Origin of the sequence: Micromonospora sp. DT201, from assembly GCF_049841575.1 — a bacterium.
Classification (GTDB): domain Bacteria; phylum Actinomycetota; class Actinomycetes; order Mycobacteriales; family Micromonosporaceae; genus Micromonospora.
Genome location: NZ_JBNCKP010000006.1, coordinates 171,305 through 286,647, shown reverse-complemented (window position 1 = coordinate 286,647; position 115,343 = coordinate 171,305). Strand labels below are relative to the sequence as shown.

Annotated in this window: 95 protein-coding genes and 4 pseudogenes (2 of these 99 running past the window's edge); 55 read left to right on the top strand and 44 right to left on the bottom strand. The window is 69.2% G+C overall.

Annotated elements, in window-relative coordinates; all coding sequences use genetic code 11:
* Positions 1-1,230 carry the 5' portion of a hypothetical protein gene (locus ACLQ28_RS14650; protein WP_425686795.1) on the bottom strand. It extends 15 nt beyond the left edge of the window, so only the first 1,230 of its 1,245 coding nucleotides appear in the window; its start codon is at positions 1,228-1,230; its stop codon lies off the left edge, out of view.
* 391 nt (positions 1,231-1,621) lie between these two features.
* The gene (locus ACLQ28_RS14645; RefSeq protein WP_425686794.1) at positions 1,622-2,380 is read right to left on the bottom strand and encodes a TetR/AcrR family transcriptional regulator C-terminal domain-containing protein; all 759 of its coding nucleotides are present in this window, start codon (positions 2,378-2,380) and stop codon (positions 1,622-1,624) included.
* Positions 2,381-2,506: 126 nt separating this feature from the next.
* On the opposite strand from ACLQ28_RS14645, the gene ACLQ28_RS14640 reads away from it, so the two are divergent.
* Entirely contained in the window at positions 2,507-3,595 is a 1,089-nt protein-coding gene (locus tag ACLQ28_RS14640) for a quinone oxidoreductase family protein (protein ID WP_425686793.1), read from the top strand.
* 518 nt (positions 3,596-4,113) lie between these two features.
* A complete protein-coding gene (locus ACLQ28_RS14635) occupies positions 4,114-5,646 on the top strand; it encodes a glycoside hydrolase family 6 protein (protein ID WP_425686792.1) in 1,533 nt (510 codons plus the stop codon).
* A 113-nt stretch (positions 5,647-5,759) separates the two neighbouring features.
* Here ACLQ28_RS14635 and ACLQ28_RS14630 read toward each other — a convergent pair whose 3' ends face one another.
* The 6 genes from ACLQ28_RS14630 to ACLQ28_RS14605 form a co-directional block, all read right to left on the bottom strand.
* Positions 5,760-6,353 carry a hypothetical protein gene (locus tag ACLQ28_RS14630; RefSeq protein ID WP_425686791.1) on the bottom strand — a complete coding sequence of 198 codons (594 nt, stop codon included), beginning with the start codon at positions 6,351-6,353 and terminating at the stop codon, positions 5,760-5,762.
* A gap of 312 nt (positions 6,354-6,665) precedes the next feature.
* Positions 6,666-6,998 carry a hypothetical protein gene (locus tag ACLQ28_RS14625; RefSeq protein ID WP_425686790.1) on the bottom strand — a complete coding sequence of 111 codons (333 nt, stop codon included), beginning with the start codon at positions 6,996-6,998 and terminating at the stop codon, positions 6,666-6,668.
* 388 nt (positions 6,999-7,386) lie between these two features.
* Positions 7,387-11,646 (bottom strand): trypsin-like peptidase domain-containing protein, encoded by a 4,260-nt coding sequence (locus ACLQ28_RS14620; RefSeq protein WP_425686789.1) that lies wholly within the window; start codon positions 11,644-11,646, stop codon positions 7,387-7,389.
* Positions 11,643-11,948: a CU044_2847 family protein gene (locus ACLQ28_RS14615; RefSeq protein WP_425686788.1), complete on the bottom strand. Its 306-nt coding sequence runs from the start codon at positions 11,946-11,948 to the stop codon at positions 11,643-11,645. The genes ACLQ28_RS14620 and ACLQ28_RS14615 overlap by 4 nt, the downstream gene beginning before the upstream one ends.
* A gap of 281 nt (positions 11,949-12,229) precedes the next feature.
* Positions 12,230-12,865, bottom strand: a complete 636-nt coding sequence (locus ACLQ28_RS14610; protein ID WP_425686787.1) for a carbohydrate ABC transporter permease — start codon at positions 12,863-12,865, stop codon at positions 12,230-12,232.
* A 14-nt stretch (positions 12,866-12,879) separates the two neighbouring features.
* Positions 12,880-13,542: a GDSL-type esterase/lipase family protein gene (locus tag ACLQ28_RS14605; protein WP_425686786.1), complete on the bottom strand. Its 663-nt coding sequence runs from the start codon at positions 13,540-13,542 to the stop codon at positions 12,880-12,882.
* A 211-nt stretch (positions 13,543-13,753) separates the two neighbouring features.
* On the opposite strand from ACLQ28_RS14605, the gene ACLQ28_RS14600 reads away from it, so the two are divergent.
* From ACLQ28_RS14600 to ACLQ28_RS14585, 4 genes are all read left to right on the top strand, one after another.
* Positions 13,754-14,122: a DNA polymerase ligase N-terminal domain-containing protein gene (locus ACLQ28_RS14600; RefSeq protein ID WP_425686785.1), complete on the top strand. Its 369-nt coding sequence runs from the start codon at positions 13,754-13,756 to the stop codon at positions 14,120-14,122.
* Positions 14,123-14,203: 81 nt separating this feature from the next.
* Complete coding sequence (locus ACLQ28_RS14595; RefSeq protein ID WP_425686784.1) at positions 14,204-15,289, top strand: HEAT repeat domain-containing protein; 1,086 nt, start codon at positions 14,204-14,206, stop codon at positions 15,287-15,289.
* A 559-nt stretch (positions 15,290-15,848) separates the two neighbouring features.
* Positions 15,849-16,331 (top strand): cyclase family protein, encoded by a 483-nt coding sequence (locus ACLQ28_RS14590; RefSeq protein WP_425686783.1) that lies wholly within the window; start codon positions 15,849-15,851, stop codon positions 16,329-16,331.
* A gap of 13 nt (positions 16,332-16,344) precedes the next feature.
* Positions 16,345-16,860 (top strand): thiamine pyrophosphate-binding protein, encoded by a 516-nt coding sequence (locus ACLQ28_RS14585; RefSeq protein WP_425686782.1) that lies wholly within the window; start codon positions 16,345-16,347, stop codon positions 16,858-16,860.
* Between the two features lie 151 nt (positions 16,861-17,011).
* Here ACLQ28_RS14585 and ACLQ28_RS14580 read toward each other — a convergent pair whose 3' ends face one another.
* The gene (locus tag ACLQ28_RS14580; protein WP_425686781.1) at positions 17,012-18,016 is read right to left on the bottom strand and encodes a LacI family DNA-binding transcriptional regulator; all 1,005 of its coding nucleotides are present in this window, start codon (positions 18,014-18,016) and stop codon (positions 17,012-17,014) included.
* 139 nt (positions 18,017-18,155) lie between these two features.
* Here ACLQ28_RS14580 and ACLQ28_RS14575 point away from each other — a divergent pair, with 139 nt between their 5' ends.
* From ACLQ28_RS14575 to ACLQ28_RS14560, 4 genes are read left to right on the top strand one after another with little or no spacing between them, the layout of a single operon-like run.
* On the top strand, positions 18,156-19,463 hold the full coding sequence (locus ACLQ28_RS14575; RefSeq protein WP_425686780.1) for an ABC transporter substrate-binding protein: 1,308 nt from the start codon (positions 18,156-18,158) through the stop codon (positions 19,461-19,463).
* Positions 19,460-20,458, top strand: coding sequence for a carbohydrate ABC transporter permease (locus ACLQ28_RS14570; RefSeq protein ID WP_425686779.1), 999 nt, complete (start codon positions 19,460-19,462; stop codon positions 20,456-20,458). The genes ACLQ28_RS14575 and ACLQ28_RS14570 overlap by 4 nt, the downstream gene beginning before the upstream one ends.
* A complete protein-coding gene (locus ACLQ28_RS14565) occupies positions 20,455-21,321 on the top strand; it encodes a carbohydrate ABC transporter permease (protein ID WP_425686778.1) in 867 nt (288 codons plus the stop codon). The genes ACLQ28_RS14570 and ACLQ28_RS14565 overlap by 4 nt, the downstream gene beginning before the upstream one ends.
* Before the next feature lie 38 nt (positions 21,322-21,359).
* Positions 21,360-23,684 (top strand): glycoside hydrolase family 3 N-terminal domain-containing protein, encoded by a 2,325-nt coding sequence (locus tag ACLQ28_RS14560; RefSeq protein WP_425686777.1) that lies wholly within the window; start codon positions 21,360-21,362, stop codon positions 23,682-23,684.
* 657 nt (positions 23,685-24,341) lie between these two features.
* Here ACLQ28_RS14560 and ACLQ28_RS14555 read toward each other — a convergent pair.
* Positions 24,342-24,716, bottom strand: a complete 375-nt coding sequence (locus ACLQ28_RS14555) for a hypothetical protein (protein WP_425686776.1) — start codon at positions 24,714-24,716, stop codon at positions 24,342-24,344.
* A 126-nt stretch (positions 24,717-24,842) separates the two neighbouring features.
* On the opposite strand from ACLQ28_RS14555, the gene ACLQ28_RS14550 reads away from it, so the two are divergent.
* The 4 genes from ACLQ28_RS14550 to ACLQ28_RS14535 all read left to right on the top strand — a co-directional run bounded on the left by ACLQ28_RS14550 (position 24,843) and on the right by ACLQ28_RS14535 (position 30,077).
* A complete protein-coding gene (locus ACLQ28_RS14550) occupies positions 24,843-26,456 on the top strand; it encodes an ABC-F family ATP-binding cassette domain-containing protein (protein WP_425686775.1) in 1,614 nt (537 codons plus the stop codon).
* A 21-nt stretch (positions 26,457-26,477) separates the two neighbouring features.
* Complete coding sequence (gene abc-f, locus ACLQ28_RS14545) at positions 26,478-28,097, top strand: ribosomal protection-like ABC-F family protein (protein ID WP_425686774.1); 1,620 nt, start codon at positions 26,478-26,480, stop codon at positions 28,095-28,097.
* Between the two features lie 181 nt (positions 28,098-28,278).
* Entirely contained in the window at positions 28,279-28,989 is a 711-nt protein-coding gene (locus tag ACLQ28_RS14540; RefSeq protein WP_425686773.1) for a ThuA domain-containing protein, read from the top strand.
* Positions 28,959-30,077, top strand: a complete 1,119-nt coding sequence (locus ACLQ28_RS14535; RefSeq protein WP_425686772.1) for a Gfo/Idh/MocA family protein — start codon at positions 28,959-28,961, stop codon at positions 30,075-30,077. Before ACLQ28_RS14540 ends, ACLQ28_RS14535 begins: the two co-directional genes overlap by 31 nt.
* 39 nt (positions 30,078-30,116) lie before the next feature.
* Here the strand turns inward: ACLQ28_RS14535 and ACLQ28_RS14530 are convergent, their stop codons facing one another.
* Entirely contained in the window at positions 30,117-31,241 is a 1,125-nt protein-coding gene (locus ACLQ28_RS14530) for an FAD-dependent oxidoreductase (protein ID WP_425686839.1), read from the bottom strand.
* Positions 31,242-31,269: 28 nt separating this feature from the next.
* On the opposite strand from ACLQ28_RS14530, the gene ACLQ28_RS14525 reads away from it, so the two are divergent.
* The 3 genes from ACLQ28_RS14525 to ACLQ28_RS14515 all read left to right on the top strand — a co-directional run bounded on the left by ACLQ28_RS14525 (position 31,270) and on the right by ACLQ28_RS14515 (position 34,325).
* Positions 31,270-32,004 (top strand): TetR/AcrR family transcriptional regulator, encoded by a 735-nt coding sequence (locus ACLQ28_RS14525; protein ID WP_425686771.1) that lies wholly within the window; start codon positions 31,270-31,272, stop codon positions 32,002-32,004.
* 43 nt (positions 32,005-32,047) lie between these two features.
* On the top strand, positions 32,048-33,403 hold the full coding sequence (locus ACLQ28_RS14520) for a glycoside hydrolase family 6 protein (RefSeq protein WP_425686770.1): 1,356 nt from the start codon (positions 32,048-32,050) through the stop codon (positions 33,401-33,403).
* 67 nt (positions 33,404-33,470) lie between these two features.
* A complete protein-coding gene (locus ACLQ28_RS14515; protein WP_425686769.1) occupies positions 33,471-34,325 on the top strand; it encodes a DUF4253 domain-containing protein in 855 nt (284 codons plus the stop codon).
* Positions 34,326-34,351: 26 nt separating this feature from the next.
* Here ACLQ28_RS14515 and ACLQ28_RS14510 read toward each other — a convergent pair whose 3' ends face one another.
* From ACLQ28_RS14510 to ACLQ28_RS14500, 3 genes are all read right to left on the bottom strand, one after another.
* Complete coding sequence (locus tag ACLQ28_RS14510) at positions 34,352-35,542, bottom strand: amidohydrolase family protein (protein WP_425686768.1); 1,191 nt, start codon at positions 35,540-35,542, stop codon at positions 34,352-34,354.
* Between the two features lie 72 nt (positions 35,543-35,614).
* Positions 35,615-36,259 carry a response regulator gene (locus tag ACLQ28_RS14505; protein WP_425686767.1) on the bottom strand — a complete coding sequence of 215 codons (645 nt, stop codon included), beginning with the start codon at positions 36,257-36,259 and terminating at the stop codon, positions 35,615-35,617.
* A complete protein-coding gene (locus ACLQ28_RS14500; RefSeq protein WP_425686766.1) occupies positions 36,256-37,362 on the bottom strand; it encodes a sensor histidine kinase in 1,107 nt (368 codons plus the stop codon). Before ACLQ28_RS14500 ends, ACLQ28_RS14505 begins: the two co-directional genes overlap by 4 nt.
* A 139-nt stretch (positions 37,363-37,501) precedes the next feature.
* Between ACLQ28_RS14500 and ACLQ28_RS14495 the strand changes: the two genes are divergently transcribed.
* The 5 genes from ACLQ28_RS14495 to ACLQ28_RS14475 all read left to right on the top strand — a co-directional run bounded on the left by ACLQ28_RS14495 (position 37,502) and on the right by ACLQ28_RS14475 (position 41,115).
* Entirely contained in the window at positions 37,502-38,107 is a 606-nt protein-coding gene (locus tag ACLQ28_RS14495; RefSeq protein WP_425686765.1) for a CDP-alcohol phosphatidyltransferase family protein, read from the top strand.
* Positions 38,104-38,574, top strand: coding sequence for a VTT domain-containing protein (locus ACLQ28_RS14490; protein WP_425686764.1), 471 nt, complete (start codon positions 38,104-38,106; stop codon positions 38,572-38,574). The genes ACLQ28_RS14495 and ACLQ28_RS14490 overlap by 4 nt, the downstream gene beginning before the upstream one ends.
* Positions 38,571-38,771 carry a hypothetical protein gene (locus ACLQ28_RS14485; protein WP_425686763.1) on the top strand — a complete coding sequence of 67 codons (201 nt, stop codon included), beginning with the start codon at positions 38,571-38,573 and terminating at the stop codon, positions 38,769-38,771. The genes ACLQ28_RS14490 and ACLQ28_RS14485 overlap by 4 nt, the downstream gene beginning before the upstream one ends.
* A 74-nt stretch (positions 38,772-38,845) precedes the next feature.
* Positions 38,846-39,544, top strand: coding sequence for an ABC transporter ATP-binding protein (locus tag ACLQ28_RS14480; RefSeq protein WP_425686762.1), 699 nt, complete (start codon positions 38,846-38,848; stop codon positions 39,542-39,544).
* On the top strand, positions 39,541-41,115 hold the full coding sequence (locus ACLQ28_RS14475; protein WP_425686761.1) for a DUF6297 family protein: 1,575 nt from the start codon (positions 39,541-39,543) through the stop codon (positions 41,113-41,115). Before ACLQ28_RS14480 ends, ACLQ28_RS14475 begins: the two co-directional genes overlap by 4 nt.
* A gap of 55 nt (positions 41,116-41,170) precedes the next feature.
* Here the strand turns inward: ACLQ28_RS14475 and ACLQ28_RS14470 are convergent, their stop codons facing one another.
* The 3 genes and pseudogenes from ACLQ28_RS14470 to ACLQ28_RS14460 form a co-directional block, all read right to left on the bottom strand.
* On the bottom strand, positions 41,171-41,710 hold the full coding sequence (locus ACLQ28_RS14470) for a hypothetical protein (RefSeq protein ID WP_425686841.1): 540 nt from the start codon (positions 41,708-41,710) through the stop codon (positions 41,171-41,173).
* 22 nt (positions 41,711-41,732) lie between these two features.
* Positions 41,733-41,864, bottom strand: a complete 132-nt coding sequence (locus ACLQ28_RS14465) for a hypothetical protein (protein WP_425686840.1) — start codon at positions 41,862-41,864, stop codon at positions 41,733-41,735.
* Positions 41,865-42,337: 473 nt separating this feature from the next.
* A pseudogene (locus ACLQ28_RS14460) lies at positions 42,338-42,523 on the bottom strand (glycosyltransferase); the annotation flags it as partial.
* Positions 42,524-42,654: 131 nt separating this feature from the next.
* On the opposite strand from ACLQ28_RS14460, the gene ACLQ28_RS14455 reads away from it, so the two are divergent.
* The 3 genes and pseudogenes from ACLQ28_RS14455 (at position 42,655) to ACLQ28_RS14445 (ending at position 47,204) form a co-directional block, all read left to right on the top strand.
* Positions 42,655-43,371, top strand: coding sequence for a TetR/AcrR family transcriptional regulator (locus ACLQ28_RS14455; RefSeq protein WP_425686760.1), 717 nt, complete (start codon positions 42,655-42,657; stop codon positions 43,369-43,371).
* A 186-nt stretch (positions 43,372-43,557) separates the two neighbouring features.
* Positions 43,558-43,701 (top strand): annotated as a pseudogene (locus tag ACLQ28_RS14450) (acyl-CoA carboxylase subunit beta); the annotation flags it as partial.
* Between the two features lie 461 nt (positions 43,702-44,162).
* Positions 44,163-47,204, top strand: a complete 3,042-nt coding sequence (locus ACLQ28_RS14445; RefSeq protein WP_425686759.1) for an AfsR/SARP family transcriptional regulator — start codon at positions 44,163-44,165, stop codon at positions 47,202-47,204.
* A 227-nt stretch (positions 47,205-47,431) separates the two neighbouring features.
* Here the strand turns inward: ACLQ28_RS14445 and ACLQ28_RS14440 are convergent, their stop codons facing one another.
* Positions 47,432-47,611, bottom strand: coding sequence for a hypothetical protein (locus ACLQ28_RS14440; protein ID WP_425686758.1), 180 nt, complete (start codon positions 47,609-47,611; stop codon positions 47,432-47,434).
* Between the two features lie 153 nt (positions 47,612-47,764).
* On the opposite strand from ACLQ28_RS14440, the gene ACLQ28_RS14435 reads away from it, so the two are divergent.
* Together ACLQ28_RS14435 and ACLQ28_RS14430 are read left to right on the top strand one after the other, a co-directional pair.
* Entirely contained in the window at positions 47,765-48,184 is a 420-nt protein-coding gene (locus ACLQ28_RS14435; protein ID WP_425686757.1) for a hydroxyisourate hydrolase, read from the top strand.
* 91 nt (positions 48,185-48,275) lie between these two features.
* Positions 48,276-48,560 (top strand): helix-turn-helix domain-containing protein, encoded by a 285-nt coding sequence (locus ACLQ28_RS14430; protein WP_425686756.1) that lies wholly within the window; start codon positions 48,276-48,278, stop codon positions 48,558-48,560.
* A 60-nt stretch (positions 48,561-48,620) separates the two neighbouring features.
* Here the strand turns inward: ACLQ28_RS14430 and ACLQ28_RS14425 are convergent, their stop codons facing one another.
* Positions 48,621-49,019: a 4'-phosphopantetheinyl transferase family protein gene (locus ACLQ28_RS14425; RefSeq protein WP_425686755.1), complete on the bottom strand. Its 399-nt coding sequence runs from the start codon at positions 49,017-49,019 to the stop codon at positions 48,621-48,623.
* Positions 49,020-49,322: 303 nt separating this feature from the next.
* Between ACLQ28_RS14425 and ACLQ28_RS14420 the strand changes: the two genes are divergently transcribed.
* From ACLQ28_RS14420 to ACLQ28_RS14395, 6 genes are read left to right on the top strand one after another with little or no spacing between them, the layout of a single operon-like run.
* The gene (locus tag ACLQ28_RS14420; RefSeq protein ID WP_425686754.1) at positions 49,323-49,748 is read left to right on the top strand and encodes a YbaB/EbfC family nucleoid-associated protein; all 426 of its coding nucleotides are present in this window, start codon (positions 49,323-49,325) and stop codon (positions 49,746-49,748) included.
* A complete protein-coding gene (locus ACLQ28_RS14415) occupies positions 49,745-50,068 on the top strand; it encodes a WXG100 family type VII secretion target (protein WP_425686753.1) in 324 nt (107 codons plus the stop codon). Before ACLQ28_RS14420 ends, ACLQ28_RS14415 begins: the two co-directional genes overlap by 4 nt.
* A gap of 4 nt (positions 50,069-50,072) precedes the next feature.
* A complete protein-coding gene (locus ACLQ28_RS14410; RefSeq protein ID WP_425686752.1) occupies positions 50,073-50,567 on the top strand; it encodes a hypothetical protein in 495 nt (164 codons plus the stop codon).
* Entirely contained in the window at positions 50,560-51,135 is a 576-nt protein-coding gene (locus ACLQ28_RS14405; protein ID WP_425686751.1) for an endonuclease, read from the top strand. Before ACLQ28_RS14410 ends, ACLQ28_RS14405 begins: the two co-directional genes overlap by 8 nt.
* Positions 51,132-51,671 carry an SUKH-4 family immunity protein gene (locus ACLQ28_RS14400; protein WP_425686750.1) on the top strand — a complete coding sequence of 180 codons (540 nt, stop codon included), beginning with the start codon at positions 51,132-51,134 and terminating at the stop codon, positions 51,669-51,671. Before ACLQ28_RS14405 ends, ACLQ28_RS14400 begins: the two co-directional genes overlap by 4 nt.
* Positions 51,668-52,207, top strand: a complete 540-nt coding sequence (locus ACLQ28_RS14395) for an SUKH-4 family immunity protein (protein WP_425686749.1) — start codon at positions 51,668-51,670, stop codon at positions 52,205-52,207. The genes ACLQ28_RS14400 and ACLQ28_RS14395 overlap by 4 nt, the downstream gene beginning before the upstream one ends.
* Positions 52,208-52,266: 59 nt before the next feature.
* On the opposite strand, the gene ACLQ28_RS14390 is transcribed toward ACLQ28_RS14395, so the two are convergent.
* The gene (locus tag ACLQ28_RS14390) at positions 52,267-54,252 is read right to left on the bottom strand and encodes an ABC transporter ATP-binding protein (protein WP_425686748.1); all 1,986 of its coding nucleotides are present in this window, start codon (positions 54,250-54,252) and stop codon (positions 52,267-52,269) included.
* A gap of 275 nt (positions 54,253-54,527) precedes the next feature.
* On the opposite strand from ACLQ28_RS14390, the gene ACLQ28_RS14385 reads away from it, so the two are divergent.
* The gene (locus ACLQ28_RS14385; RefSeq protein WP_425686747.1) at positions 54,528-54,875 is read left to right on the top strand and encodes a hypothetical protein; all 348 of its coding nucleotides are present in this window, start codon (positions 54,528-54,530) and stop codon (positions 54,873-54,875) included.
* Positions 54,872-55,723 (top strand): NAD(P)-dependent oxidoreductase, encoded by an 852-nt coding sequence (locus ACLQ28_RS14380; RefSeq protein ID WP_425686746.1) that lies wholly within the window; start codon positions 54,872-54,874, stop codon positions 55,721-55,723. The genes ACLQ28_RS14385 and ACLQ28_RS14380 overlap by 4 nt, the downstream gene beginning before the upstream one ends.
* 42 nt (positions 55,724-55,765) lie before the next feature.
* Here the strand turns inward: ACLQ28_RS14380 and ACLQ28_RS14375 are convergent, their stop codons facing one another.
* Positions 55,766-56,677 (bottom strand): DUF1707 SHOCT-like domain-containing protein, encoded by a 912-nt coding sequence (locus tag ACLQ28_RS14375; RefSeq protein WP_425686745.1) that lies wholly within the window; start codon positions 56,675-56,677, stop codon positions 55,766-55,768.
* 398 nt (positions 56,678-57,075) lie between these two features.
* Between ACLQ28_RS14375 and ACLQ28_RS14370 the strand changes: the two genes are divergently transcribed.
* Positions 57,076-57,729, top strand: coding sequence for an MOSC domain-containing protein (locus ACLQ28_RS14370; RefSeq protein WP_425686744.1), 654 nt, complete (start codon positions 57,076-57,078; stop codon positions 57,727-57,729).
* Positions 57,730-57,846: 117 nt separating this feature from the next.
* Here the strand turns inward: ACLQ28_RS14370 and ACLQ28_RS14365 are convergent, their stop codons facing one another.
* On the bottom strand, positions 57,847-59,670 hold the full coding sequence (locus ACLQ28_RS14365; protein ID WP_425686743.1) for a bifunctional metallophosphatase/5'-nucleotidase: 1,824 nt from the start codon (positions 59,668-59,670) through the stop codon (positions 57,847-57,849).
* 196 nt (positions 59,671-59,866) lie between these two features.
* Between ACLQ28_RS14365 and ACLQ28_RS14360 the strand changes: the two genes are divergently transcribed.
* The 3 genes from ACLQ28_RS14360 to ACLQ28_RS14350 all read left to right on the top strand — a co-directional run bounded on the left by ACLQ28_RS14360 (position 59,867) and on the right by ACLQ28_RS14350 (position 73,347).
* Positions 59,867-60,841, top strand: a complete 975-nt coding sequence (locus ACLQ28_RS14360) for a hypothetical protein (RefSeq protein ID WP_425686742.1) — start codon at positions 59,867-59,869, stop codon at positions 60,839-60,841.
* 133 nt (positions 60,842-60,974) lie between these two features.
* Positions 60,975-72,644: a putative Ig domain-containing protein gene (locus ACLQ28_RS14355; RefSeq protein WP_425686741.1), complete on the top strand. Its 11,670-nt coding sequence runs from the start codon at positions 60,975-60,977 to the stop codon at positions 72,642-72,644.
* Positions 72,645-72,660: 16 nt separating this feature from the next.
* Complete coding sequence (locus tag ACLQ28_RS14350) at positions 72,661-73,347, top strand: hypothetical protein (protein ID WP_425686740.1); 687 nt, start codon at positions 72,661-72,663, stop codon at positions 73,345-73,347.
* 67 nt (positions 73,348-73,414) lie between these two features.
* Here ACLQ28_RS14350 and ACLQ28_RS14345 read toward each other — a convergent pair whose 3' ends face one another.
* Complete coding sequence (locus ACLQ28_RS14345) at positions 73,415-73,912, bottom strand: hypothetical protein (protein WP_425686739.1); 498 nt, start codon at positions 73,910-73,912, stop codon at positions 73,415-73,417.
* A 489-nt stretch (positions 73,913-74,401) separates the two neighbouring features.
* Between ACLQ28_RS14345 and ACLQ28_RS14340 the strand changes: the two genes are divergently transcribed.
* Positions 74,402-75,016 carry a hypothetical protein gene (locus ACLQ28_RS14340; protein ID WP_425686738.1) on the top strand — a complete coding sequence of 205 codons (615 nt, stop codon included), beginning with the start codon at positions 74,402-74,404 and terminating at the stop codon, positions 75,014-75,016.
* A 166-nt stretch (positions 75,017-75,182) separates the two neighbouring features.
* Here ACLQ28_RS14340 and ACLQ28_RS14335 read toward each other — a convergent pair whose 3' ends face one another.
* Complete coding sequence (locus tag ACLQ28_RS14335) at positions 75,183-77,669, bottom strand: M14 family metallopeptidase (protein ID WP_425686737.1); 2,487 nt, start codon at positions 77,667-77,669, stop codon at positions 75,183-75,185.
* A gap of 240 nt (positions 77,670-77,909) precedes the next feature.
* Between ACLQ28_RS14335 and ACLQ28_RS14330 the strand changes: the two genes are divergently transcribed.
* Positions 77,910-78,494 (top strand): RNA polymerase sigma factor, encoded by a 585-nt coding sequence (locus ACLQ28_RS14330; RefSeq protein WP_425686736.1) that lies wholly within the window; start codon positions 77,910-77,912, stop codon positions 78,492-78,494.
* A complete protein-coding gene (locus ACLQ28_RS14325) occupies positions 78,491-79,618 on the top strand; it encodes a CU044_5270 family protein (protein WP_425686735.1) in 1,128 nt (375 codons plus the stop codon). The genes ACLQ28_RS14330 and ACLQ28_RS14325 overlap by 4 nt, the downstream gene beginning before the upstream one ends.
* A gap of 180 nt (positions 79,619-79,798) precedes the next feature.
* Here ACLQ28_RS14325 and ACLQ28_RS14320 read toward each other — a convergent pair whose 3' ends face one another.
* Positions 79,799-81,322, bottom strand: coding sequence for an MFS transporter (locus tag ACLQ28_RS14320; RefSeq protein ID WP_425686734.1), 1,524 nt, complete (start codon positions 81,320-81,322; stop codon positions 79,799-79,801).
* A 132-nt stretch (positions 81,323-81,454) separates the two neighbouring features.
* Here ACLQ28_RS14320 and ACLQ28_RS14315 point away from each other — a divergent pair, with 132 nt between their 5' ends.
* Positions 81,455-82,162 (top strand): TetR/AcrR family transcriptional regulator, encoded by a 708-nt coding sequence (locus ACLQ28_RS14315; protein WP_425686733.1) that lies wholly within the window; start codon positions 81,455-81,457, stop codon positions 82,160-82,162.
* Between the two features lie 57 nt (positions 82,163-82,219).
* Here ACLQ28_RS14315 and ACLQ28_RS14310 read toward each other — a convergent pair whose 3' ends face one another.
* Positions 82,220-82,459, bottom strand: a complete 240-nt coding sequence (locus ACLQ28_RS14310; RefSeq protein ID WP_425686732.1) for a DoxX family protein — start codon at positions 82,457-82,459, stop codon at positions 82,220-82,222.
* 23 nt (positions 82,460-82,482) lie between these two features.
* Complete coding sequence (locus ACLQ28_RS14305; protein ID WP_425686731.1) at positions 82,483-82,680, bottom strand: hypothetical protein; 198 nt, start codon at positions 82,678-82,680, stop codon at positions 82,483-82,485.
* A gap of 249 nt (positions 82,681-82,929) precedes the next feature.
* Here ACLQ28_RS14305 and ACLQ28_RS14300 point away from each other — a divergent pair, with 249 nt between their 5' ends.
* A complete protein-coding gene (locus ACLQ28_RS14300; protein ID WP_425686730.1) occupies positions 82,930-83,754 on the top strand; it encodes an SAM-dependent methyltransferase in 825 nt (274 codons plus the stop codon).
* Positions 83,755-83,771: 17 nt separating this feature from the next.
* Here ACLQ28_RS14300 and ACLQ28_RS14295 read toward each other — a convergent pair whose 3' ends face one another.
* Genes ACLQ28_RS14295 through ACLQ28_RS14285 form a run of 3 tightly spaced genes read right to left on the bottom strand, consistent with a single transcriptional unit; the run spans position 83,772 to position 89,429 of the window.
* Positions 83,772-86,645: an FAD-binding and (Fe-S)-binding domain-containing protein gene (locus ACLQ28_RS14295; protein WP_425686729.1), complete on the bottom strand. Its 2,874-nt coding sequence runs from the start codon at positions 86,643-86,645 to the stop codon at positions 83,772-83,774.
* 25 nt (positions 86,646-86,670) lie between these two features.
* Entirely contained in the window at positions 86,671-87,855 is a 1,185-nt protein-coding gene (locus ACLQ28_RS14290; RefSeq protein ID WP_425686728.1) for an anhydro-N-acetylmuramic acid kinase, read from the bottom strand.
* Between the two features lie 11 nt (positions 87,856-87,866).
* Complete coding sequence (locus ACLQ28_RS14285) at positions 87,867-89,429, bottom strand: sodium:solute symporter (protein ID WP_425686727.1); 1,563 nt, start codon at positions 89,427-89,429, stop codon at positions 87,867-87,869.
* Between the two features lie 317 nt (positions 89,430-89,746).
* On the opposite strand from ACLQ28_RS14285, the gene murQ reads away from it, so the two are divergent.
* Complete coding sequence (gene murQ / locus ACLQ28_RS14280) at positions 89,747-90,640, top strand: N-acetylmuramic acid 6-phosphate etherase (protein WP_425686726.1); 894 nt, start codon at positions 89,747-89,749, stop codon at positions 90,638-90,640.
* 66 nt (positions 90,641-90,706) lie between these two features.
* Here the strand turns inward: murQ and ACLQ28_RS14275 are convergent, their stop codons facing one another.
* The 4 genes from ACLQ28_RS14275 to ACLQ28_RS14260 all read right to left on the bottom strand — a co-directional run bounded on the left by ACLQ28_RS14275 (position 90,707) and on the right by ACLQ28_RS14260 (position 94,393).
* Entirely contained in the window at positions 90,707-91,639 is a 933-nt protein-coding gene (locus ACLQ28_RS14275; protein ID WP_425686725.1) for an LLM class flavin-dependent oxidoreductase, read from the bottom strand.
* Positions 91,640-91,699: 60 nt separating this feature from the next.
* Complete coding sequence (locus ACLQ28_RS14270; RefSeq protein WP_425686724.1) at positions 91,700-92,692, bottom strand: aldo/keto reductase; 993 nt, start codon at positions 92,690-92,692, stop codon at positions 91,700-91,702.
* A gap of 13 nt (positions 92,693-92,705) precedes the next feature.
* Positions 92,706-93,806, bottom strand: a complete 1,101-nt coding sequence (locus ACLQ28_RS14265) for an NAD(P)/FAD-dependent oxidoreductase (RefSeq protein WP_425686723.1) — start codon at positions 93,804-93,806, stop codon at positions 92,706-92,708.
* Positions 93,807-93,910: 104 nt separating this feature from the next.
* Entirely contained in the window at positions 93,911-94,393 is a 483-nt protein-coding gene (locus ACLQ28_RS14260; protein ID WP_425686722.1) for a MarR family winged helix-turn-helix transcriptional regulator, read from the bottom strand.
* 182 nt (positions 94,394-94,575) lie between these two features.
* On the opposite strand from ACLQ28_RS14260, the gene ACLQ28_RS14255 reads away from it, so the two are divergent.
* On the top strand, positions 94,576-95,841 hold the full coding sequence (locus ACLQ28_RS14255; protein ID WP_425686721.1) for a prolyl oligopeptidase family serine peptidase: 1,266 nt from the start codon (positions 94,576-94,578) through the stop codon (positions 95,839-95,841).
* A 364-nt stretch (positions 95,842-96,205) separates the two neighbouring features.
* On the opposite strand, the gene ACLQ28_RS14250 is transcribed toward ACLQ28_RS14255, so the two are convergent.
* Positions 96,206-97,093 carry an NmrA/HSCARG family protein gene (locus tag ACLQ28_RS14250; RefSeq protein WP_425686720.1) on the bottom strand — a complete coding sequence of 296 codons (888 nt, stop codon included), beginning with the start codon at positions 97,091-97,093 and terminating at the stop codon, positions 96,206-96,208.
* Between the two features lie 102 nt (positions 97,094-97,195).
* On the opposite strand from ACLQ28_RS14250, the gene ACLQ28_RS14245 reads away from it, so the two are divergent.
* The gene (locus ACLQ28_RS14245) at positions 97,196-97,675 is read left to right on the top strand and encodes a MarR family winged helix-turn-helix transcriptional regulator (protein WP_425686719.1); all 480 of its coding nucleotides are present in this window, start codon (positions 97,196-97,198) and stop codon (positions 97,673-97,675) included.
* Between the two features lie 101 nt (positions 97,676-97,776).
* Here the strand turns inward: ACLQ28_RS14245 and ACLQ28_RS14240 are convergent, their stop codons facing one another.
* Both ACLQ28_RS14240 and ACLQ28_RS14235 read right to left on the bottom strand, forming a co-directional pair.
* Positions 97,777-98,436 carry a response regulator gene (locus ACLQ28_RS14240; protein WP_425686718.1) on the bottom strand — a complete coding sequence of 220 codons (660 nt, stop codon included), beginning with the start codon at positions 98,434-98,436 and terminating at the stop codon, positions 97,777-97,779.
* A 52-nt stretch (positions 98,437-98,488) separates the two neighbouring features.
* A complete protein-coding gene (locus ACLQ28_RS14235) occupies positions 98,489-99,811 on the bottom strand; it encodes a sensor histidine kinase (protein WP_425686717.1) in 1,323 nt (440 codons plus the stop codon).
* Positions 99,812-100,016: 205 nt separating this feature from the next.
* On the opposite strand from ACLQ28_RS14235, the gene ACLQ28_RS14230 reads away from it, so the two are divergent.
* From ACLQ28_RS14230 to ACLQ28_RS14210, 5 genes and pseudogenes are all read left to right on the top strand, one after another.
* Complete coding sequence (locus ACLQ28_RS14230; protein WP_425686716.1) at positions 100,017-100,709, top strand: ABC transporter ATP-binding protein; 693 nt, start codon at positions 100,017-100,019, stop codon at positions 100,707-100,709.
* Positions 100,706-103,066 carry an FtsX-like permease family protein gene (locus ACLQ28_RS14225; protein WP_425686715.1) on the top strand — a complete coding sequence of 787 codons (2,361 nt, stop codon included), beginning with the start codon at positions 100,706-100,708 and terminating at the stop codon, positions 103,064-103,066. Before ACLQ28_RS14230 ends, ACLQ28_RS14225 begins: the two co-directional genes overlap by 4 nt.
* A gap of 139 nt (positions 103,067-103,205) precedes the next feature.
* Positions 103,206-103,913: an alpha/beta fold hydrolase gene (locus ACLQ28_RS14220; protein ID WP_425686714.1), complete on the top strand. Its 708-nt coding sequence runs from the start codon at positions 103,206-103,208 to the stop codon at positions 103,911-103,913.
* A gap of 87 nt (positions 103,914-104,000) precedes the next feature.
* Positions 104,001-105,458, top strand: coding sequence for a sensor histidine kinase (locus tag ACLQ28_RS14215; protein ID WP_425686713.1), 1,458 nt, complete (start codon positions 104,001-104,003; stop codon positions 105,456-105,458).
* A gap of 7 nt (positions 105,459-105,465) precedes the next feature.
* Positions 105,466-106,122, top strand: a pseudogene (locus tag ACLQ28_RS14210) (response regulator); the annotation flags it as partial.
* On the opposite strand, the gene ACLQ28_RS14205 reads toward ACLQ28_RS14210, so the two are convergent.
* The gene (locus tag ACLQ28_RS14205) at positions 106,104-106,574 is read right to left on the bottom strand and encodes a phosphatase PAP2 family protein (protein WP_425686838.1); all 471 of its coding nucleotides are present in this window, start codon (positions 106,572-106,574) and stop codon (positions 106,104-106,106) included. The pseudogene ACLQ28_RS14210 and the gene ACLQ28_RS14205 sit on opposite strands and share 19 nt — an antisense overlap.
* Positions 106,575-107,318: 744 nt before the next feature.
* Between ACLQ28_RS14205 and rph the strand changes: the two genes are divergently transcribed.
* Positions 107,319-109,916, top strand: coding sequence for a rifamycin-inactivating phosphotransferase (rph, locus tag ACLQ28_RS14200; RefSeq protein WP_425686712.1), 2,598 nt, complete (start codon positions 107,319-107,321; stop codon positions 109,914-109,916).
* 107 nt (positions 109,917-110,023) lie between these two features.
* Here rph and ACLQ28_RS14195 read toward each other — a convergent pair whose 3' ends face one another.
* From ACLQ28_RS14195 to ACLQ28_RS14185, 3 genes and pseudogenes are all read right to left on the bottom strand, one after another.
* On the bottom strand, positions 110,024-110,599 hold the full coding sequence (locus tag ACLQ28_RS14195) for an NADP-dependent oxidoreductase (protein WP_425686837.1): 576 nt from the start codon (positions 110,597-110,599) through the stop codon (positions 110,024-110,026).
* A 33-nt stretch (positions 110,600-110,632) separates the two neighbouring features.
* Positions 110,633-110,902 (bottom strand): annotated as a pseudogene (locus ACLQ28_RS14190) (alcohol dehydrogenase catalytic domain-containing protein); the annotation flags it as partial.
* Between the two features lie 119 nt (positions 110,903-111,021).
* Positions 111,022-111,660 carry an HD domain-containing protein gene (locus ACLQ28_RS14185; RefSeq protein ID WP_425686711.1) on the bottom strand — a complete coding sequence of 213 codons (639 nt, stop codon included), beginning with the start codon at positions 111,658-111,660 and terminating at the stop codon, positions 111,022-111,024.
* Positions 111,661-111,919: 259 nt separating this feature from the next.
* Here ACLQ28_RS14185 and ACLQ28_RS14180 point away from each other — a divergent pair, with 259 nt between their 5' ends.
* Positions 111,920-112,900: a GlxA family transcriptional regulator gene (locus ACLQ28_RS14180; RefSeq protein WP_425686710.1), complete on the top strand. Its 981-nt coding sequence runs from the start codon at positions 111,920-111,922 to the stop codon at positions 112,898-112,900.
* A gap of 81 nt (positions 112,901-112,981) precedes the next feature.
* On the top strand, positions 112,982-113,479 hold the full coding sequence (locus tag ACLQ28_RS14175) for a YcxB family protein (RefSeq protein ID WP_425686709.1): 498 nt from the start codon (positions 112,982-112,984) through the stop codon (positions 113,477-113,479).
* A 53-nt stretch (positions 113,480-113,532) separates the two neighbouring features.
* Here the strand turns inward: ACLQ28_RS14175 and ACLQ28_RS14170 are convergent, their stop codons facing one another.
* The 3 genes from ACLQ28_RS14170 to ACLQ28_RS14160 form a co-directional block, all read right to left on the bottom strand.
* Positions 113,533-114,381, bottom strand: a complete 849-nt coding sequence (locus tag ACLQ28_RS14170; protein WP_425686708.1) for a hypothetical protein — start codon at positions 114,379-114,381, stop codon at positions 113,533-113,535.
* Between the two features lie 14 nt (positions 114,382-114,395).
* Positions 114,396-114,887, bottom strand: coding sequence for a SigE family RNA polymerase sigma factor (locus ACLQ28_RS14165; RefSeq protein ID WP_425686707.1), 492 nt, complete (start codon positions 114,885-114,887; stop codon positions 114,396-114,398).
* Positions 114,888-115,048: 161 nt separating this feature from the next.
* Positions 115,049-115,343: the 3' portion of a vanadium-dependent haloperoxidase gene (locus tag ACLQ28_RS14160; protein ID WP_425686706.1), read on the bottom strand. The gene runs 1,004 nt beyond the window's last position; the window shows 295 of its 1,299 coding nt (coding positions 1,005-1,299); the start codon falls outside the window, past its right edge; the stop codon is at positions 115,049-115,051.

The following is a 115,343-nucleotide window of genomic DNA, read 5'->3' as shown; positions in this document are numbered from 1 at the left end:
GCGTGGCAACGCCTTCGCGGGCAGAACCAGTACCTTCCCATCCTCCTGTTGGACGAGGCCGATCTCGACATCGGGGAGTTCCGAGGCAGACACCGACTCCTCGGCCGCCAGTTGGCGCAGGCGGCCCGGCCAGGCAAGCAGGCTGTTCACTTCGCCTTGCGTCAGCAGACGGTCCGTGAAGCTCTTGGTGGGAGCGCGGAGTCGGAGCTCCGCTAGGTCGACCAGGAGCGCGCGCAGCTCGCCCTGGAGTTCGTCCACGCTTCGCTGCTCATCCTGCAACATCGCCATGAAGCGACGGAAGTCGAGCTCCGGAGATTTCTGGGCGTGCTCCACGGCTTGGAGAACCGCGACACGTCGCTTCGTGGCGATCGCCAGCGAGGCGAGCCGGAGCTCGACGCGGAAGGCGCCGTTGGGCTGGTCAATCCCGGGGAAGGCCTTGATGAGGTCAGCGATCTCCACACCTTCGGAAGAGAACGCCGCGACTTTCGCCCGCCATGTGCCGGCCCTGCGGGTGGCTGCGGCGATGGCGGTGTCGACGGTGTGCACTGCGGCGTCCAGGCCCAAGGAATGTCCGGCCTCACCCTTGTCCAGCAGGAGCGCGGTCGCTCTCTCGACGGCTGTCGTCGCGCCGTTGAGGCGGTCGCGCTCTGCGTCGAGATTGTCGGCGGTCAGCTCCTCGAGAAGCTCGGTGACTCTCTCCATTGCCTTGCGGCGCTGCTCTTCGGCGTACACGCTCGCTGCGGTGGCGACGGCGAGGAGAACGAAGGATGCTGCGGCGGTGACCACCCCGGCGGCGGTCGCCGCCTTTGCGGTGCCGCTCACCGCTCCGGTAACGCCTGTCCGTGACGCGTCGGCCACCACCGGGACGAAGGTTGCCTGCTTCACGATCCCCGACTTGCCGAGAATGGCGCCGTAGATCCCGCCGTCGACGCCTTTGGCAGGCATGGACCGGACGAGACCTTCGCCGAGCTGTGCTGCCACCGTTCTCGGCACGACCATGCGGTAAAACGTCTCGGTCGACTTCGCGGCGCCGGCCGCGCCCGAGGCGGCGTTTGTCGGCACCTTCAACAGGTTTCGGAGTTCCACGGCGAGAGGCGAAGCGGCGTCGAGGAGCCGTCCGCCTCGAAGGCGCGCCGTTGCGGGAAGCGGGTATGCCTCCACCGTGACGAGCGGCGTGTCGAGAAACGCGGCGAGCGCCTGCCGCAGTCCGGCAAGCCGCTCCGCGGTCATCCCCTCGTGATTCACAGGCAGCTCAGCTGCCCGCGAGACTCTCTCGGGTTCCGTCGCTAGGGTCCAAACCGGCACGTGCAAGTGGTCCGTCACGCCGTTTCCGCCGTTCCTAGTCATAACGAGCGTCTCCGAGACTAGCCATTCACGTTGGCCGTAGGTTCGTTGGCTGTCTCTTCATCTGAGCGACCGAGGTCGATGGTGGGGCCTCTGGGCATTGCAGAGGTTCGTGGGGCGCCGGTATCGACGGCAGGTCCTTGGGCCTCGATCGATCTGTCTGGCAAGGCGTCGATGTCCGCTCTCACGCATGCCCGGTTGGCTCGCCGCGATGCGGCACAAGGCGGATCATGCGTCAACCGGAACTCGGGTTGTACCTGGTCGCGGCAGAGTGCGTTCAGCGAGGGCGTCGCGCCGGCCCCGAAGGCGGCTCTTGTCGGCGGGGAGGAACACGGTGATCGACGTGGGTGCCGCCGCGGATGCCGGTGATGACGAGGTGTAGACCATAGTCGAAGTGCTGTTCATGGTGCGGGGCGGGAACATGGGCGAGCGCGGCGAACAGGTGAGGGTGGCGTTGCGGATCGACCGCGTCGGTGAGCCGCGCGGTGGCACTGTTGCCGCCGTCTGGCAGGGCGGCGGCAAGTTGTTCTTCGATGGTGTGACCGATGACGTAGTAGGTGAGCGTGTCGGCCGCCCACGAGGCGTCACGGCTGGACAGACCCGCCTCGCCTAGGGTCGCGATCATGGTCTCGCCGTAGGCCAGTGCGTTGGGCAGGGGGAAGAAAGCACCGGCGAAGATCCGCGCGCCGTCGCGGCGGGACATCAGCGCCCGGCGCAGGCGACGAGCCAGTTCGGTGACCCGCTCGTACCATGGCGTTTTCTTGTCGAGACCGGTCGTCAATCCGGCGAGCAGAGCGTCGGCCATGGCCTCCATCAGTGCCTGCTTGCTGCGGAAGTGCCAGTAGGTGGCACCGTTCTGCACGCCGAGCGCAGCGGTGAGACGGCGCATGGTCAATTGGTCTACCCCGACCTCGTCGAGCAAGTCGAGTGCTGCGGTGAGTACCTGCTCTTGGGTGAGCCGCATGACAGCTTTCCTCGCAACTCCGTTGACGATGGCACCAAGTATGTCGCAGACTTCAACAACGTTGAACTTCAACAGCGTTGAAGTTCTTGGGTGAAGGGAGGTGCTCATGTTGCCGAGGAACACCACCTGAGACCCGCCCGGCCGCCCGTCATACGGCGGGTCGGGCCAGGTCCGACCGGCTGGGGGGCGTGCTTGCGGGTGGAACCGGTCGGCGGGGATCTGCTGATCGAGTTGGCAGCGACAGGCGTCACCGGACGAGGTGCGGGTCGGCCGGTGCGGTGCCACGACGTCCAATGGACCTTCACGTTCCCGCGCCTGACCCCTCACCGGTTGAGGGAAGTTTCTGAGAAGGGGAGGCGCGTGATGCGCAGAATCTGTTTTCCGGCCGCCCGGTCGATCGAGGTCGTCCAGGTGCAGGAACCGGCGCCAGTGCCGGGGCAGCTTCTGGTGCGCACCGAGGCCGTTGGGGCCGGTATTGCACTGGTCCGGATGTTGACGACAGCCGGCGACCGCGGCGAATCGGTCAGGCCCGGTGGTGAGATTGTCGGCACCGTCGTCGCGCTCGGTCCCGACGTGTCCGGATTCAAGATTGGCGACCGGGTGGGCGGCGTGGTGTTCGAAGACGCCTACGCCGACCTGGTTCTCGCCGCCCCGCAGTTGGTCAGCCACGTCCCTGCGGATGTGGACGCCGCGGCGGCGCTCGCATTGGTGCGCGGAGGTCTGATCGGGCTCAGTGCTTTGCGTGCCGGCCACTTTACCCAAGGCGAGTCCGTGTTGGTCACCGCTGCGGCCAGCGGCACCGGGCACCTGGCCGTGCAACTGGCCAAGGCGCTCGGCGCCGCCCGGGTGGTCGCCGCTGTCGGGTCACCGGACAAAGCTCCATTCGCCCGCCAGTGCGGCGCCGATGAGGTGGTGACCTACTCCCAGCCATCGTGGGGCGAACCCGTCGACCTGGTTCTCGACGGAGTCGGCGGCGACATTGTGCAGCGTGGCGTTGACGCCCTCACGCCGTTCGGCAGGCTCGTCGCGTTCAGCGCAGGCGGAGGCGCCGTCGACGCCGGCAGTTTGCTCGGCGGCCTCAAGTCGGTCATCGGGTTCTCCATCGGCCTGGTCAGCCGGGAGCAGCCCGAGCTGATCGACAAGCGCCGGGCCGAACTGTGGGAGCTTCTCGCCACCGGTCAGCTACGCCCGCAGCACATTGATTTTCCGCTCGAACAGATCGTCAACGCGATCGAACTGGTCAAAACCCGCAGCAACCTCGGCCGGGTCGTGCTGCGCACCAGCTGATCCGCCGTACCAGCCGCCGCCGCTGCCAGGTCCGTTTGGCGGCACTGGTACGTCGCGCTGCGCGCCGAGGCGGCCGCGCTCACCGCGAACCGGACGCACGTTGCCCCATCACCGCCGCTCGCACGATCGGGGCAGGAAATCCGGTAGGCGACGCCCTGCTCGACCGGGCCGAGACTCCTGCTCGACGGTGACACCCCGACTGCGAATCGCGCGGCATGACCTCGCCCTCTGCTTGCCCAAGGTGGCCTCTACGCGGAGCTGTACTCCCTGCAGGCCGCCGCCTACCAGAAGTCGGCCGCGTCCCCAACGATGCGTCCCTGGCGTCGCGGACCCCACGGTCGTCGCAGCGACAGACCTGTCCTTCATCGACGCCGGTCGCGTCGTCGCGGCATGCGCGGGTCGGTAGATGGTCTCGTCAGGTGAGACCCCGATCCGACCTGCGGCTCCATCTCCAGTGCATCCGCTGCTGGTGACCTCTTCGGCTCATCCCGTCGCACAGGCCCTGCTTGGGCCTTGGCATGCAACGCGGCCGCTGTCTCATTGACGAGCCTTCACATCTTGGCAGCGGCGTACGCCTCCGCTACCGTCCATGGGAACGCTCCCATAAACTTAGAAACATCTATGTGATCAGGAGGCAACACGTCGTGCCTACCCTCTCCTCGCTCCGGCGCAGATCGGCGGCCATCATCGTGGCGGCCGTCGCGGGCGCCACTGCCGTCGGCGTTTGCCTCACCGTCGGCAGCGCCTCCGCCGGCACGCTGTCCGGATCGCTCTACCGCGACCCGAGTTCGGCAGTCGTCCGCTGGGTCGCCGCCAACCCCAGCGACTCGCGCACCGCAGTCATCCGCGACAAGATCGCGAGTCAGCCGCAGGCCCGCTGGTTCGCCAACTTCAACCCGTCGACTGTGCAGTCCGAGGTCTCCGGGTTCATCGGCGCCGCCAACGCGGCGCAGCAGATTCCGGTGCTTGCGGTGTACGAAATAACCAACCGGGACTGCGGCGGGGCCAGCGCGGGTGGGGCGCCGGACCTCAACCAGTACCAGACGTGGGTGTCCAACTTCGCCAGAGGGCTGGGCAACCAGACCGTCATCATCATCCTGGAAACCGACTCGCTCGCCCTGCTGACGTGCCTGAGCGGCAGCGAGATCAACGCCCGCAACCAGGCGATCACGACGGCCACCCAGACCATCAAATCGGCCAACGCCAACGCCAAGGTGTACCTCGACGGCGGCCACTCCACCTGGAACAGCGCAGGCGAGCAGGCCAACCGGCTCCGGGCGGCCGGCGTGCAGTACGCCGACGGCTTCTTCACCAATGTGTCGAACTACAACTCCACCTCCGGCGAGGCGAACTTTGGCCGGGCGATCATCTCCGCCCTCACTGGCATGGGCATCTCGGGCAAGCGCCAGGTCATCGACACCAGCCGTAACGGGGGTGCCAGCGGGGACTGGTGCGGCGACGACAACACCGACCGGCGCATCGGGATGTACCCGACGACCAACACCGGCGACAGCAACATCGACGCGTACCTGTGGGTAAAGCCGCCGGGGGAGGCGGACGGCTGCCGCTACACTGCCGGTTCGTTCCAGCCCGCCCTGGCCTACAGCCTGGCCAACGGCGCGCCCAATCCGCCTACCACGGCGCCGCCGACCACGGCGCCGCCGACCACGGCGCCGCCGACCACGGCGCCGCCGACCACGGCGCCGCCGACCACCGCTCCGCCGACCACGGTTCCCCCCACCACCACGCCGCCGACCGGTAACGGCTGCATCGCGTCGGTGGCGGTCAACCAGTGGAACGGCGGCTTCACCGCGAGCGTGACGGTCACCGCCGGCTCTGCGGACATCAACGGATGGACCGTGACCATCCCGCTGCCCGGCGGCGCCGCGGTCACTAGCGTCTGGAACGCCCAGGCCAGCGGCACCAGCGGAACCGTCCGGTTCACCAATGTGAGCTACAACGGACGCATCAGCGCCCGGCAGTCGACCAACTTCGGTTTCCAGGGCACCGGCACCGGCCCGGGCGCGACGGCCACCTGCGCGGCCGGCTGACCCCACCCGATGCCGCAGCCCGGCGCGGAGGACCACTGTCCGCGCCGGGCCGGCGGTGACCGGGGCGACCGGTCACCGCCGGCGACACACGGACGGCGGTAGACCTCTCGAGTTCACCGCCGTCCGGGTTGGGTTACAGCGTCAGCTGCGGTGGCCGGCACCGCGATAACGCCCTGCACCATGCGCAGCGTCATGTGCGGGTAGTGGGCCTGGATCTTCCCGGCGTCGCGCTGCGGGTCGTCGGTGCCCACCTCCACGTACTGGCCGGGCTCCGCGCCGACGTTGCGCAGCTGAACGCCTCGCCGCTGCCAGTAGTCGAAGTCGGCGCTGATGTCCGCTACCCACTCGTCGAGAACCACCTTGGAGTACCGGGCGTCGGTGAACCGCACGGTCACGGCCGGCACCATCGCTCGGACGGCGGCGTCCAGCCCGGGGGTGGGGATGCGTTGTACCAGCAGGACTCGGGCGGGCGGGTCGACAGCCACCCCGGCGTAGGCCTCGGGCCAGCGCAGGGGGGCCGCCTCGTCGACCACCCTGGCGGCATTAACCACCTCCTCCTGGCCCGACCAGTGGGACTGGCCCGGATCGGGTGTCGCGGTCGCAGGTGGCGGCTGCGGGGGTGTCGTCGGCGCGGTGGTGGCGGCGGCGCAGGCGGCGAGCGCCAGCAGCGGCAGTGCCAGCAGCAGCGGGGCCAAGCGACGGGGCATGGGTCAGACCTCCTCGGGCGGCCACCGGAAGAGCCGCTAATCGGGCACTACGGGAAAATCATCCGGCCGAGATGAGACTCACGCCCACCCCGACCGGTTCCCTCGTCCGAGCGAGGTCGCGGGCTAACCCGGGGCCGCGCAACAGAGGTTGCACATCAAGCTGGGCCCGGACGCGGGGGACGGTTTGCCCCGGGCCATGCTCCGGGCGACTCCGCCGGCAGGTCGGCTTCTTCGGTGGCAGTGCGTGCGGGCGTGGTGGTGCTCGACTCCCGCCGGGACAAGCGGGTTATCGGCCCAGTGTGGTGGCGGCTGCTAACGGTTACCTCGGCGCGCGGAGCCGCCGTAGAGGTGGACACGCTTGTCGACATCGCGGTCCGGTTCACCGCGCAAAAACCGGTCTTGCGCAACATTGCCGTTGCTGACATAGACCGCCCAGTCCTCGTAGTACCAGCTCGGGTCGCACGCGCAGTCGGTGAACCGGAACCGGAAGTTGGCCCTGTACCGGCCGACCTGCCCGTGGCTGAGAGTGAAGAGCCGGGTCGCCGCTCCTGCTCGGGGAAACGCCGCCCTGCCGGGCCGACGCTCGACGGTTACCGCCGAGCCATCGAAGGTGAGCCACAGGCCGAGGCTGCGGGCGATGCTCACGCCGCCGGTCAGTGTGTCGCTGCGGCGTTCGTAGCTGGCGGCCTCATCAGCCAGAACGTCATGGACTACAACGTCGCCTGTTGGCAGCGGCGCGGGAAGCATCACCGGGCGGTTGAGGCCTCGACGGGTGTCGGCCTGTCGCGCGCCGCGTCCAGCCGCGCTCCATCGCACGCGTACCCGCTGGATGACAATCACGCCCAACTGTGGCGCACAGGCCGCACGCCTTGCCAGCCGATATTCGCCAGATCAGCCCTTCACCGCGCCTGCGGTGAGCCCTTCGGTCAGGAAAGCGCTGCCCGAGGGCGTACATGATCACCACGGGGATGCTGACGAGCAGCGACGCCGCGGCGGGCGATGTTCCCTGGCATGAATCGCCGAGGACCACAACTCAGCATCGTGGGGCCTGGTCCGGATCATTGCCGGTGGCTTTCCATGCCTCGGCAACCGTCTGCCTGCCACGGAAGGCTGAGCATGCACCGGCCACCACCCGATTGGGATCGGGATCCACGATGCTTACCTGTGAATACAGACCTGCCACGGCGATTAGTCCGGTACCGGACTGCACGGCAAGACCGTTCGGGGAGCCGGGTATGCGCACCGCAGCCAGGAGTCGGTGTGCCGAAACGTCCCACAGTCGCAGCGATATATCGTAATCACTGATCGACGCGAGTGTGCCGCCGTTCGGCAGGAAGGCCAGTCCCCTGATTGAGCCGTTGTGCCCACTCAACGTAGCGCCGATCTGCTTTCTCGTAGCAACATCCCACAACCGTAGGTTTCGGTCGCTGCCACCGCTTGCCAAGATCGTACCGTCTTTGTTGAACGCCACGGTGGTGGCAAATCCATGGTGGCCGTCCAGGGCGTGGATCAAATCACCGGTACGCGCCTCGCGGAGCTCGATTCTCCCGTTACTCAACGGGATGGCCATCAAACTCCCATCCGGGGAAAAGGCCACCTGGCCACTCGGATAAGGGTCCTCTGGCGCGTCGTTGATCTTATAGGTAATTCGAACCGGTGACGCGTCGGAGTTAGTGAGATCCCATCGCACCAACAGAAAACGGTACGGGGGTTTGGCCTTACCTGAAGACACCGCGTCCAAGGGCGGGCCGCCGATCACGGTCAGGGCCTTACCGTCCGGACTGTACCGGAGGAAATTTGGTATTACATCCTCGCCGAGGGTTCCCGGGGCGCCGTGCTGCCAGCTGGTGGTATTCCACAGACGCACCCTCCCGTCGGCACCTGCCGTCGCCAGCTGACCGCTGTCCGGGCTGAAGGAAAAAGAGTTGATCACGCCAGTGTTCAATTCACGGACTACGGACTGTTTGGTCATGTCCCATAGCGTGACGGCCTTGTCTCGGGTAAACGCCAGCAGGGGGCGATCCGGACTGAAAGCGACGCCGGTGGGCGAGTGTGACTGGTCAATCACATTGGTCTGCGCTCGCCACATAATTGCCGACCGGTCGAGGCTGCCGCTGAGCACCGTGTGCCCGTCTTTGCTGAACCCGACTGACACAACACCTTCGGTGTGTCCGACAAAGGAGCGGATGGCGGCACCGTCGGTGACCCGCCACCATTGCACGCTTTTACTTCGGTTCAAACCGGCGACCACATGTCGCCCGTCCGGACTGAACTCCGCCTCGCTGATGGACTCGTTTCCGCCGGGCGGGCGCAGTACCGGCACACTCGCTGCCCGCCCATTGCGTACGTCCCACAGCCGCACCGTCCCATCGGCACTGCCGCTGGCCAGCAGCCAGCCATTCATGCTGAAATCAATGCTTGTCACGAACTTCTCGTGTCCGGCCAGGACCGCTACCTGGCGTCCGGTGGCGGTCTGCCATATCCGGACGCTGTTATCCCCGCCACCCGCCGCGAGCAGCGAACCGTCCGGGCTGAACGCGACTCCGAAGGCGGCACCTCCCTTGTCATAGGTACGCACCTGTCGCCCGGTTTCCACATCCCACAGCACGATGGTGGGCGCGCTCCGGGAAGCGGTCGCGATCCAGGCCCCGTCCTGGCTGAAAGCGATGCTCAGGGCATCGCCGGGCAAGCTGCGGAGAAGCTTGCGGGCGCGTACGTCCCACAGCCTCAGCCGTCGCTCGGCGCCTTCAGGACTGCCATGGGCAGTGGCGAGGATATTTCCGTCCGGGCTGAACTCGACGACCGGAAACTCGCCATCTTTGCCGGTCAACGCGGCGACCTGTTGATGAGTCACCGTGTCCCACAGCGTCACCGAACCGTCGGTGGTCGCTGTCGCGGCGAGCGTGCCATCGGGACTGAGGTCTGTATCCCACAGCCGGGCCTCGAGAGGGCCGAGCGTACCCCGGTAGGGAATGCCCTGTGCGCTGAGGACAGCGCCGTGTGCCTCCTCAGTCGGCGCGGCCTGCCATGCTGCGATCGCCAGCAGCAGCGACCGGCGCGGATCGGTGTCGCGTGCGGTCAATGACTCCGACGAGTACAGCCGGGACAACGCGACGGCACGCTGCTGTTCTGCAAGGGACCGTTGATCGTCCGCGACACGCTGCTGCCACACCGCCAGCCCACCCGCAACCACGGCAACCACGAGCAGGACGGCCAGCGCCACCACCCCACGACGCAATCGCCGGTTGTTGCGCCGGACGAATTCCCGGGTAAACGCTTCCGCTGTCTCGCTTGCCGCGACGAACTCGCGTTCCACGTCCGAGAGGCCCGCCGTGCGGTCGTCGCGCTCGGCCAGCCAGGCCCGGATGTCGGCTAGCCGGGCGCCCCGAATCAGGCTGCCGCCATCCCGATCCAGGCTCAGCCAGTCGTTCGTCGCATCGGTAAGCCTGCGGTGTACGACGAGACCAGACCGGTCCTCGTTTAGCCAGGTCGCCAACCGTGGCCAGGCACTCAACAGGGCTTCGTGGGCGATCTCGACAGTGTCCTCGTCAACGGCGACCAGCCGGTTGGCGACCAATCGGTTGAGTACCGTTATCGAGTCGTCGTCACCACCGGTCAGCTCCGGCTTCGGCACCCGGCGACGGGTGTCATCGACACCGTCACCGACTGCCACCAGTGCCAGCAACAACCGCCGCACGATCCGTTGATCCAGCTCGGACATCGAGGTGAACAGCTTCTCGGCAGCCTCGCTGATCGCGCCCCGTACGCCACCGGAATCCTGGTAACTGGCCAAGGCCATGGTATTGCCTCGCCGCTTGGTCCAGGTGGCCTCCAACGCATAGGCAAGCAACGGCAGGGTGCCCGGTTGAGGGCCGGCGGCGCCGACGACGTCCTCGAGCACCCGATCGACCAAACCCCGTTCAACGTCGAGTCCGACGACCGCTGCGGGCCCTTCCACCACGCTGCGCAGTTCGGAGGTCTTCATCGGCCCGACGAGAAACTGGTTGTCCTGCAGGATTCCGGCCAGGCCCGGTTCCTCCGCGCAGGAGGAAAAGAAGTCCGCTCGCAGGCTGGCGAGCACGAGCGCGCTCGGGGTGGTGTCATCGTCGGCGACGCCGTGGGCCGCCGCACGCAGTGCCGCGATGAAGGCCGCACGTTCGGCGGCGTCCTTGCACCGCGTGAAGATCTCCTCGAATTGGTCGACGACCAGCACCACCGGCCCGGCAACGTCGAGTCCCATCCTGCTCGCGTGCGCGAGCGCCGCCTGGCGGGCCAGCGCCGCGAATCTGAACGGGTCGGCCCGTACCTCGTCCACCGAGGTCCCGACGGAACTGCCCGCCAATACCGCGATATGGCTGGCCAACTCGGTCAGCGGCCGCGAGCCGGGTGTCAGCCGAACCCGCGGCCAGTCCGCGGAACCGGAAACCGGGAGCTCTCCACGCGACAACGCGGGCACGAGACCGGCCCGCAATAAGGACGACTTGCCCGAGCCGGACACGCCTACCACGAGCAACGGCAAACCGCGATCCTTGGCCACCACCAGCCGGTCGAGCAGTTTCGCGGTCAGATCCCTGCGGCCGAAGAACCAGTCGGCCTGACCGGCAGTGAACGCGGACAAGCCGGGGTAGGGGCAGATACCCGGCGAGGGCGGTTCGACGTACTCGGCCTTCTCCCGCGCCCGCACCTCGACACCGACGTCGCGCAGCAGAGGCGCCAGGTCTTCGGTTCGCGCGACCCACACCGTGTCTCTGCCCCAGGTGTCGTCGCTGTTGTACCGGGCTGAGACGACACCCACCACAATGTTGTCGACACCGAGTACCGGGGCACCCGACATCCCCCGCATCACGTCGCTCGCTGTCAGCCGACCCAGCCGCACCCCACCACGGGTCGTGCCGCCCGCCCAACGCCCAGGTGCATCCAGGAAGCGATACTCCTGATCATCCGGTAGGTACACCGAACCGGTGATCGCCACTTCGGCGCGAAGCTCGACGTCATCCGTAACCGCCACACCCGGCACGACTGCGGGAAGGCTGCGCTCTGCGCGCAACACACCGAGATCGTGCACCCGGTCGACGTTGATCACTTTCGCAGCGAAACTGCCCCCGCCGCCCAACGGATCTACCCGCACCAGCCCGCCGATATCGCCCGTGTCGGTGCTCGCGCTAACGTTCCGCAGCACATGCCACGCCGTCACGAAGACGCCAGGCGCCACTTGAAAACATGTGCCTTCGGGACCGCCTGCCGCATTGAGGATCCGGCCGAGAAACCCCGGAACCCTCTGATCAGGCGTCATAGGGGTTGGTGCGCCGCCGAGGCACGGTAGGTCAGCGCTACTTCTATGGTCGCCTCGCTCGACACGCCCGCGACGACTACGCTGCCCGTCGCCGAAAACTTCAGACCGAACTTGACCTGAACTTCGTCGGGCCGCAGCGACTGTTCTCCCAGTTGTGTGATGGTGTCCACGGTCGACGTCGCCACCGCGACAATCGCGTCCTGGGCGCGATCGAAGGCGTCCCTCACGGCGTCGCGCACCTTTTCGCTGCGTCCGGTCTCCTCGAAACCGACCGGGCGGGTCACCTCGACCTGAAGCTCCACACCTGCAACCGTGACGGGAAGTAAAACCGGACGACCAGTCAACGACGCCTCCCCAGGCCAAATGAGGCGATTTCCGAACCAAGCGCCCCTGTGACGTACCGACTACCGACCGCACCATACCGGCAGGCACCGTACGATCATCCAACCGCGCTGCAACGCCGACCACAAAGGACTGGGCGGAACTGAACCGCGTTTTTGTGTGACCGATTTCGGACTCAGTCCGGTGCGTCGGGGGGCAATCGGGCACTGGATGAGTTCCGTCTCGTTGCCGGTGCGCCAGATCAGCCCTTCACCGCGCCTGCGGTGAGCCCTTCGGTCAGGAAGCGCTGCCCGAGGGCGTACATGATCACCACGGGGATGCTGACGAGCAGCGACGCCGCCGCGAGTTGTCCTTGCGGCACAACGTCTCCCGCGATCATCGACTGCATCCCCACGGGAAGCGTTTTGTACTCGTCCTTGGTAATGAACACGAAGGCGAAGAGGAACTCGTTCCAGGCATTGGTCAGGGTGAAGAGCGCGACCGCCAGCAGCCCTGGCTTGGCAAGGGGCAGCACCACTCGGCCGAACGCCTGGACGGGGCTGCAGCCGTCGACCAGCGCGGCCTCCTCCAACTCGACGGGGATCGACGAGAAGTAGCCCACCAGCAGCCAGGTGGCGAACGGAAGCGTGAAGGTCGGGTACGTCACCACCAGAGACCACAACGAGTCGGTCAGCCGCCCGTTCGGATTGGGCGGTGCCAATGGTGCCGGCGGCCTGGGCGGCAGCGCCTTCCGCGACGCCGTTGGCTCTGGCGGCTCGGACAGTGGTGCCGCCGACTGCGCAGGCGGCGTGCGTCGAGCGTGATCGACTCCAGATCGGCGACATTGGGGTATCCGCGACCGGGGATAGCGCCATGTCGGCGATGTTGAGTGGGTCATGAGAACCCGCAGGACTACTTCAGGTCGGCTGTCATGCCGGCCAGCCATCGCAGGACAGCCGGCTCTACCAGGGCGGCGAGGCGGGCGTAACCAGCCGTGGACGGATGATAGGCGTCTCCCGCGGCGATCTCCTGGCTCCAGACCGGGTCCGTTGTGAGCGCCGTGACATCGACGAACGGCACACTTCGGGCGGCGCACACCTGCACCATCGCGGCGGCGAGATCGGCTGCCCGTTTGCTCGCCTGCCGGTCCTGCACCGGCGGCGGCCCCACAACAAGCGTGTGCCACCGTGCGGCGTGGGCGTCATCGAGCATCGCGGCAAGCAGTGCGAGTGATCGGCCCGGCGGGACTCGAACCTGGCCGAGCTGCATGTCCACGTCGTTGGTCCCCAACGAGAACACGACCCCGAAAGCCTGCCCATCCTTGAGGCGGACACGGGCTTCAGGAAGCCAACGTTGGGCCACGTCCAGGGATGTGTCCCTGCGAACGCCCATGTTGTAGGCGGTCAGCTCATGGCCTTGCGCCCGGGCGGCAGTGACCACGGGCCCCACCCAGCCCACACCGGACGGATCGCCAACCCCCACCGTGAACGAGTCGCCGAAGAAGCACACCCGCAGGTCGCACTGCGATCCCGTCGCGCCGGGCTTCTCCCGTGGCGGCAACCGCGACCCGCTCATCCGGCTGTCAGGGGGTACGTGGCCATTGGGAGAGTCCGCCTTTCCCGAGTGGGGGAACAGTCGAGACGGGCACAAGGGTAGGGGGACAACATGCCCCGAGCATATCTATGCAGAGATCCGTATGGCAATTCAGGAGGTTGGCCGCGAAGACCTGCCCCCGCAGCAGCCGGCCGTACGCATAGGCAGGCGATAGGGCCGGCGGGCGCCGACAATGGCAAGAGTGGCACCCGCCTTCGTCCTGCACGACCACCGCAAACCGCGACCGCACTATGACCTGCGGCTCGAGGAGGGCGGTGTGCTGCGCTCCTGGGCAGTGCCTCGCGGCCTGCCGACGAGTCCCAGCGAGAACCGGCTCGCGATCGCCGTGCCCGACCACCACCTCGATCACCTCACCTATGAGGACGCGGATAAATCGATCGCCGACATCGGCACGTGGGAGGAGCACGACCGCACCGACCGCCGAATGCTGTTCACGTTGCACGGCCGCGCCGGCCCCCGGCGATACGCACTCATCCGTACCGGTGAGGGGTGGCTGCTCCACTTGACGAAAGAGCAGCCGGAGATGCCGAAGAGCGGGTAACTAATCGCGTTGCACATGGGAACGCTCCTGAGCAAGGATCAGGCTCATGACGCACTGGAAGGGCGCCCCGCGCCTCGTCAAGTGAGCGACCCGGCACCGCCGACCGGCTGGGAGTGGTTGGAGGTCGCGGTCCTGTCAGGTGACGTCCTGACCCCTGGCAGCGATGCGCGGCGACACATCTTCGACTTTGTCCGGGCGGAGCGGGACGGGCTGATGACCCGTCGCCTGCTGAGCTTCATCACGGACCGCCGCGCACCGGTGCGCCGGACGATCCTCGAGTTGCTGGACCAGCTGAGCGGCCACAACTCCAACTGGCCCCTGGTCGCGGACGCCACCGGGCAAACGCTGAGCGACGTGGACCCGAGAGTGCGGCGCACCGCTGCGACGCTACTGGTGCGCACCGCCGAACCTGACCGGGTAATAGCAGCGTTGAACGCCTCGACCGATCCGGTCGTCCGGATCACCCTCGCGGACGCCATGCCCTGGCACAAGGTCCCGCAGCGGCACGCCATCCTGCAACGCCTGCAGTCGGACCCCGTTCCGGCCATCCGGCTACTGGCCAACATCGCCGTGCTCAGCAACGACGCCTCGGCGGCCTGGCCGGCGCTGGACGCGGTGATCCGTGCCGATCTCGTGGCCTGCGCCGGAGTCCTGGACGCGCCGGGATTCCGTCTCCGTGAGACAGCGGGTCAGCGCTGGGCGCGGGCGCTGACCGACCTCGACCGGGAGGAAGACTGCTGCGCCTGGGCGGAACAGCTGATGAGTTCGGGCGAGCGTCCGGAGGTCAGGCTCGAAGGCGTACGGATGGCAGTCGTGGCGATGCGTAAGTGGCGCCATGCGCCCGCCCGGGTGACGCCGATGCTGACCAGCCTGCTGAGGGAAGAGGCTTCCGGCGTACGAACGGCGGCGCTGCGAGCGCTGGCGGCGTCGTTGGCCGCGTCCCGGCTGGCCTCTGATCGCAACTCGGTGCAGCGTCCTGCTTCACTGCGGAGTGCTCCGAGGTTCTGTGCAGCATTCGACGACGTTCCATGTTGCCTGGCCGGGGAGTGTGCGCAGGTCACGTTGGTAAGGAGCCGTTGGTTGGCCTCGCCTTGCTTGCCTCGCAAGGTGTGGCTCCGGGTGTCCCTCTGGCCGCCAGTTCAGGCGTCGTCGTCTGGCTCGGTGTAGCCGTTTGTTCGTGCAGCGGCCGCCAGTAGGCAGCCGCAGCGAAGGCTACGAGTCGGACCGAGGCGGCCGAGTGGCGGGCGGAGGCGAGTCGTCCGCAAGCCGGATACGCTTTCGCCACCGGTAGTGGCGCCATGCAGCGACTGCGACGGCCACGGCAACGAGCAGTGCGGTGCCGCCCTTCCAAGCACGCTCGAACCACGATCGGGAGTCGCCGAACGCCGCATCACCGACCGCCATCGGCCATAGCCCCACCCACGCCCAGTGCCAGCCGCGTGGCCGGGAGAATTTGTCGGGCGGGTGGGACAATGCGACGGACACAGCGGCCGCGGCGCTGACGACGACGATCAGCGGTAATCCGACGCGCCAGGCGGCCTCCCACAGCGACACGAATCGATCATGGCAGCCCTTAGCCTGAATCGCCAGAGCGGTTCCTCGCCCAACTCTCTGCGGCGGTGAGGTAGCACCGCCCTCTTGGTCAGGGTGGTGTAAGGCATCCCGTGTGAGTGGGGCCGACCTGAGAACGGGGGTCGGAGATCCTTGTGTACGTGTCCACCCCACGGTGAGCCAGTTGATCGCCCCGGCGGTGGTGATCGACCATGCCGCCGACGCCGCCGGCGACCCTGACTTCCTGCTCGAGGTCGCACACGTCAAGGCGTGGGAGGCGGAACACGGTGCCCTGCCCGCCGGTGGCTGGCTGCTCTACCGCACCGGCTGGGACGCGTACGGCGACGACCCGGAGCGGTACGCCAACGCGGGGCGTACCCCGGGCATTTCCGTCGAATGCGCCCGCTGGCTGGCGGAGGAGTCGCCGATCCAGGGCGTCGGGGTGGAGACGGTCGGCACCGACGCGGGCGCCGCGCATTCGTTCGACCCGCCGTTCCCGTGCCACTCGTTCCTGCTCGGCCAGGACAAGTACGGCCTGACGCAGCTCCGTAACCTGGCGCAGTTGCCGGCGACCGGCGCGGTGGTGATCGCCGGACCACTGCCGATCGTCTCCGGGTCCGGCAGCCCGTGCCGGGTCCTCGCGCTCATCGAACGGTAGGACCGGGCCACCGATGCGGGTAGCCGAGGTGGTCGGGCGGGTTCTGTACGGACACGGCGCACGGTATGTCTTCGGGGTGGTCGGCAGCGGCAACTTCCATGTCACGAACGCGCTCGTGGCGGTCGGTGTCCGGTTCGTGGCGGCGGCCCACGAGGGCGGCGCGGCGAGCATGGCCGACGGGTACGCCCGCACCTCCGGGACGGTGGGCCTGCTCTCGGTGCACCAGGGTCCGGGCGTCACCAACGCGCTGACCGGCGTCACCGAGGCCGCGAAGAGCCGTACGCCGATGGTGGTCCTGGCCCCGGAGGCGACCGCGCCTCGGTCGAACTTCTTCATCGACCTGCCGGCGCTCGCCGCCTCGGTCGGGGCCGACTTCCACCGGGTACGCCCGACTGTCCGCACCGTTGACGATCTCGAGCCGGTACGCCGCTGGCTCGCTGGTCCGCGTACACGGCCGCTGGTGGTGGGCGCCAAGGTCTGCTCGGCGCGCGGCTCATGGTGGCTGGAGGAGGCGCTCCGCGGCCACTGAGCCACCGGCGTACGCCGCCTCAGGAGCGTGGGCTGCAGCGCGAGCGCGACGAAGACGCGGCCACCCGCGCCGGCAGATCGGGCCGGAGCTTGCGACGGCGACGCGACCTGCGGGGAGGCATCGCGGACCGTGCGTTCGCCCGCTGCGGGCGTCAGTGCTGCGGGCGGCAGGAAGAACGGATGACCAACTCGGTGGGGAGCCGGATGTGGGTGTCGCGTTCGACGCCGGCGATGAGGTCGATGAGCAGGCGCAACGCCTCGGCGCCCATCCGCTGCAGCGGTTGCATGATTGTCGTCAGCGGCGGGTTCACCAGCGCCGACTCCGGAACGTTGTCGAAGCCGATCACCGACAGGTCGTCGGGCACCGAGAGGCCCATGCCGCGGGCCACGTTCATCGTGGATATCGCCGAGAGGTCGTTACCGGCGAAGATCGCGCTCGGCCGGTCGGGGAGGCTGAGAAGCTCTGCGGCCGTGCCGGCGGCGCTCTCGATCCGGAACCCGCCGACGCGGACGAGCCGCTCGTCCACCGGCACGTCGGCGTCGGCCATCGCCCTGCGGAAGCCGGCCTCGCGCAGCCGCGCCGACTTCAGGTCGGCGCGGCCACTGATGTGCCCGATCCGCCGGTGGCCGAGGGACAGCAGGTAGTTGGTCGCCAGCATGGCGCCGGCGAAGTTGTCCGAATCGATGGTGGGCAGGTCGGACGTCCCGGTGTGCGGGTCGACGGCCACGACGTGGAAGCCGTGCTTGGTCTCGACCACGGTCGGTGTGACGATCACGGCCCCGTCGATGAGAGTGCCGGAGAGACGGGCGAGCGAGCGCCGCTCCCAGCCAACGGCGGCACCCTCGCCGTCGCCGCTGGAGTAGGCCAGCAACTGGTATCCGCTGCCCGCGACCTCCTGGGACGCCCCCTTGAGTAGCTCGGTCGAGAATGGCTCGAACTCGGCGACCAGGATGCCGAGCACGTTGGTGCGGTGGCTGCGCAGGCTCTGCGCCCCCAGGCTCGCCTCGTAGCCGAGCTCGTGGATGACCTGCTGGACGCGCAGCACGGTGGCTTGGGCCACGCCGTATCGGCCGTTGACGACCTTCGATACGGTCGCGACCGAGACGCCGGCTGTGCGTGCGACATCCGACATCTTGACGCGCTCCTGAAACACCACGCCGATGATGATAGGGCCCCGTCTCGGCCGCGTCACCAGCGACTCGAAACCGTTATCGATACCGATTGACATCAAGTTACATGACTGTAAAACTTCGCCGAAAGCCGAGTACCGCGACTGAGTAGTCGAGGAGACATCGATGGCAACGAAGCGACGTGCGGGTGCCGTCCTGGCACTGCTAATGACGAGTGTTCTCGTTGTCACCGGGTGTAGTGGCGGTGGCGACGAGGCAACCCCTCAGAGCGAGCTGTACAAGAACCCGGTGACCCTGACCTGGTGGCACAACGCCTCACAGGACGGGCCTGGCAAGACCTACTGGGAGAAGGTCGCCAAGGACTTCTCCGCGCTGCACTCCACCGTCAAGATCGAGATTGAGGCGATCGAGACCAACCAGCTCCAGCGCACCAGGCTCCCCGCCGCGCTGCTGAGCAGCGACCCGCCGGACATCTTCCAGGCCTGGGGCGGCGGCGAGATGAGCGAGCAGGTGGAGGCCGACTACCTCAAGGAGATCACCGACCAGACCAAGACCGAGGTCGGCAACATCGGCAGCGCCGCGGAGATCTGGCAGGTGAACGGCAAGCAGTACGGCCTGCCGTTCCGGATGGGCATCGAGGGCATTTGGTACAACAAGGAGATGTTCGCCAAGGCGGGCATCGCGGCGCCGCCGACCACCTTCGAGGAGCTCAACGCCGCGGTCACCAAGCTCAAGGCGATCAACGTCATTCCGATCGCCGTGGGCGCCGGTGACAAGTGGCCGGCCGCGCACTGGTGGTACAACATGGCGCTGCGCGCCTGCTCGGTCGACACCCTGAAGAAGGCGGCGAAGGACAAGACCTTCGACGATCCGTGCTTCGTGAAGGCCGGCCAGGACCTGAAGACCTTCATCGACACCAAGCCGTTCCAGCCCAACTTCATCGCCACGCCGGGCCAGAACGACCCGACCAGCGCCAACGGCATGCTCGCCAATGGCAAGGCCGCGATGGAGCTCATGGGTGACTGGAACCGCGGCACGCTGGACACCGTCGCCACGGACCCGGCGAAGCTCGCGACGTTCCTCGGCTGGTTCCCGGTGCCGGCGATCTCCGGATCCCCGGGTGACCCGAAGGCGGCCCTCGGCGGTGGCGACGGGTTCTCCTGTTCCAAGAATGCCCCGGCCGAATGCGTCGAGTTCCTCAAGTACATCGTGAGCCCCGAGGTGCAGAAGGGCTACGCCGAGACCGGCACGGGCCTGCCTGTCGCCAAGGGTGCCGAGGCCGGCGTGAAGGACCCCGCGCTGAAGTCCATCCTGGATGCCACCTCCGGGGCGAGCTACGTCCAGCTCTGGCTGGATACGGCGTACGGCAGCACCGTCGGCAGCGCGATGAACGACGCGATCGTCGCCATCTTCGCCGGCAACGGGACGCCTGAGAAGGTCGTCTCAGCGATGAAGGCGGCCGCAAGCAAGTGACCTCCGCCAACCAGATCCGTATGCCCGCCGGCGGCGCTTCCGCGTCGCCGGCGGGCCCCGACGGGGCCGGGCGCGCGTCCGCCCGCCGAGCCGAGACCCGCCGCAAGTGGTACGAGATCATCGGGCTCACCACTCCGGCCGTCGTCATCTACGTGATGTTCGTGCTGGTGCCGATGGGCTTCGCGGTCTACTACAGCCTGTTCCGGTGGCGCGGGGTCGGCCCTCCCACCGAGTTCGTCGGCCTGAGGAACTACACCCTCGCCTTCCAGGATCCGATCTTCCTCGACGCGTTGCGCAACAACGCGATCATCGTGTTCGGGTCGCTGCTGATTCAGGGTCCGATCGCCCTCGGCATCGCCCTCCTGCTCAACCGTCGCTTCCGTGGGCGCTCCGTGTTCCGCCTGCTGGTGTTCGTGCCGTACGTGCTCGCCGAGGTCACCGTCGGCATCATGTGGAAGCTGCTCCTGACCGGCGACGGCACGGTCGACGCGCTCCTGCGGTCGGTGGGACTGGGCGGTCTGGTGCGCCCCTGGCTCGCCGACCTGGACCTGGTCATCTGGACCTTGCTGGCCGTCCTCACCTGGAAGTACGTCGGCTTCGCCATCATCCTGCTACTCGCCGGGCTGTCCAACGTGCCCGACGAGCTGACCGAGGCGGCGGCCATCGACGGCGCGAGCTGGTGGCAGATCCAACGGCACGTCACGATCCCGCTGCTCGGCCCGACGATCCGGATCTGGATGTTCCTGTCCATGATCGGCTCACTGCAGATCTTCGACATGATCTGGGTGACCTCGGTGCCTGCGGTTCGGTCGCTCGGCGCATCGGCCACCATGGCGACGTACATGGTGGACAACGGGTTCTTCGCCCGGTTGTGGGGCTACGGCAACGCCGTGGCTGTGATCCTGTTCGCCATTTCCTTCGTGGCGGCGCTGCTGTTCCAGCGGTTCCTGCTCCGCCGCGACATCGAGGGCGCCATCACCGGAAGGGCGAAGTGACGATGGCCGTAAACTCCGTTCACTCCCCGTCCACCGGGCGTCGTCAGGTCTCCTGGGGCACGCCGCTCACCTACGCGCTCGCGCTCGCGGTCGCGGCCGTGTCGATCGCCCCGGTCATCTACGTGGTCATCGGCGGTTTCCGCACCACTCCGCAGATCGTCGCGAACCCGGCCGGCCTGCCCGACCCGTTTGTCTGGGACAACTACGCCAGGGTGCTGACCCAGAGCAACTTCTGGCAGCAGGCGCTCAACAGCGCGGTCATCGCCCTCGGCACCACGCTCGCGGTCGTCGTGCTCGGGCTGGCCGCCGCGTTCGTGCTCGCCCGCTACACCTTCCGCGGGCGGGAAGGGCTCTACACCTTCTTCACGCTCGGCCTGCTGTTCCCGGCCGGGGCGGCGATCCTGCCGCTCTACCTCATGCTGCGTGACCTGAGCCTGATCAACTCCTACTACGCGGTGATCCTCCCGCAGGTCGCCTTCTCGCTGCCACTGACGATCGTGATCCTGCGTCCCTTCCTGTCGGCCATCCCGAAAGAGCTGGAGGACGCCGCCGCGATCGACGGCGCGAGCCGGCTCGGTTTCCTCTGGCGTATCGCGATGCCGCTGTCGCGGCCCGCGCTCGTCACCGTTGGCGTCCTGGCATTCGTGGCAAGTTGGAACTCGTTCCTGCTGCCGCTGCTCGTCCTCAGCGACGTCAACCTGCACACCCTGCCGCTAGGTGTGCAGAACTTCTCCAGCCAGTACACCACCGACACGGCAGGCGTCCTCGCCTTCACCTCGCTGGCGATGCTGCCGGCACTGCTCTTCTTCACGCTCGCGGAAAAGCAGATCGTCGGTGGCCTGCAGGGTGCGGTAAAGGGCTGAGTGGCAACGGTACGGGCACAACCAGAGGAAGGCACAGCATGACTGAGGTCCACGCCTTGGTGGACGGGCCGGCACCGGCCCAGGCAGGTCCGAACCACGGCCGGCCGAACGGGCACGACGGCGGGGCACGCCTACGTGATCTGCTCGGCCGGATGACGATCGAGGAGAAGATCGCCCAGCTCGTCGGCTTCTGGGAGAAGGAGGACGGCGAGGCGGTGGCACCGATGCAGGGGGAGTTCGGCGGGAACGCCAAGCTCGAAGAGTTCTCCCGGCACGGGCTCGGTCACCTCACCCGCACCTACGGCACCCGCCCAGTGGACGCGGCGGAACACGCGGCCTGGTTGTGGAAGTTCCAGCGCGACCTGGTCACCGGGACCCGGCTCGGCATCCCGGCGATCGTCCACGAGGAGTGCCTCACCGGGCTGTCCGCGTGGAAGGCGGCCACGTTTCCCACCCCGCTGGCCTGGGGCGCCGCGTTCGACCCGGAACTGGTCACCGAGATGGCCGCGGCGATCGGCGCCTCGATGCGGGCCCTGGGCATCCACCAAGGGCTCTCTCCGGTGCTCGACGTGATCCGTGACCCCCGCTGGGGCCGGGTGGACGAGTGCATCGCCGAAGACCCGTACCTGGTCGGCACCATCGGCACCTCGTACGTGCGCGGACTGCAATCGCAGGGGGTGCACGCCACCCTCAAGCACTTCGCCGGTTACTCCGCCTCGCGCGCCGGGCGCAACTTCGGCCCGGTGCACATCGGCCGCCGGGAACTGGCCGACGTACTGCTCCCCCCGTTCGAGATGGCGATCATCGACGGTGACGCCCGCAGTGTCATGCACTCGTACGCCGAGATCGACGGGATGCCCGTCGCCGCCGACCCGACCATGCTGACCGGCATCCTGCGGGATCAGTGGGGCTTCGACGGCACGGTGGTGGCCGACTACTACGGGGTCGCGTTCCTGAACCTGCTGCACCATGTGGCGAGTAACCACGCGGAGGCGGCCGGGCAGGCGCTGGCCGCCGGTCTCGACGTCGAACTGCCGACCGGCGACGCCTATCTGACCCTGCGGGAGTCGGTGCGGGCGGGCACGCTCGACGAGGCGCTCGTCGACCGCGCGGTGCTGCGGGTACTGCGCCAGAAGCTGGACCTGGGTCTGCTCGACGCGACCTTCAGCGACGAGCCCCCTGAGGCAATCGACCTCGACTCGCCCGAGCACCGGTCGATCGCCCGCCGGCTCGCCGAGGAATCGGTCGTGCTGGTCGCCAACCGGGACGTGCTGCCGCTGCCGGCGGGACGACGGGTGGCCCTCATCGGCCCGAACGCCGACCGGCAGAGTGCGCTCTTCGGGTGCTACTCGTTCCTCAACCACGTCCTCGTCCAGCACCCCGGCGTGGAGACCGGCATCGAGGTGCCGACCGTGCTCGACGCCGTGCGGGCCGAGTTCGGCGGCGAACTCGTCACCTGGGCACGCGGCTGCGACGTGGACACCGACGACCGGTCCGGCTTCGACGAGGCTGTCGCCACGGCCGCCGGCGCGGATGTCGCCGTCCTGGTCGTCGGCGATCACGCCGGCCTCTTCGGCCGCGGCACGGTTGGCGAAGGCTGCGACCGGGACGACCTGGAACTGCCCGGCGTCCAGCGCGAACTGGTCGAGTCGGTGCTGGCGACCGGCACACCTGTCGTCCTCGTTTTGCTCACCGGCCGGCCGTACTCGGTCGGCTGGGCGCTCTCGCGCTGCGCGGCAGTGGTGCAGGCGTTCTTCCCGGGTGAGGAGGGCGCCGGGGCGATCGCGGGCGTGCTCTCCGGGCGGGTCAACCCGTCGGGCCGGCTGCCGGTCACCCTGCCCGGGTCGGCCGGCGCGCAGCCGTACTCCTACCTGCACCCCACCCTCGGCGCGGGGAACGCGGGGACCAACCTGCTGGCGACGCCCGTGGCGCCGTTCGGCCACGGCCTGTCCTACACGACGTTCGCGTACAGCGATCTCACCGTGCCCACCACGGTGCCCACCGACGGGGCGGTAGGCGTGACGGTGCGGGTGACGAATACCGGCGCGGTCGCCGGCGACGACGTGGTCCAGCTCTACGGTCGCGACCTGGTGGCCTCGGTGACCCGGCCGGTGGCACAGCTGCTCGGCTACCGGCGAGTCCACCTGGAGCCGGGCCAGTCCGTCACGGTCGAGCTGACGGTCCCCACCACCCGCCTGGCCTTCTCCGACCGCACGTTCACCCGTGTCGTGGAGCCTGGCGACGTCGAACTCTGGGTCGGCACCAGCGTGCAGCGGGACGCACAGGCGGTGACCACGCTGGTCGGCGACACCGTCCCGGTCACCAACGCATCCCCCCGCTGGACCACCGCCGATATCCGCTGAGGTGGGTCCGCCGACGTCCCAGTGGACGTCGGCGGACCAGCCCCGCCCGCGTGCCGGATCCCCAGGACGCTGCTGATCTTGGCGGGGACCGATTTCGACCGCACGGGGGCGGACGGCCCGGTGCAGCTGAGACCGTCGATCGGGCGGGCTCGGCGTTGCGATACCGTCAAGGCGCCCACACCGGCGTCGAGTAGTCCGCGTCCGTCGGCTGCCGATGATCCGCAGGGCGCCTTACGAAACCAGGGAGATACCGATGCCCGAGCCCGAGCCCGTTCAAGACGCTGACGCCAACGCGGCGGATGCCGACACCTCAACCACGGCCGAGGCCGACGAGCCTGCCGTTCCCGCAAATCGGGCTGCCCGACGCGCGAAGGGCAAAGTCGCCTCGCCGCAGCCGTATGGAAAGGGTCAGCACCTCGGCGGCCGGAGCTCGGTGCAGAGCCCGCGCCAGTACGGTAACCGCCGAAGCGGCTGATCCGCTGGTGGAGCCCGCTGTCAGCACACGGCTTCCGGTGTCGCAGCGAAGGGCATTGTCAAGGGTCGCCGGCCGCATCGCGCTCGCAGCGGTCGAGGCGGCCCGCACGGCCTGATTCAGCACGCAAAAGGTGATGGCCGCCCAAACCCATCCTCAACGACTCGGCGGGCACCGCGGTCGGGTCAGCTCTCGTGGACGGCGGCGGCCACCGCGAGGTCCTGCCAGGCCATGCCTGTGCTCTTGAAGACGCGGGGGCGGTCCGTCGGCGGCCGGACCGTGCCGCGTACCACCTGATGGAGGGTCACGATGTCCTCCTCGGCGAGGGCACCCGCGGCGACCGCCTGAATGATGTCGCCGGCCTCCCGCAGGCTGGTGGTACGGGATTCGGCCACCGTCGTGGCGCGGGCAAACAGAGCGGCGTCGAGTTCGCGCGCGTCCGGCTCGTGTGCGCCGACGGCGATGACCAGGGCGTGCGGTGCGACATCGCGGCCGGGGAAGAGCGGCTCGCGGGGAACGTCTCGGTGCGAGCGCTCGGGTTGACGAGACGTCCGATTCATGTGATTCTGACTCAGTGATCTACTGACACACACCCAGCCCGCTGCCGTGGCCGCCCACTTTCTTGTGGATGTTGGAGCCCCGGCGGGTAGTCGATTCCCTATTTCGATTCGACGATTGGTGTCTCCATGTCGAGTGTGTCTGTTCTGCATGCCCGTGATCTGGTCAAGATCTACGGCGATCGCATAGTTCTCGACGGCGTCTCGCTCTCCGCGGGGCCTGGCCAGCGGCTGGGCCTGGTGGGTGAGAACGGGATCGGCAAGTCGACCCTGCTGCGTCTGCTCTCCGGTGCGGAGGAGCCGGACGCTGGTGACCTCCAGCGCCCGGCCGACACCGAGTTCCTCCGTCAGGAGCTTCCGTTCCCGGGTGACGCCCCTGTCACCGCGGTCGTAGACGACGCTCTCGCGGAGTTCCATCGGGTCCGCGATCGGCTCGACGAGCTGGGTGAGACCCTCGCGGTCCGGCCGGAGGACGAGGCGGTCCTCGCCGAGTACGGCGATCTGCTCGGGTGGGCCCAGGACCACGACCTGTGGGACGCCGACCACCGCGCCAAGATGGTGCTCGACGGCCTCGGCTTGTCCGCTGTGGACTCCGGGCGCCCGATCGGGTCGCTCTCCGGTGGGCAGCGCACCCGGCTCGGCCTGGCCGCGCTGCTGATCCGCCAGCCGCAGGCGATGCTGCTGGACGAGCCGACCAACCATCTCGACGACGAGGCGGTCACGTTCCTGGAGGACCGGCTCGCCAACCTTCCGGGCGCGGTGGTGGTGGCATCGCACGACCGTGCGTTCCTCGACGCGGTCTGCACCGACATCGTCGACCTCGACCCGTCCCGAGGCGGCGTCACCCGTTACGGCGGCGCCTACACCGACTACCTGGCTGTCAAGCGCACCGAGCGGGTGCGCTGGGAGCAGCAGTACGACATCGAGCAGAAGGAGCTCAAGGAGCTGCGCCAGGCGGTGACGACCACCGCGCACGAGGTGAACCATTCACGGTCCATCAAGGACAACAACAAGGTGGGGTACGACCGGCACGGCGGCCGCGTCCAGAAGCAGATCTCGCGGCGGGTGCGCAACGCCCAGCAGCGCCTGGACGAACTCACCGCCAACCAGGTGCGGCGCCCGCCAGCCCAGCTGGGCTTCACTGCCGCACTGACCGGGGACGGGGCGCGGGAGGGCAGCGTGTCACTGCGGCAGGTCCGGGTCGACGGCCGCCTGACGATCGACGACCTGACCGTCACGATCGGGGATCGTCTGCTGGTCACCGGGCCGAACGGGGCGGGCAAGTCCACCCTGTTGCGGGTGCTGGGCGGTCAGCTGGAGCCCGACTCCGGTGCGGCCTACCGGTCGGCGGGGCTGCGTGTTGCGCTGCTTGAGCAGGACGTCGAATTCGCCGACCCGGAGCGGTCCGCCAGCTCGTACTACACCGAGGCCGCTGGCGAGGATCCGGCGGTGCCGCTGTCCCGGCTGGGGCTGCTGCCTGGCCGCGACGCGGGACGGCCGGTGGGGCAGCTCTCCACCGGCCAGCGCCGCCGGCTCGCCCTGGCCGTGCTGGTGGCCCGGCCACCGGACGTCCTGCTGCTCGACGAACCGACGAACCATCTGTCGCTGCGCCTGGTGGAGGAGTTGGAGGACGCACTGCGCAGCGCACCGGGCGGCGTCGTCGTCGCCTCTCATGACCGCTGGCTGCGCCGCGGCTGGCAGGGCCCTGAGCTGGCCCTGCTCGACGGCCGTGTACGGGCTTGATCGCGGGGGAAGGAGATATTCATGTCTACGCAACTCGCGCTGCACACGGTGAGCAAGGGTTACGCCCACGGCCGGGTGCTGACCGCGGTCTCCGGCACGGTACGCGACGGCGAGCGGGCCGCGGTGGTCGGTGAGAACGGTGCCGGGAAGTCGACCCTGCTGCGGCTGATCGCCGGGCAGGAGCCGCCGGACGAGGGGGAGATCGTGGTCACCGCAGACGGCGGGATCGGCTACCTCGGCCAGGTGCTCGACCTGCCGGACACCGCCACCGTCGGCGACGCGCTCGACGCCGCCCTGGCGGACCTGCGCGACCTCCAGCGGCGGATCACCGAGGCCGAGCAGCGGCTCGGTGACGCCGACGCCGGTGAGCTGGCCGCGTACGGCGAGATGCTCACCGCTTTCGAGCTGCGCGGCGGCTACGAGGCCGACGCGCGGGTCCGGGCCGCGATGTCCGCGCTGGGCATCGGTGAGCTGACGGCTGAGCGCGAGCTCGGCACACTCTCCGGTGGGCAGCGGGCACGGCTCGCGCTGGCCGGCGTGCTTACCGCGGAGCCGGAGCTGCTGCTTCTCGACGAGCCCACAAACCATCTGGACGAGGCGGCGCTGACCTGGCTGGAGGGCAGGCTGCGCCGGCACCGGGGCACTCTCGTGGTGGTGACCCACGACCGGCTGCTGCTGCAACGGGTGGCCACCGTGATCCTCGAAGTGGACGGGGACCGGGGGACGGTGGTGCGTTACGGCAACGGCTACACCGGCTATCTCGCCGAGAAACGGGCGGCGCGGCAACGGTGGGAGCAGGCGTACGCCAACTGGACCGCCGAGATCGACCACTGGACCGAGTGGGGCGCGACGACGGCGTACCAGGTGGCGCCCGGCCGTGCGATCAAGGATCACAACAAATGCAAGTACAACGGCGACGGCCGCCGGGTCCAGGCGTCCATCTCCACCCGGGTACGCAGCGCAGCCGAGCGGCTCGACCGGCTGCACGCCGAGCCGGTGCCCCGGCCACCGGACCCGCTTCGCCTGCACGCGCCGCTGAACGCGGCGGTGCGTGAGGGCACCGTCCTTGCGGCGTACGACGTGCGCGTCGCCGGGCGGCTGCGAGCACCGGAGTTGACCGTCGCCGCCGGCGAGCGGGTTCTGGTCACCGGGCCGAACGGCGCCGGCAAGTCGACGCTGCTCGACGTGTTGGCCGGGGTGCTGACACCGGACGAGGGCACAGTGCAGCGTCGGGGTGTCCTCGGCTACCTGCCGCAGGAGACTGCGACCGGCGACCCGGCGGGAAGCCTGCTGAACGCGTTCGCGGCAGGCCGGGCCGGCACCCGCGAGGAGCATTCCGGGCGGCTGGAGTCACTGGGCCTGTTCCGTACCGGGGACTTCGGGAAACCGGTGGGCGCGCTGTCGGTCGGGCAGCGCCGCCGGCTGGCTCTGGCCCGGCTGCTGGCTGGCGAGGCCGACATGCTGCTGCTCGACGAGCCCACCAACCACCTGTCGCTGGAGTTGGTGGAGCAGTTGGAGCAGGCGCTGGCGGATTACCCGGGCGCTGTGGTGGTGGTGTCGCATGACCGGATGTTCCGGGAGCGCTGGGCCGGCGGCGTGGCTGCCCTGGAAGACGGCTGCCTGCTCGCGCCGGTCCCGTGACGGCCCCCCGGCCCGTCGCCGCCTGACGGCACCCGGGAAGGCGGCACCCGGAACCCGGCGAACGCCGGATCTGGCCGCAACCGAGTACGGTTTCGGTGATCGACAAGCACGGTTGTCGGCGGTACGTCGCCCGGGCGGGAGCGGCCAGCCCCTTGGCGACGGACCGTGGGAGGGAGCGAGGGTGGCGCAGCAGCGGGCATTGGTGGTTCGAGGTGGGTGGGAGGGCCACCAGCCGGTCAAGGCGACGGAGTTGTTCATCCCCTTCCTCGAACGCAGCGGCTATGCCGTACGGGTCGAGGAGTCGACGGAGATCTACGCCGATGCCGCCGAGATGGCCGACACCGACCTCGTCGTGCAGTGCGTGACGATGTCGCAGATCAGCTCGGAGCAGGTGGCGGGGCTCAGTGCGGCGGTCATCGCCGGTACGGGCTTCACCGGTTGGCACGGCGGCATCGTGGACTCGTTCCGCGCGTCATCTGAATACCTGCACCTGGTGGGCGGCCAGTTCGCGACCCATCCGGGTAAGGAGCCGTGCGAGCGTCACGGTGCGGCGGAGGACAACTTTCTGCCGCACACGGTGCGGATCACCGACCTCGGCCGGGAGCATCCGATCACTGCGGGAATCGAGGACTTCGACCTGGTCACCGAGCAGTACTGGGTGCTGCACGACGACCTGATCGACGTGCTGGCCGTCACCACCCACCCCACGCAGGCGTGGCATCCATGGCACCGGCCGGTCACCTCGCCGGCGATCTGGACCCGACTCTGGGGTGCCGGGCGCATCGTCGTGACGACCCCGGGACACAGCCCCGACGTGCTGGAGCACGCGGACGTCCGCACCGTGATCGAGAGGGGAATGCTGTGGGCGACCCGCACCGCGTCGGCGTCGTAGGTCTCGGGTTCATCTCCCGCGCGTACCTGGACACACTCGCCAACCACCCTGCGGTGGACATCGTCGCGCTGGCCGACCTCGACGCCTCCCGGTCGGCTGCGGTCGCCGCCACGATGCCCGGCACCGAGGCGTTGAGCGTCGAGAGCCTGCTCGCCCGGCCAGACGTGCAGACGGTGCTCAACCTCACGATCCCCGCAGCACACGCCGATATCTCGCTGGGCGCGATCGACGCGGGCAAGAACGTGTATGTCGAGAAGCCGCTCGCCGTGGCGTTCCCCGACGGCCGCTCGATCATCGAACGGGCAGCATCGGCTGGCGTCCGCGTTGGCTGCGCGCCGGACACCGTCCTGGGAACGGGTACGCAGACGGCGCGGGCCGCGATCGATGGCGGGCTCATCGGACGCCCGATGTCGGCGTCGGCCGTCATGGTCACGCCAGGGCATGAGCGCTGGCATCCCAACCCCGACTTCTACTACGCCCCGGGCGGCGGCCCGTTGCTGGACATGGGGCCGTACTACATCTCGGCGCTCATCCACCTGCTCGGGCCGGTTCGCGCGGTGAGCGGAGCCGTCAGTCGCCTGCGCGACGAGCGCGTCATCGGCTCGGGCCCGCGCACCGGCCAGCGGTTCCCGGCGCAGGTGGCCACCCACGTGACCGGCGTGCTCGAGCACGTCAGCGGTGCTCTCTCCACCATCACCACGAGCTTCGACGGCGTCGCGACGACGGCCGCACCGATCGAGGTACATGGGGAGACCGGCACGCTCGCCGTACCCGATCCGAACTACTTCGAAGGTGTGGTCCGCCTCTTCGCGCTCGGCGGCACCGAATGGCGCGTTCTCGAACCGCGGGCCGGTTACGCCGAGAGTTCCCGAGGCATCGGTCTGATCGACCTTGTCCGGGCAGACGGTCAGCGTCCGCCGCGTGCGGGCGGCGACGTCGCGCTGCACGTCCTCGAAACGATGACCACTCTGCTCGAGTCGGCAGCCGAAGGCCGGCGGATCGAGCTGAAGACGGTGGTGGAGCGGCCCGCACCGGTGCCGCTCACTCCGGTCGAGGCCTGGAAGGCGTACGACGCATACGGACACTGAACGGGGGCCAGGCAGGGTCGGGGACCGCATCGCTCGTTGTCAGCCCGCGGACGCCGGCTCGGCGGGCTGCGCCGTGAAGAAGCGGACGATGTCGTCCGCTGCGGTCGGGGACAGCATCATCGCCTGGACTCGTGCGGACATCTCGGCGATCGGGTGAATCCTCGTGAACATCGCCTCTTCGTACGCCCGTATCGCCGAGTCCGGGTCGGCGGGGTCGGCGGCGAGGTGGCCGGCGAGTTCGGCCGCGTCGAGCATGGCCTGGTTGGCGCCCTCGCCGACCGGTGGCATGAGGTGCGCGGCGTCGCCGATGAGGGTGACGCCTGGCCGGCTGGACCAACGCGTGCCGATGGGCATCGTTTCGATCAGGCGCGGCGTCGGCGCGCTGTCGCTGGCCTCGATGAGTGCGGTGAGGTGGGGGTCCCAGCCGCCGAACATGTCCAGCAGGACGCGCTTACTGCGGTACGTGTCGATGGGGCGATCGTCTGCGCGTAGCGAGATCCCGACACGTAGGCTGCCGTCGCTGAGGCGTTGCGCCGCCAGGATCTGGCTCACGCCGACGCACCACAGGTTCCCGGGGCCGACCAGTTCGGCGAGATCGGGATGGCACCGGTCGACGTCTTCGATGTGCAGCTCCACGAGAGTTGCCACATAGGACAGCCCGACGTCGGTCAGCAACGGCCGGACGACTGAGCGCGCGCCATCCGCGCCGATGAGGATGTCGCAGTCGGCTCGCTGCCCTTCATGGAACGTCAGCTCCCAGCCCTCGTCACGTCGTGGTGCTGCCGCGACAAGCCGGTGCCGCCAGACAACCGCGTCGCTGGGGAGGGAATCGAGCAGAAGATCACGCAGTGCGCTCCGGTCGATCTCGGGACGCCCGGAGAACGAGCCAGGTTGCGGCTCGTGGTGCACCAGGGTCCGTCCGGTCGGGTCGACGATGCGATGTTCCTCGCCCTCGGGCCGCGCCTCTGACCGGAACCGGCCGGCGAGACCCGCCTCGGCCAAGGCATGCTGCCCCGACTCCGGGTGGAGGTCGAGCGAGCCGCCCTGCGGCCGCGCGGATCGACTTGCCTCGCGCTCGTACACCACAGCATCGATGCCGTGCTGATGCAGGATCCGTGCCAGCGTCAACCCGCCAAGGCCGCCACCAGCGATTGCGATTCGCATACTCACCTCGTTACCGTACACTGTCTTCGTGGATACACCGTACGGTAGCGAAGCGTTGCCCGTTTGGGAACGGCCCGAACCTCAGCCGCGAGCGGCGCCGGTGTCGTTGAGCCGCGAAAAGATCGCCGCTACGGCGATCCAGCTCGCCGACGCGCATGGCCTCGACGGCCTGTCGGTTCGCAAGATCGCCAAAGAGCTCGGTGCCGGTCCGATGCGGCTCTACGACTATGTGATCAACAGATCTGAACTACTCGATCTGATGGTCGACGTCGTCTATGCCCGGATCGCCGAAGTCGGCCAGCAATCCGCGTGGCGCGCCACGGTGCTGGCCATCGCCCACGCGACCCGCGATGCCGCCCTTGACCATGAGTGGTTCTCCGACCTGCTCGGCGGAAGGCCGCACTTGGGGCCGCACGCGCTCGCCGTGGGCGAAGCAACCGCTGCGGCGCTGAGCCAAGCCCCGGGCGTGCGTGACATCGACGATCTCCAGCGGGCCGTGGGTGCTCTCAACGCCTTCATTATCGGAGCGGTCCGCAGAGAGGTCACCGAGCGACGCACCGCCCGTTCCACCGGCACCGATGAAGCCGCCTTCCAGGCCAGCCTCGGCCCCTACCTCACCCGCATGTTGAAGACCGGCAGGTATCCCACCATCGCCCGGCTCGTCATCGACGGAGCCCACCTCAACGCCGAGGAAACCTTCAACCACAACCTGACCACCGTCTTGGACGGCATCACCAGCCGAGTGGTGCGGGATGATGGATGATAAATAGAAGTGCATAGCTTTATGGCTGGCGGGAGTCGCCACCATGACCATGCCACGTCGGGGACGCGTACCTGCCCAGGTGCGCCCGGTCCTCGCCGCCGCCCTGTCCGTCCTCGTCGTGGGGGTGCTCGCCAGCGCCGGTCCGGCCATGGCTGCCGATCCGCCGCACAGGGTGGACAACCCGTACGTCGGAGCCCAGGTCTACGTTAATCCCGAGTGGGCCGGTCGGGCCGCCGGCGAGCCCGGTGGCGACGCGGTCGCCGACCAGCCGACCGCTGTCTGGCTCGACCGGATCGCCAGGATCGGGGGAGGGGATGGGGTGATGGGCCTGGGTGAGCACCTGGACGCCGCCTTGGCACAGCACGCCGACCTCGTTCAGTTGACCCTGCACAACCTGCCGGCCCGCGACTGTGACCGGTGGGCACCGCAGGGTAAGCTGTCGATCGAGGACATCGCCCGGTACCGGACGGAGTTCATCGATCCGATCGTCGAGATCCTCGCTGCTCCCCGCTACGCCGATCTGCGGATCGTCGCCTTCGTCGAGCCGAACTCGCTGCCCAACCTTGTCGTCAACACCGGCAGCCGCTACACCGCCACCCCGGCCTGCGACGAGGTGCAGGCGCGCGGCACCTACCTGCACGGGATCGGGCACGCCCTGGCCCGGCTCGGCACGCTGCCCAACGTCTACTCGTACCTGGACATCAGTCACCACGGCGAAGTCGGCTGGCCGGAGGACTCCGGTCCGCTGACGGCGCTGCTGGTCCAGGCCGCGACCACCGCCGGCAGCACGATGGCCGACGTGCATGGCTTCGTCGCCAACACCGTCAACTACTCCGTGCTGCGCGAGGAATACTTCCGCGCCGACGATGTCATCAACGGCCAGCCGGTGTACCAGTCGAAGTGGGTCGACTGGAACCCGTTCATCGACGAGGTGCCCTACGCGCGACACCTGCGTGAACTGTTGACGGGGGCGGGTTTCTCCCCGGAGGTTGGTGTAGTGGTCGACACCTCTCGTAACGGCTGGGGCGGCCCGGGCCGACCCACCGGACCGGTTGCCGCGGGCGATGTGAACCGTTACGTCGACGGCAGCCGGATCGATCGACGGGCAGTGGTCGGCAACTGGTGCAACCAGGTGGGTTCCGGCCTCGGTCAGCGGCCAACAGCCGACCCGGCACCGGGCATCGACGCCTACGTGTGGGTCAAGCCTCCCGGCGAGTCCGACGGTGCCAGCGGCCGCCCGAACACCGGCCAGCCCTACGAGCCGATGTGCGACCCGTACTACGTTCCGCCTCGCAGCTCCGCGTACGACACTGGGGCGATGCCCGGTGCCCCGCCGCTCGGAGAGTGGTTCCCGGCGCACTTCCGTCAGTTGCTGGCCAATGCCTGGCCGCCACTGTGACAGTCATCCGGTCACGGGCGAGGACCACTCGACCAGACCCGGGTCGATGATCGGAGAGACTTTCAGCATGGGAAACGAGCTTGAGCAGATCGAAGCGGCTCTCGTCGGCACGCCACTGGCCGGCCTGCCGATCGGGCACGGACCGTCGGGCACCGTCCTTGTCGCCGACATCGACCCCAATCGCCTGCACGAGGCCTGGCAGGCTGCTGACACCCTGGTGCCGGTCATCGGACGCCGGCCGGTCATGGTCACCGACGACTTCGACGGCGCGCTGAGGATCCGGCCCGAGCCCGAGCCGGGTCCGTCGGAGTCGGAGCTACACGCGTTCGCCGAGGCCGCGAGGTCATCCGAACCCTGGCTGGCCTACCGCCACTACAGCGAGGACCAGCAGGCCGACGAGGGCGAAATCGAGTACTACATGTCTGGCGTGGCCCGGGTCGACCTGGCGGCCCTGGTGGCGGATGTGGTACTGCCGACTCCGCGTCCGGTGCTGGAGCGGGCGCTGTACGACAGGGTGCTCGCCGACGCCGACCTGCACGCCCGGGTGCTTGACAGCGTGCGGCTGGTGACGCAGATCGACTACTGGTACACGCCCGACAGCGTCCTGCTCATGTTGCTGCCCACCACTGACGTCCGCAGCTCGGGATACTGGATCGACTTTTACGGTGCGCTCACCCGGGAATACCAGCAGAGGCTCGCCGAGGTGCTGGCGCAGTGGCGTCACCGGTGGGACGCACGCCTGGTCGCGTCCTGGGGCACCATGCTGCAGTTTCAGGTGGGTCGTCGCCCGTCGCCGGGTGACGAGGCGTGGACCGCGGCCGGCCAGCTCAAGGCGCTCGCCCCGAACCTCGAACTGAGCCGGTGGGAAGTCGCTGTTGCCTTGCCCGCCGGCGACGCGTGGTTCGTGCACGACCGTCCCTGAACCGATGATCGACCCCACCGACCCGATCATCTGCTCACCGGGTCGCCGGCGCGGTACACGGCGAGCGGGCGGCGCAGTGCCGTGATGTCGCTCGTCGGGTCGCCGTCCACGACCAGCAGGTCGGCCTCGAATCCGGGGCGGACGCGGCCCTTGCGCTGCCCCAGGCCACATACTTCGGCGCCGATCGAGGTGGCTGCGGCGAGGGCGGCTGTGGCGGGGATGCCGCACGCGACGTACTCGATGAGCGTCTCTGGCAGGATCCCGTGCGGCTTCGCGGGGCCGAGGCCCGCGTCCGAACCGGCCACCAGGCGGACCCCGGCGCGGTGCAGGGTGGCGGTGCCGTCGCGCAGCGTGGCCGCGCTGAGCCCGGCCCGCGCCGCCATCGCCACCACCTCCGGCGGCGTGACCACGGCCGGGTCGGTGCCGAGCGTGGCACAGACCGCTACTCCGGCTGCGGCAAGGCGGCCCGCGAGCTCGTCGGGGACGTGGGCACCGGTCGCGGTCACGCACGTGCAGTGCTCGATGCCCTCGATGCCGACGCGCAGCGCCTGTTCGACCGCGCTGAGCGCGTGCGCGTGCGCGGTCACCGGCAGGCCGAGATCGTGCGCCTCGGTCAGCGCGGCGGCCAGCTCCTGGTCGGTGAACTCCGGCTGGGTGGTGTCGGTGCCGGGGGTGAAGACCCCGCCGCTGGCCATGACCTTCACCAGGTCGGCGCCGGCCGCCGCCCGCAGGCGCACGGCCTCGCGGATCCCGTGGACGCCGCTCGCCTCGCCCCCCAGCGACCAGCAGTGCCCGCCGACGCTGGTGACCGGTGCGCCCGACCCGACCACCGTTGGTAGATCGTCGCGTACCTCCCGGTCCCGCCATCGGAGCACGACGTCGCGCCGGTCGCCCAGGTCCCGGACGGTCGTAACGCCAGCCGCCAGGTGCGCGCGCAGGGACGCCTCGATGACCGCGTCGAGGTCGGTCTCGGGACGCTCGGCGAGCCGGCCGAGCGCGTCCGGCCCGGCATCGGCGCACAGGTGCACGTGCGAGTCGATCAAACCGGGCAGCAGGGTGCCGTCCGGCGCCTCGCGGACCAGCCAGCCTTCCGGCGCCTCAGCCCAACCCTGGTGCACGTCGGTGATGCGACCGTCGTCTAACAGGACCAGCACCCCGCCGTCCACGAGCCGCTCGCCGTCGAACATCCGCGCCGTCCGGACAGCATGCTTCGTCATCGGCCCTCCCCGTCGAGTGGAAACATTCCGGCCAGACTCTCAGCTGACGGCGCTCCGCCGATACGTCTGGCCTCAGGAGAGGCCGGCCTGGATGGCCAGAATGGCGGCTCGCACGCGGTCGCGGCTGCCGGTCTTTGCCAGCACGTTCGCGACGTGGGTCTTGACCGTGCTCATTGACAGATGAAGACTTCGCGCGATCTCGTCGTTGTTGAGCCCGGCACCGATCAACGTGAGCACGTCGATCTCGCGCGCGGTCAGCTGGTAGGCGGCGAGGTCCACGCGGGTAGCCGGGCCGGTCGACCGCACACGTTCGAGAACGGCGCCGGTGATCTCGGCCGAGAGGATTGCGCCGCCGGCCGCGACTGTGCGCACGGCGGACATGAGGTCCTGGGCAGTGCTGCGTTTGAGGAGGAACCCACGCGCTCCGGAGGCGATGGCGTCCAAGACGTATGCATCATCGTCAAAGGTGGTGACGATGATGACGGCCGGGGCATGAGGAATCGCGGCCAGCTCCCGGGTGGCTTGGAGGCCGTCCAGGACCGGCATGCGGATGTCGACGAGGGCGACGTCGATGCGGGGATCGAGGCGGACGGCATCGAGAAGCTGCCGCCCGTCCGCGGCTTCGGCTGCGACGTGGATGTCCGGCTGGGAACGCAGAATCTGGCTGAAGCCGTCGCGGACCAGATGCTGGTCGTCGGCGATCACGACACGGATCATGGCTTCACCACCGGCAGGATGACCTCCAGGACCGTACCGCCGCTGGGGCGCTGGTCTACGTGAGAGCTGCCGCCGAGCGCCCGCGCCCGTTCCTCGATGCCAAGCAGCCCCGAGCCGCGCGTTACGGCCTGGGGCGGACCGACCCCGTTGTCGCTCACCCGCAGCCGGGCATGGCCGTCGACGCGGATCAACTCGACCCAGGCGGTTGTGGCGTGCGCGTGGCGGGCGATGTTGGTTATCGCCTCCTGCGTGATGCGGTACGCCGCCAATGCGCCCACCTCGTCGAGCCCTGGCTCGGCGTCGAGACGGACGTGTACCGCTACGCCCTGCTGGCGCAGCGGCTCGGCAAGCAGCTCGTCGATGTCGGACAGGCGCGGCGGGGCGCTCACGACCACCGGCGCGTCCGGGTTGCGGAGATGCACGACGAGCGTATCGAGCTCGCGTAGGGCGGTGCGGCCGGTGTTCGCGATCGCCCGCAGCGCCACTGCCGGGTCGCTGCTGAACTGGCCGGCCTCAGCCTGGACCACCATTGCGGTGACGTGGTGACCGACCACGTCGTGCAATTCGCGGGCCAGGTTGGTGCGCTGTTCGAGCCAGGCAGCCTGGTCACGTAGCTCGGTCGTCTCCCGGGTGAGGGCCTTGCCGCGTGACCACGAGCGCATCAGGACGGCAAGGAGGTAGCCGGCCGCCACGAAGACGAAGGGCTGTTCGTAGAGCCCGCGATGGTTCAGCAGAGCGATGGCGAGGGCACCGGCGGCACCGGCCAGACCAGCGGCCCATCCCACCGATGGTCGGCGGGCAGGATCCTCGCAGGTCGAGACGAAGACGAAGCCGGCCGCCGCGAGGCCCAGCTGAACCGACTCGCCGGTGCTCACCAACGCCACGAACCCGGCGCAGGCCGCGAAGACCAACGCCCGCTGGCTGGGAGGCAGGGCCATGGCCGTGAGGGCGGCGGGCAGCACCAGCCACACCCAGCCCGCCGGTACGAGCACATCCTGGTCGACCGTCGTGACCACGGCTATGACCATCAAACCTGTCGCGCCGTACGCGAGCCGGCGCACTCCTTCGAGAGTGCGCACCCATTGCCCGATCGCGGTAACCACATGCACAGTCTCGATGATCCGCCCTGGGCCAGCCAGGTACCCAGGTACCAGCCGAACCGGCACCCTGGTACCGCAGTCCCGCCGAGGTCGGCACCCTGGTACGTTCCGCCGGGCGGCCCGAGAACCGCACGCTGCAGGGGTGACTCTCGTCGACTCCCGGCCCGCCCTGCAGCCCGCCCTGCGGCTCGGCCCATTCCTCACTGTCCCCAACTACATCACCATCATCCGGACGCTTGCCGCCGTCACACTCGGCATCGTCGCCCTCGTCGCCGGGTCCGTCGCCTTGATCGCAGTGGCGTACGGCATCTACTGGGTCGGGGACATGCTCGACGGTCTGGCTGCACGGTGGCTCGGCCAGGAGACCCGGGCCGGTGCCGTCCTGGACATCGTGAGCGACCGGGCCTGCACCGCCGTGCTCTGTATGGGCCTGGTCGCCTTGATGCCCGGCGTCTCGCTGGTCGCCATCGTGTTTCTGCCATCGTTCATGGTCCTGGACACGATGCTGTCACTGGTGTTCCTGTGCTGGCCGGTGACCAGTCCAAACTACTTTTATGTCGTCGACCGGCGCGTATGGGCATTGAATTGGTCGCCCCTGGCCAAGGCGGTCAACACCGCCGGGGTCATCGGCGCCGTGGCAATTGGCCAATATGCCGTGGCAGTGACCATGGCATTGGTCGTCCTTCTGGTCAAGGTGTGGTCCGCCGTGGCGGTAGGCAAGCTGCTGAACCGGGACGGCCGGGCGTGAGCGGTGTCGTGGAGGCCGCAGCCGCGCTCGGATACGGTTTCGCCTCGGCCCTCGTCCCGGTCGTCAACGCGGAGGCATACGCCGTAGTCGCCGGGCAGCCGGGCCGGTACGCCGTGATCGCCGTGGTCGCTCTGGCGGTCGGGCAAACCGCTGGGAAGCTGCTGCTGTTCGAAGCCGCTCGTCGAGGAACAGGCCGATTGGCCCGGAGGCTCGCACGACGCAAGCAAACGGGGCGCGTGGCTGCCCGGGCCGCCCGGTGGGCCGAGCCCGTCCGGCGCTGGCTCTCGCGCCGCCGCACCGGTCTGCCGACGGTGTTCCTGTCCGCCTCCGTCGGCGTCCCACCACTCGCCTCCGTCAGCATCGCCGCCGGAACCGCCGGCCTGCGGCACTGGGAGTTCGCCCTGGCATGCGTGCTCGGACGTGTAGTCCGCTTCGCCATCTTCGCCCTGCCTGCGGTGCTTGCGTGACCCCGACCGCAACCGTGGCGGCCGGCCCGGCTGCCCACGCTGCGCGTACGCCCGCCGAGAGGCCGAGCGCTGGCAGCAGCTCACCGATGGACGGCCGGACGGTCGTCAGATCCGGCTGGGGACGCAGCGACGACTACCGGACGAGTGACGTGGTGGCTCTGCTGAAGGCCCCGGATCGCTGGGGCGGCATCGCCTGAAGGGCCAATACGTGCGAAAGTACCCCGTGCTCACGATGCAGGCGGTAACCGTCGCTTATGGTGACCGGACGATCGTGTCCAATTTCTCCCTGGACCTTCCGGCGGGCCAGGCGGTGGCTCTTCGCGGGCGCAACGGTGCCGGAAAGTCCACGTTGCTCCGTACGGTCGCCGGGCTCCTGACGCCACGCTTCGGCACCATCCTGGTCGACGGCGAACCGGCGGACGAGACCCGGATCGGTTTCCGCCGCACGGTGTCGGCTCTTCTCGACGACGCCGTCTGGTACCCGTCGCTGACCGTCCGGGAGCACTTGGAGCTCGTCCGCCTGGTCGCCGGGCCACCGGTGCCCGGGTGGTGGACGCCGTCGGAGCTGGCGGACCGACTCGGCGTCAGCCCGGTCGCCGACGATTCGCCTGTGCGGCTGTCCTCCGGGCAGCGGCAGCGCCTGGCCCTGGCGATGACCTTCGCCCGCGGCAGCCGGCTGCTGCTGCTCGACGAGCCGGAACGGCACCTGGACACCGCCGGCCGTGCCGTGGTGGCCGACCTGGTCGGCGGATACCTGGAATTCGGTGGGGTGGTGCTGTCGGCCACGCATGAGCCCGCCATCGCTGCGGTCTGCCGCACGGTCGACATGGACGCAGCCGACACGGATGCCGTCGACACGGACCCGGCTGACACGGACGCTGCCGACAGGAGCCCGACGGCCAGCGGCCCGGTCGCCGGGCGGTCGGGCAATCCCGCGCCCGCCCGCACACGTCGCAAAAGCCGGCGATGACCACGGACACCGGCATGCGTACCAGCATCGCGTCCCCGACGCCTGCCAGCGCCCGCGACATCCGACGCTGGATCGCCGGGCTGCGGGCCCGGTCCGCGCGGCACGGGTGGGGCGGTGACGACGTCTACGTCGTCGTCCTGTCGGCGCTGTTCGCGGCGGCCGCAGCGGTGGCCTCGGTGCGGGCCGTGGCCCAGTTGGGCGGTGACGCCGGCGGCGCGGATGTGGCCCTCCTCGCCGCGACTGGCCTGGCCTGCGGCGCTGCGCTGCTCTGGGCCGCCGCCACGGCCGGCCCTCTCGGCCTCGCCGCGCCCACCCTGATGTGGGTGGCGACCGGCCCGGTCAGCCGGCGGTCACTGCTGCTACCACGCCTGGTCGTGGTGTTGCTGCTCGGCGCCGCGACCGGGCTGCTGCCGGCGCTGCTCGTGGCCCCGGCGTCGACGACCGTGCCGGCAATCGCGGTGGTCCTGGTCTGCGGTGCGGCTGCCGGAACGGCCGTCACTGCCGCGGCCGCCTGCGTCCAGACGATCGCGCGGGAACCGGCTTCGGTGCTGCGCGCGGCCGCCGCCATTACCGGTGCCGCAGCGCTGGCCGTCGCCGCGGCCCGCACCTGGGCCGACCTGGGGCGGTCCCGGCTGGTCCCTGATCCGCCGGTCGCCGTCGCGGCCGTGCTCGCCGCGGTCGCCGCGGTCGCCGTCGTCGGTGCGGTGCTCCGGCTGGACCGGCTCCGCCTGGAAGTTCTGTACAGCACCGCCGCATCAACCGCTGCGGTCACCGGGGGCATCGTCACCGCCGATCCCGGGCTGCTCGTCCGGGTCGCGGAGGCACGTCGGTGGCGGCACAGCCGGCTCCGGGGCCGGTTGTCGGCGGCCACCGGCGCGCGTGCGCTGGCCGCCCACGACGTGCTGGCCCTGGTCCGGCTGCCGGGGCGGCTATGGCTGGTCGCGGCGCTCGTGGTGGCTCCGGCCCTCCTGGCCGACGTGTCCACGCGCCCGACCGTGCTCCTCGGCGGATGGCTGGGGGCGGCGATGCTCGCGGCCGGCCAGGCCACCGGCAACGTCCGGCACGAAACGGACCGGGTGACGCTGGTCCGGCTGCTGGGCCTCACCGAGCGGCGGCTGGTCGCGCACCGCGCGGTGGTGCCGTCCGTGGTGGCCGCCCTATGGGCAGCCGCTACCACCGGGCTGCTCGCCGCCCGGACCGGCGGCGATCCGATCGTGGGCCTCGCACTCGGGGCGGCAGCCGGCCCGGCGATCGCGGCCGGGGCGCTGCGGGCGGCCCGGCGATCACTGGTCCGACACGACTACCCGTTGATCGTCACGCCGATGGGCGTGGCCCCGAGCGGACCGATGCTGTGGGCGGTGCAGGGGCTGGATCTCGCTGTCATCGGCACGGTGCCGCTGCTGGTGGCGTTGGCCGCAAACCGCTTTGTCTGGTTGACGGTGTTGCTCCAGGCGGTGCTGTCCGGTGCGGTGCTCACCGCGTACCTGATGATGATCGGCCGCCGGACCCGGCCGACGGCCGGGCTGCGCGCTCTGCTGCAACGGGTGGTCACGGTCGTCTGGCGGCTGTGAGCCGCCTGTGGATCAGCGACGCGGCGCGCTGGGGACGAGCACACGCACTCCTCGGTCAGGGGCGGGAAGGCGCGGTCCGTGCCGCGTAGGACCGGGTGGCCAGGAACAGGCCGAGCCACCAGGGGATGAACTGGATGAGGCCGTAGACAGCGGTCCACGGGCTGAAGATCGCCTCGGGGCTGTCGAACTCCACGATGGTCACCACGACGGCGTAGAGCGAATACAGCAGCAGCAGGGCGGGGACCGTGTAACCCGGAATCACCAGCAGGCGCCGGGGCACCCGGCGACCGGCCACCATCGGCACCCACCGGGGGAACACCAGGCCCCACGGCCGGACCAGCGCCAGGGACATCACCGCGGGCAGGGCCGCCAGGATGCACAGCGCGAACAGGTACAAGCCGCCGCCGTCGGCATACCAGTCCTCGAACATGGCTTCGTTCGCGAACAGCGGCACCTTGAACGCCCACACCAGGTGCAGCGGAATGAAGCCGATCACCGCGGCGGCGGCGGAAGCGTACGCGGCGATCCGCGCGATGCGGCTCGGCGGCGGGACCCGGGACACGGCAGTGGATGGCCGGTGGGCGGTGTGGGTCATCGAGCTCCTTCGGTGGGGGACGTCAATGGAACGCCTTCTGCGGCAGCATCCGCCGGGCGATGGCCCGCAGCAGCGACATCCGGACCTGCCCGCTCGGCAGCCTGAGTCCGCCAGTGCCGGTGGGGGTGTCCATGTCGGTGAGGGTGCTGGCCACCAGTATCCGGTCAGTGTGAGGCCGGCGCGCCAGTCGCGAGGGCGAGGCATCACAGTGGGACTGATTCCATGGTGGATCGGCCAACCTGCGCGGGCTCGGCGTCGCTCGGCGGCCTGCCGGCTCTGCTTCGGCAGGCCCAGTTCGCGGCGGATCCGTGCGCAGGCCGGGTCGTATGGTGCCCGGGCGGCACGAAACAGCACTCCGGCGAGGCGGTTTCCCCACGATCCGAGACTGCGTGGAAGGCCGAGCATAGGCGGGTATGCGGCGCTGGGTTCCATGGGCTGCAGGAAGATCCCGGCGCTCGGCACACCGAGCCCTTCGGCGACATCGCAGGCGAAGGGGGCCACCGAGTTCACTAGCAGCAGGTCGGCTCCGGCCTGCGCCGCGGCGAGGGTGCCGGTGGCCGCCCGGTCCATGTAGTCGCGGAGGTCGTGCAGGTAGTCGCGCATCCGTCTGGCCGGGCTCTCGACGCTGGTCGAGGTCGGGTTGACGAGATGCCGCATGTCGCCGGGCAGCTCGCGGAACTCGCAACCTGCGGTGGTGACGATGTCGGCGTACGGAGCGTTCGCCGCAACAGCGACCTGGTGGCCGTGGGCTTGCAGGCGCGCACCGAGCCCGGCGGCGGGTACGACGTCACCGCGTGTGCCCGGTGTGACCATCAAGATTTGCATAGGTGATGTCTCCTCGCCGCGGGAGGACTTCGCGAACGCCGATCGCAAACTAGAGTAGCAGCCACGGAGGTTGCGAGCCTCAGCCTGTGGAAGGGACGTCGAACGCGGTGATGAGGCGGGTGGATCAGGCGATCTGGATGAGACCCGAGTCGATGCCGACCGGTAGGCCGAACGAACGCAGCCGCGCCGAGATCACCGCAGCTGCCGTCGCTATCGCCGACACTGACGGCCTCGACGCGGTCACCATGCGCCGACTGGCGTCGAGCCTCGCAACCGGCCCCGCTTCGTTGTACCGCTACGTGGCCAACCGTGACGAACTCATCGACCTCATGGTCGATTCCGTGGCCGCGGAGTACGAACTGGACCCGCCTAGCGGTGACTGGCTGGCGGACCTGGTCGGGCTCGCTCGCCAGACGCGTACGATCATGCGTCGCCACCCCTGGCTCGTCCCTTTGGTCACCGGGCAGCCGACCATGGGACCGAACTCGCTGGACCTGGTCGAACACGTCCTCGCCGTGCTCGACGACCATCCCGCCTCTGTCGGCACCAAACTGCAGGCGTTCGCCATGCTCAACGGCATCGTCGCCCTATTCATGCAGAACGAACTTGCAGGCGAGCGCCGCCGCAACGGCCAAACCATCGAGCAGTGGCAGGCGGCGCAGACCGCATACCTGCGACACATCGCGGCGCAGGGACGGCATCCACGCCTTTCCCAGGCCATGATGCAGGACCCGACCACAATCGTCGCTCCGGAAGATCCGCTGGACCTCCTGACCATGCGCATCCTGAAGGGCGCCTTGAATCCGGCCACGCCTACCCACCAGGGACCCGAGTGATGTCCCCTCCAGCTCGACGAACTCAGCCGCAGCTTCTCGTCGTGGTCAGGCGGTGAGCGAGCGGGAGCAACCCGTCGGGAAGTGCCTCGTTCGGTTCGGCGTCGATGCCCACGGTGATGACGACGTCCGCCTTGGCGAGCACCGCCCCACGGTATCCGGCACAGTGCGTGATGCTGCCGACCAGGCCGTTTACCCGGCGGCGTGGGCCGGGCGCTTGCCATCGGGGTGGTCGACGAGGTCATCCGCCCTGCGGACACCCGCCGCAGGCTGGCCGAAGCGCTCGCGGCGGCGCCTGCCGGGCGAGGGCAGCACGGGACCATCCCGCTCTGACCCGGCATTTCGTTACGTGGTCCCGCAGGATCTGGTGTCAGGGGTCGATGATCCCGGCTCGGGTTGCCCGGCGAGTGGACCGAGGGTCAGAGACCCGGTCGACGTTGCTCTATTCTTAGCTCCACGATGGAGCTGGCGATATTAATACCTCGGATGCGCTGGGTCAAGCTTTTGCGCGGGGTATCTGGTCTGGCATCCGGCCTACTTCCGTATCAGTTGACGGGCCATCGGTAGAACAGCTAGGGCGACACTGGCCGTACGGCGCTGTTCCGCGAAGTGTGTAGCGGCGGACATAGATGCGATCGTAACCTCATGCGGTACACATGGGGGTGAGTACGATGTGGATTACTCGGTCGTATGCGTGCATCCATGGTTATCCGCGGAGCACCTTCCAATGCGCTTCGAATCCGATTCCGTCGTCCGGGCGACCCTGCTCTGGTGGCCCGTTCTAGGGACGGAACGTGGAATTCCGGGTGCTCGGTCCTCTCGAGGTGGTCGCCGACGGGCAGCGCCTCGACCTGGGGGGCCATCGACAACAAATCGTCCTCGCGAGTCTGGCATTGGAGCCGCGACACGTCGTTTCGGTCGGCCGTCTGGTGACCGCCGTCTACGGTGCTCGGCTGCCCAGCAGCGCACGTGCCCAGGTGCAGATCTGCGTCTCCGCGCTGCGCCGCCTTCTGGCCGCGAACGGCCTGCCGGCGGCCATCGTCACGCGGTATCAGGGCTATGCCCTCGAAGTGCACGAGGAGCACGTCGACCACCAGGTCTACGAGAGCATCCTTGGCCGGGCGGGCCGGGCCGCGGGCAAGGAACAGGCGGTGAGCTGCTACCGCGAGGCGCTGCGGATGTGGCGGGGCGTGGCTCTTGAGGGTTTGGAGAGCGAGCCGTTGCGCGCGGCCGCTGACCGGCTCGCCGAGCGCCGGCTGATGACCATCGAGGAGTGCATCGACCTCGAACTCCAGCTGGGCCGGCATCGCGATCTGATCGCAGAGCTGAGTGGTCTGGTCGCCGCCCACCCGTTGCGGGAACGGGTCCGTGGCCAGTTGATGCTGGCGCTCTACCGCTCCGGCCGGCAGGCCGAGGCACTGGAGTGTTACCGGTCCGCTCGGCGGGCACTCATCGACGAGTTGGGCCTGGAGCCCAGCGACTCCCTGCAACGGCTGGAACGCTCCATCCTCAGCTCGGACGCCGCCCTGAGCGTGCCGCCCGCCGGGGACGTGATCGAGGTCGGCGCGCCGTCGATCGGTAAACCGGGCACCGACGTCACTTCCACGATGCTGATGCCGGTGGAGGCTGTCCAACCAGTGCTGGCCGGCGTCGTCGTGCCGAGCATGTTGCCCACCGACATCGCCGATTTCACCGGCAGGTCCCAGCAGATCGAAGAGATCCAGCTCCATTTGGCCAACGCTGCGGAGAGCCCGGCGCAGTTCGCGGTGCCGGTGGTGGTGGTCGCGGGCAAGCCCGGAATCGGCAAGACCACGTTGTGCGTCCACGTCTCGCACCGCCTGTCCTGGCGTTACCCGGGCGGCCAGCTCTTCGCCGACCTGCACGGGGGAGCCTCCCGGCAGGCGAGCCCGACACAGATTCTCGAACGCTTCCTCCGTACCCTCGGGGTGCCCGGGTCGGCCATCCCAGAGGGGCTGGACGAGCGGGCGGAGGTATACCGCGGGCTCCTCGCCGACCGGCGGATCCTGGTCGTGCTGGACAACGCCGCCAGTGAGGCGCAGGTGCTGCCACTGATGCCCGGCAATCCCAGCGCCGCCGTGCTGATCACCAGTCGGCGACGGCTGGCTGGACTGCCCGGCGCCACCCATATCGGGCTGGATGTCTTCGACCCCCAGCAATCCGTCGAGCTGCTCTCCCGGATCGTCGGCGAGGTGCGGGTCCAGGCCGAGGCGGGCGCAGCGGACGAAATCGCCGAGCTCTGCGGCCAGTTGCCGCTCGCGCTGCGCATCGCCGGGGCACGGCTCTCCGCCCGACCGCACTGGACGGTGGAAGAGCTCACCAGCCGCCTGGAGAACGAGTCACGGCGGCTCGACGAGCTCAAGCACGGAGCCCTCGGGATCCGCGTCAGCATTTCCGACACGTACGACAACCTGGAACCCGACGCCCGTCGCCTGTTTCGCCGGCTGGCGCTGCTCGACTTTCCGGTCTTCGCCGGCTGGGCCGGAGCCGCGCTGCTCGACCAGCCTCTCGTCGACGCACAGGATCTGCTCGACGAACTCGTCGATGCCCACCTGGTGGAGATCGCCGGCACCGAGGGCGGCTCGCGCACCCAGTACCGCTTCCACGATCTGATCAAGGTCTTCGCCCGCGAGCGGCTGGCCGCGGAGGAGACGGCCACTGAGCGCAATGCCGCTCTGGCGCGGGTCCTCGGCGCGTTGCTCTATCTCGCCGAGCAGGCACACCACCGGCTTCACGGCGTCGACAGCCAGCAGGTGCACAGCAGCGCCCGCCGGTGGCCGATCGCTCCCAAGACGGTCGAGTGGCACATCCGCGAGCCGATGAGCTGGTTCGAGCGGGAACGGCAGACGTTGGTCGCGGCGGTGCGCCAAGCTGCGAAGGTCGGGTTGGTGGAGCTGTGCTGGGACCTGGCGTTCACGTCGGTGACGCTGTTCGAGTCGCGGCTCTATCTCAGCGACTGGCGGGACACGCACCGGGTCGCCCTTGCGGTGTGCCGGGCCGCCGCCGACCTGCGTGGCCAAGCGGTCATGCAATACTCCACCGGCTCGCTGGGCATCGTTGAAAGGCGATTCGATGGCGCCCGGCGGAGTCTGGAGCAGGCGGATCGTCTGTTCCAGCAGATCGACGCCGAGCAAGGGGCGGCGCTGGTGGGCCTGCACATCGCCTATCTGGACCGGATCGCCGGCAACTTCGACGAGGCTTCCCGCCGTTACGAACTCGCACTCAAGGTGCTTCACCAGGCGGGCGACCTGGCTGCGGCGGCCTACGTGCTGCACAACATGGCCCAGGTGGCGCTGGAGCGGGGTGAGCCGGACAGCGCCAGGAACATGCTCCCGCAAGCTCTGAAGTTCAGCCGGCAGGCACGCAGCCGTCGGATCGAGGCGCAGGTGCTGCACCGCCTCGGCGACGCACACCTGCAGGCGGGTGATCCGGCGGCGGCCGTGACGGCGTTCGGTGAGGCGCTCGCCGCCGTACAGGCCCTGGGCGATCCGATCGGCGAGGCCTACGCGATGCACGGCCTCGGCGTGGCGCACCTGCGCGTCGGCGATCACACCGAGGCGCGGGCGGCGTTGAACGACGCGCGGCTGCTGGCCGCCAACAGCGGCGAACGGTTGATCGGGGGGCGGGTCGAGCTGAGCCTCGGTGAGCTGGCGCTCGCTTCCGGCCAGCCGCCGCAGGCCGTGACGCACCTACGTCAATCTTTGAGCCTGTTTCGCAGCATTCAGGCGCCGGTTCTCGAGTCGCGTGTGCTGGCGATGCTTCGCGAGGCCCAGGCTGTGGATCAGCCGCTCGTCGAACCACCGATGGCCGAGGTGTAGGGCGGGGCGGCAGGGGGATCGCAGCGCCCGGAACCGCGGCGGCCGGTCGAGGCTGGCGAGGGGTGCGCGACGCCCACACGAAGGCCTCCAGCCTGTGCGGGTGTCTGTCGACAATTTAACCGCACGACTGGAGGCCTTCGCCTGTTATTAACATTGACTTTTGTCCAACGTTCGAATGGCCACTATATCGGACCGGCGTCGGACGTCGCCATCGCCTGGGTCGCTTCTCAGCCCCAGGGCCACGAGTCGAGGGTCTGGGCCTCCTCGGGAGTTCCCTCCGGTGCAACGACGGTCGTGCCGACGTTGGTCGCCTCGGTGTCGCCGGCCTGGGCCGCAGTAGCGCCGGCCAGGGCGAGCATGGTGCCGAAGATACCAGCGAAGACGAAGCGAGCAGCGGTCGAGCGCATTGTGGATCCCCGTTTCCCTCGTGAGTTCTGCTTTGCTGCCGTGATGGCCGCAGCGGTTCTGGGACTGACGTTAGGCACGACTCCCATCGATGGGCTATCGAAGCCTTTTCCTTCTCGCTCTCGGCCACGATAGTCAAGACGATAACCGATCGAATGCGCATCGATAGCGTGTCGCTCGAAGCTGTCGGCAATCAGGTACCCACGGTGCGGGCCGACAATGTGAGCGAGTTCTTCATGAGGATCACCGGGCACGCGCTGGATGTGGTCTATGGCCGCCCGGCCGCCGGCGTCCGGGTCCGGCTCGATGGGGCGACGGCGGACGGGTGGCAGGCAATCGCACGTGCGGAGACTGACGATCACGGACACCTGCACGACTGGGCCGACGACCGGCTCGACCATGGTGCGTACCGGATGGTCTTCGACAGCGACTCCTACTTCGCCAATCTTGGCCTGAGCGCGGTCTATCCCGAGATCGCCGTCGTTCTCGTCATGCTGGACGCCACCGAGTCCTACTGGATCCGAGTGCTGCTCGCGCCCTTTGCCTACACCGTCTCCTTCGGTTCCAGCCGATGACGCCCACGCCTCGAGCGCACATAGCGCCTCGCGGCGACATAAAGGAGGATCTTCGGGGTCGGCCCGGACGACCGCGGAGAAGGCGGGTGCGTTGCCGCTGCTCGCGATCCTGAACCGGGAGGCCGGCCGGGGTGACGGCGAGTCCACCTCCCCGCCGATGGATCCGGCTGATGATCCCGCCTATCTGAGCGACTCGGAGCGCCGGGTCGCCGCGCTAGCAGTGGCGGGTTACACCAACCGGGAGATCGCCGAGAAGCTCCACATCACGATCAGCACGGTCGAACAGCACCTGACCCGCGCGTACCGCAAGCTGAACGTGACCGGCCGGTCCAACCTGCCGGCGAGCCTGCACCTCGATTACCCCGTCGACGGCTGAGTCGTCGCGACGCCGGAGAAGGCGCCACGCCCTGGGAATCGCGGCAGCAACCTTTCGTGGTCAGGCGGTGAGCGAGCCTGGGGTAGCGGCCGCCGGTACCGGCGCGACAACGGCGATGGCGGTGAGGATGAGGCCCTGCTCGGCCGACACGGCCGGGAGCAACCCGTCGGGAAGTGCCTCGTTCGGTTCGGCGTCGATGCCCACGGTGGTGACGACGTCCGCCTTGGCGAGCACCGCCCCACGGTATCCGGCACAGTTCGTGATGCTGCCGACCAGGCCGTCCGGCCACTGCGGCTCGCCCCGCGGGCCGGGAAGCACGGGCATCGGCGGCCGGCCGAGCCGGGCCATCGCCTGGCGCGCGCACCAGCGGGCGGTGGTGAATTCCTGTCGCCGTTTGTCCACCGCGCGAGCGACGGTCTTCTCCTCTTCCGGGAAAAGGGTCGCGTCAGGCGGATCCACGGTCGTGTCGACCGATACCGCGCTGGCCCGTCCGAGAATGCTCGACGCTGGTTTCTCGGGCTGCGCACACCGCCGTACGGGAGTGCCCCCGCCGGATAGGGGGAGGGCATGCTGGCAAATTTCCGGTGGGCGCGCGGGACACCAGCGCCGCCCGGTAGGTGACCTTGAACGGGCGGATCATCGTGCCGACGTGCTAATCGACACGCTGCCAGCTGAGCTACCAGGTGGCCGCGAGTACGCGCCTGAGCGGGCGTCGAAAAGGGGCAGCTCGGTTGTATTCTCCGAGTTAAATGGGGAGGGTAGATGTCGATGAATCAATCGGCGGGCGGGGATTTCGCCCGCATGCTCGATGTGACGGTCGGTGCGCTGCGGGCTGCCAGTCCTGCGCCAGAGGATGAGGAGACCGCGCGCCGCCGGCGGATCGGGGAGTCCGCGGACGGGCTGGTGCAGGCCGAGTTCGGGGCGGACGGCCGGTTGGCGGCGCTGACCCTGGACCCGCGGTTGATGCGTCTGGGCTCTGCGCAGGTCGGCGATCACGTCATTGAGGCGGTGAACGCGGCGATCGACAAGATGCGCGGAGCCGCGGCGCCGGTGCCGGCGGCCGGGGACCTGTCGCAGCTCACCGAGCAGTTGCAGGAGATCCGGGACACGGCCGTGCCGCGGCTCGGCGCGTTCATGCAGGCGTTGGCCGACGCGCAGAGGCGCATGTCGCCCGGTGGCGCCCAATGAGCGGCTTCGAGGTCGATCCGGAGTTGCTGCGGTCCGGCGGGGACTCCGTGATCGACGTTGCCCAGAGGTTCATTGGTGAGCTGGAGAGTTTCGAGTCACAGATGCAGGGGTTCGGCGAGCCGTGGGGCGCTGACGACATCGGGTCACTGATCGGCGTCGCCTACACCACGGTCGCGGCCTGGGTGCTCGACTGCATCGGCGAGGCGGCCGAGGAGATCGGGTCGGCGGGCAGTGACCTGACGTTGATGGCTGACAACTACGAGGCCGCCGAGCAGGACGCGGCCGGCATGATCCAGGCCCTCCGCGGGCAGCTGGCCTGACGGCATGGGCCTCCAACTGCCGGGTGAGCTGATCACCGCGCTCGGCTGGCTCGGGTACACCTGGCCCGAGGCCGACGAGGAGAAGATCTTCGAGATGGGCCAGGCTTGGCTTGCGTTCGGCGGCACCGTCGGGGCCGCCGCGGGCCAAGCCGGGTCGGCCGCGACCGCGGTGTGGTCGCAGCACAGTGCCGAGTCGTTGCAGGCGTTCCAGAAGTGGTGGACGGACGCCGAGAGCGGGCCGGGCACACTGCCGGGCTACTCCCAGGCGGCGACGCTGGTCGGCACCGGTCTGATCATTTGTGCGGCGATTGTGCTGGCCCTGAAGATCCAGGTGATCGTGCAGCTCGCGATTCTGGCGTTCGAGGTGGCGCAGGCCATCGCGACGGCGGTCGCCACCTTCGGCGCGTCACTCCTCGAGATTCCGATCTTCCAGATGATCACGCGGGAGATCGTCGGCCTGTTGATCGACCAGGTCCTCTCGGAGCTGTTGGATGCCTAGCCCCAAGCCGAAGGGCTCGAAGCCACGCGGCGGCGTGCCGAAGGCGAAGGTTGGCAAGCTGGTCGGCAAGGCGGTCGAGGCTGCCGCCGAGAAGCCGAAGAAGCGGATTCCCGCGCCGCCGGTGACCCGCAACAACGACCTGCCCGAGTTCGTCCTCAGGATCAAGCGTGAGCCGACCTACAAGAAGGGACCCTTCGACCGCAAGGTCAGAGCGCTGCAGAAGCTCAGTGACGAGGGCAAGCTGTTCAAGCAGGCAAACCCCCTCGACAAGGACCCTGAGCTCACCAAGGCGTACCGCGATCGCGTCCGGCAATTGATTTTGGCCAAGTACTGGCCGCCGGGCGGCACAGCCACCGAGGAGGGCAAGGCCATGGCGAACAAGCTTCTCGCCCGCCTGGGTCGGGTCGACGCCGATCATGTCTGGGATCCGCAACTGGGCGGTCCGGACACCGCCGATAATCTGAGGTTTCTGGACTCCCATACGAACCGGGACATGGGCAACAAGATCTGGCAGAAGATCATGAATCTGCCGGACGGAACGCCGATCCGAATAGAGGTGATTCCTTGAACCCCGACCTGCGGGAACTCATCGTGGAGTTGCGCGCCGATCTGGAGGCAGACCAGCCCGCGACCTTGCTGTGGGCGCAGATCGGCCAGGGCGCACCCGCCGACAAGATCTCCACCGACGTGCCGCAGCCGGTCCGCGAGCTGCTGGAGGTCGCCGACGGCGTCCGGGCCGGCGACTTCGAACTGTGGGGCACCACCGACGTCGACTACTGGCAGGGCATGCTCGGCAGCATGCCTGAGTTCACCGGCGTGGCTGAGGAGTCCGCCGAGTGGTATTACCTCGGCGTCCTGGCCCGGGAGCCGCTGCTGCTGCGGCGCGACACTGGGGCGGTCTGGTGGTGCCCGCAGACCAGCAATGACCCGTTCTATGTGCGGGAGGAGTTCGAGGAGCTGATGCCGAACCTCGAATATTTCCTCGCCGGCTACGTCTTCGGTCCCCTGTACGTCGATGTCGCACCCGACGACGGGTGGTGGGAGTTCCTCGACGAGCATGGGCTGACCACCGTAGACGAGGACGATGAGGAGCCGGACGAGTGACCGTCACCTACGAGGAGCTCGTCGACCTGTGGGGCACCGACGGTGTGCTGCACTTCCCGGTCGACAGGTTTCACGACCTCCTCGGGCCGATCCGGCCGGAGATCTTCCCACCCAACGGCGCCTTCCCGACGGACGTACCAATCCTGTTCACCGTCGACGTCGCCGTCGAAGGCTTGGAGCTGTTCTCGAAGCTGCGCATCGAGATCGGCGACGCGGGGCCGCGTACCTACCTCGTCCTTGGCAGCTCTCCCGAGGACAGCCAGATGCTCTTCTGCCTGGACACGCTCACCGGCGGCGTCGAGTTGCTGGACCTGGAGTCGCCGAACTTCGAGCGGGCCAACACGACGTTCGCGGCTTTCGTCGAGTTTCTCTACCGCCTCGGGCAGCTGATCGCGAAAGACCCGGGCGGCCGGGAGCGCGCGGCCCGCGCTGCCGCTATCCGCGCCGAGTTGACGATGGCGGACCCGTCCGCGTTCACCGACCCGGAGTCGTGGTGGAGCCTGGCCTTCGGTCAACTGGAGTCCACCGGCCAGTGACGATCGGCATCGGGCGCGCTCGGCTCACCTGAGAGTCAGGTCCTCCAAGGCGGCGCTCCTCAACCCGAGGTGGGCTGGTGCTGCGGCGGCACCTGGACGGCTGCGCCCAGGGTTGCGTCGTAGCCGGCGGCTTGCAGGGCGAACAGTTCGGCGTACCGGCCGCCGGCGGCGATGAGGTCGTCATGGCTACCGGCCTCGACCAGGTGGCCGTGATGCAGGACGAAGATCCGGTCAGCGTGGCGGACGTTCGCCAGCCGGTGCGTGATCAGGATCGTGGTGGCCTGGCCCCGACGGTCGCGGATCGCCTGGAACAGGGCATCTTCGGCGCGCGGGTCGAGGGCGGAGGACGGCTCGTCCATGATCAGCAGTTCGGCGTCACGCAGGAAACCCCGGGCTGCCGTGATGCGTTGCCACTGCCCGCCGGAGAGGTCCTGGCCCCGGGCGAAGGTCCGGTCGAGCAGCGTCTCGTACCCGTGGGGCAGTTCGGTGATCATGTCGTGGGCGACCGCGCGGGCCGCGGCCGACTCGATGAGGTCCTGCTGGGCGTCGGTGTCGACGTCGCCGATGGCGATGTTCGTGGCCGCGGTGAACGGCCACTTGTGGTATTCCTGCGTCACCACCGCGATCCTGGCCCGCAGCCCATCGACGTCCCACGATGACATTGGGCGGCCGTTCCATTCGATGCTGCCGTCGGTGGGGGCGCGGAGGGTGGCGATCATCGCGGCCAGGGTTGTCTTTCCCGAGCCGTTCTCGCCGACAAACGCGACGGTCTGCCCAGCGGTGATGGTCAGGGTGACGTTGTCGACGGCGGGGATGTCGCGGTCGGGGTAGCACAGACTCACCCCGCGGACAGTCAGCTCGCGCAGCTGGTCGGGGCGTGTGCCGTCGGGTGCGGCACCCGGCTTCTCGGGCAGGTAAGCGGCGGCGCGGGTCATGAAGCCGGTGTAGTCGTTGAAGTGCTGGCCCTCCGTGTAGACGCGGTCGACCTGGAACGTGACGGTCGCGAGGGAGCGCTGCGCCGACTGCACCGCGATCACACACGTCGCCGCGGCGGCGAGGGGAATCTGCCCGTCGATCAGCAGCAGCCCGAGCAGGACGTACACCACGCCGGTGGCCATTCCCCCGATCATCGCCCCGACCGAGGTGGTGGTGGTGACCCGCCGCGCCAGGACGAGCTGGATGTCGGTCTCGACCTGCATGACCCGGTCGTACTGGTCGAGCAGGAACCGGCGCAGCCCGTACGACCGCAGCTCCGGTGCGGACGCCCGCTCAGCCATCAGCCGCTGCAACAGCCACAACCGGCGCCGCCGCACCGACCCGGCCGTGTACGTCTGATACCGCAGGTGTCCCGCCCGCAGGGCCGCCCACCCGTTCGGCACCGTCGCCACCAGCAACGCCACCAGCAACAGCGGGTGGATCACGACGACGGCGACGGCCACGGCCAGCACCCCGGCCAGCCCGGCGAGCAGGTTCATCGAGGACTGCACCAGCCCGATAGCCGACTCCGTGCCGCGCGAGGCGCGTTCCATGTCGTCGGCGAACGCGTCGGCGTCGAACGCCTCCAACCGCACCGCCGTGGACACCTCGAAGAGGCCCCGCTCCACCTCCCGGCTCACCTGCGGTGTCAACCCGTTCTGCGCGTACCCCGTGGCGATGCCCATCCCCGCGCGCAGCGCGGCCGCCCCCGCCAGCACGGCCAGCGCGGGCAGCGCGGCACGCACTTTGTCTGCCGTCGGACCGCCAGCGAACAACTCGACCAACACCCGCTGGGTCGCCAGCAGGCCGAACGCCGCCATCACCCCCGCGCCGACGGTCGCTACGGCTACCACAAGCGTGCGAGGCCGGTCCGCGCGCCAACTGACGCCCAGAGCGGTCCGAACGAGTCTGGGTAGCTCCGCGAAGACGGTGAACACGCCGGCCTCCGCCCGCGCCCGCACTCCCGTCTCCCACCACGTAGCCCGTAGCTCCGGCAATACCGACTCCGGCCGCGTGGGGCCTGGCTGGCCTGGTGGACGGGGGTCCCTCGCAGTGGCCGTCTCGGTCATGGACATACCTCCTTGAAACGCAGAAATAGCTCGCGGGCGGAGTGTGTGCGTGGGGGTCGCTCGATGGGTCGACCGTAAGACGCCAGCCGTCCGACACGCCCGTCGCGCCGGGCCGCGACATTGTCGGCAGATGCTGACTCGGACTCCGACAAACTGCGACACAGCAGGCTGCGCGTGACCACCCGCAGCCGATGACGTCGCCGATAGCCTGCGCGGGCTCCGCGCTGCTGTCGATCGCATCCCCGCCCGTGCCATACCGGTGCGGGCAACCCCGGGTGACCGACCCAGGATTGTCGGAGGTGGCGGCTTCGGTCTGTCCGCACCGTGACCGCATCTCGGCACCGCCAGGGGGTGGCAGACCATGGCTGACCGCTCACCTGCACAACGACAACCCCGACCCGGAACAGGCCGCCGGGCTGGCCCTGCAGGCCCTCGCCCTCAGTGCGGATCACCACTACGAGTCGGTCAACCAGCGCGCCCACCAGTTCCTCACCACCGCCCGGCCATTCGCCAACATGGCGCTGATGCGCCGCGTCGCGGAGCAGGTCGACACGCGCGCTCGCACCAGCCGACGGGGAGGGCGCGCTGCGACCGCGACGGGTGACGCTAGGTTGTCTGGATGACACGCATCGGATTTCTCGGTCTCGGCCGGATGGGCGCACTGATGGCCGGTCGGCTGATCGCTGCCGGCCATGAGGTGACGGTCTACAACCGCACTGCCGATAAGGCGGCGCCGCTGGTGCAGGCGGGGGCCCGGGCCGCCGCGACCCCGGCCGAGGCGGTCGCAGGGGCCGACGTGGTGATCACCATGCTGACCGGACCGACCGCCGTGGACGCGGTGCTCTTCGGCGACCACGGGGCCGCTGCGGCGCTCGACCCGGCCGTGACGCTGGTCGAGATGTCGACAGTCGGCCCTGACTACGTCGCCTCGCTGCGCGACCGGCTGCCCAACCTGGACTTCGCGGACGCCCCGGTCAAGGGCAGCCTGCCGGCCGCCGCAGCCGGGGAGTTGGCGATCCTCTTCGGGGGCAGCGACAAGACCCTGGCCCGGGTACGCGAGGTGCTGGAAGTGCTCGGCGACGTCCAGCATGTCGGGCCACTGGGTGCGGGCGCGGCCGTCAAACTTGTCGTCAACGTGGCGCTGTGCGGCTCGTTCGTGCTTGTCGGTGAGGCGCTGGCGCTGGGCGATCGGCTCGGGCTGTCCACGGAGACCACCTTGGCGGCGCTGAGCGGCACCGCCCTCGGTTCACTTGTGCCGCGGGTGCGCGCCCGGCTAAACAACCCTGAGGCGCCCACCCAGTTCTCGTACGGCCTGGCCACCAAGGATCTGAAGCTGGCGCTCGAGGCCGGCGCGCCGACGGGGGGCGTGATCGCCGCCGCGCACCAGCAGTTCGCCGGCGAGTTGCCCCGGCTCTCCGAGAGCGACATCGGGGAGATCGTCGCGGTGCTGCGGCGGGCTGCGACCCGCTGATCAGCCCCGAGGATCAGGGCGACGTCGACCACGTGACAACGGTCAGTGACCGAGGATCTCGACCTGGATCGCACCACCGAGCACGCCGGCGGGACAGATTGCCACCATGGCCATCAACACGGCAAGGAAGACTCTGGTCCCACGCTCCACATCCGGGTTGAGACGGTAGACCGCCGTCGCCATGAGCAGCAGTCCGGGAAGCATCATCAGGAAGGAGCGGCCGCCTTCGGCGGCGCTGGTCGCCACGACCATGAGGACGAACGCGATCGCGAGCATCCACAGGTCGCCGGGGCGAGGCGGCGCGACCTTCAGGTCCGTGACTCGGATCTTGAGTGCGTCGGCGATCTCGCCGCGAGTTCGGGCTGCCTGGACGGCGACCGATGCGTCAGCCATCTCGTCGAGCGTCATCTCACCTGCTGCGACTTGCGCGGCGAGCGTGGCCAGGACGTGCTGCTTGTCCCGAGTGGTGATCAACTTTCGAGCGGTTTCGACGGCGCGCCTGGCATCCTCGACGACCGCAGGTTGCCACACGTCCGTGTCGAAATAGGACATCTGCTGTGCTTGTACGAAGACAAGGTCGTCCGCTTGCAGGGGCATCGGCTTCGAGGCGATCCAATGACGCGCCCGCCCAGACCCACTGAGCGGTTGAAGGGTGATTCGCGGCCGGCCATCCTCGATCGTGATGCCCCTGACCGTATAGGGCTTCCAGCGACGATCACGTGATTCGCTCGGACGCTGCATGACACTGAAGTCCCGGAGACTTGGTGCCTGACGGCCACCCGCCGTGGTCACGTTCCGGGTGGGGTCGTCGGTGCACGGATGCTTCGGCCACGGCGGTCCCAGATCATCGAAGAAGACTCGGCTGCCGTGCTGATTGGCGTAAAAGTAGACCGACGCGCCGCAGACGGGGCAGCTGGCATTCGGGCTGATCCAGCCCACTGCAACGCTGGACACGGTTGAGGATGATCTCGCGTAGCTCCGCCGAGGCGGCGCGGACGACCTGGCAGACGATCTGGACACCTTGTGGGTGGTCACCCAGTGCCGGCTGCCGCCCGAACTTGTTCGCCAATGCCCGCGACGTCGGTACGTCGTCACCAGATCGCCGTCAGGCGCTGCGTCAGCATCGCTGAAGGATAGCCACCGTCGCCGTCAAAGCCGCAGAGGACCGCTCATGTTCCCGAGGTCATGCACGGGCGGGGACGGCGCACCCGTGAGGTCGCCGTCTCTGCCCGGCCCGACACCCCCGAGCCGATACGCAGCCACATCTACTCGGAGATCCACCAGGCCACCGCGCCGCTGATCTACGCCAAAATGCTGCGCACCCAACCGGCGGACCACGTTAGTTTGCTGGCGTGAGCAGAATCGTTTCGGTCAATGTGGCGCTGCCGGAGCCTAACCCGGCCAAGGGCGTCGGTATCACGGGCATCAACAAGCGGCCGGTTGACCACCTGGTAGCCGTTCGCGCGCCGGGGCCCAAGACGACCGGGCTGCACAGCGGCCTGGTTGGTGACCAGATCTTCGACGTCGAGCATCACGGCGGCGACGACCAAGCCGTTTACGCGTACGCGCGGGAGGACTACGACTGGTGGCAGGCGCGGTTGAGTCGCCTGCTGTCCAACGGGCTCTTCGGCGAGAACCTGACGACCGAGGGGGTTGACGTCAACGGCGCCGTCATCGGTGAGCGGTGGCGCATCGGTCCGCGGTTGGTCCTCCAGCCGACTTTCGGCCGCATCCCGTGCGTCACGTTCCAGCACAAGATGGGCGAGCCGCGCTGGGTGAAGACGTTCACCCGGGCGAACCGCCCGGGCGCGTACCTGCGTGTGCTGGAGCCGGGCGAGGTGTCCGCCGGCGACCCGGTGGTCGTGGAGGGCCGTCCGGCGCACGGAGTGTCGATCGCAGAGGCGTTTCGGGCGTACATGACCGAGCCGGAACTCCTGCCCGAGCTGGTCGAGATCGACGGGCTGCCCGACGATCTGCGCGAGACTCTCGCCGAGCGGCTTCTCTAACGGTCCGCCCCTGGCCGCGTCCCCAACATCTCTGGGCAGGACACCTAACCACACGTGCTCGGGTGCGGGCGATGCTCGACCGCCCGCACCCGTCCGGTCCTGCGTCGTTGAGCCGTCTCAGCGGGACGGCGTCGGGGTCGCCCGGTTCAGCGCGGGCGGGCGGACCGGGGACTTCTTCTCCAGGTAGCGCCACAGGGCGTCACCGCCGTTGTACAGGCTGCGGTCCTGCTTGCGCGCGTCGAACAGCGCGGTGAAGCCCGGCGTGGCGTTCTTGGCGAAGAAGTTGTTCGCCAGGGTCGCGATCCGGTACGTCGACTTGGGCTTCAGCGGCTTCCCGCCGATCCGCACGCTGCCGGGGTCGACTCGGTCGCCGACCGGCCTGGACAGGTCGTAGCGGTAACGGACGTTGTCCGACACCGCCATCTGCCGGTAGGTCACCGTGCCGTCGGCGGCTTGCTGCCACTGACTTTCCAGCAGTTGGTCGAGCTGGGCGCCGGTCACGTCGCCCCGGACCAGCCCCACCCCGATGCCCGTGTCGTAGACGGTGCCCAGCGCGATCTCGGAGAAGAGCACCCGACCCGGGGCGTCGGCCGGGTTGGCCGGGTCGGCGGCGTACTTGACGTCCCGGCGCAGGATGCCGGGCATCGCGACCGCCAGGTCCGCCTTGCCGTCCTTGTTCGCGGCCCAGAGGAACGCGTCGGCGGCGACGTTGTACATGGTCGACTCGGCGCTGTCACCCGGGGCCCGGGTCAGGTCGGCGGTCACCCGCGCGACCGGCAGGTTCGACCGCTTCGCCAGCTCAGCCCGCCAGTAGTCGGCGATCCGCAGGGTCTCGGGGTCGGGGGTCACGTCCTGGGTGTTGGCGTGGTTGACCGAGGTCGTCCGGTCCCGCAGCACCTCCCCGGTACGCGGGTCGAGCTGGAGGTTGATCTCGTTGAACAGTCGGCCGTGGTTGGCCGCCTCCACTACCGGGCGCGGGTTGCCGGCCGGGTCGGGGAGCATGCAGTTCACCAGGGCGTGCCAGTGTCCGGTGACGATCGCGTCGACGTCCGCGCTGATCCGGGCGTTGGCGTCGTACATCGGGCCGAAGGGGTTGACGCACTCGTCGTACCCGGCGCCGGCCTCCTGGGAGAAGCCCTCGTGGATGACCGCCACGATGGCCTTCACGCCCTGCCGGCGCAGCTCCGCCGCGTACTTGTTGACCGTGTCGGCCTCGTCGAGGAAGTCGAATCCCTTCGGTGTGTAGGACATCTGCTCCTCGGACATCAGCTTGGTGGTGGCGTGCACGAAGCCGACCGGCAGCCGGCCTCCGTGTCCGTCGCTGACGTACTCCACGTGGTACGGCGGCATCTTCGGCTTGCCGCTGCGGTCGTCCACGAGGCTGCCGGAGTAGTAGTCGTAGTCCGCGCCGTGGAATCGCCGGCCGGTTGAGTCGGTGAAGCAGATGTCGTCGTCGGGCCGCCACCGGCAGGTGCCATCGTCCATGTGCCGGAGGAACTCGTAGCCCCGATCCATCTCGTGGTTGCCGACGGTGGAGAACTCCAGCCCGACCGAGTTCAGGTACTCGATGGTCGGCTCGTTCCAGAAGAATCCGGTCTCGTTCGGCCAGCCGCTGAAGTCGTCCCCGGCGGAGAAGAGGATCGAGTTGCGCTGGCCGGCCTGGGCCTGCTTGAGGTGTGTGGTCAGGTAGGCGCCGCCGCCGACCTGACTGGCCGGCTCGCCGGCCCGGGCTCCGGGCACGGTCGTGGTGTAGTCGCCGAAGTAGCCGTGCAGGTCCGTGATGGACAACAGTTGCACCGGGACGGGCGTACCCGGCCGGGCGCCGGCCGGCGAGGCCAGGGCGGCCGGCGGTGCGGCTCCACCGGCCAGCAGCAGCCCGGCGGCCACTGCGGCGGCCAGGGCCGATCGGCCACGTCGGAGCAATCGGACGCTGTCACGCATGTGTCGGGCTCCCAAAGATGGTTGCGGATCGGTTCGCCCGGACAGCCTCTGCCCAAATGATCAACATCGTGTGAACTGCCGTGGTGCTCGACCTGACCACGCACTGACGATGCACTGCCAGGGCATTCACGGTATTGCCGCGGTCATCTCCAGTTAGGATAAGACCCCGCATTCCACCCAAATCCACCCTGGACAGGTGTCGACCTTGCCTCACATTTCAGGTGCCGTGCTGCTGGTGCTGCTGGCAATGACGCCGATTGTGCCGGCGAACGCTGCTCCGCCGGACCAGTCGGACTTCTCGTTGACCGTCAGTCCCAGCCGGATGGTCGTACCGGCCGCCGAGATCGGGCAGCTGCGGCAGTTCACCGTGACCAACCGAGGTCGGTCGGCGATCGACGTGTCGACACGAACGGCGAGCTTCGCGGTGGACTCCAGCGGAGAGTTGACGTTCTCCTCGGACGCGGCACACACGGCAATCGAGTGGGTCACGGTGGGCCCGGAGCGTTTTCGGCTCGCCCCCGGTGCGGTGAAACTGGTGGACCTCCGGATCGCGGTGCCGGCGAGCGCCGAGCCTGGCGAGCATCAGGTCGCGGTGATCTTCTCGGCGCCGCCGCCGGCAGATGCTCCTGGGATGAGGGTCCGCCGCAGTGTCGGAGCGCCGGTCTACGTCACCGTGCCGGGCGACGCGATCGACTCGGTGCAGGTCGCCGAGGTCGATGTGCCCGGTTTCGCGCTGGGTGGTCCGCTGGCGCTCACCGCGACGGTACGCAACGTCGGCACCCTCCATCGCGACTTCGTCGCGGCTGACCAGTTGCGGGCCCGGGTGGCGGGAGGGGACGTGAGGTTTCCCGACTTCACCCTGCTGCGGGACGGCAGTCGACAGGTCAGCACCCGGTGGGACGATCCACCCCTGGTCTGCGTCTGTCGGGTGACCGTCGCGGTGTCGAACCCGGACGGCCGGTCGGGGAGCGCGCGGGCGACGGTCGTCATCCTCCCGCTGCACCTCATTGGTCCGGCGGTGGGGGGCATCGTGCTCGTGCTCCTGCTCGGCTGGATGCTCCGGCGCCGCCGGGTCGAGCACGCTGCGGTGACGCCGGCTGCGTCCATGGTGGTTGCTGACGGAGAGCACCAGACGGCGCCAGCGCCGGTCCTTGGCCACCGGGGCCGGTAGGCGACGCGCTACCCGTCGGCGATTTGTCCCCTTTTTGCCAATTATGGACCAAGTGCGGCTATTGGCTGTCATACCCTTACTGCGGCTTATGAAGGGTTGACGCATGCACATGGCGATGGTGAATGGATTTACGGTGAGGCGGGGCCGGACCGGTCGCGGCGGGGTTCGACGCCGCACCGCCTTCGGCCTCGTCGCCACGTTGCTGGCTACGCTGATCGCCGTGCTCAACCCGGTTGCCGCCGAGGCAGCCGGCACCGTCCTGTTCAACCAGCCCTTCCACAACAACACCCCGGACGGACTCGGGCCGATCGTCCTGCCGGCCCTGCCCGCGTCGTCCACCACCTCGAACTTCGCCTGCCTGAGCGCCTCCGGCAACGTCAGCACCGGAGCGCTGCACAGTTGTGCGACGCAGACCGACGCGCCCGGCAGCGGCAAGCTGCGACTCACCGACGCCACCATCAACCGGACCGGTGGGCTCTTCGGGGCGACCAGCGTGCCCACCGCGTCCGGTCTGGACATGACCTTCAACCTCTACCAGTACGGCAACACCGGCGGCGCGGACGGCATGACCCTCGTCCTCGCCGCGGTCGACCCCGCCAACCCGGCCGCGCCGGCCACCATCGGCCAGTCCGGGGGAGGGCTGGGTTACACCGGTACGAGGACACTGCCCGGTCTGGCCAACGGCTACCTGGGCATCGGGTTCGACGTCTTCGGCAACTACAGCACCACCACCTACCAGGGGAGCGGCTGTACCGACCCAGCCTTCATCACCGCCTCCAGGATTCCGGGTCAGGTGCTCGTGCGGGGACCCGGTCGGGGCACGGTCGGCTACTGCGGGCTGAACAGCACCGCCACCAACGGGTCGTCGCCAGTGGTCCCACTGCGGGCGAACAACCGCGCCGCCTCGGTCGTGCCGGTCGAGGTGGTCATCAACCCGACCACCTCGTCGTTCACCACCGACTCCGGTCTGGTGGTGGCGGCCGGACGTTACATGGTGGTCTTCCGGCCGGTCGGCGCGAGCGTCTCGCGGGTCCTGGAGGGGGCGCTTCCCGCAGTCGCCGCCGGCCTCTACCCCTCACCGAGTTGGCTGAACAGCAACGGCATCCCGCGCCAACTCGCCTTCGGCTGGGTGGCGTCCACTGGCTCCGTGGTGGACAACCACGAGGTCGACAACACCAATGTGGTGACTTTCAACCCGGTGCCCGACCTGAACGTCACGCAGACGAGCTACACCGGCCCGAACCCCCAACCCGGTGATCCGGTCAACTACACGGTCGTTCCCTCGGTCGCCGTCGGCGCCAACGAGACCGCCCCGGTCTCGATGACTGCGACCACGCCGACGGGTGTGGTGCCGGTGGGCGCGTTCGGTAGCGGTTGGGTCTGCGGGGCTCCAACGGGGCAGACCGTCACCTGCACCAACAGCAACGGACCCTTCGCCAACGGGACATCGCTGCCACCGATCTCGGTGGTCGCCATCGTGACCGGGTCCGCCGTCACACCGTCGATCATCCAAACCCAGTCGACGGTCACCGCCTCGTCCATCGACGCCAATCCCGCAATCTCCACCACAACGGTCGTGGGCACGCCGCCGGCGACACCGAGCGGGATCACCGTCTCGCCCGCGACGAGCACGATTGCCGGTGGCGTCGCGGTGACGGTCGGCGGGACGGACATCGCCGGGGCGACCGCTATCGAGATCGGCACCACGGCGCAGCAGCAGGCCGGCACGCCGGTCGTCCTCCTGCCCTGCCCGTCCGGCCCGGCCGCCGGCTGTTTCACCGTGAACGGCGACGGGACGTTGAGCATCTCGTCCATGCCCGCGCGCAGCAGTGCCGCCACGGTGAACGTCACAGTGGTCACCCGGGGTGTCGCCGCCGCCGCCAGCTATGTCTACACCGACGTACCGGCCACTCCGGCCGCGCCCACCGCGACCGCCGGCCTGGCCAGCGCCACGGTGAACTGGACGGCACCGGCGAGCAACGGCAGCCCGATCACCAGCTACGTCGTCACCCCGATCCGGAACGGGGTGGCACAGACCCCGATCACCTACGACACGTCCACCACCAGCCGGGTCATCTCCGGGCTGACCCTCGGAGCGAGCTACACGTTCACCGTCGCGGCGGTCAACTCGATCGGCACCAGCGCGACGAGTCCGGCGTCGAACGCGGTGGTGCCGTACGCGGTGCCCGGGGCACCCACCATCACCGCAGCCAGCGCCGGCGACTCGTCGGCCCGGCTGACCTGGACCGCACCCAGCACCGGCGGCAGCCCGATCACCTCCTACGTCATCACCCCGTACATCGGCGGGGTGGCGCAGACCCCGCAGACCTTCGCCAGCGCGGCAACCACCCAGACGGTGACCGGGTTGACGCCGGGCACCGCGTACACCTTCACGGTGACGGCCCGCAACGCGGGCGGTGCCGGACCACCGTCGGCGCAGTCCGCGCCGGTCATCCCGAACCAGTCGCCCAGCCTCACCAACCCCGCGCCGCCCGCCGGCGAGGTCAGCGTCCCCTACAGCAACCAGCTCACCGTCAACGGTGGTACGGCACCGTTCGCCTGGTCGATCAGTGCGGGCAGCCTGCCGCCCGGGGTGACCATCAACGCGAGCACCGGTCTGCTCTCCGGCACCCCCACGGCCGCCGGGACCTTCGACTTCACCGTCCGGGTGCTCGACGCCAGCAGCCAGGCAGCCACCCAGGCGCTGAGCATCGTCATAGCGCCGCTGCCCACGCTGACCTTCCCGCCACCGCCGCAAGGGCAGGTCGGCATCGCCTACAACACTCAACTCACGGTGAACGGGGGCACCGGGCCGTTCGTCTGGTCGGTGAGCGCGGGCAGCCTGCCGCCCGGGGTGACCCTGAACGCGAGCACCGGTCTGCTCTCCGGCACTCCCACCACCGCCGGCAACTTCTCGTTCACCGTCCGGGTGGTCGACTCCTTCGGCCAGGCCGCGATCAGGACGGTCTCCCTGGGTATCACCGCGTCGCCGACGCTGACGTTCCCGCCGCCGCCGCCGGGCCAGGTCGGCATTCCCTACAGCACTCAGCTCACCGTCAACGGCGGCACCGCCCCGTTCGTCTGGTCGGTCAGCGCGGGGACGCTACCGCCGGGTCTCACCCTGAACGCGAGCACCGGTCTGCTCTCCGGCACCCCCACCACCGCGGGCAGTTCCACCTTCACGGTGCGAGTGGTGGACGCCGCCGGACAGCAGGCGACCCAACCCGTAACGCTGGTGATCACCACCGGGCCGCTGGTCGTGACGAAAACCTCGAACGTGTCCACCGCGGCGGCCGGCGGAACGGTGAACTACACGATCAGCGCGACGAACACCGGCTCGGCCGCACTCAGTGGCGTGACGATCACCGACCCGCTCGGCGAGGTGTTGGACGACGCGACCTACAACGCCGACGCCACCGCCACCTCGGGCAGCGTGTCGTTCGTCAGCCCGACCCTGACCTGGACGGGCAACCTGGCCGCCGGCGCGGCCGTGACCATCAGCTACTCGGTCACCGTGGCCAATCCGTCGACCGGTGATCTGGTGCTGACCAACACGGTCACCTCGCCTGCGTTCGGCAACTGCGCCACCGGCAGCGTCGACGCCCGGTGCACGGCCCGTGTCCCGATCTCCGCGCTCACGATCCTCAAGACCGCGAACCGGACCACCGCGACCCCCGGTGACGTGGTCAGCTACACGATCGCGGTCACCAACACCGGCCAGGCTGCCTACCCGGCCGCGACCTTCACCGACGCAATGGGCGCGGCACTCGACGACGCGGTCTACAACGCCGACGCGTCGGCGACGACCGGCTCGGTCTCGTTCAGCTCCCCGAACCTGACCTGGACCGGCGCGCTGGCGGTCGGCGCGACCGCCACCATCACGTACACGATGACCGTGCGCGCCCCGGACCCTGGCGACAAAGTCATGACGAACACGGTCAGCTCCGGCAGCCTGGGCAGCAACTGCCCGGCGGCCAGCAACGACGCCCGCTGCACCGTGACGGTCACCGTCCTGGTGCCGGGCCTGGTCCTCACCAACGTCGCGAGCACCGCGACCACGACGCCCAACTCCACCGTCGGCTACACGGTGACCATCACCAACAGCGGGCAGACCGCGTACACGGGCATCAGCGCCATCACCTCGCTGGCCGGGGTGCTCGGCAACGCGACGTACAACAATGACGCGACCACCACCGCCGGAGCGCTGTCGTACACCAGTCCGAACCTGGCCTGGAGCGGCGACCTCGCGGTCGGCGCCACGGTGACCGTGACCTTCAGCGTGACGGTCAGCTCGGCGACCACCGGCGGACGGGTGCTGACCAGCGTGGTGTCGTCCTCGGCGGTCGGCAATAACTGCGCCACCGGCAGCATCGACGCGCGGTGCACCGCGTCGGTGCCCATCCTCATCCCCGGGCTGACGCTGCTCAAGACGGCGAGCGTGCCGAGCGCGACCCCGGGTTCGGTGGTGGCCTACCAGATCGTGGTGACCAACACCGGCCAGTCCGCCTATGTGGGGGCGAGCTTCACCGACTCGCTGGTCGGGGTGCTCGATGACGCCGCCTACAACGGCAACGCGGCCGCCACCTCCGGCGTGGTCAGCTACAGCAGCCCGACCATCTCCTGGACCGGTAACCTCGCCGTCGGCGCATCCGCCACGATCACGTACTCGGTGACGGTCAGCGATCCCGCTACCGGTAACCGGTCGATGGTCAACCAGCTCGTCTCGCCCACGCCCGGCGCCAACTGCGCCACCGGCAGCGTCGACACCCGCTGCACGACGACGGTCGCCGTGCTGCTGCCTGGATTGACCCTGACCAACACCCCCAGCGCGGCCACCGCCACACCCGGCGACACGATCACCTACACGATCACCATCGCCAACACCGGCGAGTCGGCGTACCCGGCGACGACAAGCGTCACCAACCCGCTGGACGCCGTGCTCGACGACGCCGTCTACAACGCGGATGCCACGGCCACCAGCGGAACCGTCGGGGTGTCTGGGTCGGTGCTGACGTGGACCGGCGCGCTCGCGGTAGGGGCGACCGTCACCGTTCAGTTCTCCGTCACGGTGTCGAACCCCGACACCGGCAACCGGGTGCTGACCTCGACGCTCAGCTCGACGGCGCCCGGCAACAACTGCCCGGCCGCCACGCCTGCCGCAGCCTGCACGGCCACCGTCACGGTGCTGTTGCCCGGGCTGACCATCGTCAAGACCGCGGACAGCGCCACCACCGTCCCGGGCGGTGTGGTGACCTACACCATCACCGTGACGAACACCGGTGAGTCGGCGTACGCGGCGGCGGCATTCACCGACTCACTGGCCAACCCGCTCAACGACGCCACCTTCAACGGTGACGCGACGGCCACGTCCGGGACGGTCACCTACACCTCTCCCAACCTGAGCTGGGTGGGCGCCCTGGGCGTCGGCGCTGCCGCGACCATCACCTACTCGATGACCATTCTCGACCCCGACCCGGGCGACAAGTCGATGGTCAACACGGTGGTCTCCAGCACCCCGGGCAGCAATTGCGCGACGGGCAGCAGCGACGCGCGGTGCACCGCCACCGTGCGGGTGCTCGTGCCGGCACTGACCATTACCAAAGCCTCCAGCGTGCCGACCACCACGCCGGGCGCGACCGTCGGCTACACCGTCACCATCAGCAACACCGGGGAGACCGCGTACCCGACGTTGACCGTCACCGACGCGCTGGCCGGCGTGCTCGACGACGCGACGTACAACAACAACGAGGTGGCCTCCGCCGGCACGGTCGGCTTCGTCAGCCCCAACCTGGTCTGGACTGGACCCCTGGCCATCGGGGCGTCGGTGACCATCACCTACTCGGTGACGGTGCACGACCCGGTCGCCGGTGACCTGATCCTGACCAATCAAGTCAGCTCGACAGCGGCGGGCAGCAACTGCCCGACCATCGGCGGCAGCGACACCCGCTGCACGGTCAGCGTGCCGGTGGCCCGGCTGCTGATCACCCTCACTCCCGACGTGGTCACCACCACACCGGGTGGAGTGATCCGGATCGACGCCACCTACACCAATACCGGCAAGGTCCCCTATCAGGGCGTCAGCGTGGAATTCGACGGCAGTGGCTTCGCCCCCGACGTCGTCGGCAACGGCGACCAGACGGCGTCCTCCGGCACGCTCACCGTCGGCACGACCGGCTCGGTCTGGACCGGTGACATCCCGATCGGCGCGACCATCTCGTTGAGCGGCAGCCTCACGGTGCTCAACCCCGACCCGGGCGACCTGTTGCTCACCGGCGTGACATTCTCGGACGCCCCGGGCAACAACTGCCCGGTGGGCAGCACCGATCCACGGTGCTCGGTCAGCATCGCCGTGCTGGTGCCGGGCCTCGCGCTGAACGTCGTCGCGGACACGGCGACCGCCGTGCCGGGGCAGACCGTCGGCTACACCGTGACGATCACCAACTCGGGTACCTCGCCGTACACCGCGATCAGCGTGGCCAACTCGCTGGCGGCGGTGCTGGGCGACGCGACGTACAGCGGCGACGCGGTGACAAGCGCGGGAACGCTGGCCTTCGTCGGCACCACCCTTACCTGGAGCGGTGACCTCGCGGTCGGTGCGGTCGTCACGATCACCTACTCGGTGGTGGTGCTCTCACCCGACCCGGGCAACAAGACCATGGTCAACAGCCTGCAATCCACCGCCGTGGGTAGTTCCTGTACCACGATGGCCCAGGCACCCGGGTGCACCTCGACCGTGCTCGTCCTCACCCCGGCGTTGACCATCGCCAAGTCGACGACTGCCACGACGGCACTGCCGGGCGGTGCGGTGCCCTACACGCTGACCATCACCAACTCCGGACAGATCGACTACACCGCGGCCAGCGTCGCCGACGACCTGACCGGCGTCCTCGACGACGCCTCCTACAACGCGGACGCGAGCGCCACGGCCGGGACGGTCTCCTACGCCGAACCGGTGCTCACCTGGACCGGCGACCTGGCGGTCGGCGCGACCGTGACGGTCACCTACACCGTGACCGTCGACAATCCCGCCCTCGGCGACGACGTTCTCACCAACGTCGCCAACTCTGCCGAGGCGGGCGCCAACTGCCCGGTGGGCGGCACCGACCCCACCTGCACGGTCACCGTCGCGGTCGTCGAGGCGTCCCAACTGACGTTCGCCAAGACCGCCAGCGCGGCCTCGGCCACCGTCGGGTCGGTGGTCACGTACACGGTGCGGGTGTCGAACTCCGCGGGCAGCCCGTACCTCGGCGCGACCTTCGATGACTCGCTTGCCGACGTGCTCGGCAACGCCGTCTACAACAACGACGCCTCGGCCGGCGGGGTCGGCACCATCGACTACACCGCGCCGGTGCTCTCCTGGACCGGCAACGTACCGGCAGCCGGGACGGTGACCATCACCTACAGCGTGACGGTGCAGCCAGTCACCGGTGACAACTCGATGGTCAACACCCTGGTCTCCGACTCCGACGGCGGAAACTGTGCCGTCGGCAGCGTCGACCCGCGGTGCACCACAGGGGTCACCGTCGCGCAGGTGACCATCCTGAACACCGCCGACATGGCCACCGTGCTGCCCGGCGGCACGGTCGTCCTCACCACCACCATCACCAACGACGGCGGCACCGCCTACTTCGGCGCCGCCGTCAACCTCGGCGGTGCCGGTCTGCTCGACGACGCCATCCCGATCGGCGACACGGTAACCTCGGGCATCCTCGTCGTGGGACCGAGTGGTCTGACCTGGACCGGTGACCTGCCGGTCGGCGGCGTGGTGACCATCGCCAGCACCTTCCTGGTCCGCAATCCGGACCCGGGCGACAAGATCATCACAAGTACGGCCACCTCGGCGATCCAGGGCAACAACTGCCCGGTCGGCGGCACCGATCCGCGCTGCACCGTCCGGGTCGACGTCCTGGTGCCCGCGCTGAGCATCGTCAAGGTCGCCAACACGCCCGTCAGCACGCCCGGCAGCATGGTCAGCTACACCATCACCATCAGCAACACCGGTACCGCGCCGTACCTGGGCGCCGTGGTCACCGACGACATGAGCGGTGCGCTGGACGACGCGACGTTCGGTGCCGACGCCGTGGCCACCGTCGGCGGCCTGTCGTACACAGCGCCGACGCTGACCTGGACCGGGGATCTCGCAGCCGGGACGAGCGCGGTCGTCACGTACACCATGACGGTGAACAACCCCGACCTGGGCGACAAGTTGATGGTGAACACCGCTGCCTCGACGGAGGCCGGTAGCACCTGCCCACCGGCCAGCTCCAACCCGGACTGCTCGGTGCTCGTGGCCGTGCTCACGCCCGGCCTGGGCATCACCATTGCCGCCGACACGGCGGGCACGGCCCCGGGCGGCACGGTCGGCTACACGATCTCCATCGTCAACAACGGACAGACCGCGCAGACCGGCGTCACGGTGACCAACGCGTTGGCCGGGCTGCTGGACGACGCCACCTACAACGGTGACGCCAACGCGAGCACCGGCACGGTCACCTTCACCAGCCCGAACCTGCTCTGGTCCGGCACCCTCGCGCCCGGGTCGACGGCGACGATCACCTACTCGGTGACGGTCGCCAACCCCGACACCGGCAATCGCCTCCTGACCAGCCAGGTCAGTTCGGCAGCCGCCGGCAGCAGCTGCCCCGTGGGCAACACCCTCCCGGCCTGTACGGCCACCGTGACGGTCTCGGTGCTCACCATCCTCAACAGCGTGTCCCCCTCCAGCTCGGTCCCGGGCGGCACGGTCGTGTTCACCACCACGGCGACCAACACCGGCACGACCCCGTTGACCGCGATCGAGATCTCGGCCGACTTCGCCGGCTCGGTCGACGACGGCACCTACAACGGCGACGCGGCGGCCTCGACCGGCACCCTGGTCCTGGTGCCGTTGACCGCGTCCATCCGGTGGACCGGTGACCTGCCGGTTGGCGCGGTGCTCACCGTCACCGGCTCGTTCACGGTGAACAACCCGGACGCGGGCAACCGGATCATGACCTCGGTGGTCAGCTCCGCCGTGCCGGGCAACAACTGCCCGACCGGCGGCACCGACCCGGCGTGCACGGCGACGACCACGATCCTCATTCCGGCGTTGACTGTGCTGAAGACCGCGGACCGGGCGACCACCGTCCCCGGCGGCTCGGTCGGTTACACGATCACCGTCACCAACGTCGGCGAGACCGCGTACACCGGGGCCACCGTCACGGACAGCCTGGCCGGCCTGCTCGACGACGCCACCTACAACGGTGACGCGAGCGCCAGCTCGGGCGTCGTCACGTACAGCGCGCCGCTGCTCACCTGGACCGGAAACCTGGCCATCGACGGGGTGGTGACCATCACCTACACGGTCAGCGTCGACGACCCGCAGACCGGCGAGCGGGTTCTGACCAACACGGTCAGCTCCACCGCCTCCGGCAGCAACTGCCCGCCGGGCGGCTCCGATCCAGACTGCAGCGCGACCGTCCAGGTGCTGCTGCCGGCCCTGAGCATCAGCAAGATCGCCAACGCCGGCACCACCACACCCGGTGGCACGGTTGGGTACACCATCACCGTCACCAACAGCGGCCAGACCGACTACACCGGGGCCACCCTGAGCGACGACCTCACGGCCGTGCTCGACGACGCCACCTACAACAACGACGCGGTCGCCACTGTCGGCGGGGTGTCCTACACGTCGCCGACCCTGACCTGGACCGGCGACCTCGTCATCGGCGCCAGCGCTGTGATCACCTACTCGGTCGGAGTGCACAACCCCTCCGACGGTGACCGGAGCATGACCAACGCCGTCACCTCCACCACTCCGGGCAGCAACTGCCCGGCCGGCGGATCCGACCCGGCCTGCACGGTCACCGTCACCGTGCTCATCCCGCAGCTCAACATCAACAACGCCGCCAACGTGGCCACCACCACGCCGGGCAGCGTGGTCCGGTTCACCGTCACCTTGAGCAACACCGGTTCCACCCCGTACTTCGGCATCCAGGCGACGACCAACCTCGCGAACCGCTTCGACGACGCCCGGCCCAACAACGACCAGGTCGTCAGCTCCGGCACTCTGACCGTGGTCGGCGCCGTCGTCACCTGGACCGGCGACATCCCGATCGGCGGGCAGGTCGTCATCACCGGCACCGTCACGGTCAACAACCCGGACACCGGCAACCGGGTCATGGCCAACACCATCACCTCCACCGCACCCGGCAGCAACTGCCCGACCGCCTCGCCCGCACCCGCCTGCACGGTCAGCGTCGCGGTGCTGCTGCCTGGCCTCGTCATCGAGAAGACCGCCGACAACCCCACCATCACACCGGGTGGCACCGTCACCTACACCATCACCGCCACGAACACCGGCCAGACCGGGTACGTCGGCACGACGATCAGCGACTCCCTCGCCGGCCTGCTCGACAACGCGGTCTACAACTCCGATGCCACCGCCAGCTCCGGTGAGGTCTCCTACGCGACACCGGTATTGACCTGGACCGGTGACCTGCCGATCGGTACCGCCGTGACGATCAGTTACACGGTGACGGTCAGCGACAGTCAGGTTGGCGGTCGCACCCTCGTCAACACGGTTACCTCCGCCGCAGCGGCCAACAACTGCGCGGTCGGCAACACCGACCCGAGGTGCGCCGCCCAAGTCGCCATCCTGATCCCCGGGCTGAGCATCACCAAGACGGCGAACACCGCAACCGTCACCGCAAGCGGCACGGTCACGTACACGATCACGGTCACCAACACCGGTCAGTCGCCGTACATTGGTGCGACCGTCGCGGACTCGCTCACCGGTGTGCTCGACGACGCCGTCTACAACGCGGACGCCTCCGCGGACTCCGGTCTAGTCTCCTACGCGGCACCGGTGTTGACCTGGACCGGTGACCTTCCGATCGCGGCGGTCGCGGTGATCACCTACTCGGTCACGGTGAACTTCCCGGCCACCGGCGACCAGAGCCTCATCAACACCGTCAGCTCCAGCACCGTGGGCGCGGACTGTCCGGGGTCACCGGCCTGCACCGCCACGGTCGCGGTCCTGATCCCGGCACTGACCATCACCAAGGCCGCGGACACCGGCACCATCGTCGCCGGCGGCACCGTGCAGTACTCGGTGCTGATCACCAACAGTGGGCAGTCGGCCTACAGCGGCGTCACGGTCACCGACTCGCTGGTGGATGTCCTCGACGACGCCGTGTACGCCGGTGACGCCACGACCACCACGGGCACGCTGTCCTACACCGCCCCGGTGCTCACCTGGACCGGCGACCTGCCGGTCGGCGCCACCGCTTCGATCAGCTACCGCGTCACCGTGAACGAGCCGCAATCCGGCGACGGGAGCCTGGTCAACACCGTGACCTCCACCGCGCTTGGCAACACCTGCCCGACGGTCGGTGGCGCTGCCGACTGCACCGCCACCGTCACCGTGACCGCGCAGTCGATCACCCTGTCCGGGCTGCCGGCCGGGTTCACCCTGACCGGTCGACCCTCGCAGGTGGTCGGCGAGCAGGAGGCAGTCACCATGACCGTCACCACCAACAGCCCGACCGGTTACGCCGTCACCGTGCGAGGGCTGGATCCGGAACTGGTCGGGGCCAACCCCGCGAACCCGTACACCATCCCGATCGAGAACCTACGGGTGCGCGAGACCGGCGCCACCATCTATCGGGATCTCTCCGATCAGACGGCGGTCGTCGTGCACCGACAGTCCGGTCCGTCGTCGGCCGGTGGCGACGCGATCAGCAACGACTACCAGGTGAGCATCCCCGCGGTCGTAGCCGACGAGTACTCCACGACGTTGGAATATGTGGCAATCACCGAGTAACACCCTGAGGAGCATCATGCGAAGGATCCCTGTCCTGGCGACCGTGCTGGCAGCCTGGGCGTTGGCCGGGCCGGCGGCTTCCTCGGCGCAGGCGGCGGCCCCGACGCCGAAGCCGTCCGCGTCGGCCTCACCGGCCGGGCCGCTGCTCAGCATCACGGTGGACGACGGCCGGACCGAGGTCGCAGCCGGCGACGAGTTGACATACCGGCTCACCGTCCGCAATCTCGGCACCGCGCAGGTGTCCGACATCAAGGTCTCGCAGAGCCTGCCGGCCGGGTTGACTTTCGTTTCCGCCGACCGTGGGGGCAAGGCCCGGGACGGCGCGGTCACCTGGGCCACCGATCTCAAGGTGGGTCAGGAGTCGACCTTCACCACCGTGGCCCGGGTCGGTGAGACGCCGAAGGATCTGCTGCGACTCGCCACGGTCGCCTGTGCCACCGCCAAGGGTGGTACGAAGCCACTCGTCTGCGCGACCCACTCCGATCTACTCCCGGCCGGCGCTGTCGCCCCGGCCGCCGAGGACACCGGCATCTCCTGGCTCTGGTCCGCAGGTGCGGCGGTGGCGCTGCTCATCGTCGGCCTGGGCGCGTTCGTTCAGCTGCGCCGCTACCGCCGGCGCCGGGTCCTACCCGCGCACGCCCACTCGGCTGGCCGCCCGACCGAGAACACCGACCGGATGGCCGGCGCGGTCAGTCTGGATTGAGCGAGCGTCCTTCCCCGGTGGCCGCCGTGGTGCGGCCACCGGGCCGGGGGCTCGTGCACGGTGCCGATCAGGCGACCGAGTGGGTGACCGTGCCGGTGTAGACACCTGCCACCGTGGACTGTGACAGCTCGAAGGTCAAAGTCGGGTTCCAGCTGGCACTGTTGAGCCCGTCACCGGTGGTCCTGCTGAACGCCGTCGATTGTGCGGCGAGTGACACCGCCTCGGCCGCGGTGGGTTGACCTGGCACGAGGACGCCCGTGCCGACGTTCTGGGTAGCTGGCCCCGACCAGTACTCGATCGTGCTGGCCGGGATCGTCTCCGCCGGCGTCGCGGCGCCGGTGGTGAAGTCGGTTGCGGTCACGGTCGCCACCCAGGTTGCCGCGAGCTGCGCTCGATCGTCGATGACGGTGACCGTGCCGAGTTGACCGGTGATGCCCTCATCGGGTGAGCCATTACCAAGATCTGCGCTGGCCGGCGTGATGATGGAAAGTTCGCCGCCGGTGACGACGACAGTGGCGGTGACGTCGCCGGTGCTGTCGGCCCGGGCGGGCGTGGGAAGACCCACCAGACACGCCGCTCCGATTGCCACACTCAATTCGAATGACCTACGCATTGCGATCCCCGCCGTTACGTCCCAGTCTGCTGTCATTGCTCGCACCGAGCGTAACGGCCGCGCACTCTCCGCACCCGCGAAGCGGGCATAATGGTCTATTCGCTGCCCGAAGGCAGTCTGCGCGAGAAATGCACCTGATCATTTATGGCACCCCGCAGCGTGAGCCGGTCTGCGCGCGGCCCACCCAGCATGATCGGCGGAATGCGCGTACGGTCAAACTGTTGCCTGGGACCCCGGTGGCCGTTGAGCCCGCCGTCGCCGTCGGCAACTCCCACCAATCGTGGATCTCGCTCTGGTTGAAGCGTCCTCGACCGGGATCGAAATCCGTGCAGGAGCACGGCTGCCACCCTGAGTAGGTGGTACCGCTCTCCGATCGATCCGTAGGCGCGCTGGAAGCGTCGCGGAACATGCGTCACGAACAACTGAAGGAATGTGAGTGCGATGGTCGACATCGCCAACGGTCGCGAATCCTCCCTTGTGACCACCACCGAACTTCCAGAGCGGCGCACGAAGCACCATTCCAGCAACGTCGTCCTCCCGGACACCGCGCTCTCGAGGACGGGGCCAACCGCCACCGCGACGCGGTACCTGCTGGCCGGCATCCGGCTCGCGCTGGGCTGGATCTTCATGTGGGCGTTCCTCGACAAACTGATCGGCCTCGGCCGCAGCACCCCCGCCGCGAGCGCCTGGTTGGACGGCGGCAGCCCCACCGCCGGGTTCCTCGGCAAGGCCGCCACCGGCCCGTTCTCGGGCTTCTACCACTCCATCGCCGGCAACGCCGTTGTCGACGCCCTGTTCATGACAGCCCTGGTCGGCATCGGCGCAGCGCTGATCATCGGCATCGGCATGCGCATCGCCGCAGCCTCTGGCGTGTTGCTGACCGTCCTGATGTGGACTGCGGTCCTACCGCCGGCCACCAACCCGTTCATGGACGACCATCTCGTCTACGCCGGTGTCCTCATCCTGCTGGCACTGCTCGGTGCCGGAACCACCTGGGGCCTCGGTCGTCGATGGGCGGCGACCTCGCTCGTACGCCGCAACACCTGGCTCACGTAGAACCGCGCTCAGCGTCGGTTGCTGCGCCAACTGGCGACGACGGTCGATGACACCCAAGAGGGGTCCGCCGGTGCAGGCTCTCCGAGGAGACCTGCACCGGCGGACGAATCTGAACCGACCGGGTTCACATGATTGACGTGCTATCCCGCCCGGATCAGATGGGGGCTCACTTCGTGCGAATCGTGATCGTCGCCTTGCGGTAGTTGTTGCGCTTGTCGTTCTTCGTCGGGTCGTAGTTCTGTTCGATGTTGCCCGCCGCATCGACCGAGAACCAGTGGAACGTCGTCGTCTCGGTCACGTGGAACACCTCGCCCGGCTCCCGGAAGTCGGTCGCCTCGTAGCGTGGCGACTGGAGCGTGGGCCGGCTGCCGTCCGTCGTGTAGTAGATGGTGGCCGGCTCGTTCGTCTCGAAGTGCACGTCGACGGGCTCGGAGTGTTTCCCACCGCCGGGAACGAGCTTGGACGTCGGGTCCTTCTTGTCCTTGCCCCAGTCGGCCGCGACTCGGAACATCTCCATGATCCCGTTGGCGTACTCCATCGTCTCGGCGTGGCCGCTGACGAGGTTGGGATCGCCCTCCCACACCGGCTGGAACGAGCCGCCCTGCCAGTCACCGGTGGCCGGGTTGTAGACCGAGCCGCCGACCTCCCAGCCGAAGGCGTAGATCCCGTAGGTGTGGTACAGGTCCTCGCGCACGTTTCCCGCGGAGGAGTAGAGGACGTCCGACGAGCCGCCGACGTTCTCCGGCGTGACGACGGTTTCCCTGTGTGCCTTGACCTGCGACAGGATCCTGCTGGCCGACTGCCAGTAGAACGCCTCGTCACCCAGCGGCGGGCGTGGCGTGGTGATCCGACCGTCCGCGATGTAGGCGCCGGGCTGCCAGAAGAGCTGGCCGCCGTTGGAGTGCACCGACATCATGAACTTGATGTTCGAGTACTTCTCGACCAGCCAGATGATGTTCTTCGACTCAGGCTCGGACAGCTCTTCCGGCCCCTGGTAGGTGTCGCTGACGCAGCTGGTCGACGCACCCGAGTAGCCGTCGTGACCCGACCCGACCCGGTAGTTCCGGTTCAGGTCGACGCCCCAGGAGTTACGCCGGGCCGGATCGGCGTTCTCGTCCGGGCAGTGGTTCGTCATGTTCCGACGCTGCGAGGCGAAGTTGTAGAAGCTGTAGTTCGCCCCATCCGGGTTGTTGGACAGAATGAAGAAGATGTCGGTGCCCTCGACGATCTTCTTCGTCTCCTTGTCGGACTTGTAGTTGTGCACCAGACGCTCGGCCGACTCCAGCGAGGTCGTCGCGGGCACCCACTCGCGGGCGTGGTCCTGCGCCTGGATCAGGACACCGGGGTTCCTGCCGTCGCGGTGCTTACCGATCCGTAGGACGGGGATGGTGACCGGGCCACGCGGCACCTCACCCTCGGGTGCGCCGACGCGCTTCTGGTCGAGGAAGTCGGTCAGCGCGACCGGGCCGGTCGTCGGGGCGACGATGCCGGTGCCCGCGTTGGTTCGATACGGGTGTGCCCGGTCGATGAGACCCTGGGACTGGGTCTCCAGCGCCGCTGCCACCTCGGTAGCCGTACTCGCGACCCCGGCGGAGGCGTCCTTCGCGAGGAGGACGCGGACTGCCTTGCCCGTCACCTCGACGTTGAGCGGGAGGTCGGCCCCTGGCCGGTCCACGAACTCGACGGTGATGTCGTTGCCGCCCTGGTGCCCCCAGGCCGCGGAGCTCACGACGACCGCAGACTGCCCGGTGCCGCCGATCGTGGCCTGCGCCTTGCGCTGGTAGCCGTTCGTCTGGTTCGGCAGGTAGACGATCTCGGCGATGTCCGGGTACTGCCGGGCGATCTCCTTGGCGCGGCTGTAGAGCTGCTGCGGGGTCCGGTAACCGTCGACGAAGTTCGACTTGTAGCCCCGATTCTCCGTCAGCGGCGGGGGAGCGTTCTCGAGCCAGTCGGAGACGTCACCGGTGGCGACGCCGCCGGTCGAGCTCGTGACCCGGATCTGGTTCGGGCGCGCGTCGAGCTTGAACAGGTTCCGGTGGAACATGTACTGCCCGGAGTCGACGAACCGGCTCATCGTCCGGGCGAAGCCGAACGACGTGCGCCGTCCTGAGTCGTTCTCGAGCTGCATCGTGACGATCGGGTCCGCCTGCTGCCCCTCGGTGGTTCGGGCCTCGACGTAGAGGAAACCCTGGCCCTTCGTGGTGAACCAGTCAGCGCGGACGACTCGTACCGTCGCCTCATGGTTGAGCGGCTGGGCGCCCTGCGTGCGGAGAGGTTGGATGCCGCCGTCGGCCTCTTCGCTCCAGGCGAAGCCTTCGTCGTCGCCGAGGAATTCGACGCCCATCGCCGTGAGTTCGGCGATCTGCTCGGCGGTCACCACCGCCTCACCTTCGATGCCGCTGGGCACGCGCCTGAGGCCGTGCTCAAGGTCGAAGCCTGCGGCGACCACCTTGTCCAGCATGTCCGCACCGGTCAGCCTGATGCGAGCGAGGCGTACCGAGTCCCGGTCCTCGAGAGGGGATCGCCCCGCAGCCACCGTGGCTGTGGACGCCGCGAGTTCCGCGCCTGCGGGCGTGGGCGCGGGCACGATGAGGACGCTCGCTACCAGGGTGGGCAGCGCGAGAAGCGCGATGCGTAGTCGTCTGCGATGCATGCTTCCCCTCCTTCTGTATGCGGCCTGTGGGCCGGCTGGACGCCGTGAGTGCATGTAGATCTTTCACATCGACGGCTGCGTAATCAAGATCTTGAGCATTGCGTGAGCTGGCCGGTCAGGGAGCACGCTGTTGCCGAGCGTCACGACCGGCGGAGGGGCGATTCCGAGTTCGGCTGTAAGAAGTCGGCCTCCCGACGCATTCCCAGGTGACAGAACACCTTCAGTAAGGACGGCTGATCAGTGGCAGAACCTGAGACTGCACAGGAGTTCACCGCGCTGTACGCCGACAACCGCGGACGCGTCTACGCCTACGCCGTCGCTCGCGCCGGCAGGTCGCTCGCGGACGAGGTCGTGGCCGAGACGTTTCTCGTTGCGTGGCGGCGCTTCGCGCAGATGCCCAGAGGAGCGGCGCTGCCATGGCTGCTCGGCGTCGCGCGCAACGTGATCCGCGAGCGATATCGCGACGAGGAACGGCAACGAGCCATCGCCGCCGAGATGCTGGCGTGGGTAGCCGACGCGCCCGATGTCGCCGACGATGTCGCCGAACGATCGGCGATCCTGACGGCGCTCGCCGGGCTGTCGGAGAACGACCGGGAAGTGTTGACCCTGACCGCCTGGGACGGGCTTTCGCCCCGTGCGGCGGCCCGGGTCGTGAACTGTTCCGCCCCGGCGTTCCTCGTGCGCCTGCACCGCGCCCGCAACCGCCTCACCCGTGCCGTCGCGGCCGCCGGAGAGCCGGCGGCCGCCAAATCCCGTCCCACAAAGCCGAACATCACCGAGCCGGCCCTCACGAAGCCGGTCGTCAGCAGGGAGCCGAGCCGATGAAGAAGCACCCCGACGTCATGAAGTCTCTCGCCGCCGCGCGGCCGACGCGGTTGGACCCGCCCGGGTCGGCACCCTTGCCTTTCGCGCTGACGGACGTGGCTGCTCCCACGCGCCGTGCCCGGCGTCTCCGGGCTGCCGCCCTGCTCCCGGCCGGAGGACTCGCTGTCGCGGCCGTCGCCGCAGTCGCCGTGGTCGTGATCGACCCGGGCGGATCGGCGCCGACGCCCGGCGGGTCCGGGACGTCCGTCGAGGCGGTACGCCCGCTGACCACGTCCCAGATTCTGCTGGCGGCCGCCGAGCGCAGCAGCCAGGACGCCTCCGGCACCGGAAGGTATCTGGTCGTCCGGGCGGAGAGCGGGTCGGTGCTCACGGTCAGTTCCGGCTCCTCGACGTACGCGATGACGACCCGGTCGTCGGACGAGACCTGGTTGTCCCGTTCGGGGAAAGAACCCAACCTGGTGATCTCGCAGAACCTCGGCATGACCCCGCTGACACCCGCAGATGCCGCCGCCTGGCGCGCTGCGGGCTCGCCCGAGGAGGTGATGGTCGGCAAGCCGTTGCCGAACGGCCAGTTCGGCCCCGGCTCTCCCATCAGCATCTCCGGTGGGCCACCGCGAAGCTCCTCATCGGACGACGCGGGCATCTACGCCTTCGGCACCACCAACATCTCCGTACGCGATCTCGAGAAGCTCCCGACGGACCCGGCGGCCCTGCGGACCGCGTTGCTCAGGCACTTCGACGGCGGCGGTGGTGACATGCCCACCGACCGGGAGCAGTGGCTGCTGAGTGTCGCGTCTGACCTGATCGCCGACATCCCGGTCAGCGGTCCCGTGCGTGCGGCGGCGTTCCGTTTGATCGCCACCCTGCCCGGTGTGCGCTCGCTGGGCGCCGTGGCCGACCAGCGCGGGCGCATGGGCCAGGGCTTCGCGTTCACCTCGGGGAGTGCCGCCAACGGCTCCATCGAGCATCGCTTCGTGGTCGACACCGCGACCGGGCGCGCGCTCGGCGAGGAGTCTCGCGTTCTGCGCCCGGCGGGTACGACGGCCAGGCTCGAACCTGGCAGCCTCCTCGGCTACAGCGTCGTCCTAGAGCAGAAGACCACCGACGAGACGCCGCCGAACTAGAGCCGACCCCACGAGCGGCGGAGGCGGGCGGGCATCCGTCCCGCACTCCGCCGCTCGGTCGCGTCGGGCCGCTGTCGGGTGCGGTGATCCGCTTCGCTCGGGGTTGGTGGCGACGGTGACGCAGGTGCGCCGGCTGGCGGTGGACGCCCCGTTCTGAGGGCCGGCCCGGCGGTGCGATCCTCACGGGCTGACCGCGGACGCCGACGCCGGCTGTGGGTGGCCGGCCGGCGCCGGGCGCTCGCCGTCCGCCGGCCGGGGCGCCGGTCCGTCGGGTGCGTCCGAGTCCGGCAGGCGCAGCAGGGTGGCGAGGAACAGAGCCACCAGCAGTACGCCGCAGCCGACCGCGAAGATCGTGTCCAGGCCGGCCAGGTACGCGTGCGCCGCCGGTAGGCGCAGCTCCGGCGCCACCTGGGGCAGCCCACCCACCGTCTCGCCCGGCATCCGCCCGGCATAGACCCGGGCCAGTACGCTGCCGAAGATCGCCGCACCGAGCGCACCGCCAAGGTTCTGGAAGAACCGGACCGACGTGGTGGCCACCCCGAGTTGGGTGGGCGGGGCCGCCTGCTGCACGGCCGCGATGAGGAGTCCGAGCAGTTGCCCGAAGCCGGCCCCGAGCAGGAACAGGTCGGCGCGGATCAGCCACAGTGAGGTGTCGGTGCCGAGGGTGGCCAGGAAGCCCAGCGCGGCGGCCGCGGTGGCCGTGCCGGAGACCAGGAAGGTCTTCGTGGACCAGCCTCGGGCGGTGAGCCAGCCGGAGACGATGCCGACGAAGCTCAGCCCCAGGGCCATCGGCACGAGGAACAGCGCCGCGCTGCTGGCGGTCAGCCCGCGGAGCACCTGCAGGTAGACCATCAGGTAGATCAGCGCGCCCATCATCGCCGCGCCGACCAGGCCCTGGATCGCGAAGCTGAGCCGCAGGGTCGGGATCCGGAACATCGACAGCGGTAGGATCGGCTCGGCCGCCGTGGCCTGCCGCCAGAGGAACAGCCCGAACAGGGCCACCGCCGCGCCGACCAGGGACAGCATGACGGGGGAGGCCCAGGCGTACCGGTCGCCGCCCCACTCGGTGGCCAGCAGCAGCACCACCGCGAAGGCCGCGGCCATCGTGGCACCGGCGAAGTCGATGCGACGGCGCTCGGTCTGCCGGGGCAGCCGGAGTACGACGGTGGCCGTGATCAGGACCAGCAGGCCGAGCGGCAGGTTGATATAGAAGATCCACCGCCAGCTGATGTGGTCGACGATGAGTCCGCCCAGCAGCGGGCCGATGGCCATGCCGAAGCCGCCGATGAGCCCGCCGAGGTTGCCTCCCTGCTGTCGGCGGTCGACCAGGTGCGCCATCACGACCATGGTCACGCTCATCAGGCCGCCGGCTCCGATCCCCTGCACGGCCCGGAAGGCGATGAGTTGGGTCATGCCCTGCGCGACGCCGCAGAGCGCGGACCCGGCCAGGAAGGTGGCTACCGCGCCGAGGTAGACCGGCTTCGCGCCGAGCACGTCGCAGAGTTTGCCGTAGAGCGGCAGGGCGGCGGTGGCCGCCAGCGCGAACGCGCTGACCAGCCAGGGCAGCCGGGCCACGCCGTGCACGGGGTCGAGTTCCCGCACGATCGGCACGGTGGCGGCGGAGACGATGTTCGAGTCCAGCAGCGCCAGGGCGATCGTCAGCAGGCACATCACCATGGCCAGTTGCCGCTGGTTCTGCGTCATCAGGGGTCTCTCGGTCGTCGTTCGCATGTGTCCTCCGGGTGTCGTTGTCGTGTCCGGTCGCAGCCTGCCAAGAAATTTATACCAGGTCAACATTTAAGTTGAGTCAAATTATCGGCCTGGTACAGTCTGTGAGTGGTTGCACAGGAGTTGAGCCTTCGGGAGCGCAAGAAGCAGCAGACCCGCAGCCGGCTGTGGCGTACGGCGATCGAGCTGTTCGGCGAGCGCGGCTTCGACCAGGTCTCGGTCGCCGAGATCGCCGCCGCGGCCGAGGTCTCCAAGATGACCGTCTTCAACTACTTCGCCACCAAGGAGGACCTGGTCCTCGGCCCGATGCAGGAACACGTCGGTGACCTGGCCCGGATCGTGCGCGAGCGTGGCCCAGGCGAGTCCGTCGTCGAGGCACTACGCCGGCAGTACCTCGACCGGCTCGCCGCCCGTGACCCGTCGGTGGGCCTCAACGACGACCCCACCGTGCTGCGGGTGCAACGCCTGGTCCAGAGCACGCCCGCGCTGCTGAAGGGCGCCTACGACTTCCTCGTCCGCAGTCAGGACCTGCTCGCCCGCGAACTGGCCACGATGGCAGCGCAGGACGGGCCGGATGCGGGCGGTGGCCCTGCTGTCTCCGACTTCACGGCCCGCGCCGCCGCCGCGCAGATCGCCGCCGTACGCAACACGCTGTACGTGGAGATCATCGGCCGCCTGCTGGCGGGTGAGTCGGCGGACGAGATCTACCCCGATGCGGTACGACTCGTCGAGCAGAGCTTTGACCTGCTGGAACACGGGCTGCGCGGATTCGGTGGCCCGTCCGACCCGGCCCCGGCGGCTCCCGCCGCTGGATGAGCGGCGAGCCGACGGCGGTTCAGCGGCGAGCCCGGTGGCGTGGCTGGGCGGACCGGCTCAGAGCCAGGCGGTGCCCAGCCAGGCCGTGACGGCGGCGCTCGCGAGGAGAACGATGTTGAGCCCGATCTGCCGCGCCTCGCCCCGGAACAGGTGCAGAGCGGCACCGCCGACCTGGATCAGGACGAGACCGATAGCTGCCGCGACGGCGAGCCAGGTCGCGATCCCGGTCAGCGGGGGCAGGATCAGGCCGGCCGCGCCGAGGACCTCCAACACCCCGATGGTCCGGACCAGCGGCATGGGGACTACGTCGACCCGGCCCATCATGGGCTGGAGCTGCTCCTGGCTCTGGGTGACCTTCTTCCCCCGGCGTAGAGGTAGAACACGGCACCACCGAAGTCGACCTTGGCCACGAATCCGTAGCTGCCGGCGGCGGGCACAGCGCCACCACCGACCGCATAGGCCGAGGCGCTGGTCAACGAACCAACGGCAAGGCCGAGCGTGACCAAGCAGCCGTCCATCCGATCCGACCGTGTCTACCAGGCAAGACTTACTCCCCAAGATGTGAAGACCGCAGCTGCGGCGATATCGGTCTCGGGCCACAGTAGAAGACGAAAGCCGACCGGTGTGTCCTTCACCGGCGCCGGGAGCGGTAGCGTCGGGAGGCGAACAACGTTAGCCGCGGCAGGGTTGACGACGGGCTCACCGCAACGACGTTCCTCGATTACCCTCGATGTCGGTTCGTCGATTTCCACAAGGGAGGGCGCCAGATGGCCGCAGAAGAGGTAGCACCCCCTGGCGTTGACATCTCCACCCCGAGCATCGCCCGGGTCTACGACTACATGGTCGGCGGCAAAGACAACTTCGAGGTCGACCGGATGGTCGCGCAGCGCGCGCTGGAGATCGTGCCCGACGGCCTGGAGGCGGGGCGCGCGTGCCGGGCCCTCCTGCGCCGGGCGGTGCGTTACCTGGCGGCCGAGGCCGGCATCCGACAGTTCCTCGACATTGGTTCGGGGCTGCCCACCGAGACCAACGTGCACCAGGTCGCGCACGGGGTCGATCCGGCGGCGCGGGTCGTCTACGTCGACAACGATCCGTCGGTGCTGGTGCACGGGCACGCGCTGCTCGCCGGCGACGGCACGACTGCGCTGATCGAGGCGGACATCCGTTCCCCCGAGACGATTCTCGAGCATCCCGTGGTGCGGGAGAAGCTCGACTTCACCCAGCCGATCGGTCTGCTGCTCTTCTCGGTCCTGCACCACCTGAACGACGGCGAGGACCCGGGCGGGATCGCGGCGACCCTGCGGGACGCGCTGCCGCCCGGCAGCCATCTGGCGATCATGCATTTCTGGGATCCGGCCGAGGAGCATCCGGAGACGTCCGCGAGGGTGCGGGAATCCGAGCGGGTGTTCAACGAGAGCCTGGGCACCGGGCGCTGGCGCCGCCGTGCGGAGATCGAGGCCTTCCTCGGCGACTTCGAGCTGATCGAGCCGGGGCTGGTGCCGTTGGCCGAGTGGCGGCCTGACGGCGAGGCGGTGGCCGAGCAGAAGGAGACCTACTACACCATGCTCGCCGGGGTGGCCCGCAAACGCTGACGGCTGCGGGCCCCTGGCTACGCTGCCGGCTCGATCGCCTCGACGAGAATTTCGAGCACGTGTCGGTACGGCTGCCCGGTGGCCCGGCTCATGCCCATCTCGCAGGTCCGGTTGCAGGAGGCGTACGCGTCGTATGCGTGCTGGTTGACCTCGGCTGCCTGAGCTGCGGTGGCGCTGGCGGTGACCTCGGGATGCAGCAGCCCTCGGTCGCCGGCGAAGGCGCAGCACCCCCAACTGTCCGGCACTGTCACGGTGTCGGCGACCGCCCGGGCCACCGTGCGCAGGTCGTCGATGCCGCCGAGGTGCACGGTGGAGCAGGTGGGGTGCAGGGCCAACGCGCCCACCCGCCGGGGCTCCGGCAGCGCCGGCAGGAGGTGCGCGGCGGTGAAGGTCACGCTGTCGACGAAGCGCAGAGCGCGGTAACGTGCCCGGTCCTCGTCGGCCAGCGCGTCGGTCAGAGACGTCAGCCCGTGCGTGCAGGATGACGCGTCGCACACGATGGGTAGGCGACCCTGGTCGCTGGCCGCCCAGAGCGCGGCGAGGGTCCGCTCGGCCATCTCGCGGTGGCCGGCGGGGTAGCCCTTGGACTGCCAGGGCGTTCCGCAGCACAGGCCCGCCGTGCCGGCCGGTACGACGAGCGGCACCCCTGCCAGTTCGCACAGGCGCAGGAACGCCGCCGCGGAGCCGCCGGACGTGCCGCCCTCCGGGGCGAAGAGGCTGCCGATGCAGGCCGCGAAGAACACGGCCTGTGCGTCGGGCTCGCTGCGGGGACCGGGGCGGGGAGCGCCGGCGCGCGGTATGTCGTCGCTCCACAGGGGGACGAGTTCGGTGGCGCCGAGCCCACGGATCACCTGAGTGGCGGCGCGGGTCAGTGGGGTCGGTACGGCGTGGGCGGCATTCAGTCCTACCCGGACACCGGCGACGGCACCCTTCCAGTGCCGCGCGGCACCGCGGGCGGTGCGCTGGGCGAGAGGGCTGTGCCGCTCGGCGCGCAGCTTCTTCATCGCCGCGCCGGTGTCGATGCCGACCGGGCAGGCGGTGACGCAGAGGCTGTCCGCGGCGCAGCTGTCCACCGCGCTGTACGCGTAGTCGGTGGTCAGCTCCCGGCGGCGTTCCTCGTCGCCGGCGGCGGTGGCGAGGGCGATCTGCCGTTGCAGGACGATGCGCTGCCGGGGTGTGGTGGTGATGTCGGCGGTGGGGCAGACCGGCTCGCAGTAGCCACACTCGACGCAGGCGTCCAGCTCGGGGTCGACCGTCGGGACGGCCTTGAGCTGCCGCAGGTGCACGGTCGGGTCGTCGTTGAGCAGCACCCCGGGGTTGAGCAGACCGCTCGGGTCGCACAACCGCTTGAGCTCGCGCATCACGTCGTACAACTCGTCGCCGTACTGGCGGCGGACGAAGGGGGCCATGGCCCGGCCGGTGCCGTGCTCCGCCTTGAGTGTTCCCCCTTCGGCCAGCACGAGGTCGACCATGTCGTCGGTGAACCGGGCGTAGCGGTCGATCTCGGCCGGTGTGTCGAAGGACTGGGTCAGCATGAAGTGCAGGTTGCCGTCGCGGGCGTGTCCGAAGATCACCGCGTCCGGATAGCCGTGCCTGTCGAACAGGCGGATCAGCCCGTCGCAGGTGCCGGTCAGGCGGGGCATCGGCACCGCGACGTCTTCCAGCAGGGCTGTGGTGCCGGGCGTGCGGGCACCGGCGACCGCGGTGTAGAGGCCCTTGCGCAGGTGCCAGAGCTTGGCCCGTTCGCGCGGGTCGCGGGTCAGCTCGGTGCCGGTGACGGCGGGCAGCCGGTCGAGCACGGGCTGGGCATCGGCCAGCGTCTCGGCGAGCCGCTCCGCGCTGTCCTCGGTGAACTCCACAAGCAGCGCGGCGTGCCCGGTGACCGTCAGCCCGCGTAGGGCCTGGCTGGCATCCGGGTCGCGCTGGCTGACCCGCAGCGCGGCCGCGTCGAGCAGTTCGGCGGTACGGGCGCCGGCGGCGAGCAGGGCGGGCAGCGCGTCGGTGGCGTCGGTGAGGCGGGGCAGGATCAGCAGGCCGGTGGCGGCGTGTTCGTGGATCTCGACGGTACGGAAGACGGCCTCGGCCACGAAGCCGAGCGTGCCTTCGCTGCCGATCATCAGGTGGGCGAGCATCTCGACCGGGCTGCTGTGGTCGAGCAGGGAGTTCAGCCCGTACCCCATGGTGTTCTTCATCGCGAACAGCCGCTCGATCGTGGCGCGCGACCCCGGTGTCGAGCGCACCCGGTCGCGCAGGCGGAGCAGCCCGGCGTGCAGCTCGGGTTCGTCGGCCCGTAGCCGGTCGTCGGCGTCGCGCGCGGCGGAGTCGACGACGGTGCCGGATGGGAGGACGAAGCGCAGCGACTCCATGGTGCGGTACGCGTTGTCGGTGGTGCCGCAGGTCATCCCGCTGGAGTTGTTGGCCACCATGCCACCCACCGTGCAGGCGGCTTCGCTGGCCGGGTCCGGGCCGAGCCGGCGGCGGTAGCGGGCCAGCCGAGCGTTGGCCTGCCGGATCGTCAGGCCCGGCTGGAGCCTTATGCGGCGGCCGTCGTCGAGCACCTCGGCGTGCCGCCAGTCGGTGCGGACGTCGACCAGCACGCCCGCGCCGCCGGCCTGCCCGGCGAGGCTGGTGCCGCCGCCGCGCAGGGTCAACGGCACGCCGGCCTCCCGGGCCCCGGCCATCAGCGCCGCCACCTCGGCCGCCGAGGCGGCGCGAACCACGGCCTGCGGCTCGAACAGGTACGGCGAGGCGTCGTGTGCCGCCGCGAGCCTCCGGGGCAGCTCGGTGCTGGCCCGGGCCGGATCCTCCAGCCGTGAACGCAGCAGCTCGGCAACCTCGCGGGCGTGGACGTCGACCGCGGTGGGCGCGGGTACTCCTACGACGGGTCTCATCGGCGGATCCTCCCGAAAGGGGTGGTCAGTCGGGCACCGGCGACGCGACGATCTGCAACCGGCGCGGAGCGGTGCTGACCGGGTCCGGCAGTCGCAGCGGCTGACGGCCGGGGGTGATGCTGCCGAGCACGGAGGCGTGCCGCGCGCCCGTGCCCGACGGCAGGGCGCCCGGCAGCCCGTGCACGGTCAGGTAGCCCAGCAGTGCGAAGGCCAGTGCCTCCTTGGCATCCGATGCGACGCCCAGGTCGTCGCTGGACGACAGGTGGACGCCCGGCAGCTCATCGGCGATCATGCGCATCAGCGTCGGGTTGTGTGCGCCGCCGCCGGAGACGACGAGCTGGGTGACGCCGTGGTCGCGGCAGGCGCCGGCCACCGTGACCGCCGTCAGCCGGGTGAGCGTGGCCAGCACGTCCTGCGGATCGGGCGTGGGCGCGTCGGCGAGGGCGGCGAGCAGGTAGGGCCTGTGGAACAGCTCTTTTCCGGTGCTCTTCGGGCCGGGCAGCCGGTAGTACGGCTCGTCGAGCAGCCGCCGCAGCAGGTCCGGGTTCACCTGCCCGGCAGCCGCTCCGCGCCCGTCCCGGTCGTACTCCTCGGTGCCGCCGCTGAAGTGGCGTGCGGCGGCGTCGAGAAGGGCGTTTGCCGGCCCGGTGTCGAACGCGAGGGGGTCCGCGTCGGGTGCGACGACGGTGATGTTGGCGATGCCGCCCAGGTTGAGAGCGGCCGGGACGCCGGGCAGGCCACGCAGCAGCAGCGCGTCGAAGAGGGCGACCAGGGGAGCGCCCTGGCCGCCGGCGGCGACGTCGCGGCTGCGCAGGTCGGCAACGACTGGAAGGCCGGTGGCCTCCGCGATCCAGGCCGGCTGACCCAGTTGGAGAGTGCCACGGACCACCCCGGCCTCGACCCAGTGGTGCATGGTTTGGCCGTGCGAGACGACCAGGTTGGCGTGGCCGCCGCACAGCTCGGCGAGAGCCCGCACACCGGCCTCCGCGAAGGCCTGACCGATGCCGGTGTCCAGCACGCAGATCGCCTCGGTGCTGGTCGGCGCGGGCGGCAGGGCGGCGGCGATCTGAGTGCGCAGCCGATCGGGGTACGGGTGGCTGAGCCGGCCCAGTGGTCGCATCCGCAGGGTGTCGCCGCTCAGGTCGAACTGCGCCGCAGCAGCTTCGATGCCGTCGTAGGAGGTTCCAGACATCAGTCCGATCACGCGCATCGTGTCCTCCTTCACGCCCGGCCGGCGGGGGTCGCCGCCGGATCAGCGGTCTCCTCGGTGCGCCGGTGGTCGTACGGCGTCGCCGGGGCCGCGTGGAACCTGCTCGACACCGCGCCGACGAGCAGGGTGACCAGGACTCCGATCGGCACCAGCCACTGCGCGGCGATGGCGGTGGCGGTGGTGGTCCCGGCCGTCGTGACGTCGATCTTGACATAGCGGACGATGTAGGTCATCACCGCCACGGTGACGAGGAAGGCGATCACCGCGTCGACCTGGTTGGCCCGACTGACCAGACGGCCGAGCAGGAAGGCCCCGAGCAGTGCCCCGTAGGTGTAGCCCGCGATGGTCAGGCCGGTCAGGTAGACGTTTCCGGTGCTCGAGCTGAACGCGCATGCGAAGATCGCCATCAGCACCGCCCAGACCAGGGTCATCACCCGGGCGAGCCGGAGCATCGCGTCATCCGACGGGACCTTCCGGAAGAAGCTGTGGATGAAGTCGGCGACTGTGGAGTTCGACATCGAGTTCAGCGCCGACGACAGCGAACCCATCGCGGCACCGAGGATGCCAGCCACCAGCAGACCCGAGATGCCTACCGGCAGGGCGTGCAGGATGAAGCTCGGGTAGAGGTTGTCGCTGCTGCTCAGGCCGAGCTCCTTGAAGGTCTGACCCTTGTTGTACGACCACAGCAGCGCGCCGACCAGGGAGAACGCCGCGAACTGGATGACGACGAAGATGCCCGAGGAGATCATTGCCTTCTGGCCCTCGCGCAGCGTGCGGGTGGACAGAATGCGCTGGACGATCAGCTGGTCCGACCCGTGGCTGGCCATCGCGAAGATCGCACCGCCGATGATCGCGGTCGGCAGCGCGAACGGGCTGGTGAGCACGTGCGCGAGGGTGAAGTCGGTGTCGAAGAGGTGGAACTTGCCGGCGTCCAGCGCCTGCGCGTAGCCGTCTCCGCCGACGGCGTTGCTGAGCACCGCGATGGCCAGGATCGCCCCGCCGAGGTAGAGCCCCATCTGGATGGCATCGGTCCAAATGACCGCCTTGATGCCGCCGAGGTAGGTGTAGACCACCGTGATGAGCGTCAGAACGATGATGATGGCTTGATAGCCGACCTGAAGGCCGAGCTCGTCGAGGAGCAGCTTGATGGGGATGGCCGAGGCGAACAGCCGTACGCCCTCGGCGAGCAGGCGGGTGAAGACGAACGTGACGGACGCGAGACCCTGAAGTTTCAGGCCGAACCGCTCACCGAGGTACTGGTAGGCGCTGACGAACCCACCCCGCTTGTAGAGCGGGATGAGCACCGCGGCCACGACGACGCGACCGATGACGTAGCCCAGGGCTAGCTCGACGTTTCCGAACCCCTGACCGCTGTAGGCGCCGCCGGGCACGCTGATCACGGTCAGGACGCTGGTTTCGGTGGCGACCACGGAGAACGAGACGGTCCACCACGGCAGTCGCCCCTCGCCAACAAAGTAGTCCTTGGCGGATTTCTGCTTGCCCGACAGGCGTAGTCCGACGAAGGCGATCACCACGAGGTACAGCACGATTACGACAAGGTCGAGTTGACGCACAGCTCACTCCCAACCAGCGGTTGTCAATAAGTGACGCTGGACCAGCGTAACGCGAAACTTTTTGCCAGTGCCGGTCTGGGCTGGCTACGCTGTGGTCCCAGCCTGCTGGTACGGGGGACATCCACACCGGGCAACCGCGCCTATCGCGGTCGAAACGGCGCGTTGCCGACGAGGTTCCGCCGGACGGCCAGCCCTGTCCGCAGCCGCACCTCAGCCTGGCCGCGGCGGCGGGTCACGAGCCCACCATCGACCGCACCGGCGAGCCACCGCCCGCCGGCCAGCGACCGAACACCACCAGCGAGAGGAACGAACACCCCGTGGACCTCAGCACCCTCGGCACCGAGACCCGCAACGACAAGACCACTGACCTCGACCAGATGTCCCCCACCGAGCTGCTCCTCGCGATGAACGACGAGGACCACTCGGTCGCGCAGGCCGTCCGTCGGGCCGTGCCGGACATCGCGGCCGCCGTCGACGTCGTCGTGGCGTCGCTGCGCCAGGGCGGGCGGATGATCTATCTCGGTGCCGGCACCAGCGGCCGGATCGGCATGCTCGACGCCGTCGAGATCCCACCCACCTTCGGTACGCCGCCCGGCCGAGTCGTCGGTCTGCTCGCCGGCGGGGCGGGAGCATTCGCTGTCGCCGTCGAGGGCGCGGAGGACGACCCGGCCGGCGCCGTCGCCGACCTCGACGCGATCGGCCTGACCGCCCGCGACACGGTGGTTGGGCTCGCCGCCAGCGGTCGTACCCCGTATGTGGTCGGCGGGTTGGCGCACGCCCGCGCGCTCGGAGCGGCAACGGTCTCCGTCGCCTGCAACTCCGACGCGGTGATCAGCCGGTACGCCGACGTCGCGGTCGAGGTGCCCACCGGCCCCGAGGTGCTCACCGGCTCCACCCGGCTCAAGGCCGGCACCGCCGAGAAGCTCGTCTGCAACATGATCTCGACCGCCACGATGGCCCGGCTCGGCAAGGTCTACGGCAACCTGATGGTGGACATGAACGCCACAAACGAGAAGCTCGTCGATCGGGCACGTCGGATCGTCGCCGAAGCCGCCGACACCGATCTCGACACCGCCACGCGGGCGCTCGCGGCGGCGCACGGGCACGCCAAGACGGCCATCGTGCTGCTGCTGGCCAACTGCACGGCCGAGGAGGCCGCAGCGCGGCTGCGCGACGCCGACGACGACGTCCGGGCGGCGGTCGCGGCCTGACCCACGGGGGCGGCGACTTCTTCGCGATCCGGCCTCATTGAATGCGCTGCACCACATCCCCGGAGGTCAGTGCGTCGTTTCCTTGCCGATCGCTTCGCGTACGGCCGGGGCGATCTCCGTGGCCCAGCGGCTGAGGGAGGCAATGTCCGGCGTGCCGCCGCCTGGTGAGAAGAGCGTGAAGCCGGACGCGCCGTGCTCCAGTACGGCCCCGGTCAGCTCCTCGATCCACTGGCCGACGGAGCCGCCAATCCAGCGGCCGTCGCCGTCACGGGTGGCGGCCATCGGCCGGTCGGTGATGCGTCCGGGGAAGTTGAAGACCGTACGGATCTCGCGCGGATCGCGGCCCACGGCCGCTGCCGCCTCGTCGACGACCGGCCGCGACACCCGGTACCGCTCGCTGAGCCAATCCGCAGCGTGGCCAGGGATCCAGCCGTCGGCCACCCGCCCGGTGGCGGCCAGGGACTTCCGGCCGACCGATCCGGTCCACACGGGGGGCGCGGCCACCGGGGCCGGCTCGATCTGGTTCACCTGGTAGTGGCGGCCCCGGTAGGTGACCGGCGGACCGCCACCGGACAGCATCTTGACCAGGACGATCGCCTCCTCGAAGGCGTCCACCGCTTCGGCCGGTGACAGCCGCGGCACTCCCATGTCGGCGATCCGATCCCACAGCCCGCCCGCACCCATGCCGAGCACGATGCGGCCGCCGGAGAGCGCCGACAGTGACGTCACCGTCCGCGCCAGCATGGGAGCCGGCCGGGTCGGTAGGTTGGTGACGTTGGCGAAGCCCGAGATGCGCTCCGTGCGTCCGAGGATGAATCCGACGGTGGCGTACGCGTCCAGGCGCCCGCCGAGGTAGGGGTGGTCCGACAGCGAAAAGATGTCGAGCCCGTCCCGGTCGGCCTGTTCAGCCATGCGCAGCAGCTCCGGCCCATCGCTGATGTCGCTATGCGCGCCAAAGCCGAAGACGAGTTCCTGTACAGACAATGCTCTGCCTTTCATTCGAGGAGCGATCCGGTTCGCTGCGGACGACACGTCCGCGAATCGTTGTGCCAGGGCTGATCACCAGGCGTACGCCTCGGGCGCTGGTTTGCCCCCGTTCGGACCGGGCGGCGGGAACAGTTCGTCCAGCTTGGCCAGCACGGAGTCGTCGAGCCTGATCGTGAGCGCGCGCAGCGAACCGTCGAGCTGCTCGGCCGTCCGTGGCCCGATGATGGGTCCGGTCACGCCGTCCTGCGCGAGCAGCCACGCCAGCCCGACATGGGCTGGGTCCTCGCCGATGTCGGCGCACAGCTTCTCGTACGCCTCAATGGTCTCGCGGTGCTGGGCGAGCACGCCGACGGAGCGTCCCGTGCTGCCGCGCGAGGCGCTACCCTCCCGCTGCTTCCGCAGGACGCCGCCGAGCACACCGCCGTGCAGCGGCCCCCACGGGATCACGCCCAGCCCGTAGTGCCGCGCCGCGGGCAGCACCTCCAACTCGATCCAGCGCGTCATCAAGCTGTACATCGACTGTTCGCTGACCAGCCCGAGGAAGTGCCGCGACCGCGCGGCCTCCTGCGCCTGCGCAATGTGCCAGCCGGCGAAGTTGGATGATCCGAAGTAGAGCACCTTGCCCTGCTGGCGGAGGACGCTGAACGCCTCCCAGATCTCCTCCCACGGCGTGTTCCGGTCCACGTGGTGCATCTGGTACAGGTCGATGTAGTCGGTCTGGAGGTGCTTGAGCGACGCGTCGCACGCGCGCCGGATGTTCAGCGCGGAGAGGAAACCCTCGTTGGGCCAAGCGCCCGTCGGGATGTAGACCTTGGTGGCAAGGACGGTCTTCTCGCGCCGGCCGCCGCCGGAGGCGAACCACCGGCCGATGATCTGTTCGGTGGCGACTTCGCCCGGCCTTGTGCCGTAGACGTTCGCCGTGTCGATGAAGTTGATGCCGTGCTCATGCGCACGATCCATGATCGCGTGACTGTCCGCTTCGGAGGTCTCGGTCCCAAAATTCATGGTGCCGAGTACGAGCCGGGAAACGGAAAGGCCGCTGCGGCCAAGGTGGGCGTACTCCACGTGTTTCACCCTTTCAGGCGGTGCGGCCGAACTGCTCGATGAAGCGGCCGGTGAACAGATCTGCGCCCTTGAACTCGGAGACCATCGCGGTCGGAGCGACGAACGGGCCCTCGGGAGAGGGCAGCTGTCCGACACCGCCGTTCGGACCGAGTGGGAGCAGGATCATGGGGAAGGGCAGGGGCTGGTAGGTGGCCGTGGGCTGCTCACCGTTCAGCTGGGCGGTGATGTTCTTGGCGACCACCTCGGCGTGCTGCATCGCGTACCCGGCCATCTTGGCCTCCGCGACGTCGGTGATGTCGCCGACCGCGTAGACGTGGTCGTGCCCCTTGACGTTGAGAAGTTCGGTCACGGGAACCTGGCCCTGCGGCGTACGGGTCGTGAGCTTGCCGTCGGCGAGGTATTCGCTGTTGGTGCTCGTCCCGTAGGCGCGGAACCAGATGTCGGCGGTGATCTCGTCACCGCCGGTGGTGGTGACGGTGCAGGTCTCCGCCGATCCAGGCTCGGTCGTCGGGGGCACCCTCAGATCGGTGCCCAGCCGCAGCTGGATACCCCGTTCGTCGAGCTGCCGGTGCAGGTCCTGGCGCATCTCCGGCTTGAAGCCGGGGAGCAACTGCTCGGCCGGGTCGACGATTGTCACCTGCTTGTGTGGCCAGACCTCCTTGATTTCCCCGGCCAGCTCCAAACCGACCGGCCCGGCGCCGAGGATCAGCACCCGCTCGGCGTCGACCAGTTCCTTGTGGGTCTGGCGCAGGTCGTCCAGCGCCTCGCTGATGCTGGTGGAGTTGGCGTTGGGCTTGGCCGGATAGGCGTAGCTGGAGCCGGTGGCCAGGACCAGATAGTCCGCCTCAACCCGCTGGCCTGAGGCCAAGGTGACGCCGCCCGGGTCCACCGAGACCGCGCGGTCGCGAATCACCGTGCCCCGCGTGAGCAGCGTGTCGAAGGGGAAGAACATGTTGGGCGCCCAGTCTGGCTGGGCCAGCGCCCGCAGCGATCCCGCCGAGTTGACGAACGCGTCCCGGGGATCGATGAGGACGACGTCAGCCTCGGAGCTCAGCGCCTTGGCGACCGCCGACCCCCCGTAACCTCCGCCGATGACTGCGACGGTACGACCCATGATTTCACGCTCCACATACAACCGGGGTTCAGTTCGTTGCACGAACCATATTGGTTCGTGACACGAACTGCAAGTCCATTCTCGTGGGTCACGAGATCCCGGTCTTAGTTCTTGCGAGCGGTGGAGGCTCCTTCGTCCGGCTCCAGGAAGACCGCCGGAACGTCGTTGTCCAGCACGACGCGGCCGAGCAGGCCGGCGAGCGTGGCACGTTCGGCGGCGCTGAATCCCACCGGCAGCTTGTCGATCCGCCGGCAGGTCTCGGCATAGAAGTCCTCTGCGAGCCCGTCACCGCGCGGAGTGAGCGCGACCCGCACCGCACGCGCATCCTGCGGGTCTGGCTCGCGCCGGAGCAGGCCGTTGCGCTCACTGCGGTCCACCAGGCCGGTAAGGCTCGACTTGGCGAGCCCCAGCACCGCACCCAGTTCACCCATGCCGTACGGCCGCGCCATCAGCACGCACAGCAACTGTCCCTGCTGCGGCGTCAGACCGTACTCCTGGGCCGACTCGGCGTACACGGCATTCACCAGGAACGTGGACCGCACCAGCGCGGCCACAACCCCGATCTGGCCATCATCATGCTTACCCACTCAGCCAGAGTACATCAAAGCACCTTATAATTCGGGACGCGAACTTTCTGGCGTGTGCATCGTTAATTGGCGCTCGATGGACCCGTGCGCTGGGGGCAGCTTCCAGGTTGCCAGCGGATCTCCGTGACGCTACGTTCGGATGCTATCGACGTACGTCTACGTAACGAGGTGCGGGGGCCCGCATGTCCACGTCTGTCACTCGTCGCACCGTTCTGGCCGGTGGGGCCGGTGCCGCCATCGGCCTGGCCCTACCCGGCCTCGCCGCCCACGCCGGTGGCCACCACCCCACCAGCGTGAGCTTCACCCTCGACGCGAGAACGCTCGACGGCGGTGAGCAGGTCACCTCGGTCACCCTCGACACCGGCCGGCTCGGGCCGATCGACCCGGCCGGGCTGACCCCCGGCACGTTCACCGTGCACGCCAAGGCCACCAGCCCGATCCCGATCGCCCCCGACGATCAGATCTTCAGCGTCTACGACCTGGACCGCACGGTGACCGCGGCCCGGCTCGACCGGCACGGCAACATCGTGCTGGAGCTGAGCCACGCCGAAGGTCAACCCGGCGGTGGCACCCTCGGCTACATCCTGAGCAGGGGCCGCAACGTCCAACTGGACCTCGTCTACACCATCACGCAGAACACCCCGATCGTCCGGCGCCACGGCTCGCCGGTCACCATCACGCACTTCGTGCAGGCAGGGCTGTCGAACCCCGAGGTGGACGCCTTCAGCCACCACGTCTCCGGCTCGGGCATGAAGTACCGGCTCTACTCTCCCGACCACTCGCCCCGACACGGTCGGCGGCCGCTGATCGTCTGGCTGCACGGCGGTGGAGAGGGCGCCTCGCTGCCCGACGACTACTACGACAACGAGACCACACTGCGCGCCAACCGCGGAGCGCTCGGCTTCGCCACTGGGCAGGCGCAGCGGATCTTCTCCGGCGCGTACGTCGTCGCTCCGCAGAGCACCTCCTACTGGATGGAGGACGGCCCCCGGTTCGCCCCGCTGATCCGCGAGATCGTTCAGGACCTCGTGCGTGGCAAGCGTGTCGACCCCGACCGGATCTACGTGGTCGGTTGCAGCAACGGCGGCTACATGTCCCTGGAGATGACCGTTGCCTATCCCGACCTGTTCGCCGCGTCGGTGCCGATCTGTGGTGTCGTCGAGCCGCTTGGCGGGGGAGGCCCGCCGCTGATCACCGATGCGGAGCTGGCAAGGATCCAGACCCCGACCTGGCTGGTCACCTCGCGCGACGACGACACCGTGCCACCCGAGACCAACACGATCCACGCCCACGACCTCATCCCGGGATCGCTGATCAGCGTGTACGACCACGTCGTCTGGGACGGCTACCAGTTCCCCGGCCACTGGTCCTGGATCTACGTGGCCCGCAACGACCCGAGCCTCAACGGCGTCCACATCTGGCAGTGGATGGCCCGCCATCGTCGGTGATCTGCGGTCGGGTCCAACGCACGGGCCCTGATCCGGGCCCGGCCGTGACCGGGAGAAAAGAGCGGCCGCCCGAGCCCAGCTGGCCGCTCTTTCTCGGGTCAACACCAGGTCAGCGTCGAGTTGACCCGCGTGACGTTGCTGATCGTGTTGTTCGCCCCACCGCAGGGGCTGTGGGTGATGTTGGTGCCGCTGACGGTCAGATTCTGGAACCGGATGCTGGAGGAGATCGGGAACTCGGGTCGGTTCCGGGGAGTGGCAGCGGCATCTGTCCTCCGTGAGGTTCGTGAGCGACCGTTGGTCGGTACGGCAGCGCCGGCGGCGCGCGGTGGCCGGGCCCACAGCGTCGCCGGCGACGTGAGTTGCTTCAGTGGCGGCGGTTCGTGGTTGCGGCGGACAGCAGCGTGGGCCAGTCCTGGGCGGTGGCCCAGTCGGCGAAGCTGTGCCAGCCGACCTCCGGGTAGTCGCGGTGCAGCGCGACGACGTCCACGTCCAGGCCGACGGTGGTGAAGTAATCGAACATGGCCGCCAGGTCGGTGGACCGCTGTCGGACCTGGGCAAGGGGCACCTGCTGGTGGGTGATCGCGACGCCGACGGCGCCGGCGAGGATTTCGGCCATCTGGGCGGGGGTGCGCTCGTCGGACGCGATGTCGATGCGACGGCCGGCGAACTCGGCGGAGCGCTGCAGGACGAGCGCGGCGAACGCGCCGATGTCGACTGCCGGGATGAGAGTGAGCGGCCGGTCGGCCGGCATTGGCCAGGCGAAGGTGCCCGTGCGCAGGCCGTCGAGGGTCCAGCCGGTGGCGTAGTTGTCCATGAACGCGGCCGGCGCGATGACCGTCCAGGGCACACCGGAGGTGCCCAGGTGTTGCTCGACCAGGTGCTTGCTCTCGTAGTGCGGGACACCGGTGCCGCGGTCGGCGTGTGCGGCGGTCGTCAGCACGATGTGGCCGAGGTTGGCGGCTGCCGCGGCGTCGACGAGGGCCTTGCCCTGCCGGACTTCGGTGGCAAGGTCAGTGCCGAACGGCGTGGTGACCGCGAACAGTGAGTCGGATCCGGCGAGCGCGGCGTCGAGGGAGGCGCGATCGTCGAAGTCGGCCTGGAGCACCTCTGCGCCGAGGTCGCGCAGGGCTTCGGCGGCTGGCGAGGTGGGCTGGCGGGTGAGTGCGCGTACCCGGTGGCCGGCCTTCAGCAGGGCGCGGGCGGTGGCCCCGCCCTGCGCGCCGGTGGCTCCGGTGACGGCAACGGTGAGCATGAGTTCTCCAGGAGGTAGGATAGCTGCGTGACGCATTAACTGCGTCACGCAGCAGATTAGGTGAAATTGCTGCGTCGCGCAACTAGTTGGGATGTGCCGCGGATGACCGCAACGCGCCGGACCCGGTTGTACGAGGAGTTGTCGATGGCGTCCCGCCGCTATCTCGCCTCGTACGTGCTCTTCAACCAGGCCATCGCCGACCACCTCGGGCTGCACCCGACCGACGTGCAGGCTCTGAGCCTGCTCTCGGCAGCGCCCGAGCCCCGCACGGTGCGAGAGATCGCCGACATGACCGGCCTCACCACGGGATCGGCTACCCGCCTGGTCGACCGCCTCGAACGTGGGGGCTATGTGAAACGCACACCCGACCAGGAGGACCGGCGCCGGGTGCTGGTCACCCCGGTGCCAGAACGCCTCGACCGTGTCACCGCGGTCTGGGACGACCTGGGCCAGTCCTGGCAGGCGATCCTCGACGACCACACCGAGGAGGAGCTCGAAGTGATCACCCGTCACATGCAGCGAGCTGATGACCTCAGCCACGCGCAGATGCGTCGCCTGCGGTCCCGACCGAAGCCCGCCTGAGGCCACGGCCCGCCAGGGTGCTCGCGAGGGTGTCGCCCAGGGGAAGGACGCATGAACGCGGCCGTCGTTCTCGACCTACCGGCTGGGCCAGGTGAGCGCGATCAGGGGGTGACCAGGCCGGTCCGGTACGCGACGACGACGGCCTGAACCCGGTCGCGCAGGCCCAGCTTGGCCAGAATCCGGGCGACGTGTGTCTTCACGGTCGCCTCCGACAGGTGCAGGCGACCAGCGAGCTCGGCATTGCTCAGGCCCTGGGCCAGGAGGCCCAGCACCTCCAGCTCACGCGGAGTCAGGGCGCTCAGGTCCCGGTGGATCGCCGGCGGGTCGGTGTCGCGTTTGGCGAACCGTTGTACGAGCCGCCGCGTGATCGCCGGTGCCAGCAGCGCGTCGCCGGAGCGGACCAGCCGGACGGCAGCCACCAACTGCTCCGGGGTGACGTCCTTGAGCAGGAAGCCGCTGGCCCCGGCGGTCAGCGCCGCGTACACGTACTGGTCGAGGTCGAAGGTCGTGAGCATGATGATGCGGGGTGCCTCGCCAACGCCGGTGAGGATCTGGCGGGCGGCCGCGAGGCCGTCCATGTCCGGCATCCGGATGTCCATCAGCACCACATCGGGCCGGTGTCGATGGACCGCGTCGACGGCCTCCACCCCGGTCGTCGCCTCGGCGACCACGTCGATCCCGTCGGCGGTCAGGATCATCCGGAACCCGGCCCGGACCAGCGCCTGGTCGTCGGCGACCACCACCCGCAGCGCTGCGGTCATCCCGTGCCCCCCATAGGTATGCCCGCCCGGCCGTCGTCCGCGCTGCCCGCGCTCATGACTTTTCCACCGGGATCAGGGCCTCGACACGGTACCCACCGGTGAGCCGTGGGCCTGCCTGCAGGGTGCCACCGTAGACCGAGAGCCGCTCTCGCAGACCGATCAGCCCGCGCCCGGTGCCGCTGCCGGCAGTCACGCCGGCCCGGCCGCCGGTGTCGGTCACCTCCACCCGCAGGTGGTCCCCGGCGTACTCGACGACCACGCGTACGGACGCGCCGGTCGCGTGTTTGACGGTGTTCGTCAGCGCCTCCTGCACCAGTCGATAGACGGTCAGCTCGATGCCGGACGGCAGAGGCCCACGCTGTCCACGCACGACGAGCTCGACCTCGACCCCCGAGTCGCGCATCCGCTGCACCAGCGCGTCCAACCCGTCGAGCCCTGGCTGCGGCGCCAGATCGGTCTCGTCCTCCGGCCCGATCACGTCACCGTCCATCGTGAGCAGCCCCATCACGTGCCGCAGCTCGGTCATCGCGGCCCGGCCGCCAGCTTCGACCGCGAGCAGCGCCGCCCGCGCGTCCTCGGGCCGGGACCCCATGACCTTGCGGGCCGCGCCGGCCTGGATCACCATCACGCTCACGTTGTGCGTCACCACGTCGTGCAGCTCCCGGGCGATCCGGGCCCGTTCGAACTCCGTCGCCCGGCGCAGCGCCTCGATCTGCTCGTGCTCCATGGCCGACATGCGCTCCCGGCCCTCGTCCGCGTGCTGCTTCCACCGGCGTAGCCCTTCGGCCGCCACCGCGATCGGAAGCAGGATCAGGAACGGCACGGCGCTGTCGGACACCGAGCTGGCGTCCGACTGCAGCCCGGCGTGCAGAATCGCGGCCGCAGGCAGGCTGGCCAACGCCAGAATCTTGTACGGGCTGAAGACAGCGGCGCTGTAGCCGGCGACGACGCAGGCGAAGAAGGACAGCCGCAGCGCGGCCGGGTTGTCGTCGACCAGCACGGCAGTGGCCAGCACGACCCAGAGCACCCCCAGCGGGTACCGGCGGCGAAACAGCAGCGGCAGCACGACCAGGATGAGCAGGGCCGCCGTCCAGTCGGTCCCGTCATCCTCGACCGGCAGGAAGGGGGGCCACACCGGGTCGGGTGGCCGCGGCGGCATCGGGTAGCCCGGCAGGGGCTCGCCCTGGCTGAACGCGATCCGGTCCGGCGCCGGCTGGTCGTCGACGCCCGCCTGGATTGCGACGAGACCGAGCCCGAGCGCCACGAGCGCGTCGAACAGCTGCCCCCGGCGCGACAACGGTGGCAGCTGGCCGACCGGACGAGCCAGGGACCGGATGCCGGCCCAGAGTCGGATGAACACCGCACGCCCCGTCATCGGCTCATTCTCGTCGCCGGGCCGGACCGGTGCATCGGCCGCAGGAGCGGTGACGCTACATCGCACGCCTACCTCGCAGGGATGACGCCGCCACCGCTCATCCCGATGAGGTACGGAAGATGCCTCCCGCTGCCGATGTGTCCGGCCCGTACCCGCTCCTAGCGTCAGCCTGGCCAGCTCGACGACCACCTGAGGAGACGGGGACATGACCACACCGCTGATCGAACTGCGTGAGGTGACACGCCGGTACGACGAAGGGCCGCCGGCGTTGCGTGAGGTGTCGTTGAGCGTCGCGGCCGGCGAGGCGGTGGCGATTCTCGGTCCGTCCGGCAGCGGCAAGTCGACGATGCTCAACCTGGTGGCCGGGCTGGACCGGCCGAGCACCGGCACGGTCACCGTCGACGGGGTCCGGGTCGACCAGCTCGGCGAAGCGGCCTCGGCCCGCTACCGGCGGGCCCGGATCGGGCTGGTGTTCCAGTTCTTCAACCTGCTGGACGACCTGACCGTCGCCGACAACGTCATGCTGCCGGCGCAGTTGGCCGGGATGGGCCGCGGCACCGCCCAGCGCCGGGCCACCGAGCTGCTCGGCCGGCTCGGCGTCGGCCGGCACGCCGGTGCGTACCCGGGGAGGCTTTCCGGCGGTGAACGGCAGCGGGTCGCCGTCGCCCGCGCGCTGATGAACCGGCCGGCGCTGCTGTTGGCCGACGAGCCGACCGGTGCTCTGGACACCGCCTCCGGCGAGGAGGTCATGCGGCTGCTGAGCGAGCTGCACGCCGACGGCCAGACCATCGTTGTGGTCACCCACGACCTGGCGCTCGCCGAGGCGTGCGCGACCCGGACCGTCCAGCTCCTCGACGGGCAGGTCGCCGCCGACTCCGCGATGGAGCAGGTCCGATGAGCGCACTGGCTCGGGTGGTCCGGGCCGGGGTCGGTCGGCGACGCGTACAGACGATCGTGGTCGGCCTGGTCGTGATGATCGCGGTGACCTCGGCCGTCCTCGGCGGTTCGCTGATGGTGGCCTCCCAGGGACCCTTCGACCGGGCCTTCAGCCAGCAGCAGGGCGCGCACCTCACCGCCCAGTTCAACGCCGCCGCGGTCACCGAGGCACAGCTGGCCGCGACAGCGAGCGCCGCAGGGGTTGCCGCGGCGGCGGGACCGTTCCCGAACGCGCAGTTGAACCTGACCAGCGAGGCGGGCAATCCGATTCCGCCGGTGAACGTCGTCGGGCGTGCCGACGCGGGCGGCGCGGTCGACCGGGTGGTCCTCGTCGAAGGCCGATGGGCGACCGCGCCTGGGGAGATCGTGCTGGCCACGGGGGGTCGCATGCAGTTGCCACCGCAGATGGTCGGGCGGCAGTGGAAGGTGTCCGACGCGCCGGGCAGCCCAGCGGTGACCGTCGTCGGGGTCGCCCGATCGGCCAGCCGGACCGCCGACGCCTGGACCACCCCGGCGCAGCTCGCCGCCTGGGCCGGACCCGATGGTCCCCGCACGTACCAGATGCTCTACCGCTTCACCACGGCCGGCACGGCCGAGCAGGTCCAGGCCGGCCGGACCGCGGTGGAGGCGATCGTCCCCGCCGCCGCGCTCGCCAGCGTGTTGTCGTGGCTCGACGTCCGCCGGGAGGCGACCGGTGAGACCCTCCTGCTGGTGCCGTTCCTGATCGCGTTCGGCATGCTGGGCGTGGTCATGGCGGTGCTGATCATCGGTAACGTGATCGCTGGTGCGGTCTCCACCGCCACCCGCCGGATCGGCATCCTCAAGGCGCTCGGTTTCACGCCGGCCCAGGTGGTCCGGGCGTACGTGGGTCAGGCGCTGATCCCGGCCACGGTCGGTGCGGCGCTCGGTGTGGTCGCCGGCAACCTGCTGACCGTACCGATCCTCGCGCAGACCAACCAGCTCTACGGCACGAACGACAACGGGGTCGCGCTCTGGGTCGACGCGGTGGTGGTCGGCGGCGCGCTCACCATCGTGGCCGTTACCGCCCTGGCCGCCTCCGCCCGGGCCGGCCGGTTGCGCAGCGTCGACGCGCTCGCCGTCGGCCGTACCCCTCGACCCGGCCGGGGTCAGTGGGCGGCCCGCCTGACCAGCCGCCTGCCGATCTCCCGGCCGGTGACCCTTGGCCTGGCGCACCCCTTCGCCCGGCCGGTCCGAGCGGTCAGTGTCGTCGCCGCGATCGCTTTCGGTGCGGCCGCAGTCACCTTCGCGGTCGGGCTCGGCACGTCACTCAACCGGGTCCAGGAGGTCGAGGACATCGCCGACGTCCAGGTCGGGGCGCCGCACCGGATGACGCCGGGTGAGCAGCCGCCGCCGGGGCCAGGGAAGCCGCAGCCGTTCGACGACCCGGCCGCGATCGAGAAGGTGATCGCCGCCCAGGCGGGTACCGGCGGGTACATGGGGGTGGCCCGCAGCGAGGTCACCGCTGGTGGGATCACCGGCGATCTCGACGCGGTTGCCGTCACCGGGCCTGACTCGGCGCGCTACTACCGGATGGTGTCGGGCACCTGGCTGACCGGGCCGGGGCAGATCGTCGTCTCGACCCCCTTCCTGACCGCGGCCGGCAAACGGGTGGGCGACAGCATCGTGCTGACCGACAGCGGCGTCGACATCACCGCCAAGATCGTCGGTGAGGCGTTCAACACCGACAACGACGGCATGCAGGTCGTCACCGACATCGCCACTCTGCGCGCGGCCGAGCCGGAGCTGGCGCCGTCGATGTACTACGTCTCCGTCGAGTCCGGCACCGACGCCGGGGCGTACGCCGAAGCGTTGACGGCGGCGCTGGAGCCGGTCGGCGCGGCGGCCGACCGCCTCAACCACCAACCCGACGGGATGATCATCATCGTCAACGCGCTGACCGGACTGCTCAGCCTCATGCTGATGGTCGTCGCCGGCCTCGGCGTGCTGAACACGGTCGTCCTGGAAACCCGGGAACGCGTCCACGACCTGGGCGTGCACAAGGCACTCGGGATGACCCCCCGGCAAACCACGGCGATGGTCATCGCCTCGGTCGTGGTCACCGGCCTGCTCGGCGGCGCGGTCGGTGCGGCGGTCGGCGTGTTGCTGCAACGCACGGTCATCACGGAGATGGCGGGCAGCGTGGGCTTCCGCCTGCCCGACTCGGTCCTCGACGTGTACGGCTCGGTCGATCTGCTGTTCTTCGGCCTCGCCGGGCTGGTCATCGCCGTGGTCGGCGCACTGCTGCCCGCCGGCTGGGCGGCGAGGACAAGGGTCGCGGTGGCACTGCGAGCCGAGTGACGAGGAGGATCCGCCGCTCACGAGCCTTGCCCGTGAGCGGCGGTGCCAGGACCGCAGGTTTCACCCTCGCGTAACGGGTACTCAGGCGCACCGGCGCCCCGGAGGGTGAACAGCGCCACGGAGTAAGGGAGTTCGTGTCATGCCCGATCCGCAGCCCACCATCGTTCTCGTGCACGGAGCGTTCGCCGAGTCGGCGAGCTGGAACGGTGTCATCGACCGGATGGGCGCCGCGTACGACGTGGTGGCCGCCGCCAACCCGCTGCGGGGCGTCGCAGCCGACGCCGCGTACGTGCGGGACGTGGTACACGGGATCGGCGGTCCGGTCATCCTCGTCGGCCACTCGTACGGCGGCATGGTGGTCACGCAGGCCGCAGCCGACGAACCGCTGGTGCGGGCCCTCGTGTACGTCAACGGCTTCTGCCCGGACACCGGTGAGTCGGGGCTGTCGCTGTCCGGGAAGTTCCCCGGCAGCACTCTCGCCGACACGCTGGTGCAGTACCCGGTGTCGACAGGTGGCAACGAGGTGGCGATCGGCCAGGACGTTTACCACGAGCAGTTCGCCGCAGACGTGTCCGCCGACGTCGCCGCGCTGATGGCTCGGACTCAGCGGCCCATCACCGAACAGGCCCTGGGCGACGGGCTCTCCGGCGACCCGGCCTGGCGATTGCTGCCCAGTTGGTTCGTGTTCGGGGACGCCGACAAGAACATCCCGGTCGCCGCGCATCGGTTCATGGCCGAGCGGGCCGACCCGCGGGGCCAGCGCGAGGTCGTCGGCGGTTCGCACGCGATGGTGGTTTCCCGACCGAGCGAGGTCGCCGAGACGATCATCGAGGCCGTCCGGGCGTGAGCGGCTGACGTTCCGTCCTTTCGCTGCCGGTCAGGATTGGACTTTCGGCAGTGCCGGATGGTCCGCGTCTTACATAGCGTCATGTCCGTGATCGAGACCTCGACCGAAGAAGAGGGCGCGGCCGGAGGCAGCGTGGCTGTCCGCCGGCGGGTGTTTGATCCAGGCAACCTGCTGGCGGCGGCTACGACGGTAGCGGCCGGTTTGAGCGTGGTGAGCCTGTGGTGGGCTGTGCCAACCGTGATCACCGCGTTCCTGGCAGGGCAGCGGCCTGGAAAAAACCGTCCGACAGCACTGGTACTGGTTGCAGTTGTCGCGGCCGGAGTAGTGGCCGCGTCCGTGGTGCCCTCGTGGCTCGGTGTAGGGAGCCGGTTCGTGGGGGTGGTGGTCCTCGCCGCCATGCTGCCCTGGTTCGCGGGTCGGTTCTGGCGCCAGCACCAGGAGTTGATCAGGGCCGGTTGGGAGCGGGCCGAGCATCTGGAACGAGAGCAGCGGTTGGTCGCTGAGCAGGCCAGGCTGCTTGAGCGGGCTCGCATTGCACAGGACATGCATGACGTTCTCGGTCATGACCTCAGCTTGATCGCGCTGTCGGCCGGCGCACTGAAGCTCGCGCCTGGCCTGGAAGACCATCATCGGCTGGCGGTCCAGGACATCAGGGCCAAGGCCGCGGCTGCGGTGGAGCGTCTCGGCGAGGTGATCGGTGTCCTGCGCGAGGAGACCGATGACGCACCGAAGCGGCCGTCCGATTCCAGCCTTACGCATCTGGTGGGCGAGGCGTCCGCATCCGGGCTCGCGGTCGAACTGCGCGTCGAGGGGGAGAGGGTAGACCTTCCTCCGGTGGTCGAACGGGCCACACATCGCGTCGTGCAGGAAGCGCTGACAAATGTGGCCAAGCATGCTCCCCATGCGGCCACGACCGTTCACGTGTCGCATACGGCGACAGAAACAGCGGTCTCGGTGAAGAACAGCCCCGCGTCGGCTGCGGTGGGCTCTCGTCCCTGGAGCGGAGGCCGCGGCCTCATCGGTCTCGATGAACGAGTCCGGCTGGCCGGCGGCTCATTTGAATACGGCCCTCGACGCGGCGGTTTCGCAGTCGTCGCCCGGCTTCCGCACCTGCCTCCAGCGCAGCAATCGCTCCCTGCCGCCCCTACTCCTCATCGACAGAGGGGCGTACTGCCGCAGGAATACCGCCACGCTCGGCTCCGTGCCGGCCGCACCCTGGTCACCGCGCTGATGCTGCCTCTCGTGACCGGCGCGGTGCTGAGTGGAGCGCTGATGGTGTGGGAGACGCTGTCGGCGTCGCGTTCGGTGCTGGACCCGCGCGACTACGCCCGCCTGCAGGTGGGGCAGGATCGCTCCGAGGTGGAGCGTGTGCTGCCGGACCGTCAGACGATCCACCGCCCGCCGGCTACCGAACCACAGGGACGAGGTATCACGTGCGAGTTCTACGCGATGACGGCCGACCGGTTCGACGACCGGTCCGGAGACGCGTACCGGTTGTGCTTCCAGAGGGACGTGCTGGTGTCTCTCGATGCTCTGACGCCCTGAGCGTTCGATGATCCGGGTCCTGATCGCCGACGACGAGGCGATGATCCGCGCAGGCGTGCGGGCCGTATTGTCCACCGATCCAGGCATCGACATCGTCGCCGAGGCAGCCGACGGGCATGAGGCTGTGGAACTGGTTCGGCGCCACCGTCCCCAGGTAGCCGTGCTCGACGTCCGTATGCCGAAGGTCAACGGCATCGATGCCGCGGCGGAGATCCGCAGGACGGTGCCGACCACCGGTGTGATCATGTTGACGACGTTCGGGGAGGACGACTACATCCTCCAGGCGCTGGGCGGCGGCGCCGCCGGTTTCCTGATCAAATCGGGCGAGCCCGAGGAACTGATCGCGGGAGTCCGTGCCGTTGCCGACGGCGCCGCCTACCTGTCACCGAAGGTCGCGGCCCGAGTGGTCGCGCACCTCGCGGCGAGCGGCGCCGGCGCCCTGGCCAGTCGGCGCGGCGCCGCCCGTGAGCGGGTCAATGGGCTCACTACCCGGGAACGCGAAGTGCTGTCCTTCCTCGGCAGCGGGTTGTCCAATGGCCAGATCGCCCGCCAACTGCATGTGGTGGAAGGGACGGTCAAGGCGCACGTCAGCTCCGTCCTGGCCCGTCTGGGTGTGGACAACCGGGCCGCTGCCGCCGTTGTGGCTCATGAAGCCGGCATCGTTCCCCACCAGCGCCTGACCAGCACTGATGTTGCCAGGACCGCGAGCGGCATCACAGCGAGCAACACAGCAGCCGCGACGGTACCGCCGAGAATCGCACCGGCGAACACGTCGTGTGGGTAGTGGACTCCCACCAGGACGCGTAGGAGCGCCGCCGCCCCGGCCAACGGCAGTGTCACGAAAGCGAGACGAGGCCGCAGCACGGTCAGCCCGACCGCGAGAGCGGCGGCCAGGGTGGCGTGGTTACTCGGGAAAGACCAGTCCCCAGCCACCGGACACTCCGCGATCGCCGCGACCCCTCGCAACGCTCGGCAGGGCCGCTCCTCGTCCACGACCAGTTTCAATGCCTCGCTGATCGCGTAGGCGGCAACCGTGCCGACACCGATCACGACAGCCCCTGCGGCCCCCGCCGCGTCCCTGCGACGGACTGCAGTCCAGCACAGCCAGACCAGCATCAGCCCAAGGATCGCCAGGGTGCCCTCGGTGGCCACCTCAAGAAGCGAGCCCATCCATGCGGGTGCGTCTGCCATTGCTCCGGTCACCGACCGGTACGCGGATACCGAAGTCCCCTGCGTTACCTCAGTTGCGCCAGCCTTGCCCAGCCCGCCTGGGGACAGCCAGACGATCGCTCCAACTCCCGCTCCCAGCAATGCCACGGAGCCCAGCAGTCGGGTGCCCCGTACGTTCTCTCGAGAGTGCGTTTCCATGGCGCCGAACGTAGGAGCGGCAGCATTCGGAAGCCTGAGCCGAACGGCAAGGTCGGACTTGGACGATGGTCAGGGTTGACACCCGGGTTCGTTGCCCTCTGGGCGGCCGAGCATGGGTTCGTCGAGGCCGCCAGGGCCGAACTCGGCCTGCCCTCCGCGTTCACCCCATGACCTGGCACGAGCTCCGACGCGGGAAGTCGCCGTGGACCGCCGATGGTGGGCCGACGACGCGAGGTCGTGTTCGCCGAGGAGGAATAGGAGCCGGTAACTCCCCGTCTCCTGGGCGGCGGGAGAAGAGCAAAAGAAAAAGCACGGAGATCTGACTCCCTGCCACTTCTAACATATAGCGCACCGGGGGGCTTGCGGCAAGGCCCGGGTCATGCCGCAGAATCGGCGGCCGGATACAGCACCGACGAAAAAGCGGGGGTACGACGTGGGTGTGCTTTCGGCCAGTGCGGCGCAACGGAGCACGGTTGCCGTGGAGGTGTCCCGATGACAGAGCAGTACGTGTTGGATCTGCAAGAGGTCGACGAGACGCAGGTCGCGGTCGTTGGCGGCAAGGCCGCGAACCTGGGCGGGCTATCGGGGATCGACGGCATCCGCGTGCCGGCTGGCTTCTGCGTCACGACGGCGGCCTTTCAGCGGATCATGGCGGACGCGCCGTCGATCGACGATCTGCTCGATCAGCTGTCGCGGCTGAACCCGGATGACCGGGAGACGATCCGCACGCTCAGCGCGGAGATTCGTCGGATCATCGAAGGGGTTGTCTTCCCTGGTGATCTCGCGGCGGCGATCACCCGCACGCTCGCGCAGTTCGGCGAGCAGACCGCCTACGCCGTGCGATCCAGCGCGACGGCAGAGGACACGCCGACGGCCTCCTTCGCGGGCCAACAGGACACGTACCTGAACGTCGTGGGCTCGGCGGCGATCCTCCAGCACGTCGGCAGGTGCTGGGCGTCGCTGTTCACCGAGCGGGCCGTGACCTACCGTCTGCGAAACGGTGTCGACCACCGGAAGACCCACATGGCCGTGGTCGTGCAGCAGATGGTCATCTCGGACGCGGCGGGCATCATGTTCACGGCCGACCCCGTCACGGGCAACCGGAAGGTCGCCACCGTGGACGCCAGCTTCGGTCTCGGCGAGGCCCTGGTCTCCGGACGGGTGAACCCGGACGTCTTCAAGGTGCGCGACGGCGAGGTCGTCGCCAGAACGATCGCCGCCAAACAGCGTGCCGTCCACGCACTGCCGGCCGGCGGAACGCAGGGAGTGACGATCGACCCGCAGCGACAGGAGCAGCCGGCGCTGACGGACGCGCAGGTCGTACGGCTCGTGCGGCTCGGCCGGCGGATCGAAGCGCACTTCGGCAGCCCGCAGGACATCGAATGGTGTCTGGTCGACGATGATTTCCAGATCGTGCAGAGCCGGCCAATCACCACGCTGTTCCCCATCCCGGCGGCCCGCGACCAGGAGAACCACGTCTACCTCTCCGTCGGTCATCAGCAGATGATGACCGACCCCATGAAGCCACTGGGGTTCTCCATGTGGCAGTTGACGGCAATGGCGCCGATGCACGAGGCCGGCGGTCGACTGTTCGTCGACGCCACCCGGCTCCTGGCCTCGCCGGCGAGCCGCGCCAGCTTCCTGAAGATGGCCGAGAAGACCGATCCGCTGACCAGGGACGCTCTGGAGACCATCCTCGACCGCCACGACTTCGTCCCGGCGCTCCCGGACGGCGGCCCCGGCGTTCCGCCGGTCGGCGGCCCGCCCGCCCCGATCGAGACCGATCCGGCCATCGTCACCGCGCTGATCGAGCGCAGCCAGGCGTCCATCGCCGCCCTGCGGCGCGACATCCAGACGAAGACCGGACCGGCGCTGTTCGACTTCCTGCTGGAAGCCTTCCAAGAGCACAAGCGGGTCCTCGGTGACCCGTTGAACATGCAGGCGATCATGGCGGGAATGGACGCCACCTCGTGGCTCAACGACCGGCTGGGGGAGTGGCTGGGTGAAAAGAACGCCGCCGACACCCTCACGCTGTCGGCCCCCGGCAACGTCACGTCGGAGATGGGGCTGGCGCTGCTCGACGTCGCGGACGTGATCCGACAGCATCCGGAGGTGGTGGCGTTCCTGCAATGCGTCGAGGACGACGACTTCCTGGACGAGCTGCCGAAGTTCGCCGGCGGGACCGAAACGCGCGACGTCATCGAGGCCTACCTCGACCAGTACGGCATGCGCTGCGTCGGCGAGATCGACATCACGAGGCCCCGTTGGCGCGAACGCCCCACCACGCTTCTGCCCATGATCCTGGACAACGTCCGGAACTTCGAGCCGGGCGCCGCCAGGCGGCGCTTCGAGCAGGGACGGCAGGAGGCGCAGACGAAGGCGCAGGACGTGCTGATGCGCCTGCGGGCACTGCCGGACGGGGAGCAGAAGGCCGACGAGACCAAGCGGATGATCGACCGGGTCCGGACCTTCATCGGCTACCGGGAGTACCCGAAGTACGGCATCGTCAGCCGCTACTTCGTCTACAAGCAGGCCTTGCTCCAGGAGGCCGAGCGCCTCGTGCAGGCCAACGTGCTCCCCGCGACGGAGGACGTCTTCTACCTCACGTTCCAGGAACTCCACGACGTCGTGCGCTCCCACCAGGTGGATGTCGAGCTCATCCAGCAGCGCAAGGACGCGTTCCGGTCGTACCACGCGCTCACCCCGCCCCGGGTGCTGACATCGGAGGGGGAGGTCATCACCGGGGCGTACCGACGCGACGATGTGCCGCCCGGCGCCCTGATCGGCCTAGCGGTCTCCGCCGGGACCATCGAAGGGCGCGCTCGCGTCATCCTGGACCTGGCCCAGGCCGATCTCGAACCGGGCGACATCCTGGTCACGGCCCACACCGACCCGAGCTGGACGCCCCTCTTCGTCGCCATCGCGGGCCTGGTGACGGAGGTCGGGGGATTGATGACCCACGGCGCAGTGATCGCTCGGGAGTACGGCCTGCCGGCTGTCGTCAGTGTCCTGGATGCCACCCGGCTGATCCCCGACGGGCAGCGAATCCGTGTGCACGGAAGCGACGGCTACGTCGAGATTCTGCCGTGACTGACCACTCACATCGACGATCGCGGCGATCGCGTTGCTCGAACCGGGAGCCGACCTCGGCGATTCATGTCTCCTCGATCAGCAAGCCGCTGGCATTCGTACCCTGATCACGATTGCTGCGGTCGTTGTTCGTCCGTGACCTGGATGATCGTCTTGCCCGGTGTGCGGCGGTGGCGGGCGAACGCGGAGGGCGTTTCGGAGAGCGGTCGCACGGCGCCGACGATGGGATTGAGCCGTCCGGTCCGGAGGCGCTCGGCGAGGTCGGCCAGCCGGGCACGATCGGGTTCGACGACGAAGAAGATGGCTCGTCCGTCCTTGGGCTGCGCGGTCGGCGGCATCGCGATGGTGACGAGGGTGCCGCCCGGGCGCACCAGTTCGGTCGACAGTTCGAGGATGTCGCCGCCGATGACGTCGAACACCACGTCCACCTCGCCGACCTGCCGCAGATCGTCGGCGTCCAGGTCGACGAAGGTCTGTGCGCCGAGGGCGAGCGCGACCTCGCGGTCATCGGCTCGGCCGGTGCCGATCACGTGGGCGCCCACCTCCTGCGCGAGTTGAACGGCGATCGAGCCGACGCCGCCCGCGGCGCCGTGAATGAGGACGGTCTGGCCGGTCGTGAGGTGGGCGTGGTCGAACAGGCCCTGCCATGCGGTCAGTCCGGAGATGGGCAGCGCGGCGGCCACGGTGTGATCGATGTCGGCCGCGAGGGGGGCGAGGTTACGAGCCTCTACCGCGGTGTATTCGGCCAGGGACCCGTTGCGTGCCCAGTCGGTCAGCCCGAACACCCGCTGGCCCACGGTGAGGCCTGTGGTTCCGTAGCCGAGTTCGACCACAGCTCCGGACAGTTCGTGGCCGGGAATGCTGGGTGTTCGGTCACGGCCAGCGCGGTCGGACCACGTTGCCGGCCAGTCGAGCTCCCCCGGGGTGAAGCCTGCGGCATGCACGCGCACGATGACGTCGTTCTCCGCGGCGTGGGGATAAGGCATGTCGGTCAGGGTGAGTCCGCTGACACCCGCGTTACGGTCTCGCACGGTGATCGCTCGCATGCTCGAAGCCTTTCAGGAAATTTCGTCGGCTGGCCGTGGTTGTGGGGGCCCGTCTCGGATCAGCTCGGCCAGGGCGATCCGACGATGCGCTCGACCGTCGTCACACGCTGAAAGCCGGGGATGAAGTGTTCGAGTATGTCGGAGTTCACGGTGCCGTTCGTGGTTTCGGGGCGGTTCTTCAGCCCGTCGACGTGGGCACGCAGAAACTCGTTCTTGAAGTCTCCCCGTGGATGGATGGCGAGAATTTCGGCAAGCTGATCGTGTTCCAGTCCGTCCAGGCCGAGGCCGAGCACGTCGGTCAGGACGCCGAGGTACGTGGTCGCGATTTCCGGGCCCATCCGGTCGGGGATGCCGGGCGTGGTGTGCAGGGCGATCGCCGTCCAGACGGTCTCGGCGGCGGCTGTCGAGAAACCCCGGTCCAGGAGGAACTTGCGCGCGTGATCGGCGCCGTCAATCTCGAAGCGCTGCTCGACGTCGGAGAAGGGAGTCAGGAGGCCGGTGTCGTGGAACATCGCCGCCAGATAGAGCAACTCCGGGTCCGGTGTCACACCGAGCCTGCGAGCGTGAATCAGACCGAAGAAGAAGACCCTTCGGGAATGGTGGTAGAGGAGAGGAAGGGTCGACTCCCGGATGTGCCTGGTCGCTTCGGCGACCGCCGCTGTCTCAGGAATCTCCAACCCCGCGATGACCTCGGACATGCTCACAGACCTTCCGGAAAAATGTGCGACCGAGTTTACGACCCCCATGGTGCCTACCGATCCTCGTACGCTGCCGCCCTCGTTTGGCCAGGAATCACTTAGATCCGGACAGGGTGAACCGCAGTCGTGTGCTCCATCACGTAATGGCGTGCTACCAATAAACGGTGTCCATTCCTCCTGACCGTCGACCCGGCGGCGGTCGAGGGCGCCGAGGTCCGGAGGCCCACCGCGCCGATCCGGCTCCCAAGGGACCGGAGTGGTGAACGCAGGCCCTCACCGCGTCGCGATCTTCGTCTACGACGGCGTGACGTTGCTGGACATCGCCGGCCCGGCGGAGGTGTTCAAGGAGGCGAACCGGTTCGGCGCCAACTACCGGATTGTGCTGTTGTCGCCGACCGGTGCGGACGTCACGTCGAATCTCGGGTTTCGGATGGCGGTCGACGGTGCCATCTCCTCAGAGCCGGCTTTCGACACGTTGTTGGTGGCCGGGTCCGACCACTATCCGCGCACCCCTGTCCCCGCCGACCTGGCGGACGCCGCACGGATTCCGGCGGCTGTGGCCGGCAGGGTCGCGTCGGTCTGCACCGGGGCGTTCGTCCTCGCCGCCGCAGGCGTTCTCGACGGCAAGCGCGCGACCACGCACTGGCAGGTCGCGCACGAGCTAGCCGCCCAATATCCGACGTGTCGTGTCGAGGCCGACGCGATCTACGTCCGCGACGGCACCACGTACACGTCGGCAGGGGTCACGGCCGGTATCGACCTGGCGCTCGCTCTCGTCGAAGAGGACCACGGCCCCACCCTGACGCGTGACGTCGCACGTGCCCTGGTGGTGTATATGCAGCGTGCGGGCGGCCAGTCCCAGTTCTCGGCACCGCTGCAAGGACCGCCGCCCCGCTCGCCGGCTCTGCGGAGAATCACCGACGTCGTGACGGCGAACCCCCGTGGCGACCACTCGCTCAGTGGACTCGCGAAACACCTCAACGTGAGCACCCGGCATCTCACCCGGCTCTTCCACGACGAGTTGTCCACGACCCCGGCCCGTTACGTGGAGACCATCCGATTCGACCTGGCCAGGGCACTGCTCGACCAAGGCCACACCGCAACGCAGGCCGCGACCCTCGCCGGTTTCCCCAGCTACGAAAGCATGCGACGAGTCTTTGCCAGGAAACTGTCGATCAGCCCCGCCGCCTACCAACGGCGGTTCAGTACGACCCGCCGCACCCACGCGGGTAGCGCTTGAGTTGCGGGAATGTTCGTGTTCTCCCGCCGCAGGCCGATCGCCGTGTCGTGCTGCTCACCGGTGGGGCACTATCGTTCTGGCGTGCACATCCGTTTTGACGTCCCCGCCGACCCCGCCTACCCAGGCCGCGTGGCCGCTGCGCTCGGCAGCGTTCGGCTGCGCAGGTTCAGCTATATCGGCGCGACGCTGGCGGCGATCGGAGTGATCGGTTTCGTCGTCTCGCGGGGGTTCGCGTGGGGCGAGCGGACTTCGTCGCTGTGGATGACGTTGGTCGTGGGTGGCCTGCTGTCGATGCTGTACCTGCCGTGGGTGCGGTTGCGCGCCCGGCGCCGGTCCAGTGGCTACGCGGTCGAGGGCGCCTACGACATCACCGATGACAACATCATGATGCGCAGCGGCTCGGAGTCCGGTGGCATCGCCTGGGACGGGGTCGCCCAGGTCAGGGACACCCCGGAGTTCTGGATCGTGTACGTCGGTCGGATGCCGGCGACCGTGATCCCGCGTTGGTTGATGACCGCCGAGGATGCCGAGACGTTGCGGGCCTACATGGCCAAGCGTGGGCTGCTCGGAGACCGATGAACACGTGAAGGGAGTCGAGGTCGTCGCCCCGCCGCTCGCAGCCGCCGTGGCGGTCAGGCCCTGATCCGCTCGGCGACCCGTACGGAGACGTCCCTGAGCTGTTCTGCGGAGAGCGGGGGCTCCGGCTGCGCGGCGACGGCCTGCTCGTCGACCCCCACCATGTTGCTGACGCTCGCGTTGAACACCCGGTTGCCGGGCAGTTGGATCGTGACGATGTGCTGCACGCTTCCGTCCCGCTTCCCGGTCAGCGTCTCGGTCTTCATCCGGAGGCCGGCGGGGGTGGTCCCCTCCACGCAGACGCGGTCGTACCGTTCGTCCCCCGGATAGCCCGCCGGCAACTCGCACGGCCAGTGGTATCCGGCGGGGTCGAAGGGGTCGCCGGGCCGGCCGGCGGGCCCCGACTCGGAGACGTCCGGGGAGATCGACACGCCCAGTGGGCCCTTCCGTCCCCGGTAGGACACGCCAGATCCGCCGCTGACCAGGTCGTCCCGGCCGTGGTTGCTGAACACCGGCGGCCGCCCGTCGGGCTGGCGGGCCTCGCCGACGTGGTCGGGGATCCAGAACCACGTCGACCCGGGCACCACCTCACGCAGCGCGGCTTCGAACTCCGCGCTGAGACGCCTCGCGCTTGCCTCGGCGCTCTCGTCGGTGTCGAAGACCAGGCGGAACCCGGGGTCCGCGGCCGTGGGGGTGGGCGCGGCCAGCGGCGGGCCCGGAGCCGGGCCGGGCTCCTGATCGCGTACGGCCACACCGACGCCGACCATCAGCGCCAGGACGGCGGCCAGCGGGCCCCCGATCAGCCGGACACTGCCCGCGCGCCGTTCGCGCCGGACGATGCCCTCCACATCCACCTGGGGGGGCGGTGGTGTCCCAATCAACTCGTCGAACAACTGGTGACCCATCTGCTGCCTCTTTCTCAAGACTGACCGGTGACGACGGTGCGCAGGTTCGCCAGCCCGCGTGCCGACTGACTCTTGACGGTGCCGGTGGAGATGCCGAGGATCTGCGCGGTCTCCTCGACCGAACAGTCCAGGTAGTAACGGAGCACGAGCACCGCCCGCTGCTTTGGGGCGAGGGACCGCAGCAACGCGGCGAGTCCTTCGCGGTCGGTGACCGTTTCCGGGACCATCGCGGCCACGTCCGGCAGCGTCGCGCTCGCCTGTTCCCGCCGCTTCCAGGGCCGGCGCCGCTCGTCGAGCCAGCAACGGGTCAGGACCCGCTGGGCGTACGCGTCACGGTTGTCCGCCTGACCCGCTTTGCGCCAACTCCGGTAGAGCTTCGCCACCGTGGCGGACACGATGTCGTCGGCGGTGTGCCAGTCCTGGCAGAGCAGGAACGCACTGCGTCGCCAGCGATCCATCCGGCACGCGACGAAGTCGTGGAAGTCGTCCTCGTCGGCCCGCCTCACCGGGGTCGTTCCTCTCCACCGACCAGCGTGGATCTGTTCTCGTTCTCTGCACTGACTGTCACGGCCGTACGACGCGGGCCTCGCGCTGCGGGGTTGCACCGCCCGGTCAGTTTTTCGCCCCCGCCCGCCGAAATCTCATCCGGGCAGGTCAGGCCGGCGAGCTACCGCAGGGGGCGGAAGTAGTGCCGGACCGCGTAGCGGTAGACCTCCTCGCCGAGCTTCGCCCCTTCGACGTCGGCGGTGCGGAAGTGGACGCCGCCCCAGACGCGCGCGCCGATGAGCTCATCGAGCGCTTGCGAAAAGCTGGTGAACTGCCGAGTCGTGCCGGAGTCGACGCTGGATCCGCTGAACGCGATGTCGTCCCGGCCGAAGAAATAGCGGTACAGCGACATCCGCGCACCGGTGCCGCAGGCGTGGCCGGAGGGGTATTCGGGGAAGGGGGGCGTGACGAGCAAC

What these genes read in the sequence shown, in the direction of transcription:
- ACLQ28_RS14635 (WP_425686792.1), top strand. Translation starts at nt 4,114, where the DNA reads ATGCAACGCGGCCGCTGTCTCATTGACGAGCCTTCACATCTTGGCAGC.
- ACLQ28_RS14630 (WP_425686791.1), bottom strand. Translation starts at nt 6,353, where the DNA reads ATGCCCCGTCGCTTGGCCCCGCTGCTGCTGGCACTGCCGCTGCTGGCG.
- ACLQ28_RS14620 (WP_425686789.1), bottom strand. Translation starts at nt 11,646, where the DNA reads ATGACGCCTGATCAGAGGGTTCCGGGGTTTCTCGGCCGGATCCTCAAT.
- ACLQ28_RS14610 (WP_425686787.1), bottom strand. Translation starts at nt 12,865, where the DNA reads ATGACCCACTCAACATCGCCGACATGGCGCTATCCCCGGTCGCGGATA.
- ACLQ28_RS14605 (WP_425686786.1), bottom strand. Translation starts at nt 13,542, where the DNA reads ATGAGCGGGTCGCGGTTGCCGCCACGGGAGAAGCCCGGCGCGACGGGA.
- ACLQ28_RS14600 (WP_425686785.1), top strand. Translation starts at nt 13,754, where the DNA reads ATGGCAAGAGTGGCACCCGCCTTCGTCCTGCACGACCACCGCAAACCG.
- ACLQ28_RS14585 (WP_425686782.1), top strand. Translation starts at nt 16,345, where the DNA reads ATGCGGGTAGCCGAGGTGGTCGGGCGGGTTCTGTACGGACACGGCGCA.
- ACLQ28_RS14575 (WP_425686780.1), top strand. Translation starts at nt 18,156, where the DNA reads ATGGCAACGAAGCGACGTGCGGGTGCCGTCCTGGCACTGCTAATGACG.
- ACLQ28_RS14560 (WP_425686777.1), top strand. Translation starts at nt 21,360, where the DNA reads ATGACTGAGGTCCACGCCTTGGTGGACGGGCCGGCACCGGCCCAGGCA.
- ACLQ28_RS14555 (WP_425686776.1), bottom strand. Translation starts at nt 24,716, where the DNA reads ATGAATCGGACGTCTCGTCAACCCGAGCGCTCGCACCGAGACGTTCCC.
- ACLQ28_RS14550 (WP_425686775.1), top strand. Translation starts at nt 24,843, where the DNA reads ATGTCGAGTGTGTCTGTTCTGCATGCCCGTGATCTGGTCAAGATCTAC.
- abc-f (WP_425686774.1), top strand. Translation starts at nt 26,478, where the DNA reads ATGTCTACGCAACTCGCGCTGCACACGGTGAGCAAGGGTTACGCCCAC.
- ACLQ28_RS14530 (WP_425686839.1), bottom strand. Translation starts at nt 31,241, where the DNA reads ATGCGAATCGCAATCGCTGGTGGCGGCCTTGGCGGGTTGACGCTGGCA.
- ACLQ28_RS14520 (WP_425686770.1), top strand. Translation starts at nt 32,048, where the DNA reads ATGACCATGCCACGTCGGGGACGCGTACCTGCCCAGGTGCGCCCGGTC.
- ACLQ28_RS14515 (WP_425686769.1), top strand. Translation starts at nt 33,471, where the DNA reads ATGGGAAACGAGCTTGAGCAGATCGAAGCGGCTCTCGTCGGCACGCCA.
- ACLQ28_RS14510 (WP_425686768.1), bottom strand. Translation starts at nt 35,542, where the DNA reads ATGACGAAGCATGCTGTCCGGACGGCGCGGATGTTCGACGGCGAGCGG.
- ACLQ28_RS14505 (WP_425686767.1), bottom strand. Translation starts at nt 36,259, where the DNA reads ATGATCCGTGTCGTGATCGCCGACGACCAGCATCTGGTCCGCGACGGC.
- ACLQ28_RS14475 (WP_425686761.1), top strand. Translation starts at nt 39,541, where the DNA reads ATGACCACGGACACCGGCATGCGTACCAGCATCGCGTCCCCGACGCCT.
- ACLQ28_RS14470 (WP_425686841.1), bottom strand. Translation starts at nt 41,710, where the DNA reads ATGACCCACACCGCCCACCGGCCATCCACTGCCGTGTCCCGGGTCCCG.
- ACLQ28_RS14440 (WP_425686758.1), bottom strand. Translation starts at nt 47,611, where the DNA reads ATGCGCTCGACCGCTGCTCGCTTCGTCTTCGCTGGTATCTTCGGCACC.
- ACLQ28_RS14435 (WP_425686757.1), top strand. Translation starts at nt 47,765, where the DNA reads ATGCGCATCGATAGCGTGTCGCTCGAAGCTGTCGGCAATCAGGTACCC.
- ACLQ28_RS14420 (WP_425686754.1), top strand. Translation starts at nt 49,323, where the DNA reads ATGTCGATGAATCAATCGGCGGGCGGGGATTTCGCCCGCATGCTCGAT.
- ACLQ28_RS14415 (WP_425686753.1), top strand. Translation starts at nt 49,745, where the DNA reads ATGAGCGGCTTCGAGGTCGATCCGGAGTTGCTGCGGTCCGGCGGGGAC.
- ACLQ28_RS14410 (WP_425686752.1), top strand. Translation starts at nt 50,073, where the DNA reads ATGGGCCTCCAACTGCCGGGTGAGCTGATCACCGCGCTCGGCTGGCTC.
- ACLQ28_RS14405 (WP_425686751.1), top strand. Translation starts at nt 50,560, where the DNA reads ATGCCTAGCCCCAAGCCGAAGGGCTCGAAGCCACGCGGCGGCGTGCCG.
- ACLQ28_RS14390 (WP_425686748.1), bottom strand. Translation starts at nt 54,252, where the DNA reads ATGACCGAGACGGCCACTGCGAGGGACCCCCGTCCACCAGGCCAGCCA.
- ACLQ28_RS14380 (WP_425686746.1), top strand. Translation starts at nt 54,872, where the DNA reads ATGACACGCATCGGATTTCTCGGTCTCGGCCGGATGGGCGCACTGATG.
- ACLQ28_RS14365 (WP_425686743.1), bottom strand. Translation starts at nt 59,670, where the DNA reads ATGCGTGACAGCGTCCGATTGCTCCGACGTGGCCGATCGGCCCTGGCC.
- ACLQ28_RS14350 (WP_425686740.1), top strand. Translation starts at nt 72,661, where the DNA reads ATGCGAAGGATCCCTGTCCTGGCGACCGTGCTGGCAGCCTGGGCGTTG.
- ACLQ28_RS14340 (WP_425686738.1), top strand. Translation starts at nt 74,402, where the DNA reads ATGGTCGACATCGCCAACGGTCGCGAATCCTCCCTTGTGACCACCACC.
- ACLQ28_RS14335 (WP_425686737.1), bottom strand. Translation starts at nt 77,669, where the DNA reads ATGCATCGCAGACGACTACGCATCGCGCTTCTCGCGCTGCCCACCCTG.
- ACLQ28_RS14325 (WP_425686735.1), top strand. Translation starts at nt 78,491, where the DNA reads ATGAAGAAGCACCCCGACGTCATGAAGTCTCTCGCCGCCGCGCGGCCG.
- ACLQ28_RS14320 (WP_425686734.1), bottom strand. Translation starts at nt 81,322, where the DNA reads ATGACGCAGAACCAGCGGCAACTGGCCATGGTGATGTGCCTGCTGACG.
- ACLQ28_RS14310 (WP_425686732.1), bottom strand. Translation starts at nt 82,459, where the DNA reads ATGCCGCTGGTCCGGACCATCGGGGTGTTGGAGGTCCTCGGCGCGGCC.
- ACLQ28_RS14305 (WP_425686731.1), bottom strand. Translation starts at nt 82,680, where the DNA reads ATGGACGGCTGCTTGGTCACGCTCGGCCTTGCCGTTGGTTCGTTGACC.
- ACLQ28_RS14300 (WP_425686730.1), top strand. Translation starts at nt 82,930, where the DNA reads ATGGCCGCAGAAGAGGTAGCACCCCCTGGCGTTGACATCTCCACCCCG.
- ACLQ28_RS14295 (WP_425686729.1), bottom strand. Translation starts at nt 86,645, where the DNA reads ATGAGACCCGTCGTAGGAGTACCCGCGCCCACCGCGGTCGACGTCCAC.
- ACLQ28_RS14290 (WP_425686728.1), bottom strand. Translation starts at nt 87,855, where the DNA reads ATGCGCGTGATCGGACTGATGTCTGGAACCTCCTACGACGGCATCGAA.
- ACLQ28_RS14275 (WP_425686725.1), bottom strand. Translation starts at nt 91,639, where the DNA reads ATGAAAGGCAGAGCATTGTCTGTACAGGAACTCGTCTTCGGCTTTGGC.
- ACLQ28_RS14265 (WP_425686723.1), bottom strand. Translation starts at nt 93,806, where the DNA reads ATGGGTCGTACCGTCGCAGTCATCGGCGGAGGTTACGGGGGGTCGGCG.
- ACLQ28_RS14255 (WP_425686721.1), top strand. Translation starts at nt 94,576, where the DNA reads ATGTCCACGTCTGTCACTCGTCGCACCGTTCTGGCCGGTGGGGCCGGT.
- ACLQ28_RS14250 (WP_425686720.1), bottom strand. Translation starts at nt 97,093, where the DNA reads ATGCTCACCGTTGCCGTCACCGGAGCCACCGGCGCGCAGGGCGGGGCC.
- ACLQ28_RS14245 (WP_425686719.1), top strand. Translation starts at nt 97,196, where the DNA reads ATGACCGCAACGCGCCGGACCCGGTTGTACGAGGAGTTGTCGATGGCG.
- ACLQ28_RS14240 (WP_425686718.1), bottom strand. Translation starts at nt 98,436, where the DNA reads ATGACCGCAGCGCTGCGGGTGGTGGTCGCCGACGACCAGGCGCTGGTC.
- ACLQ28_RS14235 (WP_425686717.1), bottom strand. Translation starts at nt 99,811, where the DNA reads ATGACGGGGCGTGCGGTGTTCATCCGACTCTGGGCCGGCATCCGGTCC.
- ACLQ28_RS14230 (WP_425686716.1), top strand. Translation starts at nt 100,017, where the DNA reads ATGACCACACCGCTGATCGAACTGCGTGAGGTGACACGCCGGTACGAC.
- ACLQ28_RS14225 (WP_425686715.1), top strand. Translation starts at nt 100,706, where the DNA reads ATGAGCGCACTGGCTCGGGTGGTCCGGGCCGGGGTCGGTCGGCGACGC.
- ACLQ28_RS14220 (WP_425686714.1), top strand. Translation starts at nt 103,206, where the DNA reads ATGCCCGATCCGCAGCCCACCATCGTTCTCGTGCACGGAGCGTTCGCC.
- ACLQ28_RS14205 (WP_425686838.1), bottom strand. Translation starts at nt 106,574, where the DNA reads ATGCTGGTCTGGCTGTGCTGGACTGCAGTCCGTCGCAGGGACGCGGCG.
- rph (WP_425686712.1), top strand. Translation starts at nt 107,319, where the DNA reads ATGACAGAGCAGTACGTGTTGGATCTGCAAGAGGTCGACGAGACGCAG.
- ACLQ28_RS14185 (WP_425686711.1), bottom strand. Translation starts at nt 111,660, where the DNA reads ATGTCCGAGGTCATCGCGGGGTTGGAGATTCCTGAGACAGCGGCGGTC.
- ACLQ28_RS14170 (WP_425686708.1), bottom strand. Translation starts at nt 114,381, where the DNA reads ATGGGTCACCAGTTGTTCGACGAGTTGATTGGGACACCACCGCCCCCC.